The organism is Novosphingobium rhizovicinum (assembly GCF_040813635.1).
Lineage (GTDB): Bacteria > Pseudomonadota > Alphaproteobacteria > Sphingomonadales > Sphingomonadaceae > Novosphingobium > Novosphingobium rhizovicinum.
On the sequence record NZ_JBFNXR010000052.1, the window covers coordinates 346,030 to 460,915 of the forward strand.

The window sequence follows — 114,886 nt, forward strand, 5'->3', positions numbered from 1 at the left end:
GCCCTTCGCGGCCCGTGAGCCGCCCGAGCGCGTCAACGCAGCGAAGCGTGTCGGGATCGGCGCAGGAGAGGTTCGACGGGTTCTGGTTGCCGTAAGTCCCTAGCGGCTTGCTGTTCTCGAAGTATGCGCCTGCCTGCCATGACAGCTTTCCGGCGTCCCCCTGGAACTGCAGCTCCTCTGTAAAGGTGGACTGATCGTTCGAGGCGAGACCGGGTGCGGAGGTGAGCGTGACGAAGCTCAGATCCCGTCCGGCAAGATCACCCGTGGGCTGTCCCAGGAACGTGGGTGGCACCACCCAGCGCGTGCCGAAGCCCTCGTTCCGGCTGACCGATGTGAGCTGCGCATAGCTGGCGATGTTCTTGATCGTCAGGGTGTCACTGGCAAGGAAAGTGGTGGTGTTGATGATCTGCCACTGGTCGAGGTCCAGCTTGGGGCGGGGCACCGTGTTCTCGACTGCGAACTTGCCCCGGCCCTCTTCCCGGGCGAGCTGGTCGCAGGAGAGGATGCCCGTGGGTGAAGGTGCGCCGTTGCGAGTGGGGATGCAGTTCGTCACCTTCGGCACCTGGCCGTTGGTTCGTGACCGGGTGTAGGACGCGATGGTGTAGTTTTCCAAGTCCGGCGTCAGGTCGACAACCAGGCTGGCACGTGCCGCCACGTAGCCGATGTCGGAAAAGCGGTCCGGGCCGGTCGGTGCGATGTTGCGCAAGTATCCTTCGCGCTCCTGCCAGTCGACGCCCACGCGCAACCGGGCGGATTCTCCGAGCGGTGTGTTCACCACCGATTGCACCCGTCGCAAGTCGTAGTTGCCGACGCGCCCTTCGACGTAACCGCCGAACGTGTCTTCCGGCTTGTGCGGCACCAGGAGGATGGCGCCGCCGGTCGTATTGCGGCCGAACAAGGTGCCCTGCGGGCCTTTGAGTACCTGCACGTTCTGCAGGTCGAAGAAATTGCCCGGACCGGCGCCGTCGCCGCCGCTCGTCGATCCGCCTCCGCGGGGGGCGACCACGTCCGCGAAGTAGACCGCCACCGATGCAGTCGTGCGCAGTTCCTGATAGAATCCGCGGATCGAGAAGGTCGTATTCTCACTGCCGAACCGCGAGTTGGCCGATAGGGAAGGCGTATACTTCGCCAGGTCAAGGCCGCTGGTGACGTTGCGGTTGTCCAGCTCCTCCTGGTTGAAGACAGTGATGGAGATGGGGACGTCCTGCAGGCGCTCTTCTTGCCGCCGTGCAGTTACGATGATGTCTGCCGAAGTGCTCGCACCATCCATGCGCGGCGCGGTTGTCTGCGCGAAAGCAGAGGCAGAGGCAATACATCCCACTGCGCCGGATAAAAACAGGTACGATTTCAGGCTCACCTTCACCACAGACTTTCCCTCCCTAACGGCCGTCGCTTTTTGCCGGGAACTCCGTCCCTTGCGATCGGCACGAACTGTGCGCCCGCTCAGCGGTCAGGAGAAGAATGGAATGCCCTCTAGGTCCCATAGGAAAAACCAATAGCCGGAATCGCGTGACCTTGAGGGTCCACTGCCATAGGCGTTGCCTATCGCTGTTATCGCGCATTAGCGTATTCTGTGTCGTCGCCGTCCGCCTATGCTCATCGTGTTAGAACGACGAGAGGAAATGCGATGGCCATGAGCCTACTGCCCGACAACCCCGCAGCATGGACCTATCGCAGCTGGGACGACCTCATGTCGATCCCGCGCGAGGAGCGGGAGAAGCTCCAGCTTGAGGCCATGCGCATCCAGTTCCACCGTCTTCGGGATCGCATTCCCGCCTTGAAGAAGCTGGCCGACCGCCAGGGTGTCGACACGATCGACAAGCTGGAGGACATACTCCCGGTCTGCTTCGACCACCGCGTGCTCAAGAACTATCCGATCCAGATTATCGAGAACCGCGACTTCAAGAAGCTGACGGGCTGGCTCGACAAGCTGACGGCGCACGATCTGTCCCGTGTCGACCTGACCGGCCTGAGAACCATCGAAGAGTGGCTGGGCCGCCTGGAGGCATCCGGCATGCTGGTGACGTACTCCAGCGGCACGACCGGCAAGCTCTCTTTCGTTCCGCGCAGCTATGACGAACTGGGGCCATGGAAATTCCACTTCTTCAACGTCAACTACGCGGCCAGCGGCGTGAATCCGTGGACGACCAAGCTGCCGACATTCTTCCCCGGCTACCGGGGCGGTTATCAGACGATGCTCAAGATGATGAGCCTGTTCAACGTCGAGATGGCTGGTGGTCCAGAGAACTACCACACGTTGTACGACACCCACATTCCCGCCGACTTGATGGCGCTGTCAGGCCGTCTCCAGGCCGCCGAGGATAAGGGCGAAGTGGCGGCGCTGGGGCTTGATCCCGCGCTGCTTGAACAGCGGCAGCAGATGCTGAGCCAAGGCCGTTCACGCGATGGCGATCTCGACGAATGGTTTGGCGAGTTGATCGAGCAGTTCAAGGGCCAGCGCGTGAAGATCGGCGGCACCTTCGCTGATATGTACCGCGTGGCCCGCGCAGGGCTCGACCGTGGCGCGCGGTGCGAATTCGCCCCCGGCTCGATCCTCATGGGCGGCGGCGGCATGAAGGGCTACAAGGACGCGCCGGACGACTGGGAAGAACAGATCAAGGAGTTCTTCGGCATCGAGCGGATGGGCAATCAGTACGGCTTTTCGGAGTGCATCGGCAACGCGCCGCTCGCCGAAGACGGGTTCTTCTACCTGCCTCCCTATTCGGTGCCGCTGCTCATGGACAAGGATGGCCAGGCGCTCCCTCGCGAGGGCGTGCAGACCGGCCGGCTGGTGCTGGTGGATCTGATCCCGCAGTCCTATTGGGGCGGCTTCACTTCGGGTGACGAAGTGACGATCCACTGGGACGACAACGAGTCCGGCTGGCGCGCGCCGCGCATCGCCAAGACCATCCGCCGCTTCGCCGAAAGCGAAGGCGGGGACGACAAGATCACCTGCGCGGGATCGCAGCAGGCCTATAACGAGTTCATGGAATTCGTGCAGGGAGACGCATGATGAGCGATGCGATGGACATCCCGATCATCGCGCGTGGCCGGGTCATCATGCCCGGCGATGATGCCGTGGTCTTCAAGGGCCGGGGTGGCGCCGATTTCCGGCAGGCAGACCCGCATAAGCACATTCACGATCTGGTGCTGGGTGACACCTCGCGCATGCGCGACCTGCACGATACGCCCATGGCGGAGATCATCGAATTGCTCGCGGAACTGGGCGATCGCCTGAAGCTGGACGACAACGAACTGCTGCAGGAGAGCTTTGCGCTGGCACTGAAGGCCGGCGGACTTGCCGAGCCGATCCTGCGCGGAGTCTACGATGCCTTGCCGCACATGTTCGACGCCAAAGGCATGACCGCGCTCGTCGACAAGACCATCGGGCTGAACTACCTCGACGGCTGGGTCTCCAGTGGCGGCGACTACGACAGTGTCAGCATCCGCGCGGTCGGAACCCGGCAGCTGCACATCACGGCAGGCAATGTGCCGGTGGTGGCGGCCATGACGGTGGCGCGCGCGGGCCTCACCAAGTCCGACATCCTGATCAAGTCGCCGTCCAACGATCCGTTGACCGCCAATGCCATTGCCCGCACGCTGATCGGGATCGCGCCCGATCACCCGGTGACGCGGCACATCGCGGTCGCCTATTGGAAGGGCGGGGACGAGTTCATGGACTCGCAGGTCGTGCGCACCAGCCGCATCGACAAGATCACCGCCTGGGGCGGAATGAGCTCGGTCAGGCACATCCAGAAGTTCCTGCAACCGGGCATCGACCTCACTGCGCTCAATCCCAAGTACTCGATGTCGATGGTTGGCCGCGAGACGTTCGAGAGCGAGGAGGCCATGGACGAAGCCGCGGTCGGGCTGGCCACACTCGCCGGCTTCTACAACCAGACTGCCTGCGCCAACACGCGCATCGTTTACGTGGAGAGCGATACCGACGACGAGTCCATCGAAAAGGTCGTCGCTCTTGGCCGCAAGATGGTGGCCGCATACGATCGGCTGCCGCCTTTGCTCTCCGTCCCATTCGTCACGCCGAATCGCGAGCTGGAGGCAGAAATGGCGGCCGTGGCGCTGGAGGACGACTTCTACCACGTGGAAGGCGATACGCTGAAAGGCGGCTTCGTCGTCTCCAAGTTCGACGACCGGGTCGAGTTCTTCGACAAGCTCAACAACCGGGTGGTCAACATCGTGCCGGTCGACGACCTGAACGACGTCCTGAAATGGTGCGACGATACCACGCAGACTGTCGGCATCTATCCCGAAAGCATTCGCTCGCGCGTGTTGGACGCGTTCGCCCTGGCGGGCGTGCAGCGGCTGGTTTCGCTTGCGGGTGGCGATCCGATGACGGTCTACGCCAATTCGCATCACATGCCGCCGGGTTCGCCTCATGATGGGATCGAGCCGATGCGCCGTTCCATGCGCTGGGTCGTGGATATGCGCCCCGTCACGCATGAGGTGGCGCTCGAAGTCGCCGCGGAGTAGCGTCCGCCCGGTGGACACGGCACATCTCAAGGCGTTCCTGCGCATCGCGCAAACCGGTTCGATCAGTCGCGCCGCGGAATCACTCGGCATTGCGCAACCTTCCTTGAGTCAGCAACTGCTGCGGCTGGAGGACGAGGTAGGCACGCAACTGTTCAACAGGACCGTGCGGGGCGTTACGCTGACGGACGCGGGCCGTGTGTTCCAGGAGCGTGCGAGGGAGGTGATCCATGCCGCAGAGCAGGCCGTGGCGGACGCACGGCACTTGCGTCACGAGGCGCGGGGCCAGGTGGTCTTCGCCATGCCGCCTTCGGTCGCACAGCTTTTGGGCGCGGCGCTTGTGAAGGAACTCACGGTCGCGGCTCCCTTGGTGCAGGTGCGGATTGTAGAGGCGTTCACCGGCAGCATCCGCGGCTGGATCGAGACTGAGAAGATCGACCTTGGCATCATTTACGACACAGGCCCCCTGCGCCACCTGATGACGGTCCCGCTGGCGAGCGATGAGCTGGTGGCGATAGGTCCGCACGGCAGTCTGTCCGATGACGAAGTGTCCTTGGCAAAGATTGCCTGCCAACCCCTGATCACAATTGGCCGCCAACACGGTCTGCGTCAGATACTGGAAGCTCATGCATCCCGCGCTGGCGTGGAGTTGAACGTCGCTCACGAAATCGATTCACTCTCCACTACGATCGATTTGGTCGCAGATGGAGCGGGCTATGCCGTGCTGCCCCGATGCGCGGTGATGGAGGCGCACTGGTCCAGCAGGATCGCGGTGGCGCGGTTCGCGGGCGACGGCCTCCGGCGCACGCTCAACCTCGTGCGCAATCCGGCACTGGTGCTGACGCATGCCTCTGTGCGAGTGGGAAATCTCACGCGTTCCGTGATGGAGCGCCTCATTGCTCAGGGCGCCTGGACTGCCAGGATCGAGCGAGAGACATGAACAGGGAGAAGAGGCGATGGTGAGCGGGGTTCTCGAAGGGAAGGCGGCTGTGGTGACTGGCGCTGGCCGGGGCATCGGTCGCGAGATCGCCCTGCGGCTCGCGCGCGATGGCGCGAATGTCGCCGTTCACTACAGTGGCAGCGAAGAAGGCGCGCGTGCTACCGCCGACGCCATTCGCAACGAAGGTGGGCAGGCCTTCACCTTCCGTGCCGATGTTGCTCGGCGGGCCGACGTCACCGCGCTGTTTGCCGCGATTGACGAGCAATTCGGTCGGCTCGACATCGCCGTCAACAGTGCCGGGGTCAGCGCGGGTGGAGCGCTTGCGGATCTCGACGAGGACCAGCTGGAGTGGATGCTGGGCGTCAATTTTCGCGGGCCGCTGTTCGTCGCCTCCGAAGCGGCGAAGCGCTTGGGTGCGGGAGGGCGGATCATCAACCTGGCCTCCAGCCTCGCGGAGTTCCCGATGGGGGGATCGGGCATCTATTCCGCGACAAAGCTGGCCATCAAGAGCTTCACGGAGAGCTGGGCCAAGGAACTGGGCAAGCAAGGGGTAACGGTGAACACGGTCATTCCGGGCGCGACGGCCCCGGGCATGATGGATACCGCGCCGGAGGGCTTTCGCGCTTTCTTCGACAATGCCTCGCCCTTTGGCCGGATCGGGACCGCGGCGGAAATCGCAGAGGTGGTCGCCTTCCTTGCGAGCCCGCAGGCGAGCTGGGTATCCGGCGCCCACATCCTAGCCAACGGCGCCGCGAACACCTGAGCGGCGGTGACGACCTTTCTTCTCGTTCACGGCGGCGGCCATGGCGGCTGGTGCTGGAAACCCGTTGTCCGGTTGCTGCGTAAGGCCGGGCACGAGGTCTATGCACCCACGCTGTCGGGCCTCGCGGATCGGGCGCACCTTCTGTCGCCGCAGCTTGGGCTGGACACGCACATCGCCGACATAGCCGGGCTGATGGAGTATGAGGATCTGACCGAGATTGTGCTCGTTGGGCACAGCTATGGCGGAATGGTCATCACGGGGGCTGCCGATCGAGCTATCGAGCGCGTTGCGCGGCTCGTCTACCTCGACGCGGCCATACCGCAGGACGGGGAGGCTCTGGTCGACGTCTCCCCCGGGCTGCTGGCATTGGCGGGAGCGACGCGCGAAGTCGACGGAGTGGAACTGGGCCTCTGGCCCGACGCGGCAGCGGCGGCGATCTACGGCCTCGCGGGGTGCCCATACGAAGAGTGGGCTATGGCCCGCCTCACGCCGCACCCATGGAAGTCGCTTGTCGATCGTCTTGTACTGCGCGACGCGGAGAGGGTGAGGGGGCTGCCGCGAGCGATCATCAACTGTGCCGGTACGCTCAAGAAACGGCCCGAAGCGCTGCTCCATCGATGGAACGATGCGCAGCATGTGCGCCAAATCGACACCGGCCACGATCTGATGCTTTCGGAGCCAGAGAAAGTTGCCGAAATGTTGATCGAAGCTGCGCTTGGCTGAGTTCCTGTCGCTGGCACAGCGAATACCGCACCTGCCACTGTCCGGTTAGCGCAAGTGACGCGTATTGTGGTCGCTTGGCTCGGGTGATACGGCACCTGCCTCAGTTCAAGAGGGTGCTACGGCCATCATTATCGTCACAACGGTTGCTGTTATCCTTCTCATGGTAGTGGCAAACGCGCTGTATGTCGCAGCGGAGTTCGCGACCGTGGGATCGCGCAAGTCGCGCCTTCAGGAAGCGGCCGAGAGTGGTAACAAGCCAGCTGCCGCGCTGCTAAAGATCGCTCGCGATCCCAAGCTGCTCGACAACTATGTGGCGGGTTGTCAGGTCGGTATCACGTTGAGCAGCCTTGTTGCGGGCGCTTACGGGCAGGCGCAGCTGACCCCTTTGCTGGTGCCGTATCTGGGTGCGCTGGGCGGGCAGGGCGCAGCGGTGATCATCGTGCTGCTGGGCGTGACCGTGCTTCAGGTGGTCCTGGGTGAATTGCTGCCCAAGACTATCGCGCTGCGCTACCCCGAGCGTCTGGCGACCGCAACGCTGATGCCCATGCGGCTCAGCCTGCTGGTGTTCCGTCCATTGATCTTTGTGTTCAACGGCACCGCCTTCACGCTGATGCGCTTGCTGCGCATCCACAGTGAACACGGTCACGTGCATGTCCACTCGCCCGAGGAGCTTGAGGATCTGTACCGGGACAGTGCCGCAGGTGGCCTCATCGACGTGGAGGAGCGCAACATGCTGGCCGGAGCCTTGGGTGTCGATGCCAAGCGCGTGCGCGAGATCATGACGCCGCGCGTCCGGCTGACCTTGATTGCTGCCGAAGAAACCGTTGCCGACGCACTGGCGCGGGCCGCCGCTACGCCGTTTTCACGCTTTCCCGTCACCGGGCGGAACTCCGACGATATCGTGGGCATCGTGCACCTGCGCAGCCTTTTCGCCGCCGTGCAGCGCGACCCGCAGATCCGCGTCGGCGATATCAAGCGCGAACCGCTGATCGTCGCCGAGTTCATGAGCGTGCCCAAACTGTGGAGTACGCTGCAGTCAACCAAGCGACGCGCAGCCATCGTCATCAACGAATATGGGACGGTGGCAGGTCTGGTCACTCTGGAAGATGCGCTGGAAGAGATCTTCGGCGAGTTGCAGGACGAGTTCGACAACGAAGAGGAGACAGTGATCGTCCGTGAAGATGGCGTTAGCATTCGCGGCGATGTCTCCATCTCCACTCTCGACGATCGGCATGACATCGAACTTCCGCACGACCGGGCGGATACGATCGGGGGCCTCGTCTGGCACGAGTTGGGCAGGCTGCCTCAGGTGGGTGACGAATTCGCCGTTCCTGGAACACCGTACAGGTTGAAGGTCGAGGTGATGAACCGCCATGCGGTGCAGCGCGTGCTCGTCATGACCCACCCTAGCGGGGATGAGTCATGAGCGAGTATCTGGTCCCGATCCTCGTCATCCTGGTCCTGGTCGTCATCAACGGGGTGTTCGTGGCCGCCGAGTTCGCGCTGGTCGGCGCGCGTCCGAGCAGGCTGGAATCGATCGCACAGGGCGGCAACCGTGCAGCGCGCTGGCTAGCCCGCGTTTATGAGCGGGAGACAGGCAAGGACGCGTACATCGCAGTCGCGCAGCTTGGCATAACACTGGCGAGCATCGGGCTGGGCATGTACGGCGAGCCGGCTGTCGCATCCTGGCTATACCCTGTGTTCGAGAGCTGGGGGATGACCTACGAGCAAGCGCACGCGGTGGGCTTCGTCGTGGCATTGGGCGGCATCACCTACATGCATGTCGTCTTTGGAGAGATGATCCCCAAAGCTCTGGCCCTACAGGCGCCCGAAGCGATCAGTATCTCGGTCAACCCGGTCATGCGGCTGTTCGCGGTGGTGTTCAAGCCGATGGTCTTCCTGCTGAACCACCTGGCTTTCGCTCTCATGCGGCTGATCGGCATCAAGGATCCGGGCAAGGGGGCAATGCTGTACACCTCGAAGGAACTCGCCATCGCTACCGAAGAGGTTGCGGAGAGCGGGCAGCTGAACGAAGCGCAGCGCACGCTGATCGACGGCCTGTTCGAGATGGAGGATCGCACGGCCGAGGAACTGATGACCTCGCGCGGGCGCCTTGCAGCGATAGACGCCGACACTCCGCTACCGCAGCTGGCACAGCTCATCGCCGGGAGCAGCCAGACGCGATACCCGGTCTTTGCAGAGTCGCTCGACAATATCCTGGGCGTGCTGCACGTAAAGGACTTCATCCGGGCGCATCTGAAGGGCGAGATTGCCAGTCTGCGCCACATCCTGCGGCCGCTGCCCTATGTCGCGGCCGAGACTTCGGCAACGGAGCTGATGGCCCTGTTCAAGAAAGGCCGCATCCACGCCGCGCTCGTGGTCGATGAGTTCGGCGGGACACTCGGCTTCGTGACGATGGACGATCTGGTCGAGGACCTGATCGCGGAAGATGGGGACGCCGCTTCCGACTGGATCCGCCGCATGCCGGACGGCAGCCTCCTGCTGGACGGGGAAGTCACCTTGGCCGAGCTGGCGGAGGACCATGACATTGATCTGAAGCAGGATGACGTGGTGACCGTCGCCGGGCTTTTCCTGGCGTCGAGCGGGAAAGTGCCGCAGGCGGGCGCTACCCTGGTTCGGGACGGATGGCGCCTTGTAGTCGAGGAAATGAGCGGCCTTAAAGTCCTGCGCGTCAGCCTGCGCCGGAATGGCGAACAGCCGGGGGCGGCGGGTCAGTCCTGACCGGCCACCTTGATCTCCTTGCCCAGCAGCGTGCTGACGTAGATCCGCTGGATCAGCACATAGACGACGACGGTCAGCGGAGCGGCCAGCAAGACGCCGATGAACCCGAACAGCAGCCCTGCGGCTACCACTGCAAAGAGCAGGACCGCGGGCGGAACATCGACAGCGTGCTTCTGGATCATTGGCTGAAGGAAGTTGCCCTGGATCTGCTGTACGAGCAGAAACAGACCCACGGTCCACAAAGCCGTCGCCGGGGACACCGTGAACGCCAGCAGAACTGCCGGTATGCCTGAAATGATCGGGCCGATCATGGGGATCACGTCGAGCAGCCCGGCGATCAGACCCAGCCCACCCGAAGCCGGCACGCCCAGCAGGAACAAGCCGAGCCAGGTGAAAGCCGCCACCACGAGTGAGGAGACGGCCTGACCGGTCATCCACCCTCCGAGACCACGGGAGGCATCGTCGAGCGCGCGGGCCACAGACGCCTCCGCCTTCTGGGGGATCAGAAGCAGCAAGCCTCTCCGGTAGACCGCAGGGTCGCTGGCGATGAAGATGGCGCCGACGAAGACCAGGACGAAGTTGGCGAGCCCGTTGCCTGCGGTGAGGACGTAGCTGCCGGCCTGAGCGAGATATCCCGAGATATCGTTGCTGCCATCCTGAAGAAGGTTGTCGAGCGTTCCGCCCAGACCGATCTGCCGAAGAAAGTCCTGCACCTGCTGGATCGCAGGAGGGATGCTCTGGCGGATCGTGTCGAACTCTCCAGCCAGCTGCGTTCCGAACAGCGTGAACACGCCGGCGAACACCGCCAGGATCAGTGTGACCGAGAGACCCAGCCCAAGGCCCCTTTTCATGCGGGTGATCTTGCAGACCCGCCGCGTCATCGCATCGAAGATCGCGGCCAGCACCAGCGAGGCGAAAACCAGCATCAGAAACCCGGCCAGCTCCACCAGCAGCCACGCGACGCCCACGATGGCGACGATGGTAACCGTGATCGCGGCGATGCGTCCGATCGGGGACGAGCTGGAGGGCGAGGACTCAGCCTGCTCGTTCATGGATTGCCGTTCCTCTCCCACATCAACGCTCCATCACTCCGCCGTGACCGTCAGGGGCGCGGCGGCGTACGCGCTGACGCCCCTATAGGAGTATTACGGGGATTGCGGCTTAAAGATGAATGGACGCCCTGTGAAGGCAGTCGGCCTGAACCGCTAAAGCCTCTTGTCTATCGACTTGGCCGCTCTCCAGCCAAGAATAAAGAAGATAATGGTGCCAATGAGCGCGAGAACGAAAATGATCAGCGCAATGTCTGCCAAAGCACCTGCAATACCGCCGAAGCCGAGAACGGCCGCGATCAGGGCGATGATCGCCAGTGTAATTGCCCAGCTATACATTGGTCCAGTTCCCCCGTGATGGTCGAGACTTTCATGGGAATGTTCTCCGCATCGAAGTGTTCCCGTCTGCCACCTTTCACGAAAGCGTCATCGCACCGGCACGGGAGTGTCATAGAGCCTAAGTAGAGGCCGCCCCGATACCGACGGGTACAACGGGGGAAACTGACATTACCATGAAGAACTCGGTCCGCCTGCTTGCCGGGCTGCTTGCCACTGCGTCTTTGCCAACGCTTGCTTACGCCGGTGAAGTTGCCGGATCTGTCACCGATGAGAGCGGTACGCGCGCTCTGGAATCGGCCACTGTGCGGCTGATCGAGCTTAATCGCGTCGTCGAGAGCGACCGGAGCGGGCGATACAGCTTCTCCGACGTGCCGGCGGGGACCTACACTCTGGAAGCGCGGTATGTGGGCGCGAGGCCGCAGAGGCGCACGATCACGGTCCAGGAAACTGGTACCGTCTCCGGAGACTTCGTGCTGGCCGGCATCGGCGGCACCGACATTCTCGTCCTGGGCCAGTCAGCGAACCTCAGCAGCGCGCTCTCGCGCCAGAAGGCCGCAGATGGCGTCGAAAGCGTGCTCACACGCGACGCGGTCGGCCAGTTTCCCGATCAGAACGTCGCGGAATCGCTGCGTCGCCTGCCCGGCATCAACGTGCTCAACGATCAGGGCGAGGGTCGCTTCGTTGCCGTCCGCGGCCTCGACCCGGAGCTCAACGCGACGTCGGTGAACGGTGTGCGCCTGCCCGCTCCTGAGAGCGATGTCCGCTCCGTTGCGCTCGACGTGATCTCCAGCGATAGTATCGAGTCCATCGAAGTCAAAAAGTCGCTCACGCCCGACATGGACGCCGACACCATCGGCGCATCGATCGAGATCAATACCACCAACGCCTTTGCACGGCGCAAGAACCTCCTGACCGTGAAGGCAGAAGGCAGCTATAGCGACTATGCAGAGAAGCTCACACCCAAGGGCAGTCTGGATTTCTCGCAGAAGCTCTCGGACAACTTCGGCGTCTCCGGCGGCATCAGCTACTATCGTCGCCAGTTCGAGACCGACAACGTTGAGGCAGACGGCTGGGCGCAGGATGACGGCCTGATCTTCCCCGAGGAGGTCAACTACCGCGACTATGACGTGGAACGTAAGCGCCTGTCTGCCAACCTCAATCTCGATTTCCGCGCGGGAGAGAGCACGGTTCTCTACGCCCGCGGACTGTACAGCCAGTTCGATGACCAGGAGTATCGGCGGGAAACCAGCTTCAAGCTGGAGGATGCGGGCGAGATCTCGGGCAGTGGGCCCAATATCAATTTCAGCGATGAGGGCGGTGAGCTTGGGCTTCAGCGCTCGATCAAGGACCGTTTCGAACGCCAGCGGATCCGCAGCCTCGTCGTGGGCGGTGAAACCGACGCGAATGGCTGGCACGCGCGGTATTCCGCGAGCTGGTCCAAGGCGTCGGAGCGCGAGAACGGCTCGATCGATCCGGCCAACTTCGAGCAGGCGTTCGAGGATGATGGCCTGAACATCGGGTTTGACTTCAGCGATCGTCGGATTCCGCGCTATTCGGTGAGCGGCAGTCCTGGCGCGGTGGCAGACTTCGCCGACCCCTCTGCGTACGAACTGGACAGCATCGAGGTGACGGCGCTGTCCGGCGCGACCGATGAGGAATGGTCGGCCAAGCTGGACCTGGGGCGTGAGTTCGCGATGAGCAGCGGCACCTTCACAGTCCAGGGCGGGGCCAAGGGACGCTGGCGCGACAAGAAGTACAACCTGGAAGCCGAGTACTGGGAAAACGGGGACATGACGCTTGCCGATGTCCTTGGCCGGCAGACCTACCGCATCACTGACATCTCCCCGGTGCCTAGCAAGCGCGGCGCCCGCCGCTTCTTCAATGCCAACCGCGGCGCTTTCGAACTGGACGAGTACGATAGCGCTCTGGACTCGATTGCCGAGGACTATGCGGTCAGCGAGGATATCACAGCCGGCTACCTGCTGGCGCGGTTCGACAACGCGCAGTTGCGGGTGATCGGCGGTGTTCGATATGAGCATACCGAGAACGAGATCCGGGCCAACACCGTCACCCAGATCGAGGAGGATGGCACGCTCCCGGACGGCAGCATCGCTGATGAAGACACCATCATCACCGTGCCCAACCAGTTTGAGCGCAGCTATGGCAACTGGCTGCCGAGCCTTACCGTCCGCTGGCAGCCGGAGCAGAACCTTGTGCTGCGTGCCGCCGGCTACAAGAGTCTGGTGCGTCCGAAGCTGTCGAACCTTGCGCCGCGCTTCTCCGTGGAGGAGGACGACGACGGACGGCGCGAGGGTTCGTTCGGCAACCCCGACCTGAAGCCGTACGTCGCCTGGAACTTTGACGCGAGCGTCGAATACTACCTTGGAAACAGCGGCGCACTGACCGGCGGCTTCTTCTACAAGAGCGTCAAGAACTTCACTGCGGAAGTGAATCTGGACGAGGACGGGATCTACAACGGCATCCCTTATGATGAGGCGACGAGCTTCATCAACGGCGATACAGCGAAGATCTGGGGCCTCGAACTGAGCTATGCGCAGGCGCTGCGGTTCCTGCCTTCGCCTCTGGATGGGCTGATCGTCCAGGGCAACTACACGTACACCGATGCGACCGGCGAAGTGCCGACCGACGGGGACTTGAGCGAGCCGCGCAAGATCGACCTGCCGGCGAGTTCAAAGCATACCTTTAACGCGGCGCTCGGTTACGAGAAGGGTCCCGTCTCGCTCCGCGTGGCCGGAACCTATCGCTCCAAGTACCTCGATGAACTGGGCGCAGTGGAAGCGGAGGACCGTATCGTCGACGATCACTTCCAGCTCGACCTCAGCGCGAAATACAACGTCACGCGAAAGGTGCAGGTGTTCTACGAGTGGATAAACATCAACAACGCGAAGTACTACGCCTACAACACCGTCGGAAGTCGGCAGAACCTGCTGCAGTTCGAGCAGTACAAGTGGACCATGAAGGCCGGCGCCCGGGTGTCGTTCTGATGCGCGCGCGTACGCTGAACGCCTGCTTCGTTCTTGCGCTGTCACTCGGTGGCTGTGCGAACGCGCTCTCTTCGGGTGGATCGGGAGCGGTCAGCTTGTGGCCTGCCGTGGACATACCGGCTCAGGTAGAGACGGCGCCTGTCGGCACCGCCCGGGCCGATGCCGCAGACGACCCGGCGATCTGGCGCAATGCGGCCGATCCGGCTGCAAGCCTGATCTTGGGAACCGACAAGAAGGCGGGGCTCTATGTCTATGGGCTCGATGGGCAGGTGCGCGATTTTGTCGCCGCCGGAGCCCTCAACAACGTCGACCTGCGCGAGATCAGGAGAGCGGACGGATCGACGATGGTTCTGGTCGCAGCCAGCGATCGCACCGACCGCGCCAACCCCCGCGTAGCCATGTTCGCGCTCGACGGCGCCCGCGCCAAGCTGACCGCGCTGGGCACACAGCCTTTCTTGCCGTCCGGCCATGCTCCGGCAGAAGCCTACGGGTTTTGCATGGGCGGACCGTTGGGCGCGGATGAACTGGCGCGTGCCTATGTCGTGCTGAAGGATGGCGAAGTGGCGGAGAGCCGCCTGATCGACAGGGCTGGCACGATCGTCGCCGAGTATGTGCGCAGCATGAAGCTCGCCACCCAGTCAGAGGGATGCGTGGTGGACGATCAGGCGCGCCACTTGTTCGTGGCCGAGGAGGACGTCGGCATCTGGCGTTTCGACCTCAACGAGGCGCAGCCGCAAACGCAATCCTTTGCCCGCGTCGGAGAAGAGAGCAGCCTCGTCGCCGATGTCGAAGGGCTCGCGGCTGCACGGGCGAATGGGCGAACGATCCTGGTTGCCTCCAGCCAGGGTGAGAATGCCTATGTCGTGTTCGATGCTGGCAGCGGTGCGCGGCTGGGCCGGTTCCGCATCGCAGGCGGCTCCATCGATGGCACAAGCGACACAGACGGGATCGAACTGGCGCTGGGCGATTTCGGGCCGCAGTGGCCTGAAGGTCTGTTCGTGGCACAAGATGGCAACAACGCGCCTGAGGCCCAGAACTTCAAGCTGCTATCCTGGCAGGCCATTCGCACGGCCCTGGAGCTGGAGTAACCGCTGGAGTAGCTCCTCCCTGCGTATCACCGGATGCCGGGACCGCGGCTCCGGTGGTACCCGCTTCACCTGCTGCGTCCCGCTCTCACCGGAGCGGGACGCAATTCTCTCAGGTAAAGCGCACCTGTCCGTTCCGGCGTTCGAAAGGCATCTCGCGGATGACCTGCGTCGTGTAGTCGGGCGAAAGCAAGGTGCTGACAGCAACGAAGCTGGCCTTGCCGCTCCCGCGCCCAAACTCCATGCGGACGTATCCCTGGTGCATGTTATCCGTCCACACGACTTCGGGGATGTGTTCGGCATACGCGCGGTCGAGAGTGACGGACATCTTCGGGCTGAAACCGCTCTCGATGAAGTCGCCGGGTGAGGAGATGCCCGCGGTGCCGAACTCCAGACCCGCCGGTCGGCCCGATCCGTCGACCAGACTGTTCGCCCAGAAGCTATGGCTGTCACCTGACAGGACGACAAGATCGCCAGCGCCGGCCCTCTGCGACAGGGCATAGAAGCGGTCCAGCGCCCAGGGGTAGCCACTCCATGAATCGGTGTAGTCGGGCAGGTTCCACAAGCCCTTCCAGGCCAGCGATACCGCCGGATCAGCGGCCAGCTTAGCCAGTTCTTCGGATGATCTGGCCGCCGCGAGCTGCGGCCTCGGGTCCGGCAGAATGCCCAGCGCGGCGACGTCGGGTACGTGGAGCCGAGCCATGACCATCGGGCTGCCGATGATCCGCCAGGGCTGACCGGCATTGACCGATTGTCTGAGCGCTGCTTCCAGTTCGGTCTCCAGCTCCGCAGAAAGGAGGGGGCGGTCGGGTGCGCCGAGCACATCCTTGCGGAATCGTTCGGCAGAGGCCCCGTCCACGATGGATGACGCATGCTGCGCATAGTCGATCTGCTCGGCCCGCGCGGTATGGCGGGTCTCCAGAGTGTGCAACATAGCGAGGTCGCCAAAGGTGTAGGCGCGCCAGAATTGCGCGCGTGAACGGTCAGGATCCGCAGCCTGCTCCGGCTCTCGGATCGGCATCCACTCGTAATAGGCCTGGATCGATGCCGCGCGTCGCGCCGCCCAATCGCCTTCCGTCTCGGGCTGATGGTTCTGGGCGCCGCCAGTCCACGGATTGTTGGCGCTCTCGTGGTCGTCCCAACAAGCCATCATGGTGTGCCGGGCATGCATGGCGCGGGAGCCGGCATCGGTCTTGTACTGGGCGTGGCGGGTTCGATAATCTGCAAGGCTCACGATCTCGTGCGCAGGTTCATGGCTGCGGCCTAGAGTCCGGGCGACCTTTTCGCCCCAGCCATCGGGGCCTCCGTACTCGTAGATGTAGTCGCCGGTATGGAGGACAAAGTCGATCGCCGGGTCGCGCGCGATGGCGTCATAGGCGTTGAAGTAACCGAACGCGTAGTTCGAGCAGGAGGCGAGGGCGATGCCCAGGCGATCCAGACGGCCCTTCGGCAGCGTCCGGGCCTGGCCGATTGGCGAGACCGCATCGCCGACGCGGAACCGGTAGAAAAAGGTGCCGCCTGCCGGGAGATCGCGAGCAAGCACTTTCACGGTATGATCGCGCGAGGCGTCGGTGGTGAACTGTCCCGACTGGCGCAGAGTGCGAAAGTCGGGCGTGTCGCTCAGTTCCCAGATGACGGGCGTGGCCTGTCCCGCGTCGGGCGCCGTTACGCGCGTCCACAGGATCACACTGCTCGCATCGGGATCGCCGCTGGCGATTCCGTGGCGGAACACCGGGTCAGTCTGCGCGATCTGGGCCAGCAGCCGCGCCGGAAGCGCCATCAGCGCAGCGGTCCCTGCCAGGCCCGCCAAGATGGCGCGGCGCGACACTGCGGTCGGGAAGGTCGGTTCGGTCATGGCAGGTATACTCGTTGAAAGGGGGATAGTCGCGGCGGAGCAGGTCCCCCTCCTGCTCCGCCGCTCGGCCGACTTCTGCTCAGAAGTCAGCCGTAACGGTGAACACAGCCGTGCGCGGAGTGCCGATCCAGGCGTAGTTGCCAGAGATGCCGCCAAGGTAGCTCTCGTCCGTCACGTTGTTGACGGTAAGCGAGAGCGTGACCGCCTTCAGCAGTTCGCTCAGCGCCTCGCCCCTCAGCGAGAGGTTCACGTCGGTGAGGAAGTAGTTGTCCGCGATCCAGGTGTTGTCGACGTTGACTGCACGGTCGCCGGTGTACTTGCCGGTGACGCCGAAGGTGAGCGGGCCAGTGCTGTAGCTGCCGGACAGCACCCACATGTGCTCGGGAATGCCCGTCACGCGGTTGCCCGCGGTGATCCCCTGCTCCTCGTCGAGTACGGCGTTGCCAGTGCCCCGGTACGTCGCGTCGATATAGGTGTAGGAGCCGTAGAGGGTCAGCCCTTCCAGAGGCCGCACGTTGGCGAGCAGTTCGAAGCCTTCGGAATCGATGCCGCCTGCGTTGAAGAAGGTGCCGTCGCCTTCACCCAGATAGTCGATCCCCGCGCCGCTGGTGTTGGGCACGAAGATCACCCGATTGGCGAACTTGCTCTTGAACCATGTGGCCGATGCCTGGAAGACCGGGGTGGTGTAGCGCACGCCGGCTTCCCAGTTCTTGGCGGTCTCCGGCTCGATGTCGACGAAGGCTTCGTCCCCGAACTCCAGCAGCGCGTCGGTCAGCGCCTTGAAGTTCTCGGCATAGCCGCCGAACAGGTTGAGGTTCTCCATGGCCTGGAACTGCACGCCGCCGGAGAAGAGCACGTCGGACTTGGACTTGACCTTGGCGTTCGGCGTCTCTCCGAAGATGTCCTCGCGATCGATGTGATTGATGAACTGCTTGGCCCCGAAGTTGACGGTGACCGGACCGAACGTGACCGCGTCCTGCACGTACCACTTGAAGGTGTCCTGCGGATAGCGGCGGTTATACTGCACCCAGTAGGGCGCGTCGGCGAAGTCGGGACCGACGGTGGTGTCCACCACGTTGTGCCAGTCGCGCCATTCCTTGCGGCGGGTATCTTCATACCACAGGCCGCCGCGCAGCACGTTCTCCACCGCGCCGACCTGTGCTGTCCATGCACCGTCCAGCGTGCCGCCAATGCGCTTCTTGCTGTAGTGCGTGTGACGGTAGGACTGGGCACCGATTGCGCCCGCGACGTAGCAGCGGGGATCTGTGGCATCGGCGCAGAGCGTCGGGGTAAGAGCCACGCCCTGGGCATTCACGAAGGTATAGCGGGGCGGCACCGTCGACCCGGCGGGCAGGGTGGCCCACCACGACGGCGTGCCGTCTACCCGGCCGGACCCGAGTTCGCTCTGCGCACCCGTTCCGTCCTGGATGACGTCCACGATATAGGGCGGAGCCCAGTCGCCGCGGCCCGACATGTCATGGTAATAGCCTGACGCCTTGATGTCGAAAGCTTCGCCAATCGTCGTCTCGGCCTTGAGATAGGTGAAGAAGTTCTCACGCAGGGTCGACCACACGCGGCGATACTGCTGATCGAGAACCGGCACCCCGGTCCAGTACGAAGTCAGGCCGTCGCGGTCGGGCGCGGTGGCGAACTGCTCGGCCGAGTAGATCTGGTCGTAGTTGTCCTCGTGCGCATCGTCGTAGCTGGCGTAGCCGGTAAAGCGAACGGGCGTCTCGATGATGAACTTGCCAGCCACGTTGGTGCGGCGGTTCTCGGCCGAGCCCCCGATCCAGTCGCTCGCTTCCTGATGCGAGGCGGAGATCCACGCCCGTACTTGTCCGTCGAGCAGCGAACCGGTGTCGAACCGACCGTAATAGCGCTGCGCCTTGGCATCGCCGAACGATCCGGACAGGCGTACCCGGCGCTCTTCCAGCGGGTCGGAGGTGACGAAGTTGATGGTGCCGCCCAGCGCCTCGTTCGATCGCGTGGCGATGTCTGCCGTCCCTTGTGAAACCTCGACCGTGGCAAGGTTCATGGTGTCGACATAGCGGTTCGCCTTGGCGCCGCCGCCATAACCGGAATCCCCGTTGGGCATGCCGTCGATGGTGATGCCGACCTGCTGTTGATCGAGGTTGGTCTGGAAACCGCGAACCGACAGCGTCGTCGACCAGTCGTCGAAGCCGTAGGCATCGCCCTGGTTGACGGACACGCCCGGCAAGGTGTCGATCAGGTCGATCGCATTTTGAAGCGGGGGCTGGTCATCGATCAGGATTTCGCTGACCGCGCTGTTGTTGAAGGTGGTGCGCTGGCCGGTGACGATAATCATCTCCGCGCCCGCCTCGCTTCCGGCGGCTCCGGCGACCGCCTCGGCTGCTGCATCCGCGGCTTCGTCGGCACGGGCCGGTGTCCAGCACATGAGAGCCGCGAGACTCGTTCCGACCAGAACGGAGCGGTTGAACAGTTTTCTGCGCATAGGTGGTCCCCCTGAACCTGTGTGTTGCGGCGCAGCATCTGGCCTACATTTTTGGCAGCCTCGGGTCGTTTCGATGACAGATTTCGGACATCGGCAGGACGGGTGTGTGGCGCATGAGGCGCAGGCGGTGAACCTGCTCTGCTGGGACAGCCTGTTGCTGATCCGGCCCCGCAACAGGCTGTCCATGACTCGCATTTGCGACAGTGATGTGGCTTGAATCACCCTCGGTTCGCCGCACAATGCACTCAAGCTAACGGTGCAATTGGTCCAGCTTCGGGTATGTTCATGTGGCCGAAATGTTGTCCTGAACACCCACAAAGCCCCAAGTGTTCAGGTGCGGCACCATGCCGCACATTTCGAGGAAATGAGATGGGAGGGGGTTCTGACCGCCGAATACGCTACGACAGGGCGGCAGTTGGACGCGAAGCTGCGAAGCGCAGGCCCGAACTCATCGAGTTTTAAAGGAGTAGCGCCGTGAATATGATGTCCAAAAGCCCCAAAGTACTTCTGCTGCTCGCTATGCTTGCGGGCCCCGTGTCGGTCAGCGTGGCCGCACAGCCGCAGGACGGATACGAAGCCGGGATCTCCGGATCAGTGACCGATACGTCCTGGCCCGACCCGGCCGAGATGACAAAGGGACCCGAGATTGACGGCATCATCTCCGCACGCAGCGGTGACAGAATGCAGGTGACCATGGCTGACGGGAACAAGTCTGTCGTCACCATCAACGACGCTACCGAGATCAAGGCGAGCGGAGGTTTCCTGGGCCTCGACCGTGACCGGCTGGCGGCCACTCAGCTGCTCACCGGCCTGCCCGTGAGCGTGAAGACATTGCAGGCCCCCGGCGGTCAGCTTCTGGCGAGCCACATCGATCTCAAGAACAAGGATCTCAAGACCGCGGCAATGATCCACAACGGTACGGATCAGCGCTTTACCGAGCAGGCTGCCGCGACCGAGGCGCTGCGCGGCCGGATGGGCGATATCGACAAGTACAACATCAAGGGCACGACCAACGTGAACTTCGACACCGGCAAGGCGGTGCTGTCGCAGCAGGCGAAGGCCGATCTGTGCTCGGCGGCAGCTTCAGCCGAGGCGATGGACAACGCGCTGTTGCTGGTGGTGGGATACACGGATTCGACCGGAAGCCAGGAGCTGAACCAGCGGCTGAGCGAGAAGCGGGCGTCCAACGTCGTCAATTACCTGCAGCAGGCCTGCAAGTGGAAGCCCTATCGCATGCTGACCCCCACCGGCATGGCTGAGGCCGATCCGGCGGCCAGCAACGATACGCCCGAGGGCAAGGCCCAGAACCGCCGCGTTGCGGTCAACATCCTCGTCAGCAAGGCTGTCGACGGGTTCTAAGGCGTGTGGGGTGGGCTGGGGCCCACCCCACTTCCTCTCGGGCTCGGCCCCACAGCCCCTCCCACTCGGGTGTGGACCCAGCCCGCCCCGTCTCCTCCTGAGCCTCCTATCGAAGAAGGCCGGGCGGTACGAACAAGCCCATCTCCCGATGCGTGACGATGCCGGGCGGTGCATCGCACACGGCCGGGATCGCGTTGACTCCAAGCAGTGCGGTCAGTGACAGGCCGGGGTACTGAGGGCGGCCCTGGTCGTCGATGCCGGAGAGGGTCATCATCAGCGCCGGATCCCCCTCCAGGCGCACGCTGTAGCCGCTGGGTCCGCAATTCCACGCCGGATCGATGGCATCGCCCATCGTCCAGAAGCAGTGGAACGTCATGAGCGGTTTGCCCTCCACGATCGCCGTCCATTCATAGTGCTGGCCGCCGACAGTGCCTTTCGTCACAACTCCGCCCGGATAGGGAATGTCGCGCGTGGCGGTTGCGAGTTCCAGGCTCGTTTCCATCCGCTCGATTGTCTTGCCGAGCGCCTCGATCACCATCGCCATGGACTGCGAGAACATCAGCGCGGCATCGGGCGAGCGGGCCGGGTTCGCAAGAAGGTCCGCCGGCTCGCGTCCAAAGCCCATGAACGGGATGTAGCTCGAGGGATTGGCAGAGAAATCCACCACCTCGGTCACGTGAATATGGTCGATCCGTCCGGCCGCGCGCGCCAGGATCAGAGGCAGCAGATCGCCGGCAAAGCCGGGATGGATGCCGGATCCGTGGAACGAGGTGCCCCCTTCGCGGCAGGCGGCCGCAATGGCTTCGCTCGTCTCGACGGAGTGCGGATACTGGTTGGACGGGTAAAACGGGCCCAGCGGTGATACGACATTCTTGCCTGAGCGTAGCAGTCGGCAAAGCGTGTCCAGATCCTCAACCGCGCCGGCGAAGTGCACGCAGTCTGCAGCAAGGCCCATGATCGTCTCGACATCGTCTGTCGCGATCACGCCCGTGGGGGGCAGGCCGGCAAGCTCGCCCGCGTCCTTGCCGACCTTGTCGGGATTGGTCACCAGTACGCCGGCCAGCTCGAAGGCAGGGTTCTCGACGAATTGGCGGATAGCCACTTTGCCCACGTTGCCCGTGGCCCATTGGATCACGCGATACTTGCGCTGCACAGTCATTCCTCTCTTGTCCCCCTCTTCAAGCCATTGCGGCGTCGCGTACCGGCTGGGTGTCCTCAGCGCGCGCGATGCTGATGGGAATGCCGGAGTAGCGTACCATACCCGTCATCGTATCGACCGATTGCACGCTTGTGAGCAGGTTCACGTTCGCACTCTCGTGACCGTGCGGTATCGAGGCGACACTCGGGCGGATTGTGTCGCTTACGTTCGCAACAAGAACGATGGCCCCGTTGGGCGTGGTCACCTGAACGCGGTCGCCATGTGCGATGCCGTGCCGCGCAGCATCCTGCGGATTGAGGATGATGTCTGCCGGGCTGCCCAGGAAAGAGAGAGAGGCATTAAGTTTGCGGCGCTGCCGGCGCGGAATGAAGCTTAACGGCGGCGGACCTGCCTGCGCATCATCGTCGGCGCGGGTCTTCGCCCAAAGCTCCAGCAGCGGCTGAGGTGCGAGAATCCATCCACCGATGCGCTCTATGTGCCGATCGACCCAGGTGCCGGGGAACTCGAGAGGACGCGAGACCGTCCCTGAAGCTTGCAGTTCCTCGAAACTGCACCGCGCGCCGGCCATCTGGCGCGCGAGCATGGTGTCGTCCGCGCCCGGCGTGCGGTCGCTCTCGGGAAGACCCTCGGGCACAGGCAGACCCATCCGCGCCATGAGTTGCGAGACGATCCACCAGGCCGAACGCCTTTCCCCCCTCGGCGGCACCACGGCAGGCGAATAGAGCATCGAAAGGCTGCCGCACAGCGTGTCCCAGAAGGAGATGTCGGGCCGCTCGGTCTGGTCCTTGGTGGGTAGCACGTGCGTGGAGAGGGCAGTGGTCTCGTTCTCCAGCACCTCGAAAGTGACGAACGTATCGAGCTTACGAAGAGCCGGGACCAGGACGTTGGCATCCGGGAAGGACCGGACCAGACTGCCGCCCAGGTTCACCAGCGCACGAATGTTGCCGGCCTCGATCTCGCCGGGCAGGGCGGCACAGGGCCAGTCGCCAATGATGCCGTTGACGTCCGGCATCGTCGGCGCGCCCGGCGTGAAGGGATTGTCCATCCTCGGCAGTTCGAAGCTGTCGTACTGCGTGATGAAGCCGGGATGAAACCACACGCCCCCTGCGCGGTTCATGCGGCCGGTCAGGATGTTGAGCAACCAGGCGAACCACTGCGTGACATTCGCGCCCTCCGACATGGTGACGCCGGTTCCCGTCTCGACCGTTACGCCGCCGAAGCGCCGCACGGCTGCGAGCAGATCGTCCAGCTCATCTTCGGACACACCGGCGACGCGCGCCGCAGTGGCACGGTCATAGCCTTGGAGCGCGCCGCGCAGGGCATCCAGCCCTTGCAAGGGCTGGGCGGGCGTGAGCGGCCCGCCGTCCATTACTTCGCGCACGAGCCAGGCAAGGATCGCGTAGTCCTTGCCCGGCAGCGGCGCGATATGGCGGGTGGAGAAGGCCGCTGTCTCGGTACGCAGCGGGTCGATCGTCCAGACTTGCCCGCTCTCTGCCGCCGCGCGGATCCAGCTCGGCGGGCTGAACATGCCGGTGTTATGACCGTGGCTCACCACCGGGTTCACGCCGACGTAGAGCAGCATGTCGACGTTTTCGTTGTCGGTCTTGCCCGAAAGGCCTGGGAAGCCGCCCACGAGACTGCTCACCAGCACCTTGGCAGTCCCGTCGATCGTCAGCGGGGAGAACTTGGGCGGATGTCCGAGTGCGTGGTAAAAAGCCTCGGCCATGCGGAAGCCAGCGGCATCCATGCCAAGCCCACTGCCGAAGTAGAAGCCGACCGCGTTGGGGCCATGTTCCTCGACAATGCGGCTGAGGCGCGCCGCAAGGTCATTCAGCGCGACATCCCAGGTCACGTCCCGCGGTGGTCCACCGTCCCTGATGGAAGGGCGGACGATGGCTTGTTCGTGGTGGTGCAGGCGCCCCACGGCACGCCCTTTCGGACAGGTATAGCCCTTGCTTAAGGGGTGATCGAAGTCGCCTTTGACCCTGACGATCTGCTCTCCATCGACAGTAAGCGTGATGCCGCACTGGTTCGTGCAGATCCGGCAGTGGCTGCGTGTGACGTGCGGCATCGCTCTCTCCCGATTGTTCACCTTATGGAAGCAATCTAGCACAAGTGAGCAGCGGCTCAATACAATTGAACGGCTGTTCACTTGTGATGCACCGGACGGAGGGCTAGGACGGCAGCATGGACACGTCAGAGCTCAAGTTCCCGGTACGCCGTCGCGATCCTGTGCGAACCAAGGCGCGAATTCTTTCCGCCGCTGTCGAGGTGTTCACCCAGCTCGGCTACCGGCAGGCGGGACTGCGTGAGATCGCCGCGCGGGCGGACGTCGCTTCTTCGCTGCCGGTCAAGTACTTCGGCACCAAGGCTGCGCTTTTCGAAGCCGTCCTGATCGAGATCGTCCGCGCCAACTCCGTCTTCACGTGGAAGAAGGAGCGCTTTGGCGAGACGATGATGCGCCTGATCCTGGATCGCAGCAATGTCACCATCACCGCCATGCTGATGCAGGCGCTGGCCGATCCTGAGTCGCATGATGTCGCCGTGCGCGTGTGGAAGGATCACATGATCGCACCTCTCGCCGAGTGGCTGGGACCGCCCGATGCCGAAGGCCGGGCCGGCATGCTGTTCGCGATGCTGTCCGGACTGACCTTCCAGATCCACGGCCTTGCAGCTGGGAACGTCTCACCGGACGCTGCCGTCTGGGCGGCAAAGACGCTGCAGGCGCTGGTCGACGGAGACGTTTAGAGCCGCCGGGCAGAAGGGGGGAGACGCCTGGCGGCGCACCGCCGGTACATCCGCCGCGCCACTACTGTTGCGGCATGGTGCCGGGGCGAAGGTGCGCGAACATGTGAGCGACATAGTCCGCCTTGCCCAACTCGATGCCCTGGGCGCGAAGAATGGCGTAGGCGATCATCACGTGAAAGTAGAACTGCGGTATGGCCCAGTCGCGGGCGTACTGCTCTGCCGTAAGGTCGAAGATCATGCCTTGCGGTAGCGCGTGTGCAATCGGCGTCTTCGGACCGATTGCTGCAGCATCGGCGGCCGCAGCTTCCACCATGGCGATGGTCTCGGCAATCCTGAGGCGCGCTTCCGCAATCGACCCGGGATGCTCAGCCGCATTGCGCCCCTCTTCCAGCAGGACTCCGACCGAGGCGGGGAACTCCTCACCACGAAGGCGGCACATCCCCTCTTGTGCCTGAACGCATGCGAAGCGGATCTGAGTGGCCAGAGGAAACATATCGGGTGCAAGCCGCGCCCGCAGCAGATCCTCTGCCTCACCTGCTGGTCTTTGCGCCTCGGCCTTGGCAAGCCACGCCGACAGGGCGCCAAGCATTTGCGTGTAGCTGGGGGCCAGGAGATCAGGCAGGGTCATCAGGCTCTCTTTCTTGTACGGCGGCCGCGCCATCTGGCTCGGCGCCGCCCATGCGCTTACCTGATGATCCATGCCGAGCAAAACACCCATCATTCGTCCGCTGGACAGCGCTGACCTGTCTGCGGCGCTCGCAATCCAGTCAGAGGCCTATCCGCCGTTCCTGCGGGAAGGTGCCGACGCGTTCGCCAGCCGCCTTGATGTACCGCACTCCTTCTGTCTTGCCGCGAGCGATAGCGGCACGATCATCGCCTATCTGCTGGCCCATGGATGGCGCCGAGAGGATCCGCCGCCATTGGGAGTCGTGCTATCACCGGGAGTGCCCAGCGAGGTGCTCTTTATCCATGATCTCGCCGTTGCATCTGGCGGGCGTGGTTCGGGAGTGGGGCGCAAGCTGGTCGCCCGCGCTTTCGAGCTGGCAAGCGATCGGGGCTTGTCCAGTGCTGAGCTGATCGCCGTGGAGGGGGCGGCTGCCTATTGGCGAACCCTGGGATTTGCCGAGGCAAGCATGTCCCCGCGACTGGCGGCCAAAGTGGCGGAATACGGCCCCAGCGCGCGCTGGATGACGCGCCGTTTCGGTCCGTCAGGCGCTCTTCAGCCTTAGGTCTTCACTCGCGCGCAGAGACTGTGCGGACTCAAGGGGCTACTGCGAGAACAACAGCAGGCTGTGTCCGCCGCCTGCGAATTGGATGCCGTTGCTTCGCGTCCTTTCGATAGAGGTCGCCGCATCGAGTGCACGCATGACGTCGCTTAGCCGCGGGGGCAATCCGATGGGGCAGGTGGGTCGGGAAGCAGAGGGTGCGTGCAGCGGGCTGAAGCTGATCGCATTGCCGTCCATGCGGTACTGACGGCCCATGTTTGCGCATTCCGGCCCCCACCATAGCCGCACCTCGTCGCCTGTGAGGGCGAGGCCATAAGGCTCATCGAAGGGCTCACCGTCGATGCCAGCTACCCGCCATGCGCCTTCCAGGCTCGTCACCGGCTGCAGTGCGGGTGGTGTTGGCGCGGGGACCGTTGACGTCGGCGTGGCCGCCGGGGTCGCGTTGGGGCTGCCGGTCTGAGCGGGGGAGACCGGGTCGCGAGACGCGATGGTGGAGGAGGGCGGCTGACAGGCTGCCAGCACGAGCAGGAGCGAAGCGGGCGAGAGGGTCCAGCGCATTTCGGTGCACTACACGAGCCAGGAAGGCAGGGGAATGCGATGGCGATCTGCATGCGCCATCCCGGCCTCCGGTCGCGGCGGTGCGCACACGGACGAGCGGGCATACGCGAACGCCTCGCCTCACGCGCGGATGATGACGCTGACGTCGTCCGTCCGCTCAAGCACATCGACGACAACCTGCTCGCCCGATCTGCGCAGGGCCACGTCGGCAGATCCGGTCCCGATCGCCAGTCTGCGCAAGGTGAGTCCGTCCAGAAAAGGAGGAAGCACCGGCTGATCAAACAGGATCGTGGAGTTTGCCGGGTCGAACCCGAGGCCAAGGCAGGACTGCACAAGATACAGTGGCGCTGCGGCGGCCCAAGCCTGCGGAATACAGGCCACGGGATAGAACGTCGGGCCTTGCGCTGGCCGTCGCGAGAAGCCGCAGAACAGCTCAGGCAAGCGGTGCAGGTCCACGTAGTTCGAGGCATCGACCAGACCGGAGAAAACCTGCGCGGCCTCTCTCCGATAGCCGTAGCGGTTCATGCCTGCCGCGATCAGAGCGTTGTCGTGGGGCCAGATCGAGCCGTTATGATAGCTCATCGGATTGTATCGGGCTTCGGTTGTCGGGATCGTACGAATACCCCAGCCCGAGAAAGAAGGTTTGCTCATCAGCGTCCGGATCACGAACTCCGCGCGCTCAGGATGTGCGAGACCAGTGAGGAGCGCATGGCCCGCATTTGAAGAGCGAACCCGGCAGCGGCGTTTCTGCCCGTCGAGCGCGATCGCGTAGGTGCCGAGTGCCTCATCGAAGAACGCTTCGTCGAAGCGCGCTCGCAAGTCCTCTGCCTGCTGGCACAGGCTCCTTGCCAGTTCCTCCTCGCCGAGGCGGCGCGCCAGCGTCGCGCCGGCTACGAGCGCGCCGTAGGCATATGCCTGCACTTCCGCCAAAGCGATCGGCCCGTGAGCCAAGGTTCCATCTTCGTGGAAAACGGAGTCAAAGCTGTCCTTCCAGCCCTGATTGACCAGCCCCTCCTCGTTCCGGCGACCGTATTCGACGAAGCCGTCGCCGTCGCGGTCGCCGTGCTCATCGATCCAGCGCAGCGCAGCCTGGATGTTGGGCCAGAGCGAACGCGTGGTCTCAAGATCACCGGTGCGGTCCAGATACGCGCCGGCAAGCATGACGAACAGCGGTGTGGAATCGATGCTTCCATAATATTTGCGGAACGGGATCTCGCCCAGTTCGGCCATCTCTCCGCGTCGTTCCTCGTGCAGGATCTTGCCGGGCTCCGCATCCGCCACGGGATCGAACTCCTGCGCCTGGTTGGCAGCCAGATAGCGGAGCACACCTTTGGCGATCTCCGGGTCCATCCAGAGCGTCTCGAGTGCGGTGATCAGCGCGTCGCGACCGAAGATCGTGCTGAACCATGGAATGCCCGCATAAGGGTAGGGGCCTTGCGGCGTATCCGTGATGAGCATGTACGTGTCCGCCACGCAGCGATGGACGGTTTCGTTGAATGTCTCACTGGAGCTGCCGATCGCCGTGGCCCGGTTCGAAGAGACGTGCAGCGCTCGACGCGATTCCCGGAGCACTCTGAAGAAGCTCCTGCTTGGCGGACTGGCCAGGGGGCCGGTGTCACACCCGATGAAGATGAACGCTGTAAAGTTGCCGTGCGGTTCGAGCTCAAACTCGTAAACCGCGTGATCCGCAGCAAGCGCCTGCGGCGCGGGATCGAACTGGACCAGAGTGCTGCGCTCTCGCTCGTCACAACCCGTATAGGCCAGCAGCACGCGATCCTGCTCAAGATCCGGTTGGTGGAGAGTGCCTTTTTTCGAGCGCTTGGTGCCGCGCACTTCGAACAGGTCCGCAAAGTCAGCGGCGAAGGCGATTTCCAGGCTGAGCCGATGGCGCTTATCATCGTAATTGCGGATCGCCACCCGCTCATAAGCGCCAGAATTCCAGAGAAAACGCGTACGGCGCACATGGATCAGATCGTGCTGGAGCGGCTCCTCTCCGGCGGGACCGGGCAGGTCCGGATTGGCAAGATCGCACGTCAGCGTCGCGTTGTCGTCGCGCGGTGCGGAACTGAGCAGAATGGGCCGTTCACCGTTCAAAGTCAGCTGCAGTTGCGAAAGATACCGGGTGTCGCGATGATAGATGCCTTCAGGACTGCCGGGTCCGGCGATCGCATCGCCGTTGTGATCGAAGACTCCGAAGGTATCCCCGTGCTTAAGCGTGCGTGGCCGCCGCTCGTGCATCGACGCAGCGGCGGGAACATAGAACTGCGCGGGCGCTTTGGAGAGTTCCTGTCCGCCGTTGAAGCCGGTCTGCGGAACGTGTTGGTTCATGCCATCCTCCCCTCGACCTAAGCTACGCTCTGCAGTGTCGGCTGCACGCCGATCATGCGAAGCACTCTTGCCGCGTCAGGGGTCGGGCTGGTCAGTTGTTGGTAGATGTCGACATAGTCCAATGCCATCCGCTCTGCCGTGAAGCGCCTGTCGAACGCCTCTCGCACTGACGCGCGGTCGATTTCATGCAGCCGTTGCACGGCTGTTACGGCCTGGTCGATGCTGTCCACGATAAATCCGCTTCTCCCGTCTTCGATGATCTCCGGCACCGACCCGCTGCGAAATGCGATGACTGGCGTAGCGCAGGCCATGGCCTCGATCATCACCAGACCGAACGGTTCGGGCCAGTCGATAGGGAACAGCAGGGCAGCAGCATTGCCGAGGAATTGCGCTTTCTGCGGCTCGTTGATTTCGCCAACGAACTCGACGTTGGAATGGGCTTGGATCAAGGGCGCGATCGTCTCGGTCCAGTACGCTTCGTCGGCGCGGTCCACCTTGGCTGCGATCTTGAGCTTCATGCCTGCGCGCGCCGCGATCTCAATCGCGCGGTCAGGTCGCTTTTCAGGCGAAATGCGTCCCAGGAAGGCCAGATAACCGCCTTGCGCGTCCAGCTTTGCCGGCAGGAGGTCGGGCGGCAGACCATGATGTACAGTGCCCGCCCAGTTCACAGGCGGCATGGGCTGGCGCTGATCGTCCGAAATCGACACGAGCGGCAGGTCGGGGAAGTGACGGTAGAACGGCTGGAGGTCGGGCAAGTCGAGCCGGCCATGCAGCGTCGTCACAGTCCGGTGGACGAACTCACGGACAACCGGGGCATGGATCAGGTCGATGTGGAAGTGCAGGACGTCGAACTCGTCCGCACGGCGACAGACCTCATCGAGCAAGACCATGTGATGCGGAATGGGGTCACGGACATTGGGATCGAGCCTGAGGGCGGAGGCGCCAATCGGGACCAGGTTGGCGCTTGTGCGGGAGTCTCCGGCTGCGAACAGGGTCACGTCATGTCCCTGCCGCACCAGTTCCTCCGTAAGGTACGACACGATCCGTTCAGTCCCCCCATAAAGGCGTGGGGGCACACTTTCTGCAATGGGTGCAATTTGCGCGATTTTCATAAGCTCTCCACTCGCGCAGCAGCAGGCGCGCCGCGCGATCCAGCGACGATGAAAAGTACTCGCAAAGTGAGCCGGCACGCGCGGGCGGGCGCGGCAGGCAGCGTCAGGATCTAGCCTGGTGGACCTGTTACGGAAGCATCAACTCGCGGCATGCGGAAACATCCGCCATCATGCCGATGCAGCGATTGGAAATGCATGACACACACCTCCTCGAAGCTGACTGTTTCGCGGCCTCGCGAATTTGCGGGGCGCTGTTGCGGGCGGCAAAGCCGCAACTCGAATTAGGAGAGCGGTATGGCCATTCAAGGGGTTGTGCGGTGAAGCTCGGCGATGTTTGTTGTTCATGCGACGAGATGCCCGTGCAAAGCGCCACATGCCCTTGTTGACGGCTGCCGGGCGGGGCTGATTTGATCGTCCCGATGCTTGGCCGCATAACACCGCGTTGATGCAGGAGAGAGAAACAGTGGTCGATACGCCTAAGGTTGCAGTCATCACCGGCGCCAGCTCCGGTATCGGGAAGCAGGCAGCCAAGGAGCTGGCTGCTCAGGGATGGCGGATCATTGGCGTGGGCCGGGATGAGGGCCGCTGCGCTGCCGCGGAGCAGGAGGTGCGCTCGGTGGCGGCCGGCGCGGACGTGACGATGCTGCGCGCGGACATGTCGCTGTTGAAGGCGTGCGAGCGTCTTGCGGAAGACATCGCGGGCCTGACGGATCGGATCCACGTGCTTCTGAACAATGCGGGCGGAATGGCGAGCGAGAAAGTGATGACGGCAGAGGGGTTCGAGCAGAACTTCGCTTCCAATCACCTGGGTCCCTTCGTCCTGACCAATCGCCTGCTGCCGTTGCTGGAGAAGGCCGCGGCTGATGCGGAGCCCGGCACTGTCCGCATCATCAACACGTCCTCCGACGCGAGCGAGATGATCCCGTCGCTGAACCTGTCGGACATGCAGAACCTCGGTAACTGGAGCGTCGGCGCCGCCTATTGCAGCGGCAAGCTTGCCAACGTGTTGCACGCGAAAGCGTTGGCCAGGCGGCTCGCGAGCAAAGGGATCGTCGCCCATTCGTTCCATCCCGGCATGGTAGACAGCAACTTCTTCTCTCACGCTTCAGAGCAGACCCAGGCGCAGTATGAAGGCGCTCCCAAGCGTACGGTCGAAGAGGGCGCGGACACCGCGGTCTGGCTGGCCACCTCGCCCGATGGGGCCTGCGCAAGCGGCACATACTGGTATGAGCGCGCACCGCGCGATCCGCACGCGCTTGCACGCGATGACGCATTTGTGGACCAGTTCTGGGACGCCAGCATCAAGCTGACAGAAACAGCGCCTTCGTCCTGAACGGTCCGGGCCGGCCTTGTCGTCTTCCTCGCAGTGCGTCCGACAATGCTGGCATAGGCGGAGCAGCAAATTGGGTATGGTGTGGGGAGGCGTTTGCTGCCATCAAAAGAGGTGGATAAGCAGCGTTGTGGCTGCAGGTCATTGTGGGAGGTTGCGGACCGGAAAACCTGGCAGGATTGCGGAGCTTGCTTTGGCTTTCGCGCTGCCTGATGACTCCGCTATCGCAAGTGCGCCATCGACATGTCTTTGCGGGCTCTTCATCCATCCTCTGAGCTAAGCTCTCCGGCTCGCGAGGTGCATTCGCCCTCGCTTTTCATGAAGTTTGCCGCGGCGCTGCTGCTGCTGGTCATTGGCGTGCATGCCGCGCCGCTGGCCGCCATGCCGATTGAAAAGGTGCGTGGATCGGCATTCAGCGCCCACACTGCCGAGGTGTCGCTCGCTGCGCGAGACGATTGCAAGGTCGAACAACGGGTAGCCGTCCATCCTCAGCCGCATCCTCAACCGCTACCGCTGCTGGGTGTTCTATGGAAGATCGTTCACACCCCGGCTGCGATAGTTGGCCAGGGACCCACGCCGCTGGTGAGGGACTCTTCGCTTCCGCCTCCATACGAGCGGCTGAGAGCGCAGGCATCTCCCCGCGCGCCGCCCACTATCTGATCTTCGTGTCCTGGCCGTAACTGCGGCGTCCAACGAAGTTAGGCAGACAATGGCTAGGCATCCATTTGCCCGTTCGCGGTGCTGATCGTCGCACGGTCGAGGTTGAAGGGGCGGGTGCCTGGGCCTGGTGGCACCTGACAGATGGATTGGCTGCAGAACTGTAAAATGGACATCGGCAGTTGGCCGTTTGGGCTGACCGAGCGTTTCTGGCGTGACCGCCTTCTTTCAAGCACCTGCCGACGCATCGGTTTGTCCGGACATCGGCAACATGCTTCTTGGAAAACAGAGATAACACAGAAGAGATGGTGACAAGAGAAGGTATCCTCTGGCTGGCGCTCGTGCTGCCCTTCTTCGGTAGCCTGGGGGCGTCTTTCCTTCCTGTGAAGGCGCGTAACTCGGCTGCAATGCTTGCCGGCCTGATCGCGCTGGCGGCTCTGGCGCTGATCGTGTCGCTCTATCCTGCCGTTGCCGATGGCGCGGTGGTGAAAAGCCGCGTCGAATGGCTGCCGTCGCTCGGCCTCAACCTTCTGTTGCGTCTGGACGGCATGTCCTGGCTGTTCGCCTTGATGATCCTCGGCATCGGCCTGCTGGTCGTGCTGTATGCGCGTTACTACATGTCGCCGAACGATCCGGTGCCGCGGTTCTTTTCGTTCCTTCTAGCCTTCATGGGCTCGATGCTGGGCCTCGTCGTATCGGGCAACCTTGTGCAGCTGGCGTTCTTCTGGGAGCTGACCAGCCTCTTTTCCTTCCTCCTGATCGGCTATTGGCACCACAACGAAAGCGCCCGCAGTTCCGCGCGCATGGCGCTGATTGTCACGGCGGCGGGCGGGCTGTGCCTGCTGCTGGGCATATTGCTGATCGGCAAGATCGTGGGCAGCTATGACCTGGATATCGTGCTGGCCGCGGCGGAGGGGATCAAGACCAGCCGCTACTATGTCCCCGCGCTGATCCTCATCCTGCTGGGCGCATTCACGAAGAGCGCGCAGTTCCCGTTCCACTTCTGGCTTCCCCACGCCATGGCCGCGCCAACGCCGGTCTCCGCCTATCTTCATTCGGCCACGATGGTGAAAGCCGGGATCTTCGTGCTGATCCGTTTCTGGCCTGTGCTGGCCGGAACCGAGCTGTGGTATCTCATCGTGGGCACCGTGGGCCTGATCACCTTCGTGATCGGCGCATGGGCCGCCGTTTTCCAGCAGGATCTGAAAAGCCTCCTGGCCTATTCGACGATCAGCCACTTGGGCATCATCACTCTCCTGCTTGGCCTCGGCACCCCGCTCGGGCTGGTGGCCGCGGTTTTTCACACCGTGAACCATGCCACGTTCAAGGCCTCGCTCTTCATGGCGGCCGGCATCATCGACCACGAAACGGGAACCCGCGATCTGCGCCGGCTGAGCGGGCTGTTCCGGTACATGCCGTACACCGGCACGCTCGCCATGGTGGCTGCTGCGGCGATGGCGGGCGTTCCCTTGCTGAACGGCTTCCTGTCGAAGGAGATGTTCCTTGCCGAAGCTCTTGAGTTCCGGGACGGCTCCCTCCTCGATACCTTGCTGCCATTCGTTGCCACCGCGGCCCTTGCCCTCAGCGTGCTGTATTCGCTGCGCTTCATTCACCAGGCCTTCTTCGGCGCGCCAGCCACCGATCTGCCCAAACAGCCGCATGAAGCGCCTTTCTGGATGCGCTTGCCGATCGAAGTTCTTGTCCTGATCTGCCTCGTCGTCGGAGTGGTGCCGGCCTACACGATCGGGCCCGTGCTCGATGCTGCGGTCAGGGCGGTGCTGCACGAGAACACACCCTATTACAGCCTGGCCACATGGCATGGCTTCACGCGCCCTCTCTTGCTCAGTCTTCTGGCACTGGCCGGGGGTACCGTTGCCTATCTGCTCCTTCGCACGAAGTTGAACAGCGCGGGGGGAGCACCGGTGATCCGCTATTTCAAAGGCCGCCGGATGTTCGAGACGGTTCTGGCGAGCGTCATCGGTGCCTCGCGCCGTCTGGAAGAGATGGTGGGAACGCGCAGGCTGCAATCGCAACTGCGTATTCTGGTTGCGATTGCCGCGTTTGCCGCTCTGCTTCCCTTCATTCCTGCGGGCTATGCCATCGGCTCGGAGAGGATAACCCCGGTCCAGCCCGGCTTCGCCGCGATCTGGGTGGTCGGCGCTCTGTGCGCGATCGGCTCTGCATGGCAGGCCAAGTATCATCGGCTCGCCGCGCTCATCCTCATGGCGGGCGCGGGTCTGGTCTGCTGCCTGAGCTTTGTCTGGCTCTCGGCGCCCGACCTTGCCCTGACTCAACTGCTGGTGGAGACCGTCACTACGGTTCTGCTCCTTCTGGGCCTGCGCTGGATGCCAAAGCGAGAACCGCAGCAGTGGCGTCGGGGAAGGGCTCCTCGATCCGTCCTCTTCAGGCGCGGAACGGACCTGGCCCTTGCGATAGCGGCCGGCGCAGGCATGGCTTTGCTCTCGTTTGCGATGATGACCTTTCCCATCGGCCATACGATCTCGCGCTATCTGGTCGAACACGCCTATGCCGAAGCGGGCGGGCGAAACGTGGTGAACGTGATCCTGGTGGACTTCCGTGCATTCGACACGTTTGGAGAGATCACCGTGCTCGCCATCGTCGGCCTGACGGTTTACGCGCTGCTCCGCCGTTTCCGGCCGGCGAGGGAAAGCGTTCGCACGCCCGAGCAGCAGCGGATACAGAACGCCTTCGATGACAGCCGGAGTGAGCGCGATCGCGGCGACACGCTGACCGATTACCTGCTGGTCCCGCGCGTCGTGATGGAATGGCTTTTTCCCGCCTTCGTCGCTTTCTCGCTTTATCTGCTGATCCGCGGGCATGATCTTCCGGGTGGTGGCTTCGCCGCGGGCATCACCATGGCCATCGCGCTGGTGCTCCAGTACATGGCCGCCGGAACGCGGAGCGTGGAGGAGCGGCTGCGGGTGAAGCCGTTGTCGTGGATGGGGGCTGGTCTTCTCCTCACTCTGTTCACGGGCCTGGGCGCAACCCTGTTCGACAGTCCGTTCCTGACCACCTGGTTCCGTTATGCGGACGTGCCGCTTATCGGGAAGGTGCCGCTCGCCTCGGCGTTGCTCTTTGACCTTGGCGTCTTCCTTCTCGTTATCGGCGCCACCGCTCTCGTGCTGATTGCGATTGCGCACCAGTCGATACGAACGCCGCTGCGGCGCCGGGACATGGAACTGATCAGCCGTTCAGAGGGAGAGGTCTGATGGAGGTGGTGCTCGCTCTCGGCATCGGTGTGCTGACTGCCTCCGGCGTATGGCTGATCTTGCGCCCGCGGACCTTTCAGCTGGTCCTTGGCCTTTCGCTGCTCTCCTACGCCGTGAACCTGTTCATCTACGCGATGGGGCGGCTACGGGTGGATGCTCCGCCTATCGTCGGCGCCGATGGTACCGTTGATCCCGCTGCTCTGACAGATCCGCTCCCTCAGGCGCTCGTGCTGACGGCAATCGTCATTTCCTTTGCCATGACCGCGCTTCTGCTGGTGGTCATCCTCGCTTCCCGTGGACTGACGGGGACAGACCACGTCGACGGTGACGACGAATGATGAACGGTTGGGCAAGCCACCTGATCGTGGCACCGGTACTCCTTCCGCTTCTCGCAAGCGCCACCATGCTGCTGCTGAACGAGCGCCAGCATCGTACGAAGAATGCGATTGCGATGGTCACGGTGCTGGCGCTGCTGGCTGTCGCGATATCTCTCATCGTCGAGACCATCGATCTGGGCTTCTCGGGAGGTTCGACGACGCGCGTCTACCTTGTGGGAGACTGGACAGCGCCATTTGGCATCGTGCTGGTGGCGGACTGGCTTTCCACCCTCATGCTCTTGCTGACGAGCATCTTGGGCGTGGCGGCGCTGATCTATTCACACGCGCGCTGGGACAGGGCAGGGCCGCGTTTCCAAACCCTGCTGCTGCTTCAGCTGATGGGTCTGAACGGCGCTTTTCTGACGGGCGACCTGTTCAATCTGTTCGTCTTCTTCGAGATCCTTCTGGCGGCTTCATACGGGCTGCTGTTGCATGGCTCTGGTGCGCAGCGGGTCAAGGCGGGTCTGCACTATGTGGCGATCAACGTCGCCACCTCACTGCTCTTCCTGATCGGTGTTGCCCTGATCTACGGAGTTGCGGGGACGCTCAACATGGCGGACCTTGCAACCATCATCCCGGGCACATCCGGCGCCGAACTCACTCTGTTGCAGAGCGGCTTCGCAGTCCTTGGCATCGCCTTCCTGATCAAGGCGGGGATGTGGCCGGTCGGCTTCTGGTTGCCGCGCACTTATGCCGCCGCCGTGCCCCCATCGGCCGCGCTCTTCGCGATCCTCAGCAAAGTGGGCGTCTATGCACTGTTGCGGGTCTACCTCTTGCTCTTCGGCGGAGACTGGGGATGGACCGGCAACTTTGGTGAGGAATGGCTGCTTTACGGTGGCATTGCGACGATCATCTACGGCACGGTCGGCATCCTTGCCGCCCGCACACTCTCCCGGGTTGCCGGTTATTGCGTCATCATCTCATCCGGCACGTTGCTGGGTGCAATCGGTGCGGGGGAGGGGGCGGTCATCGGCGGCGTGCTCTTCTATCTGGTAAGTTCAACGCTCGGCATTTCCGCGTTCTACCTCCTGCTGGAGCTCGTCGAGCGACGGGGTAGCGAGGCGAGTGTTCGGGCCGTCGTGGAGCCGGTGTTCGAGGATGAGTACACCGGGGCGCGCTCTCTGGCGGGAGAGGATGAGGTTGGAGTCGTCATCCCGGCCAGTATCGCGATCCTGGGCGGCGGCTTCGTGTTTTGTGCGCTGCTGCTCGCCGGATTGCCGCCGCTGTCCGGCTTCATTGCCAAATTCGCATTGATCCAGGGTCTTCTGGACCTGAGAGACGGCATTGCGCCCGCGATATGGGTGCTGGTCGCGATGCTGATTGTCTCTGGAATGGCCACGTTGATCGCCACCACGCGCGCCGGCATCGATCTGATCTGGACGCCTTCGGAAAGGCAACCGCCGCCCCTGCGGCTGGCAGAGGCTTTCCCGGTGGGCTTACTCCTCCTGGTGTGCCTGGGCCTGATGGTCTTCGCCGGTCCGGTGATGCTGTACATGGACCGCGCGGGATCATCCATTCAGGATCGCCAGGGCTACATAACCTCCGTGCTCGGGGCCGAGCGCGCTTCCAAAGAGGAGAGGGGGCCGCGAGAGCGATGAGACGCTGGTTCCGATATCCCCTGATGACCCTTGGCATCTTCTTGATGTGGCTGCTGCTGACCCAGTCTTTCTCACCGGGCCAGATCCTTCTCGGGATCGCTGTGGCGCTGATTGCGAGCGCCGGTATGTCGACGCTTCGGGCCTCATCGCCGCGTGTCAGGAACTGGAGCAAGCTGGCCCAGCTGGCCGCGTTCGTGGCGGTGGACGTGATCAGGTCGAACGTCGCGGTCGCAAAGATCGCCTTGTCGCCATCGCGCGATCGGCATTCCGCCTTCATTCGGCTTCAGCTTGAGCTGCGCGAGCCCCATGCGCTCACGCTCCTCGCGCTGATCCTCACGGCGACGCCGGGCACCGCCTGGGTACAGTACAGCCGCCTGGACGGCGCACTGCTCATCCATGTGTTCGACCTCGTGGATGAAGAGACGTGGATCCATCTCATCAAGGCTCGGTACGAGCGCTTGCTGCTAGAGGCATTTGAACCGTGAGTACGCTGCTGCTGACTTGGGCATTCCTCCTGGCACAGGGACTCCTTGGCATTGCCCTCCTGTGCGCGGCATACCGGGTGGTTGCCGGGCCTCGTGCGCAGGATCGTGTCCTCGGGCTCGACAGCCTCTACGTCACGGGCATGCTGATGCTGCTCGTTCTGGGCATGCAGAGTGGCAGGACGATCTACTTCGAAGCGGCCTTCGTGATTGCCCTGACTGGCTTTGCAGGCACCGTTGCACTGGCCAAGTTCCTCATGCGCGGCGAGGTGATCGAATGATTGCAACTCCTGATCTGCCTTTGTGGGCCGCAATTGTGGTGGCCGTGCTGACGATCTCAGGCGCGATCGTCACGCTGGCCGGCGCGATCGGTCTGGTGCGGTTCGACACGTTTTACGATCGCCTTCATCCTCCCACGCTGGGCTCCAGCGGGGGAACCATCCTGCTCGTCCTGGCTTCCATCGTGTGCTTCTCGGTACTGCGCACGAGGATCTCCGTTCATGAGATCCTGATCGCCTTGTTCGTGACCCTTACGACCCCTGTCACTTTCATCCTCCTGGCGCGCGCCTCCCTGTATCGCGATCGGATCGAGGGGAGCCCGGATGCGCCCTCAATCGACGGGGAGGATTGATGATGTCTTGCCGGACTGGAGCGCCGATGTACCTTCGGGCCGAACTGCAAGCGCCGCTTTGACGCACGATATGGGCGGGTTTACGAGGGCGGAATGATCGCCTTGATACGCCCCGTCGAAACGCTCGGCCTTCTGCGGCCGCCCCTGAGTGTCGCAGCGTGAGCAGAGCCGCTAAAGCATCCGCCGTCGTCATCGGGGCTTCGGGAGGTATCGGTGCGGCGTTCGAAGCGGCGCTGATCGAGGAAGGCGCGTTCGATGTGGTCCATGGCTTCGCACGGTCGCGAACAGGTCCGATGCACCTCGACCTCCTGGACGAAGCGACCATTGCTGCCGCTGCGGCTCACGTCGCCAAGGGGCCGCCGCCCGGCCTGGTGATCGTCGCCACAGGGCTGCTCCACGCGGATGAGCGGGGGCCGGAAAAAGCGCTGCGGGATCTCGATGCGGAGTGGCTGGCAAAGGTCTATGCGGTGAACGCGATCGGACCCGCTCTGGTGGCCAAGCACTTCCTGCCGCTGGTGCCCAAGGGGATGCGATCCGTTTTCGCCGCTCTTTCCGCGCGGGTCGGATCGATCAGCGACAATCGGCTGGGCGGCTGGCACGGCTATCGCGCGTCGAAGGCAGCCCTCAACATGCTGGTGCGCAACCTCGCGATTGAGGAGCGTCGCCGGAACGACCGCTCCATCGTCGTGGCGCTGCACCCCGGCACAGTGGACACCGCACTTTCGCGTCCGTTTCAGGGCAATGTTCAGCTGGGCAGACTGTTCGATCCAGAAAGAGCGGCGCTCCAGCTTCTCGATGTGGTCGAGGATCTGAAGGTCACCGACAGCGGCAAGCTCTTCGACTTTGAAGGCAAGGCGATCGCGTTCTAATCGTTGTAGATCAGGCGGATGGGAAGCGTTCTTGAGTCCGGTTCGCGATTGCCACCAGCGACAGCATCACGGGAACCTCAACAAGGACTCCGACTACGGTTGCCAAGGCAGCACCGCTGCCGAGGCCGAACAGCCCGATGGCAACTGCGACGGCCAGTTCGAAGAAGTTCGAGGTGCCGATCAGAGCGCAGGGCGCCGCGATCGGGAAAGGAACCCGCCAAGCCCACGCTGCGGCGTAGGTGATGAAGAAGATGCCGTAGCTCTGAATGATGATCGGCACTGCGATCAGGAGAATCAGCAGCGGCTGCGTGACGATGACCTGGCCCTGAAAGCCGAACAGCAACACCACGGTCAGCAGCAGGCCGATGATCGAGAGGGGCTTGAGCCGGGCCGTGAAACGCGTGACGTCATCGGCATTGCCATGGGCCCCGCGCAGCAGGTGCCGCCGCGTCAGCGCGCCGGCGAGCAGAGGGATGACGACATAGAGAAGGGTTGAGAGAAGCAGCGTTTCCCACGGCACGGCTATGTCCGTGACGCCGAGCAGCAGCGCGACGATGGGCGCAAAGGCGAACACCATGATGATGTCGTTCACCGACACCTGGACCAGCGTATATGCCGGATCTCCACGCGTCATCTGCGACCACACGAAGACCATTGCTGTACACGGTGCCGCTCCCAGCAGGATCAGACCCGCTATATACTGCTGCGCGTCAACGGGCGCGATCAGGTCGGCAAAGACGGTCTCAAAGAACAGCACGGCAAGCGCCGCCATCGTGAACGGTTTTACGAGCCAGTTGACTACGATGGTGAGGAACAGGCCCTTCGGCCGCTGCCCGATATCGCGCAGGCTGGCGAAGTCGACCGCCACCATCATCGGGTAGATCATGGCCCAGATCAGCACCGCTACCGGGAGGTTGACCGAGGCATACTCAAGCCCCGCCAACACTCCGAACAGACCTGGCACCAGATTGCCGAGAACCACGCCGGCCACGATGGCCAGCGCGACCCAGAGGGAAAGCCACCGCTCGAACAATCCGAGCGCGCTGACGGTGCGCTGCGTATCGGCGACAGTGGTCATCAGCAGGGTTCCGCTTTCACGACTTCGCCATCTTCCTTCACAAAGTCTTCCTTCAGGGACTGATCGAGGACGGTGAGCACCTGCTCCGAGGGGCGGCACAGCTTCACACCGCGCGGACCCACGACGATCGGCCGGTTGATGAGGATCGGATGGGCAATCATCGCATCGATCAATGCATCGTCTTCAAGCTCCGGGGCATCCAGGCCCAGCTCGCCGTATGGTGTACCCTTCTGCCGGAGCAGCTCGCGCGGTGTGATGGCCATGCGCTCGATCAGCGACACCAGTTCCTCTCGCGAAGGAGGCGTGGTGAGATACTCGATCACCTGCGGCTGTGTGCCCGTGGCGCGGATGATTTCGAGCGTGTTGCGCGAAGTGCCGCAAGCCGGGTTGTGATAGATGGTGACGTTCATGAGCAGCACGCCGTCTTCGATGGAATCTCGGGGGCGCAGCAGGTTGTATCGGCCGCATTCGCCGATAGCGCGCTCAGTTCCGGGTTGTCGCCGTAGACCGTCGCCTCACCATTCGTGAAGAACGCTTCCCAAACGACGCCCTGCGGATCGGCGATCCAGCTCTTTTCCGACTTGGCATAGCAGCAGGTGGTGGCACCTTCTTCCAGCAATGGCCGGTCCGCCTTCCTCAGACGACCATAGATCTCCGTCAGTTCGTCCTCGCTCTCCACCTGGATGCCCAGATGCTCAACGCCCTTGTGAGCATTGCCGGAGGAGATGGCGAAATTAACGCGCGGATCGTCAAGCATCCACTTGGCGTAATCAGCCTTGGTGACAGTGGGCTCGGCGCCGAAAATTGTCGAATAGAAGCGGATCGACTGATCGAGATCGTCAACACCGACGTGCACGTGCATACGTTTCATCACGCAGTCCTTTCTTGAGATTGTGTCGCTTGCGTTCCGCCCTGTGGTTCGGCCGGGCAGGCCGCGCCCCCGCAGCAATTCTCGGTGAGATAGCCGAGCAGGGCGTTCATCGCGGCGTAGTCAGCGGTGTAGATGAGCGAGCGGCTTTGCCGCTCCTGCTTGATCAACCCCGCCCGATTGAGCTGCGCCAGATGGAAGGAAAGCGACGAATTGGGTACGCCCAGTGCCTCCGCGATCGCACCGGCAGGCATTCCTTCATCGCCAGCTTGCACCAGCAGGCGGAACACCGCCAGCCGATGCTCCTGCGCGAGGGCCCCCAGAGCCGCTACGACGCTGTCCGCATCCATCACCCGTCTCGGTTCGAACGAGGATCATTACGGCGGCGCAGCGTCTCCAGCGGGATGTTCCCGACTTCGCGGTGGCAGCACAGCGAGAGCTGCTGCGAGGTCATGATCAATACCCGTTCGACAAATTGCCCCAGCTTGCTCGCCATCTCAGGCCTCCATTATTTCGATAAACATGGAAATGTATGAGCGCCAAGCGATTGTCAATCCTCATTTCGACAATTCACGAAATATGGCAGGATGTCTTCAGGAAACTGACTTGGACTTCCGCCTTTCGCAGGGGAAGGCATCGGCAACCGGCTCCCGGGCGGCCTGAAGCGGTGCCTCGCGAAGAAGCGCGTATGCCCCTCCAGAGACTACGGATTCCGGCTGAACCAGCCTGTCCGGCTCATCTACGCTCGTGTTCTGGACACGGGCCGATGAGCTACGGCCTAGCTCCCCTGGCTGGGCAAGGCGACAATCTCTCCATCAGCGGACTCCAGGAGGCGCTCCAGGGCTGCGGCGATGTCCGCTTGACGAAAGGGCTTGGCGAGCTGGGGTATGCCGAGATCGAGATCACCGCCCGCGTAACCGGTGACGATCAGTATCGGCAGACTGGGGCGGCGTCTGCGAAACTCGTTCGCAACTTCAGCACCGTTCATCTGCGGCATCATGTAGTCCGTGACGACCGCATCGACGTGGATGCCACTCTCGAGCTTTGTCAGCGCCTGCGCTCCCCCGGCAGCTTCGTGCACTTTATGCCCCAGCCCACGCAGCATTTCAGCAGTGCCCAGGCGAACAAGATCTTCGTCGTCGATGAGTAGCACTGTCAAAGGCCGCCTCGGCTGAGCGGGAGCCGAACGGTTCACAACCAAGGGCTGCGGGGGCGTCTCGGCAACTGGGAGGTACAGGTCGGCGCGCGTGCCTTCACCGACCACACTGGTGAGATCGAACGCCCCGCCGAGCTGCGCTGCCAGTCCATGCACCATCGAAAGCCCAAGTCCGGTACCCCGTCCAATTCCCTTCGTTGAGAAGAACGGCTCTACGGCCTTGCCGAGGGTCGCCTCGTCCATGCCCGCGCCCGTGTCTATGACAGAGATCCGGATATAGGCGCCGGGCGCCAGTTGACTTGCTTGTCGTCGATCGACTGTTGCGTATTCAGCCGCGACGGTCAGGACGCCCCCGCCCTCCATTGCGTCACGCGCGTTGACGCATAGATTCAGAATGGCCAGCTCCAGCTGGTTGGGGTCGGCGAGACCGGGCGGCATTTCGGCTGCGGAAATCATGCGCAGTTCCACCGATGGACCGACCGAGCTCGACACCAGGTCGCGCATGCCTTCGAAAAGCGATGCTATGTCGATGGCGCGCGTCTCTAAAGTCTGTCGGCGCGCAAAGCCCAAGAGGCGACTCACGAGTATCTTGGCGCGCTCTGCAGATTGCAGCGCGCCGTCCAGCAGTCGCGCTGCGCGGGCATCTTCGGCTGCGTAGCGCCGGTTCAGAAGATCGAGAGCGCCGGTGATCGGCGTCAGCAGGTTGTTAATGTCGTGTGCGACGCCTCCAGTCAGCTGACCGATCGTTTCCAGCTTCTGCGCCTCGTGCAGCTGCGCCATGGCGATCTCCCGCTCGGCGACGGCAGCGTCCACGCGCCGCTCGAGCGTTTCGTTAAGCTCGCGCAAATCCAGCTCCGCCTGCTTCCTCTTCGTCACGTCCTGAAAGAAGAATGCCACCTCGCGTCGGCTCGGCGGCTCTACACGGAAAGCGGCGACCTCCACGTGGCGGCCCGTGATCACCAGTTCGCGTTCGAAGCGGGTCGGCTCGCCGGAGACGAGCACGCGCCGGTAGAGTTCGACCCAACCCTCGGCCTCGTCGGGCATCATCTCCCGCGCCCTCTGGCCGACGGCATTGGCAATACCCGCATGTCGCTCGAAGGCCGGGTTGGCCTGGACATGGACGTAGTCACTCATGAAACCGTGCGGGCCGTCCACAAACTCGATAACGGCAAAGCCTTCGTCCATGGTGTCGAACATCGTACGATAGCGGGTCTCGCCTTCTCGTAGCGCGATAAGGCGAGCGCGCGCCTCATACTGGCGTTTGCGCCCGCGCAGCGCGGAGCGGGCGAGGCTGATCAGCGTCGTGGGATGGAATGGGCGCTCAAGAAATGTGACGTTGCCGAGCACGTCCAGGTACCGGACTGCCGCAGGATTCCTCTCGAGCCCGCCCCCTCGGCTGGTAAGGAGTACGAAGGGCAGATCGGACCACTCCTCCTGGTCAGCAAGCCAGGCGGCAAGCGGATGAAGGTCACTACCGGCGATAGCCTCCTCGGTGACGACCACGAATGCCGCACCGGCATCAAGCTCATCGATCAGCGCGGGCAGCGACGGGCAAATCGCTGCGTCCATGCCGCTCTCGTTCAGCATTCCTTTGGCGATCGCTGCGTCACGTCCACGCGGTGCGAGCACCAGCGCCCGCTCAGAATGCGTCGTGCGCTTCACGCGTCCTCGCTGCCGACCGGCTCGCTGTTTGCCACCAGGATTGGCACCCCACGCAGTACGCCCTGGAAGTTGGCCACTGGCGGCCCCAAGGTGAGCCCACGCCCTCCGATCCGGTACTCGCGGATAGTATCCTCGTGCGGGCCGGTGCGCTTCTTCACGACCGATACGGCCCTTCGTACGCGGCCTACTGCCTCGAAGTAGCGAAGCAGGATTACCGTGTCGGCAAGGTACGTCACGTCCACCGGTGTCTTCATGTCGCCCACGAGTCCGTGCTGGGCCACGGTGAGGAAGGTCGTCGCCCCTTGGCGGTTGAGATATTGGAGCAACTCATGGACGTGGAGCACGAGCGCGTGCTCGCCGGGCATCGCCGCCTGGTAGCCGTTGAGACTGTCGAGTACGACTGTGCGTGCGCCGTGCGTCTCGACGCAGACACGCACGCGCTCGGAGAACTCACCGGGCGTCAGCTCCGCCGCGTCCACTTGTTGCAACACCAGCGAACCTTGATCGACCATTGCCTGTAGATCTATGCCCAGACCCTTCGCACGCTCGATGAGCAAGCCGAGCTCCTCATCAAAGACGAACATTGCCGCGCGCTCACCGCGCTCGATTGCGTTCTTGATGAAGGTGAGCGTCATGATCGATTTACCGGTACCCGCGGGACCGAGGATCAACACGCTGGACCCGCGCTCGACACCGCCGCCGAGAAGGGCGTCGAACTCAGCAATCCCGGTGCCGAGCACTGTCCTCTCGAAACTGCCCTTGTGCTCAGCCGAGACGAGCCGGGGGAAGACGCGCACGCCGCCCGTCTCGATCGAAAAGTCGTGAAACCCTCCGCGGAAGCGGCGCCCGCGGTACTTGATCACCCGCAAGCGCCGGCGCTCTGCGCCATATTCCGGTGAGAGCTCCTCAAGACGCAGCACACCATGAGCGACAGAGTGTACCGTCTTGTCGTTCACATCGGTGGTGAGGTCGTCCAGCATCACCACAGTGGAGTTCTGGCGCGCGAAGTAATGCTTCAGCGCCAGGATCTGCCGTCGGTAGCGCAGAGAGCTCTGCGCCAGCAGCCGGATCTCGGAAAGGCTGTCCAGAACAACCCGTTCCGGCCGTACCCGCTCGAACGCCTCGAAGATGCGGCGGGTGGTCTCACCCAGTTCCAGATCGGACGAGTAGAGCAAGCTTTGTTGCTGCTCCTCATCGAGCAAGCTCTCGGGCGGTACGAGCTCGAAAATATCGAGGCCGTCCAAGTCCCAGTGGTGCGACGTGGCGGTCGCGCGCAGCTCCTCCTCGGTCTCCGAAAGCGTGATATAGAGACAGCGCTCCCCTTGGGCTGCGCCGGTCCTGAGGAACTGCATTGCGATCGTTGTCTTGCCGGTGCCGGGGCTACCCTCAATGAGGAAAACGCGCCCCCGCTCCAGTCCGCCGCTCAAGACGTCATCTAAGCCAGCGATGCCGATCTCAGCTTGTGTCCTCGAACGTTGCATCCACATTTCTCCGAAGCGAACCTCGGCGGCCGAGACTCGCGCCGCCGTATACTCTAAGTCTAGTTGCGCCAACTCTCGCCCATCACGCGTCGAGCTGACCTTCCGCACCCCCGCGCCACGCGCCGTCGGCCCCGGGCGTTTAGCCGGGGGCGTCGGGTCGGATCGTCTTGGTGTCTGTACATTCCCTTTCACTGCCGCGTACGGACTACGCGCCTACTCCCTGACCGCCTCCGCGCCAAAGCCAAGGCTTCGCGACACCTCAAAAACGTCTGATCCAGAAAAAAGCTGCAGCTGTGGGCGGCGCGCGGAAATGGCGGGAACCTATCGGCATCGCTCGCGCGCACAAGCTGAGACCGGGATCGGGACGCGCATCCTCGGCCTTCGAAGCGCTGCCCTCTAGTAATGATGCTAGTCCCTACACAACTCAGTTCCTTAAGACTCCGACGACATAATGGAGAGATGCGCGAACCGATCTCCGACTTCTCCGAAGCGGCCAGGCTGGATGCCTTGCAACAGCTCAAGCTGCTCGACACCTCTCCGTCCGAGAGCTTTGACCGCATCACTCGGATGGCCAGCCAGATATTCGGACTGCCAATCGCCGCGGTGTCCCTTACCGATAGCGACCGCCAATGGTTTAAATCACGGGTCGGTGTCGCTCACCAGAGCATTCCCAGAGATAAGGCGCCTTGTGCGCACGTCGCGGAGTCGGCCGCACCCCTGATCATCGAGGACTTCCAGGCAGACGCCTATTACGCAGAAAGCGTCCTTGGACGTGCTGGCACGCGCTTCTACGCGGGGGCTCCACTGATCACCAGGGAGGGCTATGGACTTGGCGCGCTCTGTGTACTTGGCACGGAACCGCGAAAGGCATCCTCCTCCGAGTTGGCGGCTCTGGTTGACCTGGCTGCAATGGTCATGAACCAGATCGAACTGGAGCACGCCTTCGGTCGCGTCGACCCGGTAAGCGGCGTTCCGACCAGGAACCAGTTCCGCGACGATCTTGCAGATCTCGCTCGGGATCAAGCTGGTGAGCAGTACCTCGCCGTGTTCGTGGACCTTGCCCGGGACGAGCAGATCAGCAGGATCGCTCGCGTGATGGGCAGTGCCCAGGTAGACGAGGTGGTGAGAGAGGCTACCCGTTCACTGCAGAAGGTACTGGGTCCAGATAGGACCGTATACCACATCAGCTCAGCGCAATTCGCGTTCCTGTCTCCACCCAAGGCTGAGCCGTTCGCGTACATGCAGGAGCTTCGGGCTGCGCTAACTTCGATCCGCCAGACCTCATCGGTTCGCTTCGTGACGAATGTCGCCATTGGCGTTCGTCCCTTTATCCTCGGCGAAGTCGCAGCGGACGACGTCTTGCGAGGCGCTGCCAGTGCCGCTCAGGACGCCCGTGAGTCTGACGGCGTCGCGCTCTATTCGCTTTCCAGCGACCTGGCGCACAAGCGGCAATATGGTTTGCTTAACGCCTTCGGCTCGGCTTTGGATGACGACAGCCAGCTGAGACTGGTGTTCCAGCCGCGGATAGAACTATCGACCGGGCGATGCATCGGTGCAGAAGCGTTGCTGCGCTGGCGCCATCCCGAAATTGGTGATGTGTCGCCGGGCGAGTTCATTCCCGTGATTGAGCAGACGTCGATGGCGCGTGCAGCCACACAGTGGGTACTGGACGCCGCAATGGACCAGCTAGCAGCGTGGAGATTGCCTCCTGAGGAGTTCGCGCTCTCGGTCAACCTGTCCGCCGCCAACCTCGCCGAGGACGATCTCATCGCGAGGATCCAACTCGGGCTTTTGAAGAGGGGATTGCGGCCTGAGCAGATCGAGTTCGAACTGACGGAGAGCGCGATCATGGGCGAGCCCGATCGAGCCCTGGCCATGCTGCGGGAGATGGCAGCGACCGGAGTTTGTCTTGCCATCGACGACTTTGGCACGGGGCACAGCAGCCTTGCCTACCTCCAGCGTGTGCCGGCACGCGTGGTCAAAATCGATCAAACATTCGTGCGCAACCTGACTGAGCCGGGCGGCGCTGACTTTGTTCTCCTCGAGACCATGATCGGGTTGGCCCATAAACTTGGCTTTCGCGTGGTGGCTGAAGGTGTAGAAATGCAGGAGACCGCCATCATCTTGGCCCAGCTGGGCTGCGACGAGGCGCAGGGCTTCTGGTTCGGACGCCCGATGGAACCAGAGCAGTTCAGTGCATGGAGAGCATGTTCCTCAGGCGTCTCGCCCATGCAGGCGAGCGCGTGAGAAGCAATGTCCACGCCGGTGGAGTGCGAACTCGCTGAGGCGGTATCGCACTGCTCTGCGACCTGATGCTGCTCCCGCGCAACGCGCTCGTTCACAACGGCCGCCGCGAACAAGATGGTGTATCGCGGCGGCTGCGACTTAATGCAGGCGAAGTTGCAGCCTCTTCACGTGCGATGCCTTGGTCGAGGATACGGAACTAAGGTTCTGCCTCGGCGACAGGATGTTCTGACGAGGGCGATGGGTCACCTGTGCTCGTAACGGCGGCGGATCGGGCTACCGGGCTGGCAACGCCGGTCTGCGTGGCGGCAGGGTTGCTGCCGATCCGCGCTCTGTCGCGTCGCAATACGCGGGCAACGAGAATGGATCGGGAGCGTTCCCGCCGCCGGGCTTGCTAGCTGGCTCAGTCGAAGGTGAATCGCGCGCCGATGGCAAAGGTGCGATCAAGCAACAACGTGCTGGAGTTGAACTGCTCCGGCCCCCCGGCATCTTCGAACTTGTAGTAGTTCTGCTGTTTTGCCTTGGTGATATTTACCGCGTCGAAGGTGATACCGATATCTTCCGTGACGTTCCAGGTCAGCTGGAAGTCCAGGCTCTTCTCAGGCGCACGCCAGAAGCCGATGGGGTTGGCAAAGGCCCGGGCTTCGTTGCTCTGAAGGAAACCCTTGCGCCAGATATACGAGAGGCGCGCGCCGATCGGCCCGTTATCGTAAGCCAGCGTGGCGTTGTACGAGAACTTGGATACCCCGAAGAATGCAGACTCAGTTTCACCCGTAATGTTGCCGTTCGCGTCCGTGACCGGAATGGTCTGCTCGGAGTCGAGGATCGTGGCGCTGCCCACAAAGCCGAGGCCGTTCAGAATGCCGGGCAGATAGGTCGGATAATAGGTCAGGCCCAGTTCCACGCCCTGCAACACGCCGTCCGATGCATTGACCGGGCGGGTTACGTTGAAGAACTCGGTGTATGTCTCGTTGCGCGGCAGGTAGTTGTCAGGGATGAACTCACGCACGGTCAGCGGCACGACCAGCCCCTCGATCTCGCGGCGGAATGCCGTCACGTAGATTGCGCTGCTGCGCTCGAAGTACCATTCCAGCGCCAGGTCGTAGTTCTTCGAATGCGTCGGGCGGAGATTGGCCGTGCCCGAAGTCGCAGTTCCAAAGCCGATGCGAGACAGGTCGCCGGTGAGCACCGGGTTCGGGTTGAGGTCACCGAAGGCCGGGCGGCGCAGCGTCTCGCCGTAGTTGAACCGGAGGCGCAGGTTATCGGTGATGCCGTAGCGTGCGGTGAACGACGGCAGGAACTTGGAGGAGTTGGTGGAAACCTGCGTCAGCGCAAAGCCTTGGCGACGGTCGAAGTAATCGTAGTTCGTGTCGATCGCCACGAACCGCACGCCGCCCTGTACCTGAAGGGGCCGACCGAACAGGGACAGCTCACCGTCGGCCAGAGCATAGGCGGCCATGTTGATTTCGTTGATGCCGAACACTTGGTCGAAAGTCAGTTCATCAGAGAGGCGAAGTCCGGGTTCGACGGACCGGTAGCGTGTCCGGATCGCATCCTTGTCCAGACCGCGCGGGTCGGCCAGAACCCAGCTCATCGGGACGTTCGCCCGTCCTTCGAAGAAGTTGCTGTTTGTGAAAATTCCATCTTCGCCCAGCGCGGTCAAAGGAACGCCAAGCGCGCCGGCACCCTGATCGCGCACGAAGCTGTCCGCCTTCCGATCATCGTAACGGAAGCCCGCCTTGATCCGCCGGAGGAAGCCGTCGTCCCAGCTGTATTCGCCGTCCAGCATGAATGTCAGGGCGCTGCCGGAAGTCTTGGTGCCGCTGTCGAAAAGGTTTCCTACGGTCCACGCTGAAGGGTCGGTGAGGACCCCCGGATTGGAGAAGCTGAACGCCGGCAGGCCGCCTCCGGCGTTAAAGTCCACGTCGATATCCAGCGGACCGCGATCCGTGCGGATGGCGAAGAAAGACGTCTTGTTCTTGCTGTCCTGATAAGCAAGATCCGCCGAGATCTTGCCGGCGTCGGCGACGTCCCACTTCGCGTTCAGTGCGTAGACGAAGCTATCCGTCTTGCTGGTTGCGGTGTCGCCGCTGTTGAAGCCGGCGACGTCGCCCACCCGACGCGACTTTATGATGTTCGTGCCGTCATACAGCTCGAACGTCGAACCCGGATTAGGGTCGATGCTGCCCCACCAGTCCACGAAGCTGAAGTGCAGGCTGTTGAACGTCTCGCCGCGAAAGCCAGCGTAGAACACTTCTGCTGTGTAGACGGAGCGATCATTCGGCGCCCACTGCAAGGCAACGTTCACCGAAGGGCGCTCGCGCTCACCATAGAGATCCGAACTGATGACCGCATCGCGCGACAGGTAATACGGCACTTGCACGCCGTTGATGTTCAGAGTTGAGCCGGGTGCAGTCGGCAGGCCTGCATCCAGGCCTGGCGTCCAGTTCTGGTTGCGATCTCCCGGGAAGATGCGCTCCAGCGGGGTGAAGCCCGAGCCCGCGGGCGGGTTTTCCGTTGCGAACGGCACCATGGCGCCGGCCTGCAGGTTCTCGTTGCGGTAGTGATACCGGTTATAGCTGCCGTTCACCAGGATGCCGATGTCGCCAATGCCGGTTTCCCAGCGATTGCTGACGAGCAGCGCTACATTCGGGTTCACCTTGTCGCGCAACTCGCTGTAGATCCCGCGCGCGAGACCGGAGATCGCGAAGCCGTCGAAATCGAGCGGCCGGCGTGTCTGAACATCGATCTGTCCGGCGAGCCCGGTTTCGATCTGATCGGCCGAACGCGTCTTGTAGACGTCGATCTGCTTTACGAGGTTGGCCGAGATGTCCTGAAGCGCGAACGCGGTGCCCGCCGCCGTGAAGATGTTGCGCCCGTTGAGCGTCGTGAGGGGATCCGTCAGCCCGCGAATGGTGATGGTTGCCGCTTCGCCGCCGGCGCGATCCGTGACCTGGATGCCTGTTACGCGCTGAAGCGCCTCGACGACGTTATTGTCAGGCAACTTGCCGACGTCTTCGGCCACGACCGAGTCGACGATCTGGATCGATTCACGTCGGACGTCGAGCGCGCCGACGACCGACGCACGCACGCCGGTGACCACAATCGCATCAGCAGGCGCCGCCTCATCCGAAGGGGAATTCGCCGCTGCAGCGGCGGTATCGGGCGCCGCGTCCTGCGCCTGAGCGACATTGGCAAACGAAAGTGCAAGAACGGAAACGGTGGTGAAAGCGATCGGCCGCAGTGCCATCATACATCCTCCCTTAAGGGTGGCCTATACCATCCCTTCGAATCTCTCACGGTTTATTTGTCGGAGTTATTCAAAGCAAGAAAAAAGTGTCACAATGGCTCACGGCCCCTAGGCGCGCTGCCGCGGGGAGTGAGGCGTGGCTCGGGGGAGATGGCCTACGCCTCACTCTTGTCGGACTGATTTACCGCACCAGCCAGTGCGTATCGGGACCGTCGCTCGCCAGGAGCGCAAGTGCGTTGCCCAGGTTCGCGATGGCGCGCCCCGGCTGCGCAAGTGAAATCAGGCGAACGCTTCCGTCAGGTTGCGGGACGCGCTGAAAGCGGCTCTCTAAGCCAGCTCCTGGCCCTCTGGGGGTCAGGATCAGAGACCCGTCCGGCGTGGCTGTTAGCTGGTGATCCGGCGCCAGGATCGGGGAAAGGCGAATGCTGTTCCCTTCCGCCGGAAGGGCGCGGTACTGCGTTTGGGGCAGGGGGGCTTTCCCTGCGAAGGGTCGCGCGCCTTCATAGGCTAACCATGTGCCGGCGCTGATCTTTGACTCGTACCGGTCCGGCAAGGGGCCGTTGCCGACGGGAACGCCGAACTCCGGCACGCCCTGTGCGTCGAAGTAGAGGCGCTGGATCCGGGTGTGCCTGTCGGGGTTGAACAGGGGGTCGCCCTCGATCGCTTCATAGTCGCGGCCGTGATAGACAAGGATATCGTGTCCCTGCTCGTCTACCGTGAAGCTGTTGTGGCCCGGGCCGTAGACGGAGGTTTCACGGGACGTCTGAAACACCGGCTCGGGTGATTTCGTCCAGGCGCGCGGATCCATGATGTCTGCATCGTCCGACGCGGTGAGCATGCCGAGGCAATAGCGTGCGTCGGTGGCGCTGGCCGAGTAGGTCATGAACAGGCGGCCATTGCGGTGAATCACGGCCGGGGCTTCGTTCACCTTGAAACCGCGAATTTCCCAGTCGAGCGTCGGGACGGCAAGCCGCGCAGGCGGTGCAGCGAGTGTGAGCGCCGAGGCTAGAGGTGCGAGGTAGAGGTTGGAGTTCGTGTCGATCCCCGCCTCACGCTGCGCCCAGGCGAAATAGCGGGTGCCGCGATGCGTGAAGATCGTCGAGTCGAGGTTGAAGCTGTCCCACGGGAACTGAAACTGGCCGAGTACCGACCATGTGCCGGTCATCGGGTCCGATCCGTCGCAGGCGATGGCGTAAGTCCGGATACGGAAGACGTCTTCTCCGCCCCCGCTCGGGCCCGCTGCGAAATACATGATCCAGCGGCCGTCGACCTGATGGAGTTCCGGTGCCCAGATGAACCCCGAGAGGGGGCCGCTCGACTGATGCCGCCAGAGCACCGCCTCGGGCGCATCCGTCAGGCCCGCGAGGGTCCGCGCGCGACGGAGCACGAGGCGGTCGTATTCGGGCACGGAACCGGTCATGTAGTAATAGCCGTCCTCGTGCAGGAAGATCTGCGCGTCGGCCCGCTGGCGAACGAGCGGATTGACCGGAACCGCACCTGCAAGTGCCGGCGGCTGCGAAGTCAAAGCTTCGCCCGCGCGGGTGCAGGCGAGCGGAAGCAGCGCCATGCTTGCGGCAAAGGTCCGTCGCGAAAGGATGATGGGCATGAGGTCCTCTTCCGTCGTTGTTGTCTGTGTCAGCCTTCTGAGCGGCGCGGATCAGGGCAGGGCTTCGGGCCAGCCATCCTCGGTCCAGCGCAGGGGTGCGATCCGCAGCGTCGGGGCGCCGTCCTTCTCGCGGTCGTAGGCGTGGTAGACGAGGTAGGTTGTGCCGTCCTTGTCGGTGAAAGCCCCGGCGTGGCCCGGCCCGCGGAAGCGCTGCTTCTCCTGCAGGTCGGCCCTCAACAGGATCGTGCCGCCACCGTGCATCATCTCGCTGCCGTCTTTGCCGAGGTAGGGGCCAGTAACGCTGCGCGCGCGGCTCACCACGGTGTAGTACGTGCTGTTCACGCCCTTGCAGCAGTAGTCGTAGGACGCGATCAGATAATACCAGCCCCCGCGACGAAGGATGAAGGGCGCTTCGACGGGCGCAGGGCCGCCTTCAGGAGCAGGCCGCCGCGCGATCGCGTAGGGCCTGGTGCCGGGTACGACCTTGCCGCTTTCCCGGTCGAGGGGGAAAAGCTTGATGCCCGTCCAGAAGCTGCCGAGAGCAAGCCAGTGGTTGCCGCTTTCATCCGCGATGAACGCAGGGTCGATGGCGTTGTAGTCATCTTCGGGCTGCGACATCACGACCATTCCCCGGTCGGTCCAGCCGTAGTCTTTCGCAGCCGGATCCAGCGTCCTGGCCGTCGCCAGCCCAATTGCCGAGCGGTTCGATCCGAACGTGGAGATCGAGTAGTAGAGACGGTACTCGCCGCTTACGTATGAGATGTCCGGCGCCCAGATACCGTCGGTGCCAGGAACAGCTGCCTTCGCCCATTCCGGAATCTGGCTGAAAACCGGCTGCTCGTCCGTCCAGTGTGTCAGGTCCTTCGAGCTCTTGACCCCTATGTAGCGGCCAATCGTATTGAAGACGTAGTAGGTGTCTCCCTGGCGTATGATCACCGGGTCATGCACCGGCGCGATGTCCCCGCTCAGGCGCTCGTTGAGAGACGCCGGAGCAGCGGCAGTCGCAGCCGTGCAGGTGAGAAGCGCCGCGGCGAGCAGCGCGCCTGTGCGCACCGCCGCCGCGACAATCGAATGCCCCGCCACGGTCACTGGAGCTCCAGCACCACGACTGACTTCGCAGGCAGCGTCACCGTCAGTTGATTGCCCTGCACCGCCGCGCCTGTGAAGGGTGCAGGCTTGACCACCTCGGGCGCATCGAAGGTGTTGTGTGAGTTGACGGCAGGAGCGGTGAGGACCCGTCCCGACACGCCGTTTGCGCTGACGCCTTCAAGCGAGATCGTCACCGTATTGCTCTGGTTGGGGTCAAGGTTCGACAGCCCGACGTGAATGCGCCCGTCGCGTCCCCGCACAGCCGAGCCGCTGACGGCCGGCATCGTGAACTGGTCCTTGGAATACCAGGGCGACTTGATCTCGATCGGTAGAACGGTCGCGTCCTGCCAGGGCTTGTACATCTCAAAGACGTGATAGGTGGGCGTGAGCACCATCTTCTTCCCCTTGGTCAGGATCATGGCCTGCAGCACGTTCACCATCTGCGCGATGGCGGTCATGCGTACGCGGTCCGCGTGCTTGGCGAAGATATCGAGGTGGATGGAAGCGATCAGCGCGTCCCGCAGCGTGTTCTGCTGGCGCAGGAAACCGGGGTGCGTGCCGGGGTCTTGCGCATACCAGGCACCCCATTCGTCAACCGCCAGGAAGAGGCGCTTTTCCGGATCATACTTGTCCATCACGGCACTGTGCCGGGTGATGAGGTCGTCCATGCGGCGCGCGCCGGCGAGCGCGTCGGCCCAGCCGTTCTCATCGAAATCGACGGCCGGGGCCCGCGGCGGCCAGCCTCCAGCAGGATGGACATAGTAGTGCAGGGATACGCCGTCGAGCATCGGCCCGGCGACCCGCATCATCGTCTCGGTCCAGTTTACGTCGTCAACGTTGGCACCCGCAGCGATCTTCATGATCCTGGTGCCGGCAGGAGCCTTGATGAATGTCGCGTAGCGGCGTGTCTCGTCCGCGGCAAACTCTGGCCGCATGTTGCCGCCGCAGCCCCAGAGCTCGTTGCCGACGCCGAAATAGGGCACTGACCAGGGCTCCTTGTGGCCATTCTTCGCGCGCAGCTCTGCAAGGCTTCCGGCGGGCGCGGTCATGTACTCCACCCACTCGGCCATTTCCTGGGGTGTGCCGCTGCCGACATTGCCTGCAATATACGCTTCGGCGCCGACCTGCCTCAGGAGTTCGAAGAACTCGTGCGTGCCCACGGTGTTCGGCTCGGTGACGCCGCCCCAGTGGGTGTTGAGTTTGACCGGGCGCTGGCTTTTGGGGCCGATGCCCTCGCGCCAATGATACTCGTCCGCGAAGCAGCCGCCCGGCCAGCGGATCACGGGAACCGAAAGGTTGCGCAACGCGGCGACCACATCGTTGCGAAAGCCGTTGGTGTTCGGGATCGACTTGTCGTTGCCTACCCAAAGGCCGCCATAGATGCCGTTGCCGAGATGCTCCGCGAACTGGGTGAAGATAAGCTTGTCGTAAACGGGACCCGGCTTGTCCGCGTGGATCGTTGCCGTCGTCGGCTGATCCGCAGTGTCCGCGAGCGCCGGGGTCGTCAGAACGGTAGCGCCAAGAAGAAGCGCCGTTGCAACCTGTCGTAGGGTCTTGAGCTTGTTGCTCATTGTAATCCTCTCCTGAAGCCTAGTCGTGAAATGCTGCGACGCTCTCGCGGCGGCCGCGCAGGAATGCGTCGGCCACAAGGCGAAGCGGGTCGATGTCGACATCGCTGCGCCCGCCCCTGATGAGATTGGCAAAACGCGCATAAAGTCCGGGATACTCGAGATCCTCGTTGTGCTCGGTCCCCGAGGGAAGGGACAGCACCGCACCTCCGCTGGACAGCTTGAGAGTGCCCGCGTCCGTCTCGACAATGATGTCCCAGCTTTGCGGGCCGGTTTGCCGCCAATCCAGGTCCATGTGAATGTTGGCGCCGCCGGTGTCGCAGAGGCTGAGGTCAGCTGCGATGGGAGCCGCGCGGTTTTCGGGGATCGAAAGCACGGCGGACTTGAGGAACACCGCGCGCGGCATGATGTGGGTCAGGATGGATAGGGCGTTGATGCCCGGATCGAACACGCCGAGGCCGCCTGGCTCCCAGATCCATGCTTGCCCCGGATGCCATACGCGCACGTCTTCGCGCCAGACGATGGAGACCTTCTCGATCCGGCGTTCCGAGAGCCACGCGCGCGCCGGCGCTACACCCGCTGCAAAGCGGGAATGCCAAGCGGCGAACAGGGTGACGCCGACCTTTCCTGCACGGTCGCGCAGCGCGACGACTTCCGAAAGCGTCGCCCCTGGAGGTTTTTCAAGGAAGACGTGGATGCCGCGCTTCAGCGCCATTGTCGCCAGTTCGTAGCGCACCTGCGGTGGCGTGCAGAGCGCGACCGCGTCGACAGCCGGGCCGCTCTCGATCAGCTCGTCCAGACTGGCGAGATGGGGCACGCCCTTCGGACCCGGATCATGTGGACTTACCGTAGCCGCCAGACTGAAGGCCGGGTTGCCGGCTATAGCAGGCAGGTGCTGGTCACGGGCGATCTTGCCGACGCCCACGACGGCGATGCGGATCGGGTCCATCCTTCAGAGGGCCTTCACGGCGACGGTGCGTTGAGGCGCGCGCTGCAGCGGATTGGACACCGGAAGCGCAAACGGCGCCGCCTCGATCTCGAACACGTCGCCTTCCCGCGTGGTGACGCCGTCGCTGAACGAGAGGGTCGCGGTACCGAAGAAATGCACATGCACGTCGCCGGGGCGGCAGAAGAGGTCGTACTTGAAGTGGTGGTGTTCGAGGTTGGCGACGGTGTGCGACATGTTCGCCTCGCCCGAGAGGAAAGGCTTCTCCCAGATAACCTCGCCGCCGCGCCGAATGCGGCTGATGCCCTCTACCCGCTCGGGCAGCTCGCCCAGCAGCAGTTCCGGCCCGAGCGCCGCCTGGCGCAGCTTCGAATGGGCGAGCCAGAGATAGTTGTGGCGCTCGGTTACGTGGTCGGAAAATTCGTTCGCGATGGCGAAACCCAATCGATAGATCGCCCCGTCCTCGCCGATCAGATAGACGCCGGCCAACTCGGGCTCTTCGCCTCCGTCCTTGGCAAAGAAGGGCATCTGAAGAGGCGCGCCGGGAGCGACCAGTTGCGATCCGTCGCCTTTGTAGAACCACTCCGGCTGCTGCCCCTCGGTGCCGGGCGAGGGCTTGCCGCCCTCCAGCCCTTCAAGGAACATGCGCATGGAGTCCGTCAGCTGTTCGCCTGCAGCCGCAGCCTTGTGCATCTTGTCGCGGCCTTCGGCCGAGCCGAGATGCGTCAGTCCCGTGCCGGTGAGGAGGACGTGGGCGGGATCTTCGTGGTCGATCGGCGAGAGCAGGCGTCCGGCCGCAAACTCTGCTGCTATGTCGACCGGCGCGCCCTTGCCGCAGGAGCGGGCCTCATCCGCGAGCGAACGTCCAGCCGCGATGGCCCGCAGCGCCAGCTCGCGAACGCTTGTGGTCCCGTCAAGCCTGTGGGCGACGTCGCCCTCGGCGAGAATGACTGAACGCGTGCCGTCGGCATCGCGATGCTGGAGCAGGCGAAGGTGGTTCATCAATGTCTCTCCCTGCCGCGGCCCGCTCCCCGCAGGAGCGCTGCCGCGGATCCGATGCTTGTCTTCAGGTCAGCTTGAGCGTGCCATCGATCAGGCGGGGCACGCCGTCATTCTTCGCGTCTTCGCGCAATTCAGGCGGGAGCACGTCCTGTGCGAGGTTCTGGTAGCAAACGGGGCGCAGGAAACGGTCGATCGCCAGCGTTCCGACAGAGGTCATCCGCGGGTCCGATGTTGCGGGGAAGGGGCCGCCGTGAACCATGGCATGGCTCACCTCGACACCCGTGGGCCAGCCATTTGCAAGAATGCGGCCGACCTTGCGCTCAAGCGTGGGCAGCAGCCGTCCGGCGAGATCTTCGTCCGCTGCGTCCATGTGCAGCGTCGCCGTCAATTGGCCTTCCAGAGCCTTGAGGACGCTTGTGAGTTCCGCCTCGTCCTTGCAGCGCACGACAATCGACGATGCTCCGAACACTTCGTCCGCAAGCGCCTTGTTCGCCAGGAAGGCGTCAGCCGTGGTCTGGAAGAGAATGGTTCCACCGCGCGTCCGGTCGCCGGCGGTACCCTGTGCCAGCTTTTCGACACCCGGAAGGTTGGATAGCGTCTCGACACCCTTCGCATAAGAGGCGCAGATGGCGGCGGTCAGCATGACTTGCGGCTGAGCCTGGGTCACAGCGTCCGTCGCAGCGGCGACAAATGCGTCCAGGCCTTCTCCCTCGATCGCGAGCACGAGTCCGGGGTTGGTGCAGAACTGGCCCGCACCCATCGTAAGCGAAGCGACGAAGGCGGCGCCAAGCTCAGCGCCGCGCGCCCTGAGGGCGGCAGGCAGCAGCAGTACTGGGTTGATGCTCGACATCTCGGCGTAGACCGGGATGGGCACTTCGCGGTCCTGCGCCAGCTTAGCCAGCGCGAGGCCGCCGCTGCGGGAGCCGGTAAAGCCCACCGCCATGATGCGCGGATCCTGAACCAGAGCGGCGCCCAGATCGTTGGAAGGGCCGACGAGATGCTGGAACACTCCGGCGGGAAGGCCGCACTCTTCGACCGCCTTGCTGATCGCCTGGGCCACGAGAGCGCCGGTCAGCGGATGCGCCGGATGGCCTTTGACCACGACCGGGCAGCCGGCGGCGAGTGCCGATGCCGTGTCTCCACCGGCCGTTGAGAAGGCCAGAGGGAAGTTGGATGCGCCGAAGACAGCCACCGGTCCCACCGGGATCATGCGCAAGCGCAGGTCCGGCCGGGGAAGGGGCTGGCGGTCCGGCATGGCCGGGTCGATACGCAGCTGCTGCCACAGTCCGGTGCGAACAACTTCGGCAAACAGGCGAAGCTGGGTGACGGTGCGGCCGCGCTCGTTCTCGATGCGTGCACGGGGCAACCCGCTTTCGTTGCTCCCCGCTTCGACCAGCGAGTCGCCAAGCCCCAGGATCTCTTCCGCTATCCGCTCCAGAAACGCAGCGCGGGCTTCGCGAGTGGTGGAGCGATAGGTGTCGAACGCCGCATCAGCAGCTGCACAGGCCTTTGCCACGTCTTCTATGCTGCTGACGGCAAGCGGTTCGCCGTGCGGTTCGCCGGTCGCGGCGAGGATCGAGGTGAAATGTGTCATTGGTGTCTCCCGATTTACTCCGACATATTCGCTCCGATCGAGAAAGGCAATGTTTGTCGTTCCGCCTTGAGGTCAGGCCTGTTAGGTAGGCTCATGTAAGCGATGGTAACTGGCATGGACGTCGAGATTGTGAGCGATAGCGAAGCATCGAAGCCGAACGCGAAGGGGCGGGGGCCCGGGCGCAGACTTCATGGCGCGATTGCGCACAAGCTGGGCACCGATATCTTGTCAGGCAAATACGCTCCGGGCGATGTCCTGGGCGGAGAGGTGGCCTTTGCAGAGGAGCTCAAGGTCTCCAGAAGCGCCTATCGCGAGGCCATCCAGGTGCTTACCGCGAAAGGCTTGGTTGCCAGTCGCCCCAAAGCGGGAACGCGCGTGCTTCCGCGGGACCGCTGGAACCTGCTCGACCCGGAGGTCCTTGGCTGGGCTTTTGCAGGAGAGCCGGACGTCGAGTTCGTGCGGAGCCTCTTTGAGCTGCGCGCCATCGTCGAGCCTGCTGCTGCAAGACTGGCGGCTCAACGGCGCGACAAAGCGGATCTCAAGACCATGAAAGACGCCCTCGCGGCGATGCGCACGCATACCCTAACCACTGAGCTGGGCCGGGCGGCCGATCGCGACTTCCATAACGCTATCCTTCAGGCGACGCGCAACGATGCGCTGAAGGTTCTGAGCGCAAGCATCGGTGCAGCGGTCAACTGGACGACGCAGTTCAAGCAGCGTTCGCGCGCGCTGCCGCGCAACCCCATTCCTGACCATGTGAAAGTCTACGATGCTATTGCCGCTGGCGATGCCAATGCGGCCGCAGACGCGATGAATGTCCTGGTGGATCTGGCGCTGGAGGATACGCGCAGTTCCATGGAGGGCTGACCTGTCTGATCCGCGCATAAAGAACCCCGACGGAATGATCCGCCGGGGTTCCTCTTGCGACCCCTTGAAGGGCTATTGGGACGTGGAATCGGGTTGCGCGACGGCGGGGGCCGGGTCGATCAACGCGTTGGTCGGCTTGCTGCCCCACAAGGCATAGAACAGCACGTAAAGCTCGCAGGCGGCCGTCAGAAGGAAGGAGTTCTGAAGGCCGTAGGTGTCTGCAAGCCATCCCTGCACGATCACCAATGCACCACCGGCGATGGCCATCACGAGCAAGCCCGAGCCTTCCTCAGTCAGCGGACCAAGGCCTTTGATCCCCAGGGTAAAGATCGTGGGGAACATGATGGAGTGGAACAGGCCGACCAGGATCAGGGACCACATGGCCACCGGGCCGCTCGCGAATACGGTGATCATCATCACCACGAACGCGCCGATGGAGAAGACCGCGAGCACCTTTGCCGCGTCATAGCGCTGCATGATCGCCGAGCCTGCGAAACGGCCGACCATCATGCCGCCCCACAGAATTGTCAGATAGCGCCCCGCATGCTCGTGGGTCAGGTTCGCGATATCCGGGCGGCTGACGAAGTTCACGAAGAGGTTGGCAACGCCAATCTCGGCAATCAGGTAGATGAAGATTGCCGGTACCCCGAAGACCAGATTGCGGTGGTGCCACAAGGACAGCTTCTTGCGCTCGTCCTTTGGCAGGCGAGCGTTGGCCGTTCCCATGGCTGGCAGCGGAAAGCGTGCGATGATGACCGCAAGCACGATCAGCGCCGCAGCAACGAGGCCGTAGGGCAGGATCACCGACTGCGCGTCGGCAAGCCGCTCCGCATCTGTGAGAACCGTTCCGCTGGCTGAGGTGCCGCCCTTGCTGCGCCCAAGGATCAGGTACGCTCCGAACAGCGGCGCCAGCATGGTTCCAGCCGAATTCATCGCTTGCACGAGGTTCAGGCGCGAAGAGGCCGTCTCGGGGCTGCCGACCACAACCACATACGGATTGGCTGCCACTTGCAGCAGCGTGATGCCGCTCGCGATGACGAAGAGCATGAACAGGGTGACGCCGTAAGACGGTATGCTCGCCGCCAGCATCATGCCCATCGAGCCTGCCGCCATGACAAGGAGCCCCGCAACCAGCGACTTCTGATAGCCGATCCGCTCGATGAGCTTCGCCGACGGGATCGATGCCACGAAGTAGGCCACGAACCACACGGATTCGATCAGAGTGGTCTGGGTATAAGTCAGGTCAAAGACGCTGCGCAGGTGTGGCAGCAGCGTGTTGTTGATGACGGTGATGAAGCCCCACATGAAGAACAGGCTGGCCAGCAGTGTCAGGGCGGGGCCGTAGCGAACGCCGGTCTGCGGGCCATGTTTCTCGCCCGCGGTTGTGGAAGAGACCACTGAAGGCATGTCCATCCTCTCGAATCTGAAGCCGGTTTCGGTTCGGCTTGCACTCTTTTCATTTGTCGGACTATATATGGCTTCAGCGCCCGTCAATGGGCAGCTCTCAGCTTGCACAATCTCATAAGGGAACACCGGGAATGAGGATACTCGCGAAGGCCCTCGCCGCATCGACGCTCGCCCTCGCTTGCGGCATACTGTCGCCGGCGGTCGCAGCGGACGCGACACAGGCGCCGGCCGGAATGCTGGCCGACGGCACTGCCGTGACTGCGATTACATTGCAGGCGGATAACGGGGTCTCGGCGACGATCCTCAGCTACGGCGCAACGCTTCAGAAGCTGATGGCGCCGGACCGCGAAGGGAAGGTCGAGGACGTCCTGCTCGGCTACGACGATCTAAAGGACTACGTCGATCACCCGAACTATTTCGGTGTGACGGTTGGCCGCTACGCAAACCGGATCGCCGGAGGGAGGTTCTCGCTGGACGGGAAGACTTACCAGCTTCCCTTGAACGACAAGACCAATAGCCTGCACGGCGGCGGCAAAGGGTTCGACAAAGTTGTGTGGAAGGTCGCGTCGATCAAGTCCGGGCCGGTCGCGAGAGCTGTTCTCACGCACACCAGCCCGGATGGCGACTCCGGTTATCCCGGCAAGGTGGACGCGACAGTCACCTATACGCTCGACGAAGCGGGGAACCTGGGCATTACGTTTGAGGCGAAGACGGACAAGCCTACCGTCATCAACATGACCAATCACGCCATCTTTGACATGGCCGGTCAGGGCTCGAACGACACGGCAATGGATCACCTGCTGACGATCCCAGCGGCCCGGTACACGCCTGTTGATGAAACCTTGATCCCGACGGGAGAGCTGAGGCGGGTTGAGGGCACCGTATTCGACTTTCGGCAACCACGTCCGATCGAAGACGGGCTGCGCAACGGCCAGAATCAGCAGATCGTCCACGGACGCGGCTACGACCACAACTTCGCTCTCGACAAGGGTGTCACCAGAACGCCGGAGCTTGCCGCGCGTCTGGAGGATCCAGGTTCAGGGCGTGTGCTTGAAGTCCTGACCACCGAACCCGGCCTGCAATTCTATTCGGGCAACTTCCTGGACGGTACGTTGGTTGGAAAGGGCGGTACACTGTACCGGATGGGTGATGGGATTGCGCTGGAACCGCAAAAGTTCCCTGACGCCCCGAACCACCCCGACTTCGCCTCCGCGCGTGTCGATCCGGGCAAGCCTTACCGGCACGCCATGATCTATCGCCTCTCCGTCTCGCGCTGACTGAAAACGAGCACCATGACCAACAGCCACAATCCCAAACTGCGTTCGCGCGCCTGGTTCGATAATCCTGAAAACGTGGACATGACGTCGCTCTACCTTGAGCGCTATCTGAACTTCGGCCTGAGCCTGGAAGAGCTGCGGTCGGGCAAGCCGATCATCGGCATCGCCCAGACCGGCAGCGACCTTTCACCCTGCAACCGTCACCACCTGGTCCTTGCCGAGCGGATCCGGGAGGGTATCCGCGAGGCGGGAGGCATCGCTCTGGAGTTTCCGGTTCACCCGATCCAGGAGACCGGCAAGCGGCCGACCGCTGGCCTGGACCGGAACCTGGCATACCTCGGCCTGGTAGAAGCGCTCTACGGCTATCCGCTCGATGGCGTGGTGCTGACTACCGGGTGCGACAAGACAACGCCTGCCTGCCTGATGGCGGCGGCGACCGTGAATATCCCGGCGATTGCACTCTCGGTGGGGCCGATGCTCAACGGCTGGCACAAGGGGGAGCGTACCGGATCGGGTACGATCGTGTGGAAGGGCCGGGAGATGCTCGCGGCGGGGGAAATCGACGATGAGGGCTTCATCAAGCTTGTCGCATCGTCCGCTCCGTCCACCGGGTATTGCAATACGATGGGCACGGCCACGACGATGAACTCGCTGGCCGAGGCACTGGGCATGATGCTGCCCGGATCGGCGGCGATCCCGGCACCCTACCGCGACCGGCAGGAATGTGCCTATCGCACCGGGAAGCGCATCGTCGAAATGGTGCATGACGATCTCAAGCCCTCAGACATCCTGACGATAGATGCCTTCCGCAATGCGATCGTAGTCAACTCGGCGATCGGCGGTTCCACCAACGCACCGATCCACCTTGCTGCGCTGGCGCGCCATATGGGCGTGGAGCTTGCGTTGCAGGAGTGGGAGACCCTCGGCCACAAGGTGCCGCTTCTCGTCAATCTCCAGCCCGCAGGCGAGTATCTGGGCGAAGATTACTACCGCGCGGGTGGCGTTCCGGCGGTTGTAGCGCAACTGATCGCAAACGGACTCATACGCGAGGATGCGCTCACGGTAAACGGCAAGACCATCGGCGAGAACTGCCGCTCCGCCACGATCGAGGACGAACGGGTCATCAAGGCTTTCGACCAGCCTGTACGGGAGGAAGCAGGCTTCCTGGTGCTGTCCGGCAATTTGTTCGATGCAGCGATCATGAAAACCAGCGTCATTTCCGCCGAATTCCGCGAGCGGTATCTGTCCAACCCGAATGATCCCGAAGCTATCGAGGGCCCCGCCATCGTCTTCGATGGACCGGAAGACTACCACAAGCGCATAGACGATCCGGCACTTGGCATCACGTCCGAGACCCTGATGTTCATGCGAGGCGCGGGGCCGATTGGTTATCCTGGCGCGGCAGAAGTGGTGAACATGCGGCCTCCCGCCTACCTCATTACCGAAGGGGTGAGTGCGCTGCCTTGTATCGGCGACGGTCGGCAGTCGGGTACATCCGGAAGCCCCTCGATCCTCAATGCCAGTCCGGAAGCAGCTGCCTTGGGAGGGCTCGCCTTGCTAGAGACTGGCGACCGGGTACGCATCGATTTGCGCAAGCGTACGGTCAACGTGCTGATTTCGGATGAGGAGCTCGCCACTCGGCGCGCGGCGCTGGAAGCGAAGGGGGGCTACGCCTACCCCGCCTCGCAGACGCCCTGGCAGGAGATCCAGCGCGCGCTTGTCGGCCAGATGAACACCGGAGCTATCCTCGAAGGCGCCGAGAAGTTCCAGCGGGTTGCCCAGACCATGGGGCTCCCGCGCGACAACCATTGAACAGATGGGAGAGATCCGTTGAGCCAATGGCACAAGATCGACCGCGATGTGCGCGACGAACTGGGGGAGGGGGTCACATGGAGCGCGCGCCAGAACGCCCTCTACTGGGTCGACATCCTGGCGCCAGCTCTCAACCGGCTTTCACTCGCCACAGGTGCGGTCGAACGGTGGGAGATGCCCGAACTGCTCGGCTGGGTGGTTGAAGACCAGAATGGGAACCTCATCGGCGGGTTTCGCAACGGCCTCGCGCGCATATCGCTAGAGCCGCGCGGCGCGACGCCAGTCCTCCATCCCGAGCCGCACCTGCCCGGCAATCGCATGAACGACGGCAAGGCTGACCCTCATGGGGCGATCTGGTTCGGGACAATGGAGATGGCCGAAGAGCATCCGCAAGGTTCGCTCTACCGGCTGGCGCCGGGCGGCAAGTGCGAACGGGTGGACAGCGGATACATGGTGCCGAATGGTCCGGCGTTCTCGCCCTGCGGGCACTGGCTGTATCATACCGATACCGCACGGCGCACGATCTATCGCTTCGCGTTCGATGGGCAGCGCATCACGGAAAAGCGGCCGTTCATCACCTTCGCGGAGGAGCAGGGCTATCCGGACGGCATGACCACCGACTGCGAGGGCGGGCTTTGGGTTGCTCATTGGGACGGCGGGCGGATTAGCCGGTTCACACCTGATGGCGCACTCGACCGTTCTATCGCTCTTCCCGCCCGACGAGTGACCAATATCTGCTTTGCCGGTGAACAACTGGAGCGGATGTTCGTGACCACTGCGGCAAAAGATTTGCCCGTTACCGAGTACCACGGCGCGCTTTACGAGGTCGATTGCGGGACGACCGGCCTACCTACCCATTCGTATGGGGACCGCCTCTAGAGGCGTTTACATGTCGTGCCGTCCCCTCTCACCGACAGAAGGTGCTGGGGTTTGGAAGAGCACGCATCCGCATGCTGAGAAGAGCGATCCGGCGCCGATCGCTGGGCGACAAGGTGCGATGAGCACGCCAATTCCTAGTCTTCAGCATCTTCGCGGCCGATCGGGTCTGGTCGCTCGAAGGAACCTGTCTCTGCAAACTTTCACTTTGCCGCAAAGTAGCAAAATATTCATTGTCTACTGAGTGAGTAGAGATATAGCTCGTCAGGAAAGGAGATGTGGACGTGACCTCTGTTCAGCTACCCCAACACACCTGCAAGCTTCCTGCCTCTTCTCGTGCTCTCGAAACGGCCCTCATTGCAGTCGAGGAAGCACTGACTCGTCTGCGTTACGGCGTTGTGCAGCTAACCGTTCATGACGGACGCGTGGTCCAGATGGATGTGACGGAACGCCAACGCTTCACCTGAGTATTGCGCTTCTTACGACAACACCACGCGCCTCGCTGCGCTCGCTCAAGCTCACCGTTGCAGACTGGACCACCGGATGCAGCCAAATCCCTATGTAGGACTTGGATCATGTATTCGTCTGTTCGTCATGCCCTGATTACCAGCACTGCACTTGTACTCGCTCTCCCCGCCTCAGCGCTCGCGCAGGCAGCACCTGCCGGCGAAGATTCGCGGCAGGTAGGAATTGGCTACGCAGCAGAAGATGCTAACGCTCAGCCATCCTCGGTCGGCACCGGCGCCCGAGGGAACGAAGCGATCGTCGTGACTGCCCGACGGCGTCAGGAAAGCGCCCAGGACGTGCCTATCGCCATTTCCGTCATTGGTGGCGAGCACATCGATAACACTGGCGCCTTCAACGTCGGTCGACTTCAGCAGTTGACCCCCACGTTGCAGTACTACTCCTCGAACCCGCGCAACACCTCGCTCACGATCCGCGGCATTGGCGCGCCGTTCGGGCTCACGAACGACGGCTTCGAGCAAGGCGTCGGAATTTACGTCGACGATGTTTACTACGCGCGTGTGGCGTCCTCGACGTTCGACTTCCTCGATGTCGCTCAGATCGAGGTGCTGCGTGGACCACAGGGCACTCTCTACGGCAAGAACACGACAGCGGGGGCCATCAACATCACCTCACGTCAGCCAACCTTCGAGATGGAGGGACGCGCCGAGGTCTCGGCGGGGAACTTGGGATTCCGTCAAGCGAAGGCGGCCATCTCGGGCCCGTTGTCCGACCGGGTCGCCGCCCGTCTGGCGATCTCCACGACTGGGCGGCGGGGGACGATCTACAACACAGCGACAGATCGGTGGATCAATGAGCAGGACAATCTGGGCCTGCGCGGCCAGCTGCTGTTCCGCCCGAACGACGATCTCGATATCACACTGTCCGGTGACCACAGTCGGCAGGATCCCGATTGCTGCGGTAGCGTTCTCGTCCGCACCGGAGCCACGCAGCGCCCGCTCAATCGCCAGTACGAGGCACTCGCCGCGGCACAGGGCTATGTCGTGAGTAGCCGCGATCCCTTCGATCGGCGGACAGACGTGGATGCGCAGCTCAACGCGGGCAACAAGATCGGCGGTGCCGCACTGCGCGCGAAGTGGAACGTGGGTGGCGGCACTCTCACTTCAGTGACCGCCTGGCGTTTCTGGGATTGGCAGCCGGCGAACGATCGCGACTTTACCGGGCTGCCGATCACCACTCTTTCGCAGAACCCTTCGCAGCAGGACCAGTACACACAGGAACTGCGATACAACTACTCGGGAGAGAAGCTCGATTTCGTGCTGGGCCTGTTCGGCTTCCACCAGAAGGTGCGCACGCAAGGGACAGAACAGCTTGGTTCAGCGGCCAGCCGCTGGCTCCTGAACCCCGGAAACGTCGCGGCCGGGTCGAATGGCTGCGGCACCAGCGCCAGCAATCGCCTGGCCTGCGACCCTTCGGTCCTGGCGGGGGTCACTGCCTACAATGATATCCGCCTTGATAACACGAGTGCCGCCCTGTTCGGTCAGGTCAGCTGGAAGCCGACCCACCGGCTGACGGTCCAGCCAGGCTTTCGCGTCAACTACGACAAGAAGAAGGGATTGTACGAGCGCGTCGTGTTCGACGGGGCCGGCAATCCGGTGCTCTTCCGCGATCCGCTCACCGGTGCTCCGATCACCGACATGCGGGTGGCTGCGCAGCGCGATCAGCTCACCCCGCAGCGGCTCGAGCCGCGCTATAGCGACTGGAACTTCTCCTACGATCTCAACGTGAACTACAAAGTCTCGCCCGACCTCCTCGCTTATGTTGCGTACGCGAAGTCGTTCAAATCCGGCGGGGTTAACCTCAACGGCGTGCCCAACGACGCAGCAGGAAACCCGCTGATTGCAGTAGGCGCCATCCAGCCTGAATCGATCAACCATTACGAAGCGGGCCTGAAGGCTCAGTTCCTGAACCGGCGCGGCATCCTGAATCTGGCGCTATTTCGAACCGACATTGAGGACTTCCAGGCTCTCGTGAACAGCGGTGCCGTCTCCACCACGCGAGGCTATCTCGCCAACGCGGAGAAAGTGCGCACGCAGGGCGTGGAGGCGGAGTTCTCATTCAGACCGAGCGATCGGATCACTGTCTATGCCAACGGCGCCTACACGGATGCGACGTATCGCGAGTTTGCGGGCGCACCCTGTCCGCCAGAGCTTTCGGGCGGCACCGCTGCGTCCGGCTTGCAGGTTCCCGGCGCCGCCGGAACGCCGGGCGGCCTCAGCCCGCAGAGTTGCGACATCTCGGGATCGCGCTTGCCTGGCGTGTCGAAATGGAGCTTCTCGTTCGGAGCCGAGTACAACCGCCCGGCCAACCTGTTGGGGCAAAGCGGCGAACTCTACCTCGGCTATGACGGCAATGCCCGCTCGCGCTTCTCGTCGAACCCGTCGCCGTCCGCATATACCTGGGTCGGCGGCTACTCACTGTCGAACTTTCGCCTGGGCTTTCGAAGCGAGGCCGGTTTCGATGTGTTCGGATGGATCAGAAACGCGTTCGATGAAAATTACTTCGAACTGCTCTCCGTCGCGCCCGGCAGCACGGGCCTGATTTCCGGCCAGCCCGGCGATCCGCGCACATGGGGCGGAACGATCAAGTATGACTTCTGACCGCCCTCTCCGCCAAGCACCCGTTCTCAGGGGTTCGCACAACTGCACTGGGGTTGACGAAATAGGAGAAATCCGAGGGTTTTCCCATCCGGCCCGTTCCGAAGGGTTCATGCCCCTCCGCAGGTCGTGGGGTATAGAAATGGGGTATCGGGCATCAGAAATGGGGTGTCCGACCGCCATGTTGAACGATGCCAAAATCCAGGCCGCCAAGCCGGGGCTAAAGACCTACAAACTTGCGGATGCACACCAGCTCTATCTCTACGTATCGCCTCAAGGTTCGAAGCTCTGGCGCATGAAGTTCAAGTTCGACGGGAAGGAGAAGACCCTGCGCTGGGGCAGTATTCCCTCGTCAGTCTTGTCGCTGCCCGCGAGATTTTGCCCGCCCGATGACGCGCCTCGCGCTTCGGCTCGTCGCGCTGACCGCCGTGCGTCCGGGTGTCGTCGCACCTTCTGTGGTTGACGACAGACATCCGAATAAGCCGTTGGAGGGTTAGTTCACCGGCGCTTGTATCCCGCCGGTACATGCGGCCCCGCATCAGTTATCGACGCGCCTTAGGCGGCATCCGAGATTTCTCCCGCACGATGTCCCTCAAGTGCCGGCACCAACACCTCTGCCACCGCTCCCCCATCAGGCAGGTTGCGCATGACGAGCGTGCCGCCATGTGCATCGATTGCGCTGCGGCAGATGGTCAGCGCAAGCTCCATGCCGCAATCCGTGGCAGTACGCGCTGGCGTTCGCATCCCTGATCATAAGGTCGCCGGACCGGTCTCGATCTACTGTATCGAAGGCGAGGTAGTAGTCGCCCTCGGCGCTGGCGAGCGCCGGATGGAAGCGCGCGATTGGCTCTACCTTGAACCTGGTGCGCCACACAGTATCCGAGGCATCGCCGACGGAGCGCTCCTCCTGACCATCTTATTTAGTACGCACCGCGCTCCATCGGGAGAGAGCACGGATAAGCCGGCTACAACTCTCTGAAGATGCGAAGCCACCGCGCACAAGGCAACCAAGATGGATGTTCCTCTGCCGCTCGGTTACAAGCTACTGGCAGACAAAGGAGGTAAGCGGCCGCCCGACAAGAGCACTGCATAAGCGAGGCATATAAATGATGGATGAAAAGTTGCAGCCCATTCTGGACGAGGTGCTCAAACGGAACGCGGGCGAGACCGAATTCCTGCAGGCGGTTCAGGAAGTGCTGGAGAGCCTGGGCCGGGTTATAGCCAAGCATCCTGAGTATGCCGACAACGCACTCATCGAACGGATTTGCGAGCCCGAGCGGCAGATCATCTTCCGTGTTCCCTGGGTAGATGATGAGAACCGAGTCCGCATGAACCGCGGCTTTCGCGTCCAGTTTAACTCGGCGCTCGGCCCGTACAAAGGCGGGCTGCGCTTCCATCCCTCGGTCAACATCGGGATCGTGAAGTTTCTAGGGTTCGAGCAAATCTTCAAGAATGCGCTGACAGGGCTTCCGATCGGCGGAGGGAAGGGCGGCTCTGACTTCAACCCCCGGGGCTGCTCGGACGCTGAGGTCATGCGTTTCTGCCAATCGTTTATGACGGAGCTTTATCGCCATCTCGGCGAGTACACTGACGTGCCGGCGGGTGACATCGGAGTCGGCTCACGTGAAGTCGGCTACCTTTTTGGCCAGTACAAGCGCCTGACCAATCGTTACGAGGCAGGCGTGCTGACTGGCAAGGGCTTGGTCTACGGCGGTTCACGCGCTCGTACCGAGGCAACCGGTTACGGTGCCGTTTATTTTGTGCAGCGCATGCTCGCGACACGTGGCAGCGACTTCGACGGCCAGCGGACGGTGGTCTCCGGGTCGGGAAACGTTGCGATCTACACGATCGAGAAGGTCCAGGAATTCGGCGGAAAGGTGATCGCGTGCTCGGACTCCAGCGGGTATGTCATCGATGAGAAGGGCATCGATCTTGAGCTGCTGAAGGATATCAAGGAGGTGCGCCGCGGGCGGATCTTCGAATATGCAGAGCTGAAGGGAAACGGCGTTCGCTACGTTCAGTCGGGATCGGTGTGGGATGTGCCGTGCGATGTTGCAATGCCTTCGGCTACCCAGAACGAACTGACCGGAAAAGACGCGAAGGCGCTGGTCAGCAATGGGGTAGTCGCAGTGGGAGAAGGCGCAAACATGCCCTGCACGCCTGAAGCTGTCCGCCTGTTCCAGAGCTCCGGCGTGCTCTTCGGCCCTGGCAAGGCAGTGAACGCCGGCGGCGTCGCTACCTCGGCCTTGGAGATGCAGCAGAACGCTTCGCGCGACAGCTGGACCTTCGAGCAAACGGAGGCACGGCTCGCAGCGATCATGCACGATATCCATGACCGCTGTGCGGCCACGGCTGAAGAGTACGGAACTCCTGGAGATTATGTGCTGGGGGCCAACGTTGCCGGTTTCATTCGGGTGGCTGAAGCGATGAAAGCTCTTGGCGTGATCTAAGGGGGCGAGGAGACTGCACTCTCTGCTGGAGACCTAGCTCCCAAGTCAGACGAGCAAGCATCCGCGGCGGGAGCGAAAAGCGTGCTTTGATCCTTGCCATGTTTCGGACGGGCGGGTCTTAAGAGCATATGGCCTCCGTCACCCTTGATGTCGCTCTGCTAGTCCTGGGCGTCCTGCTGCTCGCGACCGTATTCGCAGGATCACTGTCGAGCCGATTCGGCCTTCCAGCCCTTATCGGTTTTCTCGGCCTCGGAATGCTTGCAGGCGTAGACGGCCCAGGAGGTATTGGATTTGATGATTACGCGCTGACGCAAGGGATTGGCGTTGCCTGCCTCATTTTCATTCTCTTCTCGGGAGGACTGGACACCGATGGTCGCGACGCCCGTCGTGTTGCCGCTCCAGCACTGGTGCTTGCCACGTTAGGCGTAATGCTGAGCGCGGGAATGATGGGCGTCGCCTCGCATCTCATCATCGGCTTAGAACCTCTTCAGGCGTTCTTGCTGGGCGCGGTGGTTGCCTCGACAGACGCAGCGGCAGTTTTTGCCATTCTGCGATCAAGCGGCCTGGATCTTCACGGGGAAGTGCCGGCACTCATCGAGGTGGAGTCCGGATCGAACGATCCCATGGCCATCTTCCTTGTTGGCGCTGCCTTGCTGTTCATAGCTACGCCCGGCTCCTCGCCGCTCGCGCTTGTGCCGGACTTTGCTGTACAGATGACGCTGGGCCTGCTGATTGGAGCAGTAGCGGGATACTCGCTGCCGGAAGTGCTGAAGCGCTCCAGTTTCCGCCATGGCGGGCCAGCGTTCGTGATCTCGATCGCCGGCGCACTGATTGCCTACGGTCTCGCCGAACTGTTGGGAGGCAACGGCTTTCTTGCTGTCTACATCGCGGGCCTGGTGGCGGGGAACCGAGCCTATTCCGCCAAGAAGATCGTCTCGACTTTTCAGGACGGCATGGCATGGCTTGCGCAGGTAGCCATGTTCCTGACGCTGGGCCTGCTGGTGGCGCCTTCGAACCTGGTAGATGTCGTCGCACCGGGCCTCGCCATCGCGTTCGTTCTGATGTTCATCGCGCGGCCCCTGAGCGTCTTCATCTGCCTCGCCCCGTTTCGCCGCTTCGACTGGCGGGCGAAGCTGTTCGTTTCCTGGGCGGGCCTTAGAGGCGCAGTACCGATCGTTCTTGCGACATTCCCGATGGTTGCCGGTGTTCCTGGCGCGTTCACCATTTTCAACATCGTCTTTTTCGTTGTTCTCATATCGAGTACCATTCAGGGCCCGAGCATCAACTGGGTGGCCGCGCGGCTGAAAGTGGCGTTCGTGGACGGGCGTCCGGGCGGGATGGACGCTCCTGATCGGTAGGAACGGAGCTGAGTATTCGCCACGAGATGCACATTGCAGCGCGAGCGGCCATCGTGCCGCTGATCCTGATGAGCGGCACCGGGTGCAGTAAGAGCGCAGAAGAAGCGGACCTCGTATGGTTCACTTTGAATGGCGTGTCCTTCGAAGTGCCTTCGCACATGATCCGCTCCGTTCGATACAAAACGCCTGGCTTCGTTCGCATCAACGATTCTGACGGACCGATCGAGATCGCCTTCGACGCGCAACTTCAAGGCCGCACAGATCGGTACGGCGCGCCGTTGCTATTTTCGATTAATGACGGTGAGTACCCGGGGATTGCCCACGGCCGAAGCGCAGGTGGCGCCTTGGTAGTCTGCCGCTTCGCCGCCACAGCCGTCTTGGCGGTATGCGGCTCACAGATACAGTTTGGTGGAGCGGATTGGACGGTCCTGTTTCCCACGGGGCAGGTGGCCGAGGCAGACAAGTTCCGGCAGAGGGCTATAGCATTACTGCAGCGCTTCAGGGTTGAACAGCCCGGCGGCGTATCGTGACCTTATTGCCGGTAGCGATAGCAGCTGCAGCTTGCTCCCGGCGTCTCGCGCTGCAAGCGAAGACCTAGCGGGCAGCGCCTGATGATATTGCACGCAGTTGAGCGGTAAGCTCCAGCATCCGGTCTGCAATCGCGCGCTCACCCATGATGACGTAGTCTGCGCCATGCTGCCTCAAGTGTTCAATCTCTGCATCGGAATGAGCTTGAGCGATAACCAAAACGCTCGGATTGAGACTGCGGGCGCGTTCAGCAATTCCCCCCGCTTCGAAACCCTCCGGAATGGCAATCAGTAACTTGCTGGCTTGGCGAATTCCCGCCTGCTCGAGAACGTACGGATTCGTCGCGTTGCCGACGACGACAGTCAGACCGTTCGCCTCCGCTCGTCGGGCAACGTCTTGTTGTTCTTCGACAAGCACGAGGGCCCGTCCTGCCTCTCGGACCCCCTCGGCTAAAAGCCGCCCCACTCGGCCATAGCCGATCAGGATCAGATGCTCGGCTCGTGCGGCGTCGCGTTCGTTTTGGGGGGCGGCCGCCTCGTCGTCGAGGGATGGGTCCGCCTCGCCCAGGAGCTTCGTGGCGATAGCGAATATTCCCGGGTTGGCGAGTATCGAGATAATCGCTCCGCCGAGGATTAAATCTCGGGCTTCGGCAGGGATGAGCGCCAGATTGGCGCCAAGGCTAGCGAGTATGAAGGAGAACTCACCGATTTGAGCGAGAGCGGCAGAGACAACGAGCGCGGTTCGGGTTGAATGCCCAAATCCTTTGACGATGATAAATGCGGCGAGCGACTTACCGAAGATGATGATGGTGACGCTGGCTAGGAGAGGGATCGGCTGCTCAATCACAATGCCCGGGTTGAACAGCATACCGACGGACACGAAGAACAGGACTGCGAACGCGTCGCGAAGCGGCAGGGTCTCCTCGGCCGCGCGCCGGCTCAAGGGTGTCTCGCCGAGGATCATGCCTGCGAAGAACGCGCCGAGCGCGAAAGAAACAGCAAAGAAGAACGCGGCGCCAAACGCTACGCCGAGGGCTATCGCCAGGACTGCTAGACGAAACAGCTCCCGTGAACCCGAGTGTGCCGCCCAGTGAAGGACTGAAGGGATCACCCTTTTGCCGATCAAAAGCATGACCGCGACAAACCCGAGAACCTTCAGCACGGACTCTCCGACAGTGTAGGCTATGTCGGCAATTGCCAAATGGTCGCCGTCTCGGGTGCTTGCGAGAACTGGCAGCAGGACGATCGCCAGAACCATCACGAGGTCCTCGACGATCAACCAGCCGACGGCGATACGTCCTTGCTCTGTCTGCAGCAAATTGTGGCTCTGGAGGGCCCGTAGCAGCACAACGGTACTTGCGACGGAGAGCGAAAGACCGAATACCACACCCGCACTAGGGGACCACCCCAAGGACAGTGCCAAAGCGAGACCAAGGGCAGCGGCAAGGGTGATCTGCACGATCGCACCCGGAACGGCGATGTTCCTGACCGCTAGCAGGTCTCGCCGAGAGAAATGGAGACCAACTCCGAACATCAGGAGAATGACGCCAAGCTCCGCAAGCTCGTTGGCGAGGTTGGCGTCCGCCACGAACCCTGGCGTGAACGGGCCGATGAGCACGCCGGCGAAAAGGTAGCCAACCAGGGGTGAGATCCGCAGCCGGTGTGCAACCGCTCCCATTGCAAAAGCGAGTACCAGCCCAGCGACAATCGTTCCGATGAGTGGCGAGTGGTGGGGCACTAAGTTTCCCATCGAGTTCATGTGTATCGGCTAGCTGCGCGGTGCACCAGCCGGACCGGCCCACGCCGACCCCGCACCAATGCTCAGCCCTCAGATTGCTAGCATCATTCCAAAGCCTATGCCGATCACGACCACCGCTGCCCAGAATATCTCAACACCAGAAAGACGGTCCAAGTGATCCGATTTCAGTTTCTGATACTGCGCGTTCAGGTGAGGGTTGCTGGCTAGATTCCCGACGTCCCATGCGGAGGCTTCCTTGCGAAACCAGTGAAGCAACTCAGCAAGTGTGTCAGAGTCAACGTGACGGTATTGAGCAAGAGCGGCTTCTATCCGCGCCTGCCGTTGGGCGGTAGAAGCGCTGTGAGATGATGTCTTCATAGTGTCTGGTCCTGAAAGGCCGGTAATAAGCACCCTCGCGGGCGCCTGCGATCAGTTCAGGTCAGGGGTGGAGCTCTCGGCGCCGGTTCTCGCGTCAGGATCGTTCGTGCTGGCGGACCGGTGGAGTCCGGACGAGGCGCCGGCAGGCTTTTCCAAATCGGAGAGGACAGGTCGGACGACGGCGTCGCCACTGCGGATAGTAGCAGTGGCGCGATGGCGTCAGGACCAGCATCTGAGCGCCTGGAAGAGGCGACGGCGACATCAGAAGTTGCGGCGCTGAAGGCCGAACCGCGATCGCGCTCAATCCCACGTACTGGTTCTCCTACCTGCAAGCCGATGGTCGCCAGCAGCAGCAGCGACAGCAATCGGGCAAAGGCCAAGCGAGGCAGCCGGATAAGCACGGGCAACATGTAGACGAACGTTGACCGACCAGCAATGCGTACGCGCATGCGAGATGTTCGACGCTCTGGTAACCTTGATTGCTGCTGCAGGATGCATCCGGTCGAACCCGTTACCTCCGCATCGTCCGCCGGAATCCCGACATGCCTGCCGAACGTCAACTTTCGGCAGGATGCCGTTGAAAAAGTCGCCTGCTGGCAGGGCGGAGAAGCGGGTCCGCTGCAAACGAATGGTGTTGCTGGACCTCAGGCTGTGGCAGGCTGACTGGCGAGGCTGATCTTGGCCAGCTTGCGCAGGTTCTGGGCGGCTGCGGCGAGGGTGAAACTCGTCTCGAGCACCGTTGGGGCCACGTAACCGCAGCCGGTCGAGCCGCAGGATGCGCTTTAGGTGAGCGAACAGCATTTCGACTTTCTTGCGCTCGCGGCGCGAGGCGATCCATTCGTCCTCTTGCGATAGGGATCGTGCCAGATCTCGGGCCCCCTCACGGGAGCCTTCATGATCGCGGCCGAGCGGAATAGGTGGATGTCTCTGAGTCCCAACCGAGGTTTGACCCTCTACAAAGCTGACGAGATCGTCCGGGGTATGGCTGAGCGGGATGAGGAACGCTGGGTTAGGTCCAGCAGAACTCGGTCTCGTTCAACCAAAGCGAATGGAGCAATGCAGCAAGCTTGCGGGCGACAGCCGTTCTGGCACGCCGAGCGCCTTTGGTTTCTGCCATTTTCCTACCCCATTGCTGGAGAGCGAAAGGTCGGTTCACTTGGGACAGAGCGACGTTGGCGGCTTCGTAGAGCGCCTTGCGCAACATGGGATCGCCGGCCTTCGATATATGGCCGCTCGTATCGCGTTCCCCCGATTGACTCCGTCGAGGTACAAGCCCCGCATAGGCGCCGACATCATCGCTTCTTGCAAAACGGTGCGTATGTTCAATGGTGGAGGTGAAGGTCAGTGCGGTGATCGGTCCTACGCCAGAACGCTCATCAACCGGACGCACCACTTCATCCGTCTTCGCCCGGTCATTCAGCAGACTATTGGATGCCTGCAACTGTTCCTCAATGCTCTCGATCGAGGCAATGAGCGGGGCGAACAGGGCTTTCAGATCAGGGCACTGGGCATAGGAAGCTAGTCAGGCGTTCTGCACGTCGTCCTGGTGTTCGGGCGGTGCCCATACGCAGCCCAAACAGCTTCAGGAGCCCGCGCAGCTGATTGGCCATGGACGTCCGCGCCGTAATCAGTTGTGCGCGGATGCGCAGAGCAGCCCTGTCGATGTGAGTGGCAGAGGCCTTCATATGTACGCGTTTATACCACCCGGTACGAGCCAGCTGCGCGAGGCCCTCCGCATCGTGAACATCACTTTTGTTCACGCGCGCAGAAAGGACGCCCTTTGCGTGCCTCGCACAAATGCATTCTATCGCGACACCACGTTCGACCAGTCCGTGATACAGAAACGTCGATAGCGTCCCTGTTTCCAGCACAACGCGCTCGAGACTTGCGCAGTGCCGGTTAAGCCATTTGGCCAGGGCATCGGGATCGCTGGCGGCAACATCACGCCGCAACACCTTACCATCGACATCCACCACGCAGATATGCGTGGTCTTGTCACTCACATCCAACCCTGCATAAATCGACATCGGCTAAATCAATTACGCGGTGTCCCAGGAGCGCACGGCAGCAGCCGGCCCATGTCCGGCCGTTCCAAGTCGCTGCAGCAACGACTGCTTTCATTGAAACCGGCCATTCGCATCACTGACCCCGCCTGTGGGCAACGCGCCTCGACCTCAGCCGTTGGAGCGTCGCAAGGCCGGTCCTGCAAGTCGTAAGTTCATCTCCGATGTCAGCTCGTCTCGGGCTAGCAACTTTGGCGCCACTGACGACGACGCGATCCGGACCTGCGGCTGAGGCCTTTCAGCAGCGTTCGCAACCAACCCTCACGGCCGCCGTTCCCATGGTGACAGAGGCGGTGAGCGCAATGGCGCGACAGCCACAAGCCGAGGCGGCTCATCCGCGTTGATCGGTTCGCTTGAGACACGACGAAGGGGATCATTGATGACCACGAGACGCAGCTTACTCGGCGCTGCAGCCGGACTCGTAGCGGCCGCCAGCGTGCCAACTGCGCGGGCGCAATCGGGCAGACCTGCACCGCTCCCAAGCAATGATTCCAGCGGCAGGCGTTTTCGTCCCAAAGGCAAGCTGGGAATGGGCGGAACCCAGGTCGGCAGCAATCATTTCCGCACTCCTGCCGAGCAGGCGGCCATGACCTTGCAGGCCTCCTGGGACGAGGGCGTGCGCTACTTTGATACCTCGCCCTGGTACGGGCTGGGCTTGTCCGAAAGACGCTTCGGCACGTTCTTCGACGACAAGCCGCGCGACGAATGGGTGCTTTCCACCAAGGTCGGGCGCGTGCTCGTTCCCGATGCGCGCGTTGCGGGAAGAAAGGTCGGCAACTGGGCGCAGGTCCCGCCGATGCGCCATGAATACGACTACACTGCCGCTGGCGTTCGCCGGTCTATCGAGCAAAGCCTGCAGCGCATGGGGCTTTCGCAGATAGACATCGTTTTCGTGCATGATCTGTCGCCGGACAATGGCGACATGGGCGAACGCTGGACCGAGTATTTCGAGCAGGCGCGCACCGGTGCCTTTCCCGAACTGACCCGGATGCGGGAGGAAGGCATCATCAAGGGCTGGGGCATGGGCGTGAATACGCTTGAGCCGATCCTGCGCTGCCTCGAAGTAGCCGATCCGGACATTCACTTGTCGGCGACGCAATACTCGATTGCCAAGCACGCGGACGCCTTGAACCGATTGATGCCCGAGGTGAAACGGCGCGGGGTCTCGCTGGTTTCCGGCGCGCCGCTCAACGACGGTTTCCTTGCCGGCAAGGAGCGTTTCAATTACGGCCCCGTTCCCGCCGACATGCGCGCCAAAAGGGCTCGTATCGCGGCTCTAGCGCAGGAGCACGGGACCGATCTGCGCACCGCCGCACTCCAGTTCGTGCTGGCGAACCCGAATTTTTCATCCATCATCCCCGGTGCGCGGTCGCCCACCCAGGCGATCCAGAACGCGAACTCGGTTCGGGCGAGCATCGCGCCCGAGTTCTGGGCCGCGCTCCGGCGGGAGCGGCTCATCGAAGCAAACGCACCGGTGCCCGCATGATCTTGCCTCGTTTGCAGGCGCCAGCCTTGGGATGACCGCTGACTCGGCCGGTGGCGCCTAGGGCGGCGCTTCGTACCCCCGCGTCGGGACTCCTTTAGGAAGTCATTCCGGGTTGCAAACGATACCGGGTGCGCGGCAAGGCACGGCGGTGCAGATATTCAATCCCAGTGCAGGTCGCCGCCTCCTTTTCGTCTTGGTGATCCTGAGCGGCAGCTTCCTGCTCTTCCTGGTCCAGCCGATGGTGGCCCGCATCGCTCTGCCACGGCTCGGCGGAGCGCCGGGCGTGTGGAACAGCGCCATGCTGGTGTTTCAGCTGCTGCTCCTGGGCGGCTACGCTTACGCTCACGCGATTTCCCGGTTCACCATTCGGCGGCAGGCGTGGATCCATCTGGGTCTCCTGTCGCTATCCACGCTGACGCTGCCGATCACCTTGGTTCAAATCCCTCCGCCCGCGCCGGGTTGGGAGGTTCTGTGGGTGCCCGCGCTCTTTGCCGCGACCGTCGGGCCTGTCTTCCTGCTGCTTGCCTCGCAGGCCTCGCTGATGCAGCGCTGGTACGCGGCGGGATCCGGCTCCAGCAACCCATATCGGCTCTATGCCGCCTCGAACCTGGGCAGCTTCGCCGGCCTGCTGGCCTATCCGTTCTGGATGGAGCCGGAGATGACGCTGGGCGAGCAGAGCCGGGCCTGGGCGCTGGGCTATGTGGTCCTGATTGCGCTGGTCGGCGTGGCCGCGGCCACTTGCTGGAGGGCGCGCGATGGCGTCGACACCTCGGAGCGAGACGAGGCAGTCGAGCCGATTGGCCGGTCTCGCCTGCTGCTCTGGCTGGCGCTGGCGGCCGTGCCATCGGGGCTGATGCTCTCCACCACCACGCTGCTGACCACGGATCTGATGGCGATGCCGCTGCTCTGGGTCATTCCGCTCGGCTTCTACCTACTGAGCTTCTCGGTGGCGTTCTCCGACGCGGGCGATTGGGCGCGAATTCTCAGCCGCGCCGCCCCGGTTCCGCTGCTGCTGGTTGGCGGCCTGGCGATGATCTCGGGCGGGCAGGCGAATCCGGCGATCGCCATCGCCATGGTCGCCCTGCTCTTCGTGCTGTCCGTGGCGCTGCACGGGCGGCTCTATGCCCTGCGTCCGCCTCCGAACCAGCTGACCTACTTCTACCTCGTCGTGGCCGCAGGAGGCGCTCTGGGCGGCACGTTCACCGCGCTGGTTGCGCCGGTGCTGTTCGACTGGGTGTACGAGCATGCAATCCTGCTGCTCGCCGGAGCGTTGCTGATCCCGCAGTTCCCCCTGCTGCCGTTCCTGGGGCGGTTCTGGCAGACAGGGCAGCGGTCCGGTGCAGCCGCGGTGCTGATCGTGCTTGTCGCGGCGATCCTCGCCTGGCGCCTCGCCGCCGCCGTCGATGTGGGCCTTGGTTCGCAGATCCTGCTGCTCGTCTGCGCGATGATCGCGCTCGGCCTTGTGCTGATCGGAAAGCGCTGGGCCTTTACGGCCGTGCTGGCCTTGCTCATGCTCGGCCATGGCGGGCTCTCGACACTCGAACTGAGCGCGGCTGGAGCCCGGTCTCGCAGCTACTTCGGCGTCTATACCGTTCAGGTTTCCGACGATGGCCGCACCAGACAGCTGACGCACGGGACGACGATGCACGGGCGGCAATGGCTTGATGCAAGCCGCCGCCATCAGCCGACTGCCTACTACGGCCGCAGCTCGGGCGCAGGCGTGGTGCTCGCCCAAGCGAAGCCTGACTCGCGTGTCGGCGTCGCAGGGTTGGGCGTAGGGACGCTTGCCTGCTACCGCAAACTTGGGCAGAATTGGACTTTCTTTGAGATCGACCCGCAAGTCGCGCGCTATTCGCGCAATGGCACCTTTACCTTTGTGACCGAATGCGCGCCTGAAGCCGACATCGTCATCGGAGACGCGCGGCTGGAACTGGCCGCAGGACCCGCTCACCGTTTCGACGTCCTCGTCGTCGATGTCTTCACCTCGGACGCAATCCCCATGCACCTCCTGACGCAAGAGGCTTTCGGCACGTATGGCCGCGCACTGTCCGACGACGGACTGCTGCTCGTGCATGTCTCCAACCGCTTCGTGAACCTCGCCCCGATGGTGTCGGCGCTGTCCGAAGCCGCAGGATGGCATGGGCGCATGCGGCGGGACACCGATGACCTGAGCGAAGGCTTGTCGCAGTCCGAATGGATCGTGCTGGCGCGCAGCAAGGAACGGCTGGATCACCTGGAAAGCGCCAGTCCCCTGCCGTGGGAAGCGCTGCCGCCGGCTGCTTCGCGGGCGTGGACGGATGATAGCGCCTCTCTGATTCCGCTGCTTCGCCGCTAGGACTTCCACGGGTTCGTCGCCGCCATTGTTTTCTGGACAGGGGGCGCAAAGCCAGTGCTGGGTTTATCCGGAGCGCTTCCTATCTCGGAGCGATGACCCGTTTCTCAAGCTCTGCCGTCCTGCTATGTGCCGCATCGGTGATTGCCTGTTCGCCGCCGTCCGCGACAGACTCCGGTGCGTCGTACACGGTCTCCCGGATGGCCCAGCCGGAGACCCGCGGGCTCGACCCGGAAGCCATGCGAAAGACGGTTGCTGCGGCCGAGGCATTGCCGCGTCTCCATGCACTGATAGTGGCGCGCCATGGCGAGATTCTGGCCGAGCACCGATTTCGCGGTTCACCCCTCGACCGGCCCGTCAACATAAAGTCTGCTTCCAAGTCGGTCCTGACGGCATTGGCCGGGATCGCCATCGAACGCGGGGTTCTCAAAGGGACGGAGCAGAAGATCGCGCCAATCCTGCGCGCGGACATCGGCGCAGACGCCGACCCGCGCGTCGAGGATATCGAAGTCGGGCACCTGCTTACCATGCGAGCGGGGCTGGATCGCACCTCGGGGCCGAACTACGGTGCGTGGGTCGCCAGCCCCAATTGGGTGCGCTACGCGCTCTCGCGCCCCTTCGTGGATGAGCCGGGCGGAAGGATGCTCTATTCGACCGGCTCCTCGCATCTTCTTTCTGCCGTACTGACGCGCGCGTCGGGACGAAGCACCCACGCCTTAGCGCAGGATTGGCTGGCGCGGCCGCTCGACATCAGCCTTCCGCCTTGGCCACGCGATCCACAGGGGATCTATTTCGGCGGCAACGACATGTTGATGTCGCCAAAGGCTCTGTTGCGGTTCGGGGAACTCTATCGCCAGGACGGCGTGATCGACGGGAAGCGCATTCTTCCCCACGGTTGGGTGGAGGAAAGCTGGCGGCCGCGCACGACGTCTCCCTGGAGCGGCAACTCCTATGGTTACGGTTGGTTCTCGGAGGAGCTGAGCGGACACCGCGTCCATTTCGCCTGGGGCTATGGCGGGCAGATGCTGTTTGTCGTTCCCGACCTGGAACTGACGGTGGCGATGATTTCCGATCCCTCGCCCCACCCCAGAAGCGAGAGCCATGTGCCACAACTCCATGCTCTGCTTGCACAAGGGATCATCCCAGCGGCCGAGCGCGGTGCGGCAGCTGAGCGTTCCTAAAGTCTAGCTTAGTGATCTTTTTGGCCAGATGAAAGGTCGGCTCAGCCGGATAAGCGCACGATGGATGCTGCTACGCTTACGGCCCGACTTGCTCGTATTCTGTCAATCTCAGAATGTCCGAACGGCCGGTTTATCCATGACCTGACTTTCACAACCGTGCTCGGGAACAGCGGGAATGTCCCATTTGGCGTGGTCTAAAGTATCCCGGCGGCACGCCTGCACGAACGACGGTCTAGGTCAGCTATTTGCGTGCTGAACGGCAGCGATTGAGCGCTTAACCGCCGACTTGCAGGGCTGCGGGCGAAGGTGCACTCTACGCGGCGGAATTGGCGTCGGCAAACCTGCCTCGCGCTCGTTCAAGGAGAGTTGTCCATGAACCTGACATTTGTTGCAGCCTCGGCCCTGGCCGCGCTGTCGCTGGCCAGCCCTGGCGGCGCACAGTCGGCGCCCGCGGATCACGCCAAGCACGCCTCCCACACCGGGAAGGAGACCGTGCGGCCAAAATTGATGGGCGGGATCAAGCTGTCCGCATCGCTCACCGGAGCAGTCGAAACGCCGAAGGGCGATCCGGACGGCGCTGGGCAGTTCGCAGCACGACTAAACTCCCTGCATACTCAGCTTTGCTACACGCTGACGAGTGCGATGATTGCTGCCCCGACGGCCGCGCACATCCATGTCGGCAAGGGTGGTGAGGCGGGGCCACCAGTGGTGCCGCTGCAGCCCCAAGCGGCAACCGAGACTTGCGTCCCAATCGACAAGGCGGTGGCCGACAAAATCATCGCTGATCCGGCCAGTTACTACGTCAACGTCCACAACGCTGAATTTCCCGGCGGTGCGGTGCGCGGGCAGTTGACGAAGGGCTAACGTGTATCGGGGGGGGAGCTGGCGGCGGCGCCCTCAGCTCATCCCCGCTGCATGAAGTGTCGTCCTTGCCCGGTGAGCGCGCAAATCCTCTCCACCGCGAACTCCGTCGCTGATCAACGCGGCGGTACCCGCAAGAAACTATCGCCGATCCATCATACAGAAATTTTCCAGTGGCCCGCGATGGGCGGAGAGTCGGCCCGGCTGTCTGGTTGCGGAATGTCATTGGAACCAGGTAGGTTGGGCTCCGCTCTTTCGGCCGCGAGGCCTTCCATCCGGCCAATCACTCCCATCTCGCCCCAACGTTTCCAGCGGTAGAGCGTCTTGTGCGGGCCGTATTCCCTGGAGCATCACGCCACCGCAAGCCGCTGCGATTTACGAAGATGATCCCACTCAGAACCCGCCGATCATCCACCCGGGACTTGCCGTGACTCTTTGGGAAACGCGGCGAAAGCCGCGCCATCTACTCCTCCGTCAGCCAGTACAGGGTCGCTCATGATCAGTCTCCTCACGGAGACTGAATCAGATGACTCAATCAATCAATGGATCCTGAGCCTAGCGCGCCGAGAAGTTCGTTCTGCAGAACGCTGGTTCGCTATTGTGAAGTATCCGATCAGCCGCTACGGACGGCGCCGAGACCAAAAGCCGGGACAGCGGCTCACGACATGGAGAGGGCTTTTCAATCGCGCGCCACGCGCCGCTTTGGACGTCAGCAAACAACATAACGAAGGGTCGGTGCCAACCGAAGCAGCGGCGCATGCGCTCCGCAGACGAGTGAGAGAGGGATGAGATGAGGCTGATAAGAGACTGCAAGACAGCGTTGGCTGCAGGCGTAGGAGTGGCAAGCTTGGCCACCAGCATGCCCGCCCTGGGGCAGGAAGGCGGCGACATCGTAGTGACGGCACGGCGTACCGAAGAACGCCTGCAGGACGTGCCGATCTCCATCACCGTGTTCAACCAGGATCAGCTGCAAAAACGCAACGTGGCGGTTGCCTCGGACCTCGCGGTGTATACGCCATCTCTCTCCGTGAACACGCGGTACGGGCCCGAGAAGGCGACTTTCGCCATCCGGGGTTTCAACCAGGACGCCGCCGCCGCACCGACCGTGGGCGTGTACTTCGCCGATGTCGTGGGCGTGCGCGCACAGGGCGGCACCGTCAGCGGCAACACCGTGGGCGCAGGGTCTTTCACGGACCTTTCCAACGTGCAGGTGCTCAAAGGACCGCAAGGCACGCTCTTTGGGCGCAATACGACCGGTGGTTCGGTGCTGCTGGTGCCTGCCAAGCCGACGGACAGCCTCGAAGGCTATGTCGAGGGCACTTATGGCAACTACGATCAGAAGCGAGTGCAGGCCGCGCTCAATGTTCCCCTTGCGGACACCTTCAAGGTTCGGCTTGCAGTCGATCGCAACAAGCGAGACGGCTTCATGCGCAACCGCTCTGGCATCGGGCCGGATGCGTACAATGACGTCGATTACACATATGGCCGCCTGAGCATCGTCGCGGATCTCACGCCCGAGCTCGAGAACTACATGATCGCGACCTATAGCCACTCGGACACGAATGGCTATGCGAACCACTACGATGGGTGCGACCGCAACGCGGGTGATCCGCGCACGATCGATCCTAGGACCGGCCGGGCCTACCCGCTCTCGCGTTACTACACTGCGACCTCAGCCTGCGCACAGATCGACCGGCAAGCGGCACGCGGCGACGGGCCGCTGGACGTCGATGTAAGCCATCCCAACCCCGGCATTCAGATCGACCTCTGGCAGGTCATCAACACCACCACCTGGCAGGCGAGTGATACGATCACGATCAAGAACATCGCCAGCTACGGAGAGTACCGGGAAAAGGCGGCATTCCAGCTGTACAGCGACAACTTCACCGTCGCTGATACGCCGGTGACGCGGTACTATCAGGGGCTTGGCGGACCTGCTCCGGGCAGGCCGTACAGCAACATTCGTCTCGGCATCCAGCCAGGCTACGACGCCGCGGCCGGTTCGACCACCACGGAAGAGCTGCAGGTGCAGGGCCGATCAGGGGACGGCAAGCTGACCTACGTGGTCGGCGGCTATCTGGAGTTCAGCCGCCCGATCGGCTGGAATCAGCAGCGCACGGGCATCTCCGGCAACTGCAGCGATCCCGGCACGCTGAGCTGCGTCGGCGGCATTCCGGTCAGCACGACAATGCCGCTGCCGGCGGCAATCCTCTCCGAATCGCGCACGCAGTACAAGTTCGACAATCATGGCGTCTTCGCACAGGGTACCTATAACTTCACCAACCAGCTTGCTCTCACTCTCGGCGGGCGCTGGACGTTCGACAAGATCGTTGGCTACTCGGAAAACAACCGCCGCATCTACTTCAGCACGCCTTCTGCGACCTTCCTCGGCAGCTGGACCTGTAACGACAACCTGAACCACCCTGCACCGGGCGCACCCAACGCCACCCCGCAGAACGCCGTCGACCTGCGGGCCAATGGCGGTCAGATTTCCGCATGTGGCACACAGATCACGGCGAAGACCAACAAGCCGACCTGGCTGATCGACGTCGACTTCAAGCCCACTCCCGACACGCTGATCTACGCCAAGTACTCGCGGGGTTATCGTCAGGGTGCGGTGAACTTCACCAACCCGGGGCTGGAGACAGTCGGCCCCGAAAAGGTGGATGCGTACGAAATCGGCGCCAAGCTCTCATTCCGTGGCAGCTTGCCCGGCTATTTGAACATGGCCGCCTTCTACAACGACTTCTCGAACCAACAGATCTTTGGCGCTCTAATTGCCAAGCAGAACAGCGGGCTCACCGGTGGTGCGGCCCTGATCAACGCGGGCAAGTCGGTGATCAAGGGCGTCGAAGTCGACACCGGCGTCACCGCGTTCGATCTCCTGCGGCTGAGCGCCAACTACACCTACTTGGACACCGAGCTGAAGGAACTGGTGCCGCCCGCCCTCTCGCCGGACAGTCCCTTCGAGCAAATCATTCCGCGTGGCACGGTCGGTGGTCCGCTCACCTACTCGCCCAAGCACCGCTTGACGCTCTCGAGCGATCTCACGTTGCCGGTTGACGAGAGTCTGGGCGAGATGACGGTGGGAGCGATCTTCACTTACACATCCTCGCAGATGGTGGACGGCAACATCTCGATACCGGGCTACAGCCTGTTGAACCTGAACGCCGCATTGAATGACGTTGGCGGTAGCGGGATCGATGTGGTCGGTTTCGCAACCAACGTGACCAACAAGCACTACCGCGTGACGACGGGCGGCGGCTACGAGAGCTACGGAATCCTCGACTTCGCCTATGGGCCGCCACGCATGTACGGCGTGAGGGTCCGCTACAACTTCGGTTCGTAACGGCTCTGGGCCTGCACCGAAAGGTCGGTGCGGGCCTTCGACCGGTCTGGGGCGGCTAGGCCGCGGCGCCGATCTCTTGTGTGATAAACGGCGACCACAGAGACGGCTCGCTCGACGAACATTCCTCCTCACCCACGGGCGCGACATGATGCATGGCGTCCCTCGCGCCCGTAAGCGAGGCGCCACGCGCAATCATCCAGGTGGCAAGGTATTGCGAAGCAAGGCAGCCGCCCGCGGTCGCAATGTTGCCATGGGCGATGAACGGCGCATCGATGACGTCCGCACCCGCCTCGAGTACCCACGGCTTGTTGATCAGATCGGTGCAAGCAGGCAGCTGGTCGAGCAACCCGAGCTTCGCCAGCAGCAGCGTGCTCGAACACTGCGCGCAGACGAGTTGGCGAGCGGCTCCGCGACGTCAGGCCGTCATCTGCTGCAACGTCCCGCGTCCGGATCCCGCTGCCAATCAGCACAGCATCAGCCTCGGCGGCAAACTCCAGCGGCCACTGGCGCTCCACCATCACACGGTTCATCGATGTCACGCGCTCCGTCGGGGAGGTGATGTACGCTGCCCAGGCTTGCGCCTTCATCCAGTTCAGAATTGCGGCCGCAATGAAAGCGTCCAGTTCATTGAACCCCTCAACGAGTGGATCTGGACGGATGATCGCCTTCGTGGTCCAGCACCATGCGCACCGCCCGCTCACGAACCTCCGGTGCAAACTTGTTCGTCGTCTTGCTCTTCGTAGACCCTTCCTCTCCGCCAGATGCCTGTTCCCAGAGGTTCGCACAAGTGCGCTGGAATTGACAAAGTCGGCGGATTTGCGGCGTTTTAGCGCTCGATCGTTCGTTGCCGTTCGCCCGCCTCCAGCGGGCGTTGAGGTATCGGAACGCGGTACGAGCGGCGAAAAACGAGGTACGGTCGTTATGCTCACCGAGATCAAGATGCGAGGCGCCAAACCAGCCGCGAAAGCGTACAAACTTTTCGACGCGCACCGCATGTTCCTGCTGGTGAACACCGGCGGTTCCAAGCTCTGGCGCATGAACTACGTCTTCGATGGGAAGAACAAGACGCTGGCGCTAGGATCATATTCGCTGGTCGGCGTCGCGGAGGCACGGAAGAAGCGCGATCAGGCGCGTCTCGATCTCCAGCAGGGCTTCGATCCTGGCGTTTTCAAGAAGCTCAAGCTCAAGGCAAACTTGGAAGCCTCGCGTAATAGGTTCGAAAGGGTCGCGCGTGAGTGGCATCAGGTCAACGCCCCCAGTGGGCCGAGGTCCAGGCCGCGGACGTTCTCCGCTCTTTCGAAGGCGACGTATTCCCTTCTATCGGCTCCCTAGCGATCGCTGCGATCACGCCAACCCAAACTACTGGAGGTGCTGCTGAGACAGCGAAGCGGCTTAGGCCGCGCATCTCGGGCGTATATGCTTACGCCATCGCTTCAGGCATTGCGGAGAGCGATCCCGCCGAGAAAGTCGGAGCCGCGTTGGAGCCGATGCCAAGAAGGGCCATCAGCCGGGCATCACCGACATCGTTGAATTGCGCCGCATACTGTTAACAGTCGATTCGGATGTGGCGCGCCCGGTTACGCGCTTGGCCTTGCGGCTCATCGCACTCACCGCCGTTCGGCTGGCGAGCTGCGTGGAGCGGAATGGACCGAGTTCGAGAACCTTGATGGCGACGCGCGGCTTGGGCGATTCCCAGTCGCACGCAGGAAAGGCGATCTCAGTCGCAAGGATGAAGTCGCCGGCGATCACCTCGTCCCACTCGCTCCCGCGAGCGTGGAAGTGCTAATGGCGATCGCGCCGCTGACGGGCGCTGACAAGCTGGTGTTCCCCAGCACCCGCCACATGCATCGGCCCATGAGCGAAAACGCCCTTGGCTACCTGCTCAATCGCACGGGCTATCATGGAAGGCACGTTCCCCATGGCTTCCGAGCCGCATTCTCAACGATCATGAACGAGCGGGCCAAACACCCAAGGCAGGCAAGACGACCGGGCGGTGATCGACCTAATGCTTGCGCATGTTCCACGGAACAAGGTCGAGGGCGCCTACAACCGAGCGGCTTACATGGAGCGGCGAAGAGAGTTAGCCCAGATCGGGATGACATGCACACGCCGGGGCTCGCATCGCCCACCGCGCTGCTGCCGTTGCAGCGGAAACACGCGAACGGAGCGAGAGGGATCATCCCCCAGGCGACCGGTCGTCCGCAGTTGCGGCTGTTCAAGGGGTGATGCATCTCGATCCAGCCCGCGACTACGAGGGCGGCTGAACGCTTCGAGTGCTTGCTGCTGGGAGGGGCCGCGTGTTGCAATCACGAACGCGATGGCCCTCATGCAGGCTCAGCATCGATCACGTAGAGCGGACCCATTCAAGAAGTTACCGCACCCTGCATGATCGGGGTTGCGTATCGGCCACCAACACGTAATTCTTATCGGTGTATCGCGCCAACTGCGCGATGCCGAGGCGTGAGACCCTCGCAAGAGTAGAAGGTTATAACCCGTCGCACTCTCGCGGCCGGGTGGCCGGCGTGTATGTCCAAGTCGTTCGCGGCTAAAGGCGCCGGCGCATGTCTCTTGCATGTGTCTCAACACCCGGCCTTCGCCGGCTCGCCTCGATGCCTCGAGGAGTTTCGCCGCATGGCCCGCTGTCTCACGTCGTTTGGCCCTGCCATCCCATGCCGCGCCGCATAGGGTCCAGGGCGATCGCCGGTGGCGATCCGCGCCCGCCTGAGCATGACCGGATAATTAGCGGCGGTGATGCCATGGCAGAGATCTATTGCCGTGAAAGGCCCAAGCTGCTCCGGTTTGTTTCGGCTCGGGCTCGCTCGCAGGATGCGGAGGATATCGTCCACCAGGCCTTTGCTCGCATGATGGCAGCCCATCCCGATGCGCCTGTCGAAGCGCCGTCAGCCTACCTCCACCAGACTGCGCGCCGTCTCGTGCACGATGCAGCGCGCTTGCACTTGCGGCAGTCGATCGACTCGCACATCTCAGTCGAGGAGGTGGCGATCTCCGGCGGAGACACTGTTGCCCATCTGGAATCCCGCGATCAGTTGATCCGGATCGAACAGGCACTGAACCGGCTGAAGCCGCTCACACGCGAAATCTTCCTGGCTCGTCGTCTCGATGGCTTCGGGTATAAGGAGATAGCAGAACGAACCGGGCTGAGCGTTAAGGGTGTCGAGAAGCAAATGAGTCGGGCCATCAAACAACTCAGCCGGCACTTGCGCCAGCATGGCTGATCCCCGCGACATTCCGAACCATATCCTCTCGCAAGCCGCTTCTTGGTGGAACCGTCGAGAAAGGGGCGAGCGAGGCATAGACGAAAAGCTCGACGCTTGGCTTCTTGCCGATCCGCTCCATCGCCGTGCGTTCGAGGCGGTTAGAGACATCTGGGAGGCCAGCAGCGGCCTCGGTGACTTGCCGATTGGGCAGCATCGTCAGCTTCGGCGCGCACCGTTCTACATGCGGCGCAACACGCACGTGGCTCTCGCAACCCTGGGCGCGTTCGCGTGCATGTTCCTCGTAGCTACGCTACTCGTGCAGAGCCGATCGCCATTCGCGCCCGTGACAGCCGCCTATGCTGCTGACCTTGCCACGCGACGAGGCGAAATACGCGCCTTCGAGATACAGGGTGGAGCATCGCTCGTGCTCGACTCCCTTTCGCGCGCCAAGGTCACACGAGACGCAGACACCTATCGGCTCACGCTGGAGGCCGGCAGGGTGCGCGTGCATCCGGGCAGCGGAAACCAACAATGGCTCATCGTCGCGGGCGGCACTCAAGCGCGCGTTGCGGGCGCTGCCTACGATGTCAGCGTCATCGCGCGACAGCCTCGTTTAGTTGCTATCGACGGCCCCATCGAAATGATCGGCAAAACCGGGGCGATGTCCCTGGTCTCTGGAGAGGCTGCTCCGCTGGGATGTGACACGTGCCCTCCCAAGCGGATCGCGCGCGGTGAAGTGCAGTGGATCTCGGGAATGCTGGTCTTCGAAGCGACGCCCCTCGATGAGGCTGTTCGCGCGATAAATCGGTACAACACCGTGCAGATCCGCATGCTCGACAAGGCCATAGCACGTCAAAGGATCACGGGAGCGTTCCGCGCATCAGACCCGCAGGCTTTTGCCAAGGCGGTTGCAGCGATGTTCGACCAGAAGGTCAGCGCGTCAAATCCAGGCGAGATCGTGCTGGTGCCTTCATAGCGTCAAAAAAGTGTCTGGCGTGATCCGCCGCCGCCGTCTCCCCCAGACCAGCACGAGGCTGGACATAGCAGGGGGAACAATGATGCCAGTTTGGCCGCGTCGCTCAACGATCAGCACAGTCCTATTGATGCCGTTGCTGGCGGCAGCGCAGCCGTCGTATGCGAGCGCGCGAGAGACCGAAGTCGTCACCGTTCACTTGCCTGAGCAGCCACTCGGGGAGTCTCTCAAGGCTCTTGCTCTTTTGTCCGGACGCAACGTGCTCGCAGATGAGGCGGTGATCTCCGGCAAGGATGCCCCAGCACTCGAAGGCCGCTACACCCTCAAGCGCGCCTTGGAGCGCCTCCTTGCGGGCAGCGGCCTTCTGGCACAGCCGATTGAGGGAGGTTTCGTTGTCCGCGCGCAGGGAGCCTCCAGCTCTCTCGATACTGCTTCCGACGAAATCCTTGTGACCGGGAGCCGCATTCGCGGTGCACCGGTGGCTTCGCCTACGGTCGTGCTGGATCAGCAGGCACTACGCGACACCGGCCATCCGGATCTCGGCGCGATCGCACGGAGCTTGCCGCAAAGCTTCGGAGGCGGACAGAATCCGGGTATCGGTCTGAATGTGCCACAGTCTGCTGGACAGAACATCGGCGGCTCGTCTTCGGTTAACCTACGAGGCCTTGGCAGCGATGCGACGCTCACGGTTTTGAACGGCCGGCGTCTTCCTTACGACGGCGTATTCCAAGGTACCGATATTTCGGCAATTCCAATCGATGCGGTCGCGCGCGTGGAGGTCGTCGCCGACGGCTCATCGGCTATCTATGGTTCGGATGCTGTGGCCGGCGTCGTCAATGTCATCCTTCGGGACGACTACCAAGGCTTCACCACGCGCGCACGTCTGGGGAGCGCGACGAGCGGCGGCGATTTCCAGCAGGTCTACGGCGCGATCGGCGGCGATCGCTGGAACGGGGGCGGCGCATTCATCGCTTACGAATTCAACCGCAACACCGAAGTCAACTCAAGCGACCGAAGCTCGACCCGGATCAGACCGCATCTCACTCTCTTGCCCAGGCAGCGGCGCCATGCGGTAACGGGCCACATCCACCAAGACGTTGTGACGGACCTGACTGTCGAAGTTGACGCGCTCTACAACACCCGGGACAGCGGCTACGGATATCCGCTCAACGCCCAATCAGATCCTGACGTCAGCCGTGCAGAACAAGACTCACGGGCCTATTCGTTCGCGCTGGCAGGATCGGCGAAGCTGGTGCTGGGACCGTGGCGGCTCTCGGCAAGCACCACCTTCGGCCGAGGGCGCACTCGCCTCGCGGCGGACTACTTCTTCGACGGCGTCCTCAGTTCGAGTTTCTCTTCACTATACAAGAACCGAACCTTCAGTTCGGAACTGGCCCTTGAAGGCCCTTTGTTCTCGCTCCCAGGTGGCCCGGCCCGGATTGCGGCAGGGCTGGGCCTTCGCAACACCCACTTCATCAGTTTCCTGGGTGACGGCAACATCCAGAACATCGATACCGACCAGAAAAGCCGATATGCTTTCAGCGAGATCAGCTTGCCCCTCATCGCGCCAAACAACCGAGTGCCGCTGATCTACAAGCTCGATCTGAGCGCCGCCCTCCGCTACGAAGATTACCGCGACGTCGGCGACATCGCGACGCCGAAGCTCGGCTTGGTGTATGCCCTCAACGACACAATCGAACTGCGCGGCAGCTGGGGACGGTCGTTTCGGGCACCCAGTTTCTATGATCTCTTCGGGGTTCAGCAGGCTTCTCTCTACCCCATCTCTCGCTTCTCCAGTGCCGGCTATCCCGCGAGCGCAACGGCTCTGATCCTGACCGGCGGCAATCCAAGCCTCAAGCCCGAGCGCGCCAGAAGCTGGTCTGCCACGCTTGCGCTCCATCCCCCGGCTTTCGAAGGCGCCAGTCTTGAGGTCAGCTATTTTGCCACCCGCTACAGCGACAGGGTGGTCGCACCGATCACCGTGATTGCGCAAGCGCTCACCAACCCTGCCTATGCCTCGCAGATCACCAACGATCCGACCGCAGCGCAGTCGGCCGCAGCGATCGCCAACGCGCAGTACTTCGAGAACTACTCCAACGCCGGCTATGACCCGAGCACGGTCGCCGCCTTGATCGATGGCCGCAATACCAATGTCGGACAGCAGACGATCGAGGGCGTCGACGTCCAAGCGCGCTACCGAACGCGTGTTGCTGGCGGCGCAGCATCGTTCCACCTCAATGCCAGCTATCTGAAGAGCGAACAACGGATCGTTCCCGAGGCGCCGGCCGAGCAACTCGCCGGCCGGCTGTTCAGCCCCGCTCACTGGCGCGGCCGAGCGGGGGGCGCTTGGGACGACGGCGTGCTGCGGCTGACTGCAACTCTCAGCTACATTTCTGGCATCACCGACGTGCGTCTTGCCACGCCGGATCACGTCCGCGGCATGACAACACTCGATCTCGGGCTCCAGTACCGTCTGGCACGACAGGGCATTCTCGCCGGGACTGAAGTGGCGATCACGGTCGAGAACGCGCTGAACGCAATGCCTGCAGATATTGCGACCACCTACTACTATGATACGCCCTACGACTCGACCAACTACTCCGCCGTCGGTCGGGTGGTGTCGTTCGAAGTCCGCAAGTCGTGGTAAGTCTGGTCCGAGCCGCGGGCGGATGCTGCGTGGCTACGCTGTTGTTATTGCCGGGAGTGGCAGCCGCACGATGCGCCGATCTACTGCCTTCCGCTGCTCCTGCGGCCATGCCGGTACGCGCTGTTCAAGCGATGGATTTGGCCAGACTGCGCCAGATCGGTCCGTCGGAGAGGATGCCGGGACCATCGGCTCTGGCCGTATCACCCGATGGCCGCTCAGTTGCTTTTGTCATCCACCGAGCAGAGCCAGTGACCAACTCCTACTGCGTGGGGCTCGCGGTGCTTAAGCTCGCGGTCGGGGCGAAGCCGCGGCTGCTTGATCTTGGCGGCGAGCTGCCGCTCGCCGAGATCGCCAATCGCGGCACCGTCTGGGGCGTCGGTTTACCTTCGCGAGTGACACCGGTGTGGTCCCATGATGGTCGGTCCCTTGCGTACTTGCGACGTGACGGCGGTCGCACGCAAGCATGGGTTGTCGATGTCCAATCCGGAGCAGCGCGCCAGATGTCGCATGCGCGCGTTGATGTCGAGCAAGTTGCCTGGCTCGAAGACGATCGCGGGATCGTCTTTGCCGCTCGCACGGGGCGATTGGCAGAGGACAGGGCCCGCGCCGCCGAGGCTCTCGGCGGATACCACTATGACGAGCGCTTCGTGCCGATGATGGCGAACGTGCCTCTGACCGACGGAGCCATTGCGTTGCAGGCGTATGTGCAGAGGCTGGCAGGCGGCCGAGCAGTGCCCGCGACCCGCGAACAAGCTAGCCGATTGCCCGTCGATACAATCGCCATGTTGCCGGCGTCTCCGGGTGTTGAAGATGGGCAGGGTCGACGTGCCGAGCTTCGACCAGAACCAGGGGACGCGCCCCGCAACCGGATCGTGGTGCGATTGGAGAACGGTGAGATCATGCCCTGCACAGCGGCTACCTGTCACGGCAGAGTGGAAGACATTTGGTGGCTGCCTTCCGGCGGCACGCTGCTGTTCCTGCGCCGAGAAGGCTGGGCGCTGGGGGACACCGCGCTCTATCGTTGGCGTCCCGGACATGGTGAGCCCCGGCTCGTCGTACGAATGACCGACCTGCTGGGCGACTGCACGGTGTCCGGAGCGGGCCTTGCCTGTCTTCGAGAGAGTGCAACCCGGCCGCAGCGCATCGTGACGATCGACCCGATGACCGGCCGTTCGCGCGAGTTGTTCGACACCAATCCGGCATTCGGTGCTCTTCGCCTTGGTGCGGTCCGGCGGCTCGCCTGGCGCAATGATCGCGGGCTTGAAGTGCGTGGGGATCTCGTGCTCCCGCCCGGGTATCGTGGCGGGCGATTGCCGCTTATCGTTACCACCTATACCAGCCGGGGCTTCTTGCGTGGCGGCTTCGGGGACGAATACCCCATCCAGGTCTTCGCTGCACATGGGTTTGCCGTACTCAGCTATCAACGGCCAACCAGTGTCATCCTCGACGCGCGGGACGAGGAAACTGAGGCGAAGCGCACCCCGGCGGAGGCTCGCCGGCACATCTGGGCCGAGCGCATGAGCCTCAATTCCGCGGTGATTGAGGGTGTTCGTCTGACGATAGCCATGGGCATCGCCGATCCCGCGCGCGTTGGGATTACGGGCCTCAGCGACGGATCAACCACTGCGGAATTCGCCATGGTCAACTCCGGCATGTTTGCCGCCGCGTCAGTGAGCACGTGTTGCATGGAGCCGTGGACGATCAACGCTTCGATGGGGCCCGCCTATACCAAGGTGATGCGGGAAGATGGCTGGCCTCCCGGGCGGTACGGCGATGCGGCGTTTTGGAAGCAGGGGTCCATGGCGATGAATGCAAGCAGGATCGACGTGCCGCTGCTCATTCAGCAAGCCGACCGGGAGTACCTGACGGCACTCGAGACCTATCAGGCACTCCGTGAGCATGACAAGCCGGTCGATATGTATGTCTTTCCCGATGAATATCACCACAAGTGGCAACCCGCTCATCGGCTGGCCGTCTATGCCCGCAACCTCGACTGGTTCCGTTTTTGGCTGAAAGGAGAGACCGACAACGATCCGGCGAAATCGGAGCAGTATGTCCGATGGCGAGCATTGCAGGCAACCTGGCGCAAAGGCGGCTAGCATGATCCTTGGAGCCAAGCTTCCACTTCCCCAAGGTGAAGCACACGCAAGTAAGTCGTGTCTCGGACCGGCGCGGGGTTGGTGATGAAAGTGTTCAGGGCTTGGCTATCCAGGAGACCCATCGCTGCCAACCGCCCGTCCAACAAAGTTTCGCGCAGCAAGCGCCTGTTGGCCGCGTAGATCTGTGCCAGGAAAGCGTCGGGCGTGCCTTTCGTGCGCCGGGCGATGATGGGCGCGGGAAGACGAGGCGCAAAGGCGTCGCGTGCGACAGCGCGGTTAGCGCCATCGCGAAACCAGAGCCATGTGGGAACCGCAAGACACGCTTCGACCACCGGTTGTGCGGCCAGCGGGGTAACGTGCCGCACCGGACTGGCAAGGTCGCCTTGTTCCGCCCAGCCCTGTGCTGCGGCGATCGCAGCAATGTGCGCGGCCGTACCCGCGTCGGCGCCTGGTGGTGCGGCAAACCAGGGGTGGTCGCTGGCAGGCGGCATGGCATCGGATGCTTCTGGCGTGAGGAACCGCGTGTCGGGCGGCCATCGGCTCGTTCTTGAGCGACGCAGCAACCTTCGCATTGTTGCTCCGAGCACGGTAAGTAAGCTTGTTTCGGTTTGAAGAGCGATCGAACCCGCCGTTCTCCAGGCGATTGGTAGACTTCCATGGCGAAGGGCGTCGACGATTGGGGTGACCGACTGCAACGCGCAGAAGACATTGTCGCCACCGCCACCGTCCAGCGTCAGATCGGCGCTGGTTATTGCCGCGCCGCGGGCCAGAAGCGCTTGCGTTGCCTGCATGAAGCTACGACCCGATGGCGAGGGCTGATCGGCCATGTGCGAGCGCGTCAGATCGATGTCGCTCAGATCCCATTCCGCTTCGAGCAGTTCACAGCCTAAATGCCTGGTGACGGTGCGAGCGAAGGTGCGCTCGTCGCCAGCGTTGGCGCGATGAACTAGATTGAGGCAGGCGTAGTGCCCGCCGATTGTGGCCAGGCTCGCTGCGAGGATGGACGAATCTATGCCGCCCGACAGCAACAGCAGCGGTTTGCAAGACTTGGCCGAAAGCATACGCGTCGCGCGCAGCACCGCGGCGCGCACGCCATCGCAAGCTTTCTGCTCATCGTGGTGCCACCGAGCGTGGCCCGCGACGTGCCAAGGCGACCACAGTTGTCTTTCCTGAGTCCCCTCCGCGACTGCTAGCCCTACGCCGCCAAGTAGACTGCGCACTCCGGCCAGACAGGTTTGCGCCGCCGGAAGCTCGCGATAGCCGATCCAGCGGGTGAGCGCGGCAACGTCAAGCGCGGGACGAGGCAGGCCCGCGAGGCAAAGGGTCGGCATGTCTGAACCAACCAACACCCGGCCGCCGTGCTGGGCATAGAGGCAACCGAGCCGTCCAAACGGCGAGCGCACGATGCGCAACCCCGGCCCGTAGCTGTCCGGCAGGAACATGACGAAGCTTCCCCAGAGTTTGCGCAGAGGCGCGGCAGGGTCGCCGCGCTGTGCGCTCAGGCTGTCTTCGACCTGCAAGGACGTACTGCTCGACCCGTCCCGCACATAGGCGGTCCCGAGCAGAAGGGCCGAGCCGGTATGATCGCAATGCACGGGAAGGCATGGGGAGCTTGCCAGAAACCGCCGGGGGTTTGCTTGGTGTACCACCAGGCCATTGTTGAGTGCCGTGTCGCGCAGGAGCGCGATGTCGTCCTCAGCAAGAGAACGCTCGGCGCTTAAGACGGCCAAGTACCGGGTCATCAGATCACCATGACGGGCGTGAAAGGGCGAACCCGCTCGGGTGTCTCGTTCACCAGAAGACCCTCAAGTTCGACCCAGCAGTGCGCCTCGAAGGGGCCGAGGCGCACGGCGAACACGAGATTTGGCGCAAAACCCCTGCTGATCAGGTCTTCCATCAAAGCGAGCGAGGTCGACAAGCAATGACCCTGCTCGGACCACCACAGCCTGGCCTGTCGATAGCCCGCAACCAGAGACGCCACTTCAGCGCGTTCGGCCGCTGCAGCTTCGCCCCGCGTGCGACGGTCGACGAGCCAGTCGATGTTCGCGACAAACGTTCTCGTTTTTACGCGGACGGCCCACTTTGCCCGGTGCAGGAGGCTTGTGAAAACTTTGAGGTGCGCTGCCGCCAAGTCGCTGAGGTGCGCCGCCTGTGCGGGCAGTGTCGTGCACAGCGCGGGTCGGCCTTCGTCTGCGCCGATGATCACTCCGGCATGAGACAAAGCAGCGATGGCCTGCGCATCGACAGGTTGATCGCTAACCAGCGCCGCAAACGCCTGCTCCAGCTCGCGGCCGAGGCAGAAGTACCGGTCGGCTTCCAAGTCCAGGAAAACGAACCTGTCACCCGACCGGCAGCAGCCGACGCGATTGCGCAGTTTGTAGAATGACATGTGCCTTTTCGTCCAGGTGTGGCGCGCAGCTGGTGCTACGCGCCACGTCCAGTCAGTCGTCGGCCAGACCGACGGGCTGCAGGGCGATACCGACATCGGTGTTGCCCGGCCCAAGCCCCTTGGTCTCGATGCTGGCGGCGCCGAGCTCGATGAGGTCGTCTTCGCGTTCCATAGACTTCGCTCCTTGTTCACGCCCGATAGTGGGCGCAGGCAAAATGCTAGTCGGGAGCGGTTCGTATCTATAACTTATACTCAGATGATATGGCGAAAGTAGCTCAAGCAGTGAGATGAGGTGCTGCCGAGTGAATTGACTACCTGAATAGGAGTGTGAATTTGGGTAGTCTCTATGTGCGCCCAAGGCGCGTGATGTTGCAGGAGCGATCATGGCAACTGCTCCTCAACGATAGCGCCTTCTCAGCAACTCGGCCGCGGCTCTGCGTCGCCGACGTAGGTAGGTCGCGCAATGCTGACGAAGTGCAGTAACGGAACCCTCGCGCGCCGTGGACGTCAGCATCTGAAGTTCCTTGTGCGCATCGGACAGGACGTCAGGCTCGAGCATGCGGATCGGGTGGAGCTGTGCGTTGGCACGCGCCATCGCCGCGCCATGCTCGCTGTTGCTGGAACCTGCGACAATTTTGGCGAAGACTCGGGCGCTCGCGTCCGCGTAGTCCGTCGATGCATCGGTGTTGTCGGGTTCCGCAACAGTAGCTTGCACGGCGATGGCGTTGCGGGTTCCGGCACTCCGAAGCCCTAGAGCAACGAGGTCGCCGGTCCAGGCATAAAGGTCCTGCAGCTTGGGCTCATCGAGCAGGGGAAGCATGAAGCCGCTGCCTTGCCGGGTCTCAAGCAGATCTTCGCCTGTCAGGCGGCACAGCGCTTCTCGCACCGGCGTAGTACTCGCGGCGAGTTCGCCCGCAATTGTCACTGGATCAAGATGGGTTCCGGGTCGCATCTCGCCACGGAGTATGGCGTCTCGCAGGACCTGGTAGACGCGGACTGATGTCGGGCCCGCATTCATCGCGCCTCCTCGCGAGTTTGGATCAATGCGGTCACCAACGCTTGTTGGTCTTCGCGCAAGGCGTCCATGGCGGCCAGCGGTGCATCGTTATCGTGCCCAGGATCGAGAAGGATAGAAGGGCACTGGCCTTCATAGTTGCCCAGATTGGGGCGGTGTTGGCGATAGCCGACCAGCGCCGCGAGTTCCGGCGAAAAGCTGCGAGCAAGGTGCGGTGGGTAGGCCAGCCACTGGTTCTCGTATGGTTTCAGCCATCCGAGGGCATAGCCAATGACGATGCCGCGACGAACGTGTTGGCTGCGGTTGAAGCCAGCTGCATGCAGCGTCGAGCCGAGGAAGAGAAGGGCCGATCCTGGTGCCATCTCTATGCTCACAGGCGGTTCCGGTGTATCGTCGCTCAGTGCAGCAAGTCCGTGGCTGTGTGGCCAGACTTGGGTAGCCCCGTTCTCTCGCGTGAACCGATCGATGGGCCACATGACATTCACCAGATACTCCATCTCGCCTTTCGCAGCCGCCCACATATCTTGGTCGCGGTGAGGCAGCTGCGCTGGGGCGCCGGGATGGACGGCGATGGCCTGCGTGGTATTGAGCTGGATGCAGTCGCACCAGCGTGCCAGGATCGTCTCGACGATGGCGATCACCACCGGGTGGCGCACAAGTGCCTCGGTATGGCGTGACCGCGCGAGCAGGCGGCCGAAGCGTTTTGTCGCCTCGCCATAGAACCCACCTTCGCCAAACGGAGTGAGATCGAAGCGCTCTCGAAGATCTGCTTCGAGCGCTGCGATCGTCGATGCGGGCAGAGCATCGCGAACGATGCAGTAGCCGAAAGTCGACAATTCGCTGACGTATTGACGGATTGCAGCGTCGGTTGTCATCAGACCTTCCCCCTAGGCCGCAGCGCGGTGCGCGGGTGCATCGACGCCGGCTTCGCTGAGGCCTGCCGCAATAAGCCGAGCAGGCGTATCCTGTTCGATCTCGATGCGCATTGCGGCGAGAAACTGACCATCAAGGTTACGCGGCAGGCCTAGTGGCCGGCAGCGCCAGCCGAATGCCAGAATCTGCTGGAACCACGTCAACTCGGCGATCGCACTCAAGGCGACGATATCGTGCGCGAGCGCAAAGGCGACCAGATGATGCACCAGCGCATCGCGCGCGGTCCGCCGCTCGGCTGCGCGCAGACGCCGATCCAGGCAAAAGCGGGTGACTTCGAGAACGTCAGCCTGGCGAGGCGGCGGTTCGTCGCACAGTTCGCTATAGAAGCTGTCGAGAATGTGCGCACGCGTGGTGGGCAGCAGCCTGGCCGAAGCCAAATGGCGGGCGTGTGCATCGGTGACGACAAGGTAGGTCGCATGGATGTCGTCGAACTGGTCGACCTCGTAGCGACCGGCGAGCACCGGGACATCCCATTTCAGCAGGTCGACGAAAACGGCTTTGCGTGCCTCGAACATGCCTCGCAGAACGCCCTCTGGAGGTGCTGGATGTTCGCGCGTCGGGTTAACGCACCGCAGGGTATGCAGCATGGCAAAGGTCTCCTTGGGGCCGGTCTGGCGCGCCAAGGATCGCTGCGGCGCGACGTTTCGCGCTACCCCCAGAAGTGGGGGTAGCGGCCGCGCAGGATCTCCGTGAACGTCACGGTTCCATCGAACAGGGTATGGATTATCAGCGATGTTCGCTTGTTCACGCCATATCGCTCGCAGGCCTGGCTGACGTGCTCGGTAACCGTCTCGCGGCTGAGTGCCAGGATGATCGCGATTTCAGCATCGGTCTTACCTTGTGCCGCCCACAACACGCAGTCCCGCTGCCGATCGGTCAGCCGCGGCTGACGCGCGTGGTCTCGATAACCGCGCCCCGTGCACAACCGCCTCGCGGCCTCAAATGCGAAGTTTCCGATCAGCTGCGCAACGGGGAGCAAGTCTTGCGGGAACGGTGCGCCGGTTCTGACGACGAACGAGACCGAACCGCGCGCCTCGCCGGGGACGTGGGCTGGGACGGTGAAACCCTCGCCAATGCCCTGTTCGCGGCCCATCGCCAGCATCCGTTTGTCCGCGACGGTGAGAGCCACCATCTCCGGCAAGCGCGCCCAAGCGAAGCCGACGCTGGTGACATGGCTGGCGCGATGTACCGGATCGCGAAACACCAATGCGTTGCGATCATAGTGCTCGACCCATTTCTCAGGGTAGTTGTGGAGCCGTATCGCGCCTGGCTGCAGCGATGCCAGGTCGACATGATGCGTGAGCGCGAAGTTGTGAAATCCCAACTGCAGCGTCGCCTCGGTCAACGCTTCGGTCAGCTCGTCTATGCCGGTGCTCTGTTCGATCGTGCGCAGCAAGCGCTGCATCATCGCTGTCTGCGTGCCCACTATCGCGCGTCACGGTCGGCGGCGGCGTCTCTTGCCCCCGGGCACCCGGCGACCGTCCTTTCCCCATCCTTTGCACCGCCGGGCAGTGTCTCAAGCTGCCCCTGCGTAGCTGTCGTCGCAAGCCGGTCATATCATATGAACAGTTCACGGGAAATCCGCGGAATGGCGAAAACATCCAGAAAATACGGTGAATATCAGTTAAGAGAGGAAGTGCGCGTCACCATTCTGGCTGCCTGCACACAGTAGCTGGTCATGGCGGGCGGCACAGCATCAGACTGGCATGACCCGCAATCATACGAAGTCTTACGCGGGATTGATCGTGCGGGACTCATGTGGGAATGGCTCCGCCGCGATCCGGAGTACGGCGCCTGGTTTGTACGCGCGAGTGCCGCTACGGGTGGCCAAACCAGAGCTGCTTCTGAATGGGGGCTACACTTTCGCTGAAGCACCGCAGCGCGCCGCTCCCTCGGCGCGCATCGTGTGGCATGCTGACCTCGACCCCGGTACGCTGCGGGTCCGATCAACCCCGTTGCGTCGATGGCAACCGGGCGCGCTGCAACTGTCCGACGTTGCTCCCTGGCTGACCGTCGTCAACCATACGCAAGGGGTGGAGCACGTGGTCCTGTCGGACGGCTTTCAGCGCCTGAGGCTCGATGTCCTCGAAGGCAGTTTGTCAGGTCAGGAGGTCGTTTCGCTGCACTTTCAATTTGAAGACTTGGATATGGCGCGGTGGGGTCTTGTGTCGCTTCAGCGGTTGCTGTCGCTGATTTCTCACAGGCGATTTGTGCGCTCGCTGTATCCTCGCGATCCCACTGTAATCCGCGGCATCGAAGTTCTGCGCGTGCATGACGCGATTGGGCAGGGCGCGAGTCAGCGCGAGATCGCCAGCATTTTGTTCGGACGCGAAAGAGTGAGTGCCGAGTGGAACGGTCCCTCGGACTCACTGCGCTCCCGCGTCCGCCGTCTTGTGCGCGAGGCGCGGGCGATGGCGGGCGGTCGCTATCGCGAACTGATGCGCCGCGCGGCCCGCGTGAGGGGTGAGCAAGCGCAATCTTGAACGTACGCCGAGCAGGCGTACGTCTGAAGACAAGCCAAGGATTTGGCATGCCCATGCAAACCGAAGAGAGTGTCGCCGATGAGCGCTCGAGTGAGCGCATGGCATTTCGTACTAAGCCGCGCATCCGCGCAGCGATACGCAAGGCCGCGGCGCTTGCCGGCGTCCATGAGTCCGCCTTTGCGATGGGTGCGGCTTACAAGGCAGCGATGGAGACGATCGCCGCGCACGAGACCACCGTCCTGCAGCCAGGCGATCATGCCGTTTTCTTCGCCGCACTTGATCGCCCTGCCGCGCCAAACGCCAAACTACGCGCTGCCTGTGGGGATGATGAGGACACGTTCCCCATCATCCGAAATCCCGCCCCCTGAGCGAGCGAGCCCCGCGCAGCTAGCGTGGCGGGCTATGCCGCCGTTGCGGAGAAGGCGGCTGCGGTGCCTCGTGGAAGGGGGGGCGCAATCGCGTACCGGAATCTGCGACCCTGCCTAAGACGACCTGCCGGATCCAGACCGAGCCCCGCACGCCAAGGCATCTTCGCCTCGGCAGAAACGGGATCGAAGCCATGAACGAAACATCCCACGCACGCTCAGAAAACCCGCTTATTGCCGCAGACCAACTCGGCAATGATGCAAATACGCTCCCCAAAGTCGGTACAGGCGACATGGCCACGCGCGCGGCGATCGCGCGCGAGACCTGCCCCTTCCTGACGGCCAAGCAGGCCGCCTTTCACCTCGGGCTTGCCTACTCGACCTTGAAGCGCCTGCGCCAGCTGGGCACTGGCCCGCGATGTCGCCGGCACGGGCGCACCTGGCGCTACCATATCGACGATGTCGAGGTTTGGTCGACAGCGCGCGCGAAAGGAGGCGAGCATGGCTGAACCGCCTCCCCAGGTCCCACCGCTGCCGCTCTTCGCCTCGGAACAAGCGCAGCGCGCACACTGCGCCCGCCGCCGGCGGTGGCGCCGGCGCGCATTGCCGCTTGCGCTTGGGATTGTCGCGCTGGCCAGCACGATAGCGCTGCCGCCGCGGCCTCTGCTGGTGTGGAACGCCAGCGCCAGTGCCCCCATCGGCCTCTATGCAGTCACTGCGAGACGCACATTCGCGCGCGGCGATATGGCGATTGTCCGGCTACCGGCTTCTCTACGCCGACTCGCCGCACGCCGCCATTACCTGCCGCGCGGCCTGCCGCTGGTGAAGCGGGTCGCGGGTGTCGCGCCCGACCGCATCTGCGCGCAGGGCGTGCGCATCACGATCAATGGCCACCTCGCCGCGATCCGCCGCATCCGCGATGGCTTGGGGCGCCCGCTGCCTCAGTGGCAAGGCTGTCGTCCCCTCGGTGCCGGCGCCCTGTTCCTGCTGATGACGGGCCGCGCGGACTCGTTTGACGGGCGCTACTTCGGCATCAGTGAACCCGGCGATATCATCGGCAAGGCGACGCCGCTGTGGCTGCCGTGAGATTGCGCGTGCCGGCGGCTCTTCGGCCGCGCGCAGCGAGCCTGGCTCTGACGCTGGCCGCGCCAGCGCTCCCTCTCCAAGCGGCACCCGATCGGGTGTCGTTCGAGCCAACGCCGCGCGGTCCCATGTCCTCCCAGCGAGCACTGGTCGTGGACGTGGCAGCTGCTCCAGTAACGACCGATCCCGTGCTGCGCTGGCGCGCCGAGATCGCCGAGGCGTCGGCCCGATTCGGCATCCCAGTCACCTGGATCGAGCGCGTCATGCGGGTCGAAAGCGGCGGCCGGACGATGCTGGGTGGGCGACCGATCACCAGTTCTGCAGGAGCCATGGGCTTGATGCAGTTGATGCCTTCGACTTGGAATGAACTGCGCGCCAGGCTGTCGCTCGGGCCCGATCCGTACCACCCGCGCGACAATATCCTTGCCGGTAGCGCTTACCTGCGCACGATGTACGACCGCTTCGGTTACCCCGGACTGTTCGCGGCCTACAACGCCGGCCCTGCGCGCTACGCTGCCCATCTCGCCACGGGCCGCGCCCTTCCGCCCGAGACCCGACACTATCTCGTGCAAGTCGCAGGTGTGTCCGAAGGAGTCGAGCGGATCGGTACGCCCTCGGCTCCGCCGCCCTTGTTCTTGGTGCGTGGAAGCGCGGAGGAGCTTGCCGATCAATCCAGGTCACGAGTGACCGAGCGTGTCTCGGACGAGCTGTTCGCCATACGCGTTTTGCGCTGATCTTGCGTCTCTGCTGTCCAGAATCGAGCCTCGGGGGCGTTGGCCTGAAATGGCAGGGCCTGTCTCGGCAGAGCCCGGTGTGAATACCGATCTAAACATCGGAGATCTCAAGCCAAGGAGGCATTCGTGACTGAGTTGCAGACCTGGATCGCGGATCGAAAGGCGGGTAGATCGTGTGATGGCAACGCCTGCCGCAGGTCTGGAGCTCGAGTTTGGGCACGATGCGGGCGGCGCTCTGGCGCATCGATTTCTCGATGCCGAGGAGAGCGATTCTGTCTCGAACGCGCGCTTCATTGAACGCTGGCTTGGTGCTTATCAAAGCGCGGACGAAGAGAATTTTGAGTTGGATCGGCTGGCGATTTGCGGCCGGCTGGATGGCTGCTGGTTCGTAGCACGGAGGCGATCAGATCCTCGGGCGGGACGCAGACGGTGCTCCGGCCGGAATCCTGCGTGAAACGCTTCGTCCCTTGGCGCCGAGGGGAGTAACTGCTCCTTCTGCCAGGTGCGAGAGGGCAGGGCGTCTCAGGCCTGACGGCCTGATCGCGCTCTACCTGCGCTTGCGCTCCGGCCGAGCCGCCTTGCGGCGTCTCGTCGGCAAAGCCGTTGCGATCGCTGACGCGGTTCCGAGCCGCCTTGAGCGGCACGGGAGGCGGGATGCAGGCATGCATCCCTTGGGTGGACGCCCGCGTGCAGCGCGGGCGGCGCTGAGCCTTCGGCTCCAAGGTGGCGGGGGGCGTCGCTGCCCTGTAGCCCCGCCTCGGCAAGCCGCAACCCGTCCGCTGCGCTCCCGGGTCCTCCACTTCGTTGCGGCCTTGTCAGGTGCGCCCCGCCTTTAGCCGGCGGGGCTGTCGGTCCGCTCCTGCCGCCCCCCGCCACCCTGGCGCCGGTCAACGGCGGTTGAAGGAAGGAGTGAAGGAGCATGGCCAAGACCGAACGGGGCAGCCTCTATGGTGAGGTCACTGCAAGAATCATCGCTGAGCTGGAGGAAGGGCGCTTGCCCTGGGTGCAGCCGTGGGATGCGGCGAAGTGCCCGTGCGCAATGCCGCACAATGCCGTTTCTGACCGAACCTATTCCGGCATCAACGTGCTGATCCTGTGGGCCGCCGGCGTGGCGCAAGGTCACGGTTCGCAGCGCTGGCTGACTTACAAGCAGGCGGAGAAGGCAGGCGGTCACGTGCGCCGCGGCGAGCGGGGAACCGTCATCTGCTATGCCGATCGCTTCACGCCCCGGGCCGAGGCAGAGAGGGCCGGGAACGAGGATCGCGAGGCGCGTACGATAGCGTTCCTGAAGCGCTTCACCGTGTTCAACGTCGACCAATGCGAGGGGCTGCCGGATGCGCTGACGGGACCTGTAAACCCCATCGATCCGGTGCTCGCAATCGCTGAGGCAGATGCGATCATACAAGCCTGCGGTGCTGACTTCCGGATCGGAGGCGGGGAAGCCTATTATGCTCCCGGGCAGGACTTCGTGGCGGTGCCACACCAGATGGCCTTTCATGCCGGCATCGACTGGTACCGCACTGCGTTGCATGAACTGGGGCATTGGACCGGGCATACTAGCCGCCTCAATCGCGACCAGACAGGTGCCTTTCGATCCGCTGCCTACGCCCGCGAAGAGCTTGTCGCCGAGATGGCGAGTGCCTTCACTTGTGCGTCACTCGGCATTCAGCCGACCGTACGCCACGCCGACTACATCGGTGCATGGCTGGAGGTGCTGCGTGCCGACGAGAAGGCGATCTTTCGAGCGGCAAGTGCGGCGAGCAAGGCGGCCGATTGCCTGCTCGGGCATGGGGAGGGCGTGGCATGATCCGGCACCTCGCCTTTCTTCACCAGCACGTGCGCGAGCTTTTTCTCAAGAACTGCTCGCCCAATATCGCCGATCCCGACCTGCGACGGCTGGCACGGGCGATCGCTTCGCTGCCCGACCGCCAGCACGAGGTGTTCCGCTTGGCCCGCTTCGAGGGGCTGCGGGCTGAAGCTATCGCCTACCGCCTCAGCATTTCTGAGGATGTGGCGAACCGGGAGCTGGTCCTCACCTTGCAGATGATCGGCCGCTCGGTGCGGCGGCAAAAGCGCAAAGGATGGTGATGACGGCGCGGCCGATCCCTCGCGGGATCGGCCGTGTCACTTTGCGCTTGGCAGCAGGCGTGCGAAGGACGATTCTGACACTATGAAGACCAGCCTCGATCATCTGCCGCAGGGCAAGCGCGCCGAGCTCGCGCATGTGGTCGAGGTCGTCCGCGAGGGCTTCGCCTTTGCGACCGCCCGGCGCACACAGCCGCACCTGCGCGACGCGAAGCTCCTCAAGATCATCCTGTTCGGCAGCTACGCGCGCGGCGATTGGGTCGAGGATCCGGTGGGGCGTTACTTCTCCGATTACGATCTGCTGGTGGTGGTCAATCATGACGATCTCACCGACATCGCCGAGTTCTGGGAGAAAACCGAAGGGCGGTTGCTCGCCGAACTGTCCGAAGCCAGGCAGCTGCGTACGCCGGTCAGCCTCATCTACCACAGCCTCGATGATGTGAACGAGAAGCTGCGACTCGGCCGCTACTTCTTCATGGATATCCTCCGCGATGGTATCGTGCTGTTCGAGGAGGCGGGCCACCAATTCGTCGAGCCGCAACCGCTCTCGCCCGAGCAGGCGCTGCAAGAGACGCGGGAGTACTTCGAGGAATGGTTCGAGAGCGCTGAAGCCTTCGCTAAGGGAGCTCAGTATTATCTGAGCATCGACCGCCCTAAAGAGGCTGCTTTCCAACTTCATCAAGCGGTGGAGCGCTTCTACCACTGCCTCTTTCTGGTCCGCACTTTGTACTCGCCCAAGACGCACAACCTCAACCGGTTGCGCGACATGGCTGAGGAACTGGAGCCACGCTTGAAGGCAGTCTGGCCTCGCGAAAACCGCTTCCAGAAACGATGCTACGCTCTCCTGCGCGACGCTTATGTGAAGGCGCGCTACTCACGGTCCTACGTCATCACCGCTGAGCAACTCGACTGGATCGCTGGTCGAGTGGCGGTGCTGCAGGACGTGGTCCGGCAAGCCTGCGAGAGCCGCATCGAGACCCTCGCCAAGGCAGCCTGACGCTTCCCCAGGCGGCCTATTCCACCACAATATCGAGCGTCAGCTGTAGCACGTTTTCATCGTCTGCAGCCGCCTGGGGCTGTAGCGTCTCGGCGCCGCAGGCGAGCGTGATCCAGTCGAAATGCCAGTCCAGGTCCAACACGTCGTGCATGCCTTTGCGGGTGATCCGGACCAGCGCGGCACTCTCAATGGAAAGGGTGAAACGGCATGCGGCTGCGCTCTCCGGATAGTGTCCGTGGACCAGCGTTCCGTCCGAGAATGCGAGCGAAAAGCCGTCGCTCATCGCGCGCTTCGACACGTCGAGAACGGTCTCGACATCGCCTGTCAGTTGCAGCCTCCGGTCTGCTCCCGGCTTAATCCGCACTGCCATGTTCCGGTTCTCCTTCGCGACTCACATACATGTGCAGAATAGAACAAAAAGTGAACTTCAGGAATGCGCGACGACAGTGCCGATGATGAGTGGGAGGTGCGGATGGCTGCGGGTTTGGAGGAGGGGGTGCCGGAAAGGAGCGGGAGGCAAGATAAAGGCCGGCACGCTTCGTCGCGTTTGCCGGGCCAAATGCCTGTCTGCACATCGTTTTTGGGCGAGACGTTTTGTCTCGCGAAAGCAGTGCCAAGGAGACAATGCCGGCACCATGATGGGCAAAGACCGCAGCGAAGCCCGGTTCCTGTGCGAGACACTTGAGGCGGCGGGCTTCCGCTCCTCATATCCTCGATCATGCCACAGGACGACGACCGCTTCGAGCCTCGCGTGGGCCGCTCGCGCCGCGATAGAGCACGGGCTCCGCGTGCGCGTGACATGCGCGGGCGCGTGCTCGAGCAGGTCGCCCGGCGCGGCGGCAATCCGCGAGGCGGCGGGCCTAAATTGGATGGCACGCCGGCGGCGCCCTCGGGCCGCTTCAACGCACGTGGGCGCGGGGCCAAGATCGCCGCTGTTCTGCCGCGCGGAAGTGGCTGGTCGTTCGACCGCGGCTCAGGCCTCAAGGTCCGCCCGCGTCGGGTCGCGGTGAAGGCCCGCGTGGTCAAGCTCGCCGGCAAAGCCACAGCGGTGGCACGGCACGTGACCTACCTTGAGCGCGACGGGGTCACGCGCGATGGCGGGCAGACGCGCTTCTACTCGACCTTTGCCGACGAAGCTGATGCCAAAGCCTTCGTCGACCGTGGCGCCGAGGATCGTCACCAGTTCCGCTTCATCGTCTCGCCCGAGGACGGGCGCGAGTTTGGTGACCTGAAAAGCTTCACCCGCGATCTCATGGCGAAGATGGAACAGGACCTTGCCACCAACCTCGACTGGGTGGCGGTCGATCACTTCGACACCGGCCACCCGCACACTCATGTGCTGGTGCGCGGGATGACCGAGGACGGTAAGACACTCAACATCGCCGGCGACTACATCGCCCATGGCATCCGGGCCCTGGCTAGCGAGATCATGACGCGCGAGCTGGGTCCGCAAAGCGAGATCGAGGTGCGCCGGCAGCTGTCACGGGAAGTCGAGGCCGAGCGGCTCACCCGCCTCGATCGTGATCTGCTCAGCCAAGCGAAGGACAATGTCGTCGACCTTTCGCACATCGAAGGCCCGATGGCAGGCGACGCCGAGTACCAGCAGCTGCTGGTCGGGCGCGCCCGGGTGCTCGAGCGCATGGAGCTGGCGAGCAAGAGCGGGCCCATGTCTTGGACGCTCGCCCCTGCCGCCGAGCAGACCCTCTCGGACATGGGGCGGCGTGGCGACATCATCCGCACGCTGCACCAGCGCTTCAAGCTCGACCTCGTCGGCGACCTGTTCGATCGGATCAGGAGCGGTCAGCGCACACCGGGACCAACCTCCGAGCGCCTGGTGTTGCATGAGCCGGCCAAGGTGCGCGCGCCCGTCCCGGAGCAGCCCTCCGGACCCGTGATCGGCAAGGTCGTGGGGCGCGGCGCTGCCGACGAGGATCACGAGCGGCGCTACCTGGTGGTCGACGGCATCGACGGGCGCAGCCACTATCTCGACATCGGTACGACCCAGCAGACCCTTCCCACCGGAGCGACAGTGCGGTTCGATCCCAAGCAAGTGGATGTACGTGCAGCCGATCGCACAATCGTCGCGGTCGCGGTCGCCAGCGGGGGCGAGTACGACGTCGATTTGCACCTGCGCCACGATGCCAACGCGACCCAGGACTTCGCCGAAGCGCACGTGCGGCGTCTGGAAGCCATTCGCCGCGCCACCGGCAAGCCCGATCGGCATCCCAGCGGCACCTGGATCATTGCACCCGATCACCTCGATACGGTGCTGAGCTACGAGCAAGGCAAGCAGCGCGCCGAGCCTTACCAGACCCGGGTGCTCTCGCCAGCGCCGATCGAGAAGCTGGTCCATGCTCACGCCGAGACTTGGCTCGACCGCGAGCTCACCGCACCGGAGAAGAGCGAACTGGCGCCGACCGGGTACGGCGGCGAGGTGAGGAAGGCGCTGCGCCTGCGCCAGCAGTGGCTGATAGAGCAGGGTCTTGCCACTCAGCAGGGCGAGGACGTGGTCTACCGCCGCAATTTGCTGCGCGTACTTCGAGAGCGGGAGGTGAGGGCGGTTGCGGGGCAGCTCTCGGGCGAGCTGGGCCTGCGCTTTGTCGAGGCCAAGCCGAACCAGGCGATAGAAGGCACGTTCAAGCGCACGCTCGATCTCACCTCGGGCAAGTACGCGCTGATCGAGAAGAGCCGCGACTTCGCGCTGGTGCCCTGGCGGCCTGAGCTCGAGAAGTATGTCGGTCGGAGCGTCTCGGGGCTGATGCGCGAGAGCGGCTCGATCAGCTGGTCGTTGGGGCGCAGCCGAGGACCGAGTATCGGCATGTAACGGCGCTCATGCGCGAGCGGCACCGAGCAGACCCCATCTGACCTCATCTGGGCCATTTATTGGATCGACGTCTGGCGGGATACTGGCGTGCGGTGGCGGATCGGTTTGCCCCGGCCGTTCCGCCACCACCACAGCCTTTGGAGCAGGTGCCATGGCCCGATCCTACAAGACCCGTCACCAGCTGTTCTTGCCCGAGGACATGAGCAAGCGGCTCGCGCACATCGCCCAGAGTTCGGGCAAGGCGCGCTCGGAGATCCTGGTTGAAGCGCTGGATGCCTGGTTCACGCGGCGGCAGGCGCCGAAGACGGATGAGGCTATAGGTGTTCGGCTCACCCGCATAGATCGCAATCTCGGCTGGCTGCGTCGCAACGAGGCGCTTGTCTGGGAGATCATGGCTCGGGTTGTGCGCCATCAACTAATCTCTTCGGCGCAGACGCCGCCGTCCACTGCAGCTCAAGCGGTCGGGGCAAAGCTGTTCTCCGAGTTGATCGACGAGGTGGCGGACCGGCTCGCAGGCCAGCCGGCAAAGAGTACGTCCGACCCGGCGCTCATCAAGCTGAGGTCGTTCCAGTGAGTAGGCAGGAGCAAAGCGGCACACCGGTGCCGATGATGGAGCCGCTCGCAGTGCGCATCCCCGAAGCTTGTCGCATGATCGGCATCGGCCGGTCCAAGCTCTACGAGCTGATCGCCGACGGTACGATCGAGATCGTAAAAATCGGCAGCGTGACCGTGATACCCGTAGCGCAGCTGAAGGCGCTTGTTGAACTCCCAGCCCGGTAAGTCTGCTTCGTTGGACGTTTGAGACTGTCCGGAATCAGAGAGCGCATTGCCGTAAGCAGACATTGAATGTGTTGCCCTGCGTAAGGTAGCTGCCGACCAGTTTAGGTCGTTCCGTGTCTACGCCGCGAGCGACCGAATTAGACAGAACCGGCCGTTCACTCGTGTTCAGGCAGATTGGCGGCTATGCAAATAGTAAACATTGGCGAACTGAGTTGCGGTTCATGATAGTGGCCGTGCGGCGCGATTGCATCTTCAAGCATGCACCGCACCCTCCCACAGCTTAATCACGGTTGCGTACGTGGACGCACGTGGGTCGACACCGCTCATGAACTGCGCTTATGAAAATACGACCTTGCTTCATCTCTCCGGCTTGCGGCTGCCCTAAGCAATTCATGTACTGGCGTTCCACTTGGCTGTGTGCGGATGGCGCCACCGAAACATATCGGGCGCGGCCGAGGCTTGGCTCTAGCCGGGCGCGACCTGCTCCGTACCTGCCCCTCCGGGATCCCGACCCAGCGCCACAAACAAGAGAGCGGATGCGGTGAAGGCCGGAATGGCTGCCCATAGCACCGGCGTGTAGGAGCCACTAAGGTCATAGATGTGGTTGGCGATCAGCGGCCCGAGGCCTTGTGCCACCGACAAGCTGATGCTGATCAAGCTGTAGAACAAACCAAAGCTCCGCGCGCCGAGCCTCACACTGATGAGATAGACGATGGCGTTCATCTTCACCCCGCCTGTAGCTCCGTAAGCGATCACCCCGACGAGCGCGGCTGTGGCGTTGCCAGGGAATAGCAAAAGGGAGAGCGGCAGCCCGAGGGATACGAGCGAGGCCACAATGGCGATGGTTCTGGCATCGAAGCGGTCGAGCAAAACACCGCCGGCAATCCGCCCCACAATGGAAACAAGTCCCATCGTGCCAATAATGGCGATCGCCTCCGCTCGCTCCAGGCCCGTAGATGTCAGAACCGGCACGAGATTGAGAACAATTGCGATACCGGTCACTGCCGACAGCAGGGAAGCGAAGAAGAGCACGTAGAGGGTAGGCGACCTAAAGCCTTGTCTTGGCGTCAAGCCGGTCAGGGGCCTCTCGCTACCAGCTTTCCCGTTGCTGGATGAAACCGCCAACCGCCGTGGCACGAAAGTCAATACGAGCGGGAAAGTGACTGCGAGCCAGAGCACCGCCAGCGCCACGAAGCCCATGCGCCAACCTTGGTTCTGAACAAAATACTCTGCGATTGCGGGCGCAAGAGCCGTGCTGATGCCTGTCCCAGATATCGTCACCGCTATGGCCAAGCCGCGCCCTGCAACGAAGATCGTGGAGACCGGGGCCATCCACACAGTCGAGGTGAAAGCCCCCGCGACCCCAAACAGCGACCAGGCGGCCCACCAATGCCAGAGCTCCGAGCCGATCGCCCCCATCGACGCAATCGAGGAGCAGGAGACCAGCACCACTAATATACCGCAGCGGCGCGCTCCATAGCGATCGATGAGGTAGCCTGCAGGCGTGGCAAGAAAGAGCCCCATCATCGAAACGATCGCTGGCCCAGAGGATATTTCCGCCCGGCTCCACCCAAACTCCTGTTGTAGCGGCTCCAGCATAACTCCGAAGATTGCCGACAAGAGTGCCGCCAGCGACATCCCCATCGCGCCTGCCGCTACTAGCGGCCAATGCCTGCGCCACTCCGACGCCGCGGATGCTGATGCGCTGTGTGGAACCGTGCTCAAACTCAATCGCCGAAGCTGTAGCGCAGCCGCACGCCCCACATTCGCGGCTGGTTGAGGATGTAGGCGTCGAACCCGGCCGAACGGTAACCATTGGTGACATTCACCGGGTAGGCTTTGTTGGTCACGTTTGTCATGAAGAACGCCAAGTCCACCGGGCTACCTCCTACTCCTCCCCAATTTGCATTCAGGTTCAGCAGATGCGTTTCAGGCAAAATGCCGAGCGGGGAACTGAGAACAGCTACCTGCTTGGCAGTATAGACGTACGTTGCTCCAACCGAGAAGCTCCCAAGTCGCTCGTCAAGCGGCAGGGTATAAGTCGCGGTTGTCGTGACACGGTGCTTGGGTGAGAGTGCGAGTTGCTCACCCGCCTGGGCAGTTGGAGTGACTTGGCTGAACGGGCTTTCCGGAGGCAGTGTCGGAATGATGATCGACTGGAGCTTGGTCGAGAGGTAGGTGTAGCCTAGCTCCAGTCGCATAGTGTCGAACAACGTGACGCCGCTGTCGACCTCGACGCCGTAGATCCGGGACTTGCCGGCATTGATGATTGCAAGGCCTCCCGCTAGGCCCGAGCTAGGTCTGGGGATCAAGCCAGCGGCAAGCTGCTGCTCGCTAAAATCATTGTAGAAGCCCGCTATGTTAAAGTAACCGCTTACGGCTCCCCGGAAGCTGGCTTTCGCGCCCACCTCGTAGGCGTCGACCTTTTCCGGTCCCCAGGTTTCAAGGCCGATATAGCTCGAAGCGATGCCACCCGCGCGATAACCACGTGCATACTTTGCGTAGAGCATGACGTCCTCAACCGGCTTGTAATCCATATTGATCAGCCATGTCGGCTTTTCGGAACTCACACGGAAGGTCTGGCCGCACTGCACCGGGTTGGCCACCACGAGCGGACCGCCCCCCGGTGCCTGGAACCGCAATGTGTCTGTACAGATGTATTCGGGCCTATTGGGTGCGGGAAAGCGGATGCGTGTGGTCTGGGTATACTGGCTAGCGCGGTCCCAGGTGTAGCGCAGCCCTCCGGTCAGAGTCAGCACGTCGTTCAGATCATAGCTTGCCTGCGCATAGATGCCCTTGTTGTTGAAGGTCGTCTTTGTCTGAGGGTAGGAAGCAGTTCCCGAGGCGCCAAATGGACTAAAGCAAAGTAGATTGATTGGATCGGTGCAGGACAGCGTGAAGGTGTTTCCGGCGCTGATCCCAATCGGTGAGCTGACCTCGAGATAGCCGCCCGCCTGCCACCTGAGCGCACCACTCTCGCCCTGAAACTGAAGCTCTTCGGTGAATGTCGATTGGCTCGAGTTATCCTGATTCGCAGAGGGGAATAGCTGCTGAAAGTTGTACCGCGACCCGGCGCCGGGCTGACCGGGTAGCAGGACGAAATTGTCGCCCGCAATCGAAAGCGCTCCGCGCTCACGGTACTCGCCATAACTGACGATGTTCTTGACCGTCAGTGTGTCGCTGGCACGCCACGTGGTGGTGTTGATGACCTGCCATTGACGCAACCTAAGGAACGGGTCCGGGTGACCGCTTTCAATGTCCCAAAGGTTGTCTCCGCGGGCATTCTGGCGATCGAGCTGGGCGCAGCCAAGCCTTGCTGTCTGCGAGCGTATCGGGACGGGGGCGCCCCCGGGAGTAGCTGCCGCTCGGTCGCAAAGAACGATACGCGGAACAGTGCCGTTGGTATCGGACTTGGTGAAGCTGGCGATGAAATAGTTTTCGAGATCTGGCGTTAGATTGGCGACAATGCTGCCCCGAAAGGCCCAGTAGTCAACGTCACCGAAGCGATCTGGCCCCACACCCGAGTAGTTCCTCTGGTACCCTTTACGCGTTTGGCGGTCGACGCCGAGACGCACTTTAAATGTCTCGGCCACAGGTATGTTGATCACCGACTGGCCTCGGCGTAGATCGTAGTCGCCCAGCGAGATCTCAGCGTAGCCTTCCAAGCTGTCAGTCGGCCTCCTTGGAACTAGCAGGACGGCACCACCGGTAGTATTGCGACCGAACAGCGTTCCTTGGGGCCCCTTGAGCACCTGTACATTCTCTAGGTCGAACAGTGCGCCAACGCCCACCCCGTTCCCGCCTGGTGTGCCGCCTGCAGATCGTGGCGCCGCAACGTCAGCGAAGTAGACACCGACAGACGGGCTGGTGTTGGTCTCCTGGACGAAGCCACGAATGGCAAACGAAGCCTTCTCCGCACCGAAGCGGCTGTTCACCGACAGTGAGGGGGTATAGGCGGCAAGATCGGCTGTGTTGACGATGTTCCGGTTGTTAATCTGCTCTTGGGTGAACACCGTGATGGAGATAGGCACGTCCTGCAGTCGCTCTTCCGACCGCCTGGCGGTGACTATTATGTCGCCAGCGTCGCGCGCTTCACTCTCAACGGCCAATGTGCCGCTCTGCTGGGCCAGCGCCGGTGCGGCTGCGATGCCGTAGGTAGCGGCCTCGATCAGAAATGCGCCTTGGGCGGTGCGCCGGACGGCCAGACCGGTACCGCGCAGAGCCAGACGCAGCGCCTCTTCTGTGGAACGCGCCCCTTGTACCGCCGTCGCGCGGAGCCCACGCACGTCGGTGGCGGCATAGATGATCTCCGCCCGCGCCTGTCGGCCGATCTGCATCAGCGATGCTGCGAGCGGCTGCGCGGGCACGTTGATGCTGACCTGGGCCACCTGGGCGGATACGGTCGAGCTGGAGCCCGCCCAGGCCGCAACGGCGGCCACGCCTAGCAGCAGACTAGCCCGGATATCAATACAACGCGATGCGTGTGTGCCCATCATTGTTCCTCTCC

Annotated in this window: 98 protein-coding genes and 2 pseudogenes (1 of these 100 cut by a window edge); 55 read left to right on the top strand and 45 right to left on the bottom strand. The window is 62.9% G+C overall.

All coding sequences use genetic code 11. The features are described from left to right. Window positions 1-1,363: the 5' portion of a TonB-dependent receptor gene (locus ABUH87_RS15775; RefSeq protein WP_367775059.1), read on the bottom strand. 1,145 nt of this gene lie to the left of the window's left edge; only the first 1,363 of its 2,508 coding nucleotides appear in the window; its start codon is at window positions 1,361-1,363; the stop codon falls past the left edge of the window. A 270-nt stretch (window positions 1,364-1,633) separates the two neighbouring features. Between ABUH87_RS15775 and ABUH87_RS15780 the strand changes: the two genes are divergently transcribed. The 7 genes from ABUH87_RS15780 (at window position 1,634) to ABUH87_RS15810 (ending at window position 9,656) form a co-directional block, all read left to right on the top strand. Then, window positions 1,634-3,013: a phenylacetate--CoA ligase family protein gene (locus tag ABUH87_RS15780; protein ID WP_367775060.1), complete on the top strand. Its 1,380-nt coding sequence runs from the start codon at window positions 1,634-1,636 to the stop codon at window positions 3,011-3,013. Beyond that, the gene (locus tag ABUH87_RS15785) at window positions 3,010-4,491 is read left to right on the top strand and encodes an acyl-CoA reductase (protein ID WP_367775061.1); all 1,482 of its coding nucleotides are present in this window, start codon (window positions 3,010-3,012) and stop codon (window positions 4,489-4,491) included. Before ABUH87_RS15780 ends, ABUH87_RS15785 begins: the two co-directional genes overlap by 4 nt. Window positions 4,492-4,501: 10 nt before the next feature. Then, a complete protein-coding gene (locus ABUH87_RS15790) occupies window positions 4,502-5,428 on the top strand; it encodes a LysR family transcriptional regulator (protein ID WP_367775062.1) in 927 nt (308 codons plus the stop codon). A gap of 16 nt (window positions 5,429-5,444) precedes the next feature. Beyond that, window positions 5,445-6,191 (top strand): SDR family NAD(P)-dependent oxidoreductase, encoded by a 747-nt coding sequence (locus tag ABUH87_RS15795; RefSeq protein ID WP_367775063.1) that lies wholly within the window; start codon window positions 5,445-5,447, stop codon window positions 6,189-6,191. Window positions 6,192-6,197: 6 nt separating this feature from the next. Continuing rightward, window positions 6,198-6,914 carry an alpha/beta fold hydrolase gene (locus ABUH87_RS15800; RefSeq protein ID WP_367775064.1) on the top strand — a complete coding sequence of 239 codons (717 nt, stop codon included), beginning with the start codon at window positions 6,198-6,200 and terminating at the stop codon, window positions 6,912-6,914. A 160-nt stretch (window positions 6,915-7,074) separates the two neighbouring features. After that, window positions 7,075-8,340, top strand: coding sequence for a hemolysin family protein (locus ABUH87_RS15805; RefSeq protein ID WP_367775065.1), 1,266 nt, complete (start codon window positions 7,075-7,077; stop codon window positions 8,338-8,340). Next, entirely contained in the window at window positions 8,337-9,656 is a 1,320-nt protein-coding gene (locus tag ABUH87_RS15810; RefSeq protein WP_367775066.1) for a hemolysin family protein, read from the top strand. The genes ABUH87_RS15805 and ABUH87_RS15810 overlap by 4 nt, the downstream gene beginning before the upstream one ends. Here the strand turns inward: ABUH87_RS15810 and ABUH87_RS15815 are convergent. Together ABUH87_RS15815 and ABUH87_RS15820 are read right to left on the bottom strand one after the other, a co-directional pair. Further along, a complete protein-coding gene (locus ABUH87_RS15815) occupies window positions 9,647-10,708 on the bottom strand; it encodes an AI-2E family transporter (RefSeq protein ID WP_367775067.1) in 1,062 nt (353 codons plus the stop codon). The genes ABUH87_RS15810 and ABUH87_RS15815 overlap by 10 nt on opposite strands. Before the next feature lie 153 nt (window positions 10,709-10,861). Continuing rightward, on the bottom strand, window positions 10,862-11,044 hold the full coding sequence (locus tag ABUH87_RS15820; protein ID WP_367775068.1) for a DUF1328 domain-containing protein: 183 nt from the start codon (window positions 11,042-11,044) through the stop codon (window positions 10,862-10,864). A gap of 173 nt (window positions 11,045-11,217) precedes the next feature. On the opposite strand from ABUH87_RS15820, the gene ABUH87_RS15825 reads away from it, so the two are divergent. Next, the gene (locus ABUH87_RS15825) at window positions 11,218-14,049 is read left to right on the top strand and encodes a TonB-dependent receptor (protein WP_367775069.1); all 2,832 of its coding nucleotides are present in this window, start codon (window positions 11,218-11,220) and stop codon (window positions 14,047-14,049) included. Continuing rightward, the gene (locus ABUH87_RS15830; protein ID WP_367775070.1) at window positions 14,049-15,137 is read left to right on the top strand and encodes a phytase; all 1,089 of its coding nucleotides are present in this window, start codon (window positions 14,049-14,051) and stop codon (window positions 15,135-15,137) included. Before ABUH87_RS15825 ends, ABUH87_RS15830 begins: the two co-directional genes overlap by 1 nt. Before the next feature lie 109 nt (window positions 15,138-15,246). Here the strand turns inward: ABUH87_RS15830 and ABUH87_RS15835 are convergent, their stop codons facing one another. Both ABUH87_RS15835 and ABUH87_RS15840 read right to left on the bottom strand, forming a co-directional pair. Then, entirely contained in the window at window positions 15,247-16,989 is a 1,743-nt protein-coding gene (locus ABUH87_RS15835) for an alkaline phosphatase D family protein (protein WP_367775071.1), read from the bottom strand. Window positions 16,990-17,068: 79 nt separating this feature from the next. After that, window positions 17,069-19,462: a TonB-dependent receptor gene (locus tag ABUH87_RS15840; RefSeq protein WP_367775073.1), complete on the bottom strand. Its 2,394-nt coding sequence runs from the start codon at window positions 19,460-19,462 to the stop codon at window positions 17,069-17,071. Between the two features lie 474 nt (window positions 19,463-19,936). On the opposite strand from ABUH87_RS15840, the gene ABUH87_RS15845 reads away from it, so the two are divergent. Further along, window positions 19,937-20,821 (top strand): OmpA family protein, encoded by an 885-nt coding sequence (locus tag ABUH87_RS15845; protein ID WP_367775074.1) that lies wholly within the window; start codon window positions 19,937-19,939, stop codon window positions 20,819-20,821. Window positions 20,822-20,927: 106 nt separating this feature from the next. Here the strand turns inward: ABUH87_RS15845 and ABUH87_RS15850 are convergent, their stop codons facing one another. Next, the gene (locus ABUH87_RS15850; protein WP_367775075.1) at window positions 20,928-21,980 is read right to left on the bottom strand and encodes an NAD(P)H-dependent amine dehydrogenase family protein; all 1,053 of its coding nucleotides are present in this window, start codon (window positions 21,978-21,980) and stop codon (window positions 20,928-20,930) included. A gap of 19 nt (window positions 21,981-21,999) precedes the next feature. Beyond that, window positions 22,000-24,051: a molybdopterin-containing oxidoreductase family protein gene (locus tag ABUH87_RS15855; RefSeq protein WP_367775076.1), complete on the bottom strand. Its 2,052-nt coding sequence runs from the start codon at window positions 24,049-24,051 to the stop codon at window positions 22,000-22,002. 116 nt (window positions 24,052-24,167) lie between these two features. Between ABUH87_RS15855 and ABUH87_RS15860 the strand changes: the two genes are divergently transcribed. Next, a complete protein-coding gene (locus ABUH87_RS15860; RefSeq protein WP_367775077.1) occupies window positions 24,168-24,728 on the top strand; it encodes a TetR/AcrR family transcriptional regulator in 561 nt (186 codons plus the stop codon). Window positions 24,729-24,789: 61 nt separating this feature from the next. On the opposite strand, the gene ABUH87_RS15865 is transcribed toward ABUH87_RS15860, so the two are convergent. Further along, window positions 24,790-25,356 carry a DUF1993 domain-containing protein gene (locus ABUH87_RS15865; protein WP_367775078.1) on the bottom strand — a complete coding sequence of 189 codons (567 nt, stop codon included), beginning with the start codon at window positions 25,354-25,356 and terminating at the stop codon, window positions 24,790-24,792. Between the two features lie 70 nt (window positions 25,357-25,426). Between ABUH87_RS15865 and ABUH87_RS15870 the strand changes: the two genes are divergently transcribed. Further along, complete coding sequence (locus ABUH87_RS15870; protein WP_367775080.1) at window positions 25,427-25,957, top strand: GNAT family N-acetyltransferase; 531 nt, start codon at window positions 25,427-25,429, stop codon at window positions 25,955-25,957. Window positions 25,958-25,996: 39 nt separating this feature from the next. Here ABUH87_RS15870 and ABUH87_RS15875 read toward each other — a convergent pair whose 3' ends face one another. The 3 genes from ABUH87_RS15875 to ABUH87_RS15885 all read right to left on the bottom strand — a co-directional run bounded on the left by ABUH87_RS15875 (window position 25,997) and on the right by ABUH87_RS15885 (window position 29,952). After that, entirely contained in the window at window positions 25,997-26,512 is a 516-nt protein-coding gene (locus ABUH87_RS15875) for a hypothetical protein (protein WP_367775081.1), read from the bottom strand. A gap of 120 nt (window positions 26,513-26,632) precedes the next feature. Beyond that, window positions 26,633-28,840: an amylo-alpha-1,6-glucosidase gene (locus tag ABUH87_RS15880; RefSeq protein ID WP_367775082.1), complete on the bottom strand. Its 2,208-nt coding sequence runs from the start codon at window positions 28,838-28,840 to the stop codon at window positions 26,633-26,635. A gap of 17 nt (window positions 28,841-28,857) precedes the next feature. Next, window positions 28,858-29,952: a glycosyltransferase family 4 protein gene (locus tag ABUH87_RS15885; RefSeq protein WP_367775083.1), complete on the bottom strand. Its 1,095-nt coding sequence runs from the start codon at window positions 29,950-29,952 to the stop codon at window positions 28,858-28,860. Window positions 29,953-30,415: 463 nt separating this feature from the next. On the opposite strand from ABUH87_RS15885, the gene ABUH87_RS15890 reads away from it, so the two are divergent. The 9 genes from ABUH87_RS15890 (at window position 30,416) to ABUH87_RS15930 (ending at window position 39,126) form a co-directional block, all read left to right on the top strand. Further along, window positions 30,416-31,285: an SDR family NAD(P)-dependent oxidoreductase gene (locus tag ABUH87_RS15890; RefSeq protein WP_367775084.1), complete on the top strand. Its 870-nt coding sequence runs from the start codon at window positions 30,416-30,418 to the stop codon at window positions 31,283-31,285. A 315-nt stretch (window positions 31,286-31,600) separates the two neighbouring features. Beyond that, window positions 31,601-31,942, top strand: coding sequence for a hypothetical protein (locus tag ABUH87_RS15895; RefSeq protein WP_367775085.1), 342 nt, complete (start codon window positions 31,601-31,603; stop codon window positions 31,940-31,942). A 302-nt stretch (window positions 31,943-32,244) separates the two neighbouring features. Continuing rightward, window positions 32,245-35,169 carry a monovalent cation/H+ antiporter subunit A gene (locus ABUH87_RS15900; protein WP_367775086.1) on the top strand — a complete coding sequence of 975 codons (2,925 nt, stop codon included), beginning with the start codon at window positions 32,245-32,247 and terminating at the stop codon, window positions 35,167-35,169. Next, window positions 35,169-35,507, top strand: coding sequence for a Na+/H+ antiporter subunit C (locus tag ABUH87_RS15905; RefSeq protein ID WP_367775087.1), 339 nt, complete (start codon window positions 35,169-35,171; stop codon window positions 35,505-35,507). Before ABUH87_RS15900 ends, ABUH87_RS15905 begins: the two co-directional genes overlap by 1 nt. Further along, the gene (locus ABUH87_RS15910; protein WP_367775088.1) at window positions 35,504-37,144 is read left to right on the top strand and encodes a monovalent cation/H+ antiporter subunit D; all 1,641 of its coding nucleotides are present in this window, start codon (window positions 35,504-35,506) and stop codon (window positions 37,142-37,144) included. The genes ABUH87_RS15905 and ABUH87_RS15910 overlap by 4 nt, the downstream gene beginning before the upstream one ends. Further along, a complete protein-coding gene (locus ABUH87_RS15915) occupies window positions 37,141-37,629 on the top strand; it encodes a Na+/H+ antiporter subunit E (protein WP_367775089.1) in 489 nt (162 codons plus the stop codon). Before ABUH87_RS15910 ends, ABUH87_RS15915 begins: the two co-directional genes overlap by 4 nt. Beyond that, complete coding sequence (locus tag ABUH87_RS15920) at window positions 37,626-37,907, top strand: K+/H+ antiporter subunit F (protein WP_367775090.1); 282 nt, start codon at window positions 37,626-37,628, stop codon at window positions 37,905-37,907. Before ABUH87_RS15915 ends, ABUH87_RS15920 begins: the two co-directional genes overlap by 4 nt. Further along, window positions 37,904-38,257 (top strand): monovalent cation/H(+) antiporter subunit G, encoded by a 354-nt coding sequence (gene mnhG, locus ABUH87_RS15925; RefSeq protein WP_367775091.1) that lies wholly within the window; start codon window positions 37,904-37,906, stop codon window positions 38,255-38,257. Before ABUH87_RS15920 ends, mnhG begins: the two co-directional genes overlap by 4 nt. 158 nt (window positions 38,258-38,415) lie before the next feature. After that, a complete protein-coding gene (locus tag ABUH87_RS15930; protein WP_367775092.1) occupies window positions 38,416-39,126 on the top strand; it encodes an SDR family NAD(P)-dependent oxidoreductase in 711 nt (236 codons plus the stop codon). Between the two features lie 10 nt (window positions 39,127-39,136). Here ABUH87_RS15930 and arsB read toward each other — a convergent pair whose 3' ends face one another. From arsB to ABUH87_RS15965, 7 genes are all read right to left on the bottom strand, one after another. Next, entirely contained in the window at window positions 39,137-40,204 is a 1,068-nt protein-coding gene (gene arsB / locus ABUH87_RS15935) for an ACR3 family arsenite efflux transporter (protein WP_367775093.1), read from the bottom strand. Continuing rightward, entirely contained in the window at window positions 40,204-40,614 is a 411-nt protein-coding gene (arsC, locus tag ABUH87_RS15940; protein ID WP_367775094.1) for an arsenate reductase (glutaredoxin), read from the bottom strand. Before arsC ends, arsB begins: the two co-directional genes overlap by 1 nt. Then, entirely contained in the window at window positions 40,611-41,075 is a 465-nt protein-coding gene (locus tag ABUH87_RS15945; protein ID WP_367775095.1) for an ArsI/CadI family heavy metal resistance metalloenzyme, read from the bottom strand. Before ABUH87_RS15945 ends, arsC begins: the two co-directional genes overlap by 4 nt. Next, window positions 41,075-41,422, bottom strand: coding sequence for an ArsR/SmtB family transcription factor (locus ABUH87_RS15950; RefSeq protein WP_367775096.1), 348 nt, complete (start codon window positions 41,420-41,422; stop codon window positions 41,075-41,077). Before ABUH87_RS15950 ends, ABUH87_RS15945 begins: the two co-directional genes overlap by 1 nt. After that, on the bottom strand, window positions 41,422-41,568 hold the full coding sequence (locus tag ABUH87_RS15955; RefSeq protein WP_367775097.1) for a hypothetical protein: 147 nt from the start codon (window positions 41,566-41,568) through the stop codon (window positions 41,422-41,424). The genes ABUH87_RS15950 and ABUH87_RS15955 overlap by 1 nt, the downstream gene beginning before the upstream one ends. Before the next feature lie 282 nt (window positions 41,569-41,850). Then, entirely contained in the window at window positions 41,851-43,890 is a 2,040-nt protein-coding gene (locus tag ABUH87_RS15960; RefSeq protein WP_367775098.1) for a response regulator, read from the bottom strand. After that, window positions 43,887-45,371 (bottom strand): ATPase domain-containing protein, encoded by a 1,485-nt coding sequence (locus ABUH87_RS15965; protein ID WP_367775099.1) that lies wholly within the window; start codon window positions 45,369-45,371, stop codon window positions 43,887-43,889. Before ABUH87_RS15965 ends, ABUH87_RS15960 begins: the two co-directional genes overlap by 4 nt. 459 nt (window positions 45,372-45,830) lie before the next feature. Between ABUH87_RS15965 and ABUH87_RS15970 the strand changes: the two genes are divergently transcribed. Next, a complete protein-coding gene (locus ABUH87_RS15970; RefSeq protein ID WP_367775100.1) occupies window positions 45,831-47,618 on the top strand; it encodes a putative bifunctional diguanylate cyclase/phosphodiesterase in 1,788 nt (595 codons plus the stop codon). Between the two features lie 400 nt (window positions 47,619-48,018). Here ABUH87_RS15970 and ABUH87_RS15975 read toward each other — a convergent pair whose 3' ends face one another. The 7 genes from ABUH87_RS15975 to ABUH87_RS16005 form a co-directional block, all read right to left on the bottom strand. Continuing rightward, window positions 48,019-50,865, bottom strand: coding sequence for a TonB-dependent receptor (locus ABUH87_RS15975; protein ID WP_367775180.1), 2,847 nt, complete (start codon window positions 50,863-50,865; stop codon window positions 48,019-48,021). A gap of 181 nt (window positions 50,866-51,046) precedes the next feature. After that, a complete protein-coding gene (locus tag ABUH87_RS15980) occupies window positions 51,047-52,471 on the bottom strand; it encodes a glycoside hydrolase family 43 protein (RefSeq protein ID WP_367775101.1) in 1,425 nt (474 codons plus the stop codon). A gap of 51 nt (window positions 52,472-52,522) precedes the next feature. After that, complete coding sequence (locus tag ABUH87_RS15985) at window positions 52,523-53,560, bottom strand: family 43 glycosylhydrolase (RefSeq protein ID WP_419956707.1); 1,038 nt, start codon at window positions 53,558-53,560, stop codon at window positions 52,523-52,525. Next, window positions 53,557-55,131, bottom strand: a complete 1,575-nt coding sequence (locus tag ABUH87_RS15990) for an alpha-N-arabinofuranosidase (protein WP_367775102.1) — start codon at window positions 55,129-55,131, stop codon at window positions 53,557-53,559. Before ABUH87_RS15990 ends, ABUH87_RS15985 begins: the two co-directional genes overlap by 4 nt. Window positions 55,132-55,150: 19 nt before the next feature. Further along, complete coding sequence (locus ABUH87_RS15995) at window positions 55,151-56,077, bottom strand: Gfo/Idh/MocA family protein (protein ID WP_367775103.1); 927 nt, start codon at window positions 56,075-56,077, stop codon at window positions 55,151-55,153. Window positions 56,078-56,080: 3 nt separating this feature from the next. After that, window positions 56,081-57,076, bottom strand: a complete 996-nt coding sequence (araD1, locus tag ABUH87_RS16000) for an AraD1 family protein (protein ID WP_367775104.1) — start codon at window positions 57,074-57,076, stop codon at window positions 56,081-56,083. 64 nt (window positions 57,077-57,140) lie between these two features. Then, entirely contained in the window at window positions 57,141-58,670 is a 1,530-nt protein-coding gene (locus tag ABUH87_RS16005) for an aldehyde dehydrogenase (NADP(+)) (RefSeq protein WP_367775106.1), read from the bottom strand. 114 nt (window positions 58,671-58,784) lie between these two features. Here ABUH87_RS16005 and ABUH87_RS16010 point away from each other — a divergent pair, with 114 nt between their 5' ends. Beyond that, entirely contained in the window at window positions 58,785-59,537 is a 753-nt protein-coding gene (locus ABUH87_RS16010) for a FadR/GntR family transcriptional regulator (protein ID WP_367775107.1), read from the top strand. A 72-nt stretch (window positions 59,538-59,609) separates the two neighbouring features. Here ABUH87_RS16010 and ABUH87_RS16015 read toward each other — a convergent pair whose 3' ends face one another. Then, a complete protein-coding gene (locus tag ABUH87_RS16015; RefSeq protein WP_367775108.1) occupies window positions 59,610-60,944 on the bottom strand; it encodes a sugar MFS transporter in 1,335 nt (444 codons plus the stop codon). A gap of 131 nt (window positions 60,945-61,075) precedes the next feature. Between ABUH87_RS16015 and ABUH87_RS16020 the strand changes: the two genes are divergently transcribed. From ABUH87_RS16020 to ABUH87_RS16045, 6 genes are all read left to right on the top strand, one after another. Further along, window positions 61,076-62,221, top strand: a complete 1,146-nt coding sequence (locus tag ABUH87_RS16020) for an aldose epimerase family protein (RefSeq protein ID WP_367775109.1) — start codon at window positions 61,076-61,078, stop codon at window positions 62,219-62,221. A gap of 15 nt (window positions 62,222-62,236) precedes the next feature. Continuing rightward, window positions 62,237-64,033, top strand: coding sequence for an IlvD/Edd family dehydratase (locus ABUH87_RS16025; protein WP_367775110.1), 1,797 nt, complete (start codon window positions 62,237-62,239; stop codon window positions 64,031-64,033). Window positions 64,034-64,051: 18 nt separating this feature from the next. Next, a complete protein-coding gene (locus ABUH87_RS16030; RefSeq protein WP_367775111.1) occupies window positions 64,052-64,912 on the top strand; it encodes an SMP-30/gluconolactonase/LRE family protein in 861 nt (286 codons plus the stop codon). Window positions 64,913-65,193: 281 nt separating this feature from the next. After that, window positions 65,194-65,376, top strand: a complete 183-nt coding sequence (locus ABUH87_RS16035; protein WP_367775112.1) for a YezD family protein — start codon at window positions 65,194-65,196, stop codon at window positions 65,374-65,376. Window positions 65,377-65,484: 108 nt separating this feature from the next. After that, window positions 65,485-68,034: a TonB-dependent receptor gene (locus tag ABUH87_RS16040; protein WP_367775114.1), complete on the top strand. Its 2,550-nt coding sequence runs from the start codon at window positions 65,485-65,487 to the stop codon at window positions 68,032-68,034. Between the two features lie 178 nt (window positions 68,035-68,212). Further along, entirely contained in the window at window positions 68,213-68,494 is a 282-nt protein-coding gene (locus ABUH87_RS16045) for an Arm DNA-binding domain-containing protein (protein WP_367775115.1), read from the top strand. A 92-nt stretch (window positions 68,495-68,586) separates the two neighbouring features. On the opposite strand, the gene ABUH87_RS16050 is transcribed toward ABUH87_RS16045, so the two are convergent. Further along, window positions 68,587-68,739: a hypothetical protein gene (locus ABUH87_RS16050; protein WP_367775117.1), complete on the bottom strand. Its 153-nt coding sequence runs from the start codon at window positions 68,737-68,739 to the stop codon at window positions 68,587-68,589. Window positions 68,740-69,137: 398 nt separating this feature from the next. Between ABUH87_RS16050 and gdhA the strand changes: the two genes are divergently transcribed. From gdhA to ABUH87_RS16065, 3 genes are all read left to right on the top strand, one after another. Then, a complete protein-coding gene (gene gdhA, locus ABUH87_RS16055; protein ID WP_367775119.1) occupies window positions 69,138-70,481 on the top strand; it encodes an NADP-specific glutamate dehydrogenase in 1,344 nt (447 codons plus the stop codon). A gap of 128 nt (window positions 70,482-70,609) precedes the next feature. Next, window positions 70,610-71,839: a potassium/proton antiporter gene (locus ABUH87_RS16060; RefSeq protein WP_367775121.1), complete on the top strand. Its 1,230-nt coding sequence runs from the start codon at window positions 70,610-70,612 to the stop codon at window positions 71,837-71,839. A 26-nt stretch (window positions 71,840-71,865) separates the two neighbouring features. Continuing rightward, the gene (locus ABUH87_RS16065) at window positions 71,866-72,369 is read left to right on the top strand and encodes a hypothetical protein (protein ID WP_367775122.1); all 504 of its coding nucleotides are present in this window, start codon (window positions 71,866-71,868) and stop codon (window positions 72,367-72,369) included. Window positions 72,370-72,433: 64 nt separating this feature from the next. Here ABUH87_RS16065 and ABUH87_RS16070 read toward each other — a convergent pair whose 3' ends face one another. The 5 genes and pseudogenes from ABUH87_RS16070 to ABUH87_RS16090 form a co-directional block, all read right to left on the bottom strand. Continuing rightward, a complete protein-coding gene (locus ABUH87_RS16070; protein WP_367775182.1) occupies window positions 72,434-74,104 on the bottom strand; it encodes a cation:proton antiporter domain-containing protein in 1,671 nt (556 codons plus the stop codon). A gap of 90 nt (window positions 74,105-74,194) precedes the next feature. Further along, a complete protein-coding gene (locus ABUH87_RS16075; protein ID WP_367775123.1) occupies window positions 74,195-74,482 on the bottom strand; it encodes a hypothetical protein in 288 nt (95 codons plus the stop codon). Between the two features lie 644 nt (window positions 74,483-75,126). Next, window positions 75,127-75,364 (bottom strand): annotated as a pseudogene (locus ABUH87_RS16080) (transposase); the annotation flags it as partial. 127 nt (window positions 75,365-75,491) lie between these two features. Next, a complete protein-coding gene (locus ABUH87_RS16085; RefSeq protein WP_367775124.1) occupies window positions 75,492-75,923 on the bottom strand; it encodes a transposase in 432 nt (143 codons plus the stop codon). A 55-nt stretch (window positions 75,924-75,978) separates the two neighbouring features. Beyond that, window positions 75,979-76,509 carry an IS110 family transposase gene (locus ABUH87_RS16090; protein ID WP_367775125.1) on the bottom strand — a complete coding sequence of 177 codons (531 nt, stop codon included), beginning with the start codon at window positions 76,507-76,509 and terminating at the stop codon, window positions 75,979-75,981. Window positions 76,510-76,924: 415 nt separating this feature from the next. Between ABUH87_RS16090 and ABUH87_RS16095 the strand changes: the two genes are divergently transcribed. The 4 genes from ABUH87_RS16095 (at window position 76,925) to ABUH87_RS16110 (ending at window position 82,408) form a co-directional block, all read left to right on the top strand. After that, window positions 76,925-78,031, top strand: coding sequence for an aldo/keto reductase (locus tag ABUH87_RS16095; protein WP_367775126.1), 1,107 nt, complete (start codon window positions 76,925-76,927; stop codon window positions 78,029-78,031). Window positions 78,032-78,179: 148 nt separating this feature from the next. Continuing rightward, window positions 78,180-80,366, top strand: coding sequence for a spermidine synthase (locus ABUH87_RS16100; RefSeq protein ID WP_367775127.1), 2,187 nt, complete (start codon window positions 78,180-78,182; stop codon window positions 80,364-80,366). A gap of 92 nt (window positions 80,367-80,458) precedes the next feature. Continuing rightward, window positions 80,459-81,544 carry a serine hydrolase domain-containing protein gene (locus ABUH87_RS16105; RefSeq protein WP_367775129.1) on the top strand — a complete coding sequence of 362 codons (1,086 nt, stop codon included), beginning with the start codon at window positions 80,459-80,461 and terminating at the stop codon, window positions 81,542-81,544. Between the two features lie 372 nt (window positions 81,545-81,916). Next, a complete protein-coding gene (locus ABUH87_RS16110; RefSeq protein ID WP_367775130.1) occupies window positions 81,917-82,408 on the top strand; it encodes a CHRD domain-containing protein in 492 nt (163 codons plus the stop codon). A 242-nt stretch (window positions 82,409-82,650) separates the two neighbouring features. Here ABUH87_RS16110 and ABUH87_RS16115 read toward each other — a convergent pair. After that, a pseudogene (locus ABUH87_RS16115) lies at window positions 82,651-82,868 on the bottom strand (transposase); the annotation flags it as partial. 375 nt (window positions 82,869-83,243) lie between these two features. Between ABUH87_RS16115 and ABUH87_RS16120 the strand changes: the two are divergent. Then, a complete protein-coding gene (locus tag ABUH87_RS16120) occupies window positions 83,244-85,754 on the top strand; it encodes a TonB-dependent receptor (protein WP_419956708.1) in 2,511 nt (836 codons plus the stop codon). Window positions 85,755-85,809: 55 nt separating this feature from the next. On the opposite strand, the gene ABUH87_RS18440 is transcribed toward ABUH87_RS16120, so the two are convergent. Next, window positions 85,810-86,100, bottom strand: coding sequence for a hypothetical protein (locus ABUH87_RS18440; RefSeq protein WP_419956709.1), 291 nt, complete (start codon window positions 86,098-86,100; stop codon window positions 85,810-85,812). Window positions 86,101-86,675: 575 nt separating this feature from the next. Here ABUH87_RS18440 and ABUH87_RS16130 point away from each other — a divergent pair. Both ABUH87_RS16130 and ABUH87_RS18445 read left to right on the top strand, forming a co-directional pair. Then, window positions 86,676-87,086, top strand: coding sequence for an Arm DNA-binding domain-containing protein (locus tag ABUH87_RS16130; protein WP_367775133.1), 411 nt, complete (start codon window positions 86,676-86,678; stop codon window positions 87,084-87,086). Further along, entirely contained in the window at window positions 86,990-87,304 is a 315-nt protein-coding gene (locus ABUH87_RS18445; RefSeq protein WP_419956710.1) for a phage integrase central domain-containing protein, read from the top strand. Before ABUH87_RS16130 ends, ABUH87_RS18445 begins: the two co-directional genes overlap by 97 nt. Here the strand turns inward: ABUH87_RS18445 and ABUH87_RS16135 are convergent. Then, entirely contained in the window at window positions 87,258-87,503 is a 246-nt protein-coding gene (locus ABUH87_RS16135; protein WP_367775134.1) for a hypothetical protein, read from the bottom strand. The two genes, ABUH87_RS18445 and ABUH87_RS16135, sit on opposite strands and share 47 nt — an antisense overlap. A gap of 1,007 nt (window positions 87,504-88,510) precedes the next feature. On the opposite strand from ABUH87_RS16135, the gene ABUH87_RS16140 reads away from it, so the two are divergent. From ABUH87_RS16140 to ABUH87_RS16155, 4 genes are all read left to right on the top strand, one after another. After that, window positions 88,511-88,990, top strand: coding sequence for an RNA polymerase sigma factor (locus ABUH87_RS16140; RefSeq protein ID WP_367775136.1), 480 nt, complete (start codon window positions 88,511-88,513; stop codon window positions 88,988-88,990). Next, on the top strand, window positions 88,983-89,948 hold the full coding sequence (locus ABUH87_RS16145) for a FecR domain-containing protein (RefSeq protein ID WP_367775138.1): 966 nt from the start codon (window positions 88,983-88,985) through the stop codon (window positions 89,946-89,948). The genes ABUH87_RS16140 and ABUH87_RS16145 overlap by 8 nt, the downstream gene beginning before the upstream one ends. A 79-nt stretch (window positions 89,949-90,027) precedes the next feature. Beyond that, window positions 90,028-92,592: a TonB-dependent receptor domain-containing protein gene (locus ABUH87_RS16150; protein ID WP_367775139.1), complete on the top strand. Its 2,565-nt coding sequence runs from the start codon at window positions 90,028-90,030 to the stop codon at window positions 92,590-92,592. A gap of 29 nt (window positions 92,593-92,621) precedes the next feature. Next, complete coding sequence (locus tag ABUH87_RS16155) at window positions 92,622-94,691, top strand: Atxe2 family lasso peptide isopeptidase (protein ID WP_367775141.1); 2,070 nt, start codon at window positions 92,622-92,624, stop codon at window positions 94,689-94,691. Here ABUH87_RS16155 and ABUH87_RS16160 read toward each other — a convergent pair. The 7 genes from ABUH87_RS16160 to ABUH87_RS16190 all read right to left on the bottom strand — a co-directional run bounded on the left by ABUH87_RS16160 (window position 94,688) and on the right by ABUH87_RS16190 (window position 100,436). Then, the gene (locus ABUH87_RS16160; protein ID WP_367775143.1) at window positions 94,688-96,433 is read right to left on the bottom strand and encodes an asparagine synthase-related protein; all 1,746 of its coding nucleotides are present in this window, start codon (window positions 96,431-96,433) and stop codon (window positions 94,688-94,690) included. The genes ABUH87_RS16155 and ABUH87_RS16160 overlap by 4 nt on opposite strands. Continuing rightward, complete coding sequence (locus tag ABUH87_RS16165; protein ID WP_367775145.1) at window positions 96,433-97,080, bottom strand: lasso peptide biosynthesis B2 protein; 648 nt, start codon at window positions 97,078-97,080, stop codon at window positions 96,433-96,435. The genes ABUH87_RS16160 and ABUH87_RS16165 overlap by 1 nt, the downstream gene beginning before the upstream one ends. A gap of 52 nt (window positions 97,081-97,132) precedes the next feature. Then, entirely contained in the window at window positions 97,133-97,252 is a 120-nt protein-coding gene (locus ABUH87_RS16170) for a benenodin family lasso peptide (RefSeq protein ID WP_367775146.1), read from the bottom strand. A gap of 225 nt (window positions 97,253-97,477) precedes the next feature. Continuing rightward, the gene (locus ABUH87_RS16175; RefSeq protein ID WP_367775148.1) at window positions 97,478-98,098 is read right to left on the bottom strand and encodes a GntR family transcriptional regulator; all 621 of its coding nucleotides are present in this window, start codon (window positions 98,096-98,098) and stop codon (window positions 97,478-97,480) included. Then, window positions 98,095-98,970, bottom strand: coding sequence for a phytanoyl-CoA dioxygenase family protein (locus ABUH87_RS16180; protein ID WP_367775149.1), 876 nt, complete (start codon window positions 98,968-98,970; stop codon window positions 98,095-98,097). Before ABUH87_RS16180 ends, ABUH87_RS16175 begins: the two co-directional genes overlap by 4 nt. 12 nt (window positions 98,971-98,982) lie before the next feature. Beyond that, window positions 98,983-99,615, bottom strand: a complete 633-nt coding sequence (locus ABUH87_RS16185; protein ID WP_367775150.1) for an acyl-homoserine-lactone synthase — start codon at window positions 99,613-99,615, stop codon at window positions 98,983-98,985. Window positions 99,616-99,677: 62 nt separating this feature from the next. Continuing rightward, entirely contained in the window at window positions 99,678-100,436 is a 759-nt protein-coding gene (locus tag ABUH87_RS16190; protein WP_367775151.1) for a LuxR family transcriptional regulator, read from the bottom strand. Window positions 100,437-100,784: 348 nt separating this feature from the next. On the opposite strand from ABUH87_RS16190, the gene ABUH87_RS18450 reads away from it, so the two are divergent. The 9 genes from ABUH87_RS18450 to ABUH87_RS16235 all read left to right on the top strand — a co-directional run bounded on the left by ABUH87_RS18450 (window position 100,785) and on the right by ABUH87_RS16235 (window position 106,775). Next, on the top strand, window positions 100,785-100,898 hold the full coding sequence (locus ABUH87_RS18450) for a transcriptional regulator domain-containing protein (protein ID WP_419956715.1): 114 nt from the start codon (window positions 100,785-100,787) through the stop codon (window positions 100,896-100,898). 277 nt (window positions 100,899-101,175) lie between these two features. Further along, a complete protein-coding gene (locus tag ABUH87_RS18455) occupies window positions 101,176-101,511 on the top strand; it encodes a DNA -binding domain-containing protein (protein WP_419956716.1) in 336 nt (111 codons plus the stop codon). A 47-nt stretch (window positions 101,512-101,558) separates the two neighbouring features. Continuing rightward, complete coding sequence (locus ABUH87_RS16205) at window positions 101,559-101,879, top strand: type II toxin-antitoxin system TacA family antitoxin (protein WP_367775153.1); 321 nt, start codon at window positions 101,559-101,561, stop codon at window positions 101,877-101,879. A 191-nt stretch (window positions 101,880-102,070) separates the two neighbouring features. Continuing rightward, window positions 102,071-102,385 (top strand): helix-turn-helix transcriptional regulator, encoded by a 315-nt coding sequence (locus tag ABUH87_RS16210; protein WP_367775154.1) that lies wholly within the window; start codon window positions 102,071-102,073, stop codon window positions 102,383-102,385. Beyond that, window positions 102,378-102,962: a S26 family signal peptidase gene (locus tag ABUH87_RS16215; RefSeq protein ID WP_367775155.1), complete on the top strand. Its 585-nt coding sequence runs from the start codon at window positions 102,378-102,380 to the stop codon at window positions 102,960-102,962. Before ABUH87_RS16210 ends, ABUH87_RS16215 begins: the two co-directional genes overlap by 8 nt. 125 nt (window positions 102,963-103,087) lie before the next feature. Then, a complete protein-coding gene (locus ABUH87_RS16220) occupies window positions 103,088-103,693 on the top strand; it encodes a lytic transglycosylase domain-containing protein (protein ID WP_367775183.1) in 606 nt (201 codons plus the stop codon). A 919-nt stretch (window positions 103,694-104,612) separates the two neighbouring features. Beyond that, window positions 104,613-105,500 carry an ArdC family protein gene (locus tag ABUH87_RS16225; RefSeq protein WP_367775156.1) on the top strand — a complete coding sequence of 296 codons (888 nt, stop codon included), beginning with the start codon at window positions 104,613-104,615 and terminating at the stop codon, window positions 105,498-105,500. After that, window positions 105,497-105,781: a sigma factor-like helix-turn-helix DNA-binding protein gene (locus tag ABUH87_RS16230; protein ID WP_367775157.1), complete on the top strand. Its 285-nt coding sequence runs from the start codon at window positions 105,497-105,499 to the stop codon at window positions 105,779-105,781. The genes ABUH87_RS16225 and ABUH87_RS16230 overlap by 4 nt, the downstream gene beginning before the upstream one ends. 82 nt (window positions 105,782-105,863) lie before the next feature. Beyond that, complete coding sequence (locus tag ABUH87_RS16235) at window positions 105,864-106,775, top strand: HEPN domain-containing protein (protein WP_367775158.1); 912 nt, start codon at window positions 105,864-105,866, stop codon at window positions 106,773-106,775. A 16-nt stretch (window positions 106,776-106,791) separates the two neighbouring features. On the opposite strand, the gene ABUH87_RS16240 is transcribed toward ABUH87_RS16235, so the two are convergent. After that, the gene (locus ABUH87_RS16240) at window positions 106,792-107,145 is read right to left on the bottom strand and encodes a hypothetical protein (RefSeq protein ID WP_367775159.1); all 354 of its coding nucleotides are present in this window, start codon (window positions 107,143-107,145) and stop codon (window positions 106,792-106,794) included. 348 nt (window positions 107,146-107,493) lie between these two features. Here ABUH87_RS16240 and ABUH87_RS16245 point away from each other — a divergent pair, with 348 nt between their 5' ends. From ABUH87_RS16245 to ABUH87_RS16255, 3 genes are all read left to right on the top strand, one after another. Then, window positions 107,494-109,599, top strand: coding sequence for a DUF3363 domain-containing protein (locus ABUH87_RS16245; protein WP_367775160.1), 2,106 nt, complete (start codon window positions 107,494-107,496; stop codon window positions 109,597-109,599). A gap of 151 nt (window positions 109,600-109,750) precedes the next feature. Beyond that, window positions 109,751-110,173 (top strand): hypothetical protein, encoded by a 423-nt coding sequence (locus ABUH87_RS16250; RefSeq protein ID WP_367775161.1) that lies wholly within the window; start codon window positions 109,751-109,753, stop codon window positions 110,171-110,173. Further along, the gene (locus ABUH87_RS16255; RefSeq protein WP_419956711.1) at window positions 110,170-110,379 is read left to right on the top strand and encodes a helix-turn-helix domain-containing protein; all 210 of its coding nucleotides are present in this window, start codon (window positions 110,170-110,172) and stop codon (window positions 110,377-110,379) included. Before ABUH87_RS16250 ends, ABUH87_RS16255 begins: the two co-directional genes overlap by 4 nt. A gap of 465 nt (window positions 110,380-110,844) precedes the next feature. Here the strand turns inward: ABUH87_RS16255 and ABUH87_RS16260 are convergent, their stop codons facing one another. Both ABUH87_RS16260 and ABUH87_RS16265 read right to left on the bottom strand, forming a co-directional pair. Next, window positions 110,845-112,017, bottom strand: coding sequence for an MFS transporter (locus ABUH87_RS16260; RefSeq protein ID WP_367775162.1), 1,173 nt, complete (start codon window positions 112,015-112,017; stop codon window positions 110,845-110,847). A gap of 89 nt (window positions 112,018-112,106) precedes the next feature. Then, on the bottom strand, window positions 112,107-114,875 hold the full coding sequence (locus ABUH87_RS16265; protein WP_367775163.1) for a TonB-dependent receptor: 2,769 nt from the start codon (window positions 114,873-114,875) through the stop codon (window positions 112,107-112,109). Window positions 114,876-114,886: the final 11 nt, after the last annotated feature.

What these genes read in the sequence shown, in the direction of transcription:
- ABUH87_RS15885 (WP_367775083.1), bottom strand. Translation starts at nt 29,952, where the DNA reads ATGAAAATCGCGCAAATTGCACCCATTGCAGAAAGTGTGCCCCCACGC.
- ABUH87_RS15975 (WP_367775180.1), bottom strand. Translation starts at nt 50,865, where the DNA reads ATGGCACTGCGGCCGATCGCTTTCACCACCGTTTCCGTTCTTGCACTT.
- ABUH87_RS16185 (WP_367775150.1), bottom strand. Translation starts at nt 99,615, where the DNA reads ATGCTGCATACCCTGCGGTGCGTTAACCCGACGCGCGAACATCCAGCA.
- ABUH87_RS15955 (WP_367775097.1), bottom strand. Translation starts at nt 41,568, where the DNA reads ATGGCGAGCAAGCTGGGGCAATTTGTCGAACGGGTATTGATCATGACC.
- ABUH87_RS15945 (WP_367775095.1), bottom strand. Translation starts at nt 41,075, where the DNA reads ATGAAACGTATGCACGTGCACGTCGGTGTTGACGATCTCGATCAGTCG.
- ABUH87_RS16110 (WP_367775130.1), top strand. Translation starts at nt 81,917, where the DNA reads ATGAACCTGACATTTGTTGCAGCCTCGGCCCTGGCCGCGCTGTCGCTG.
- araD1 (WP_367775104.1), bottom strand. Translation starts at nt 57,076, where the DNA reads ATGAACCACCTTCGCCTGCTCCAGCATCGCGATGCCGACGGCACGCGT.
- ABUH87_RS15915 (WP_367775089.1), top strand. Translation starts at nt 37,141, where the DNA reads ATGAGACGCTGGTTCCGATATCCCCTGATGACCCTTGGCATCTTCTTG.
- ABUH87_RS16010 (WP_367775107.1), top strand. Translation starts at nt 58,785, where the DNA reads ATGGACGTCGAGATTGTGAGCGATAGCGAAGCATCGAAGCCGAACGCG.
- ABUH87_RS16205 (WP_367775153.1), top strand. Translation starts at nt 101,559, where the DNA reads ATGCCCATGCAAACCGAAGAGAGTGTCGCCGATGAGCGCTCGAGTGAG.
- ABUH87_RS15970 (WP_367775100.1), top strand. Translation starts at nt 45,831, where the DNA reads ATGCGCGAACCGATCTCCGACTTCTCCGAAGCGGCCAGGCTGGATGCC.
- ABUH87_RS15905 (WP_367775087.1), top strand. Translation starts at nt 35,169, where the DNA reads ATGGAGGTGGTGCTCGCTCTCGGCATCGGTGTGCTGACTGCCTCCGGC.
- ABUH87_RS15895 (WP_367775085.1), top strand. Translation starts at nt 31,601, where the DNA reads ATGAAGTTTGCCGCGGCGCTGCTGCTGCTGGTCATTGGCGTGCATGCC.
- ABUH87_RS16210 (WP_367775154.1), top strand. Translation starts at nt 102,071, where the DNA reads ATGAACGAAACATCCCACGCACGCTCAGAAAACCCGCTTATTGCCGCA.
- ABUH87_RS16250 (WP_367775161.1), top strand. Translation starts at nt 109,751, where the DNA reads ATGGCCCGATCCTACAAGACCCGTCACCAGCTGTTCTTGCCCGAGGAC.
- ABUH87_RS16260 (WP_367775162.1), bottom strand. Translation starts at nt 112,017, where the DNA reads ATGTCGCTGGCGGCACTCTTGTCGGCAATCTTCGGAGTTATGCTGGAG.
- gdhA (WP_367775119.1), top strand. Translation starts at nt 69,138, where the DNA reads ATGATGGATGAAAAGTTGCAGCCCATTCTGGACGAGGTGCTCAAACGG.
- ABUH87_RS16150 (WP_367775139.1), top strand. Translation starts at nt 90,028, where the DNA reads ATGATGCCAGTTTGGCCGCGTCGCTCAACGATCAGCACAGTCCTATTG.
- ABUH87_RS16140 (WP_367775136.1), top strand. Translation starts at nt 88,511, where the DNA reads ATGGCAGAGATCTATTGCCGTGAAAGGCCCAAGCTGCTCCGGTTTGTT.
- ABUH87_RS15870 (WP_367775080.1), top strand. Translation starts at nt 25,427, where the DNA reads ATGCCGAGCAAAACACCCATCATTCGTCCGCTGGACAGCGCTGACCTG.
- ABUH87_RS16240 (WP_367775159.1), bottom strand. Translation starts at nt 107,145, where the DNA reads ATGGCAGTGCGGATTAAGCCGGGAGCAGACCGGAGGCTGCAACTGACA.
- ABUH87_RS15990 (WP_367775102.1), bottom strand. Translation starts at nt 55,131, where the DNA reads ATGAGCAACAAGCTCAAGACCCTACGACAGGTTGCAACGGCGCTTCTT.
- ABUH87_RS16220 (WP_367775183.1), top strand. Translation starts at nt 103,088, where the DNA reads ATGTCCTCCCAGCGAGCACTGGTCGTGGACGTGGCAGCTGCTCCAGTA.
- ABUH87_RS16190 (WP_367775151.1), bottom strand. Translation starts at nt 100,436, where the DNA reads ATGATGCAGCGCTTGCTGCGCACGATCGAACAGAGCACCGGCATAGAC.
- ABUH87_RS16015 (WP_367775108.1), bottom strand. Translation starts at nt 60,944, where the DNA reads ATGCCTTCAGTGGTCTCTTCCACAACCGCGGGCGAGAAACATGGCCCG.
- ABUH87_RS15830 (WP_367775070.1), top strand. Translation starts at nt 14,049, where the DNA reads ATGCGCGCGCGTACGCTGAACGCCTGCTTCGTTCTTGCGCTGTCACTC.
- ABUH87_RS16170 (WP_367775146.1), bottom strand. Translation starts at nt 97,252, where the DNA reads ATGGAACGCGAAGACGACCTCATCGAGCTCGGCGCCGCCAGCATCGAG.
- ABUH87_RS16075 (WP_367775123.1), bottom strand. Translation starts at nt 74,482, where the DNA reads ATGAAGACATCATCTCACAGCGCTTCTACCGCCCAACGGCAGGCGCGG.
- ABUH87_RS16215 (WP_367775155.1), top strand. Translation starts at nt 102,378, where the DNA reads ATGGCTGAACCGCCTCCCCAGGTCCCACCGCTGCCGCTCTTCGCCTCG.
- ABUH87_RS15965 (WP_367775099.1), bottom strand. Translation starts at nt 45,371, where the DNA reads ATGCAACGTTCGAGGACACAAGCTGAGATCGGCATCGCTGGCTTAGAT.
- ABUH87_RS16105 (WP_367775129.1), top strand. Translation starts at nt 80,459, where the DNA reads ATGACCCGTTTCTCAAGCTCTGCCGTCCTGCTATGTGCCGCATCGGTG.
- ABUH87_RS15900 (WP_367775086.1), top strand. Translation starts at nt 32,245, where the DNA reads ATGGTGACAAGAGAAGGTATCCTCTGGCTGGCGCTCGTGCTGCCCTTC.
- ABUH87_RS16145 (WP_367775138.1), top strand. Translation starts at nt 88,983, where the DNA reads ATGGCTGATCCCCGCGACATTCCGAACCATATCCTCTCGCAAGCCGCT.
- ABUH87_RS16180 (WP_367775149.1), bottom strand. Translation starts at nt 98,970, where the DNA reads ATGACAACCGACGCTGCAATCCGTCAATACGTCAGCGAATTGTCGACT.
- ABUH87_RS15795 (WP_367775063.1), top strand. Translation starts at nt 5,445, where the DNA reads ATGGTGAGCGGGGTTCTCGAAGGGAAGGCGGCTGTGGTGACTGGCGCT.
- ABUH87_RS16065 (WP_367775122.1), top strand. Translation starts at nt 71,866, where the DNA reads ATGCACATTGCAGCGCGAGCGGCCATCGTGCCGCTGATCCTGATGAGC.
- ABUH87_RS15835 (WP_367775071.1), bottom strand. Translation starts at nt 16,989, where the DNA reads ATGACCGAACCGACCTTCCCGACCGCAGTGTCGCGCCGCGCCATCTTG.
- ABUH87_RS15785 (WP_367775061.1), top strand. Translation starts at nt 3,010, where the DNA reads ATGATGAGCGATGCGATGGACATCCCGATCATCGCGCGTGGCCGGGTC.
- ABUH87_RS18450 (WP_419956715.1), top strand. Translation starts at nt 100,785, where the DNA reads ATGTGGGAATGGCTCCGCCGCGATCCGGAGTACGGCGCCTGGTTTGTA.
- ABUH87_RS15910 (WP_367775088.1), top strand. Translation starts at nt 35,504, where the DNA reads ATGATGAACGGTTGGGCAAGCCACCTGATCGTGGCACCGGTACTCCTT.
- ABUH87_RS15815 (WP_367775067.1), bottom strand. Translation starts at nt 10,708, where the DNA reads ATGAACGAGCAGGCTGAGTCCTCGCCCTCCAGCTCGTCCCCGATCGGA.
- ABUH87_RS15860 (WP_367775077.1), top strand. Translation starts at nt 24,168, where the DNA reads ATGGACACGTCAGAGCTCAAGTTCCCGGTACGCCGTCGCGATCCTGTG.
- mnhG (WP_367775091.1), top strand. Translation starts at nt 37,904, where the DNA reads ATGATTGCAACTCCTGATCTGCCTTTGTGGGCCGCAATTGTGGTGGCC.
- ABUH87_RS15980 (WP_367775101.1), bottom strand. Translation starts at nt 52,471, where the DNA reads ATGCCCATCATCCTTTCGCGACGGACCTTTGCCGCAAGCATGGCGCTG.
- ABUH87_RS16265 (WP_367775163.1), bottom strand. Translation starts at nt 114,875, where the DNA reads ATGATGGGCACACACGCATCGCGTTGTATTGATATCCGGGCTAGTCTG.
- ABUH87_RS16095 (WP_367775126.1), top strand. Translation starts at nt 76,925, where the DNA reads ATGACCACGAGACGCAGCTTACTCGGCGCTGCAGCCGGACTCGTAGCG.
- ABUH87_RS16130 (WP_367775133.1), top strand. Translation starts at nt 86,676, where the DNA reads ATGCTCACCGAGATCAAGATGCGAGGCGCCAAACCAGCCGCGAAAGCG.
- ABUH87_RS15865 (WP_367775078.1), bottom strand. Translation starts at nt 25,356, where the DNA reads ATGACCCTGCCTGATCTCCTGGCCCCCAGCTACACGCAAATGCTTGGC.
- ABUH87_RS16230 (WP_367775157.1), top strand. Translation starts at nt 105,497, where the DNA reads ATGATCCGGCACCTCGCCTTTCTTCACCAGCACGTGCGCGAGCTTTTT.
- ABUH87_RS16175 (WP_367775148.1), bottom strand. Translation starts at nt 98,098, where the DNA reads ATGAATGCGGGCCCGACATCAGTCCGCGTCTACCAGGTCCTGCGAGAC.
- ABUH87_RS16020 (WP_367775109.1), top strand. Translation starts at nt 61,076, where the DNA reads ATGAGGATACTCGCGAAGGCCCTCGCCGCATCGACGCTCGCCCTCGCT.
- ABUH87_RS15950 (WP_367775096.1), bottom strand. Translation starts at nt 41,422, where the DNA reads ATGGATGCGGACAGCGTCGTAGCGGCTCTGGGGGCCCTCGCGCAGGAG.
- ABUH87_RS15820 (WP_367775068.1), bottom strand. Translation starts at nt 11,044, where the DNA reads ATGTATAGCTGGGCAATTACACTGGCGATCATCGCCCTGATCGCGGCC.
- ABUH87_RS16160 (WP_367775143.1), bottom strand. Translation starts at nt 96,433, where the DNA reads ATGACCCGGTACTTGGCCGTCTTAAGCGCCGAGCGTTCTCTTGCTGAG.
- ABUH87_RS16225 (WP_367775156.1), top strand. Translation starts at nt 104,613, where the DNA reads ATGGCCAAGACCGAACGGGGCAGCCTCTATGGTGAGGTCACTGCAAGA.
- ABUH87_RS16045 (WP_367775115.1), top strand. Translation starts at nt 68,213, where the DNA reads ATGTTGAACGATGCCAAAATCCAGGCCGCCAAGCCGGGGCTAAAGACC.
- ABUH87_RS15805 (WP_367775065.1), top strand. Translation starts at nt 7,075, where the DNA reads ATGGTAGTGGCAAACGCGCTGTATGTCGCAGCGGAGTTCGCGACCGTG.
- ABUH87_RS16245 (WP_367775160.1), top strand. Translation starts at nt 107,494, where the DNA reads ATGCCACAGGACGACGACCGCTTCGAGCCTCGCGTGGGCCGCTCGCGC.
- ABUH87_RS15825 (WP_367775069.1), top strand. Translation starts at nt 11,218, where the DNA reads ATGAAGAACTCGGTCCGCCTGCTTGCCGGGCTGCTTGCCACTGCGTCT.
- arsB (WP_367775093.1), bottom strand. Translation starts at nt 40,204, where the DNA reads ATGACCACTGTCGCCGATACGCAGCGCACCGTCAGCGCGCTCGGATTG.
- ABUH87_RS15780 (WP_367775060.1), top strand. Translation starts at nt 1,634, where the DNA reads ATGAGCCTACTGCCCGACAACCCCGCAGCATGGACCTATCGCAGCTGG.
- ABUH87_RS16050 (WP_367775117.1), bottom strand. Translation starts at nt 68,739, where the DNA reads ATGGAGCTTGCGCTGACCATCTGCCGCAGCGCAATCGATGCACATGGC.
- ABUH87_RS15855 (WP_367775076.1), bottom strand. Translation starts at nt 24,051, where the DNA reads ATGCCGCACGTCACACGCAGCCACTGCCGGATCTGCACGAACCAGTGC.
- ABUH87_RS16235 (WP_367775158.1), top strand. Translation starts at nt 105,864, where the DNA reads ATGAAGACCAGCCTCGATCATCTGCCGCAGGGCAAGCGCGCCGAGCTC.
- ABUH87_RS15880 (WP_367775082.1), bottom strand. Translation starts at nt 28,840, where the DNA reads ATGAACCAACACGTTCCGCAGACCGGCTTCAACGGCGGACAGGAACTC.
- ABUH87_RS15810 (WP_367775066.1), top strand. Translation starts at nt 8,337, where the DNA reads ATGAGCGAGTATCTGGTCCCGATCCTCGTCATCCTGGTCCTGGTCGTC.
- ABUH87_RS15840 (WP_367775073.1), bottom strand. Translation starts at nt 19,462, where the DNA reads ATGCGCAGAAAACTGTTCAACCGCTCCGTTCTGGTCGGAACGAGTCTC.
- ABUH87_RS16040 (WP_367775114.1), top strand. Translation starts at nt 65,485, where the DNA reads ATGTATTCGTCTGTTCGTCATGCCCTGATTACCAGCACTGCACTTGTA.
- arsC (WP_367775094.1), bottom strand. Translation starts at nt 40,614, where the DNA reads ATGAACGTCACCATCTATCACAACCCGGCTTGCGGCACTTCGCGCAAC.
- ABUH87_RS16090 (WP_367775125.1), bottom strand. Translation starts at nt 76,509, where the DNA reads ATGTCGATTTATGCAGGGTTGGATGTGAGTGACAAGACCACGCATATC.
- ABUH87_RS15995 (WP_367775103.1), bottom strand. Translation starts at nt 56,077, where the DNA reads ATGGACCCGATCCGCATCGCCGTCGTGGGCGTCGGCAAGATCGCCCGT.
- ABUH87_RS15850 (WP_367775075.1), bottom strand. Translation starts at nt 21,980, where the DNA reads ATGACTGTGCAGCGCAAGTATCGCGTGATCCAATGGGCCACGGGCAAC.
- ABUH87_RS16005 (WP_367775106.1), bottom strand. Translation starts at nt 58,670, where the DNA reads ATGACACATTTCACCTCGATCCTCGCCGCGACCGGCGAACCGCACGGC.
- ABUH87_RS15875 (WP_367775081.1), bottom strand. Translation starts at nt 26,512, where the DNA reads ATGCGCTGGACCCTCTCGCCCGCTTCGCTCCTGCTCGTGCTGGCAGCC.
- ABUH87_RS16060 (WP_367775121.1), top strand. Translation starts at nt 70,610, where the DNA reads ATGGCCTCCGTCACCCTTGATGTCGCTCTGCTAGTCCTGGGCGTCCTG.
- ABUH87_RS18455 (WP_419956716.1), top strand. Translation starts at nt 101,176, where the DNA reads ATGGCGCGGTGGGGTCTTGTGTCGCTTCAGCGGTTGCTGTCGCTGATT.
- ABUH87_RS16165 (WP_367775145.1), bottom strand. Translation starts at nt 97,080, where the DNA reads ATGTCATTCTACAAACTGCGCAATCGCGTCGGCTGCTGCCGGTCGGGT.
- ABUH87_RS16025 (WP_367775110.1), top strand. Translation starts at nt 62,237, where the DNA reads ATGACCAACAGCCACAATCCCAAACTGCGTTCGCGCGCCTGGTTCGAT.